Source organism: Paenibacillus sp. S28, from assembly GCF_016624415.1.
Classification (GTDB): Bacteria; Bacillota; Bacilli; order Paenibacillales; family Paenibacillaceae; genus Paenibacillus_AQ; species Paenibacillus_AQ favisporus.
The window spans coordinates 115,344-230,686 of record NZ_JACVTM010000006.1; the positions used below are offsets into that span (position 1 = coordinate 115,344).

The 115,343-nt window shown below is 54.1% G+C and carries 104 protein-coding genes and 1 other annotated feature (2 of these 105 cut by a window edge); of the genes, 92 read left to right on the forward strand and 12 right to left on the reverse strand.

Going from position 1 to position 115,343, the window contains the following annotated elements; all coding sequences use genetic code 11:
* The 49 genes from IAE55_RS16280 to IAE55_RS16520 all read left to right on the forward strand — a co-directional run.
* Positions 1-838, forward strand: partial view of a PolC-type DNA polymerase III gene (locus IAE55_RS16280; RefSeq protein ID WP_200633261.1) — the 3' end only. The gene continues 3,479 nt to the left of window position 1, outside the view; 838 of the gene's 4,317 nt are visible here — the last part of the coding sequence; the start codon falls outside the window, past its left edge; the stop codon is at positions 836-838.
* Between the two features lie 195 nt (positions 839-1,033).
* On the forward strand, positions 1,034-1,495 hold the full coding sequence (rimP, locus tag IAE55_RS16285) for a ribosome maturation factor RimP (protein WP_200633262.1): 462 nt from the start codon (positions 1,034-1,036) through the stop codon (positions 1,493-1,495).
* A gap of 38 nt (positions 1,496-1,533) precedes the next feature.
* Positions 1,534-2,631 (forward strand): transcription termination factor NusA, encoded by a 1,098-nt coding sequence (gene nusA, locus IAE55_RS16290; RefSeq protein WP_105443609.1) that lies wholly within the window; start codon positions 1,534-1,536, stop codon positions 2,629-2,631.
* A 25-nt stretch (positions 2,632-2,656) separates the two neighbouring features.
* Positions 2,657-2,965, forward strand: coding sequence for an RNase P modulator RnpM (gene rnpM / locus IAE55_RS16295; RefSeq protein WP_200633263.1), 309 nt, complete (start codon positions 2,657-2,659; stop codon positions 2,963-2,965).
* Positions 2,958-3,281: a YlxQ family RNA-binding protein gene (locus IAE55_RS16300; protein WP_076168054.1), complete on the forward strand. Its 324-nt coding sequence runs from the start codon at positions 2,958-2,960 to the stop codon at positions 3,279-3,281. Before rnpM ends, IAE55_RS16300 begins: the two co-directional genes overlap by 8 nt.
* Positions 3,274-5,898: a translation initiation factor IF-2 gene (gene infB / locus IAE55_RS16305; protein WP_200633264.1), complete on the forward strand. Its 2,625-nt coding sequence runs from the start codon at positions 3,274-3,276 to the stop codon at positions 5,896-5,898. Before IAE55_RS16300 ends, infB begins: the two co-directional genes overlap by 8 nt.
* A gap of 14 nt (positions 5,899-5,912) precedes the next feature.
* Complete coding sequence (gene rbfA, locus IAE55_RS16310) at positions 5,913-6,266, forward strand: 30S ribosome-binding factor RbfA (protein ID WP_200633265.1); 354 nt, start codon at positions 5,913-5,915, stop codon at positions 6,264-6,266.
* 25 nt (positions 6,267-6,291) lie between these two features.
* Positions 6,292-7,269 carry a DHH family phosphoesterase gene (locus IAE55_RS16315; RefSeq protein WP_200633266.1) on the forward strand — a complete coding sequence of 326 codons (978 nt, stop codon included), beginning with the start codon at positions 6,292-6,294 and terminating at the stop codon, positions 7,267-7,269.
* Positions 7,266-8,186 carry a tRNA pseudouridine(55) synthase TruB gene (truB, locus tag IAE55_RS16320; RefSeq protein ID WP_105443606.1) on the forward strand — a complete coding sequence of 307 codons (921 nt, stop codon included), beginning with the start codon at positions 7,266-7,268 and terminating at the stop codon, positions 8,184-8,186. Before IAE55_RS16315 ends, truB begins: the two co-directional genes overlap by 4 nt.
* A complete protein-coding gene (locus IAE55_RS16325) occupies positions 8,186-9,166 on the forward strand; it encodes a bifunctional riboflavin kinase/FAD synthetase (RefSeq protein ID WP_438822497.1) in 981 nt (326 codons plus the stop codon). The genes truB and IAE55_RS16325 overlap by 1 nt, the downstream gene beginning before the upstream one ends.
* A gap of 161 nt (positions 9,167-9,327) precedes the next feature.
* The gene (gene rpsO, locus IAE55_RS16330; protein WP_076168040.1) at positions 9,328-9,597 is read left to right on the forward strand and encodes a 30S ribosomal protein S15; all 270 of its coding nucleotides are present in this window, start codon (positions 9,328-9,330) and stop codon (positions 9,595-9,597) included.
* Positions 9,598-9,747: 150 nt separating this feature from the next.
* Positions 9,748-11,844, forward strand: coding sequence for a polyribonucleotide nucleotidyltransferase (gene pnp, locus IAE55_RS16335; protein WP_152402278.1), 2,097 nt, complete (start codon positions 9,748-9,750; stop codon positions 11,842-11,844).
* Between the two features lie 368 nt (positions 11,845-12,212).
* A complete protein-coding gene (locus tag IAE55_RS16340; protein ID WP_145134886.1) occupies positions 12,213-13,202 on the forward strand; it encodes a polysaccharide deacetylase family protein in 990 nt (329 codons plus the stop codon).
* A 190-nt stretch (positions 13,203-13,392) separates the two neighbouring features.
* Positions 13,393-14,622 carry a M16 family metallopeptidase gene (locus IAE55_RS16345; protein WP_234489635.1) on the forward strand — a complete coding sequence of 410 codons (1,230 nt, stop codon included), beginning with the start codon at positions 13,393-13,395 and terminating at the stop codon, positions 14,620-14,622.
* Positions 14,597-15,043 carry a dUTP diphosphatase gene (gene dut / locus IAE55_RS16350; RefSeq protein WP_076168030.1) on the forward strand — a complete coding sequence of 149 codons (447 nt, stop codon included), beginning with the start codon at positions 14,597-14,599 and terminating at the stop codon, positions 15,041-15,043. Before IAE55_RS16345 ends, dut begins: the two co-directional genes overlap by 26 nt.
* A gap of 249 nt (positions 15,044-15,292) precedes the next feature.
* Positions 15,293-16,192, forward strand: coding sequence for a dipicolinate synthase subunit DpsA (dpsA, locus tag IAE55_RS16355; protein WP_076168027.1), 900 nt, complete (start codon positions 15,293-15,295; stop codon positions 16,190-16,192).
* Complete coding sequence (locus tag IAE55_RS16360; RefSeq protein WP_116231223.1) at positions 16,189-16,785, forward strand: dipicolinate synthase subunit B; 597 nt, start codon at positions 16,189-16,191, stop codon at positions 16,783-16,785. Before dpsA ends, IAE55_RS16360 begins: the two co-directional genes overlap by 4 nt.
* Before the next feature lie 458 nt (positions 16,786-17,243).
* Entirely contained in the window at positions 17,244-18,461 is a 1,218-nt protein-coding gene (gene dapG, locus IAE55_RS16365; RefSeq protein WP_105443600.1) for an aspartate kinase, read from the forward strand.
* A gap of 50 nt (positions 18,462-18,511) precedes the next feature.
* Positions 18,512-19,399 carry a 4-hydroxy-tetrahydrodipicolinate synthase gene (gene dapA, locus IAE55_RS16370; RefSeq protein ID WP_200633267.1) on the forward strand — a complete coding sequence of 296 codons (888 nt, stop codon included), beginning with the start codon at positions 18,512-18,514 and terminating at the stop codon, positions 19,397-19,399.
* A 304-nt stretch (positions 19,400-19,703) separates the two neighbouring features.
* Positions 19,704-21,383 (forward strand): ribonuclease J, encoded by a 1,680-nt coding sequence (locus tag IAE55_RS16375; RefSeq protein ID WP_105443599.1) that lies wholly within the window; start codon positions 19,704-19,706, stop codon positions 21,381-21,383.
* Between the two features lie 257 nt (positions 21,384-21,640).
* On the forward strand, positions 21,641-22,399 hold the full coding sequence (locus tag IAE55_RS16380) for a ClpP family protease (protein ID WP_145021850.1): 759 nt from the start codon (positions 21,641-21,643) through the stop codon (positions 22,397-22,399).
* Complete coding sequence (locus IAE55_RS16385; RefSeq protein WP_105443598.1) at positions 22,396-22,614, forward strand: YlzJ-like family protein; 219 nt, start codon at positions 22,396-22,398, stop codon at positions 22,612-22,614. Before IAE55_RS16380 ends, IAE55_RS16385 begins: the two co-directional genes overlap by 4 nt.
* A 78-nt stretch (positions 22,615-22,692) precedes the next feature.
* Positions 22,693-25,371 (forward strand): FtsK/SpoIIIE family DNA translocase, encoded by a 2,679-nt coding sequence (locus IAE55_RS16390; RefSeq protein WP_234489610.1) that lies wholly within the window; start codon positions 22,693-22,695, stop codon positions 25,369-25,371.
* Positions 25,372-25,598: 227 nt separating this feature from the next.
* Positions 25,599-26,423 carry a spore cortex-lytic enzyme gene (gene sleB, locus IAE55_RS16395; protein WP_076168007.1) on the forward strand — a complete coding sequence of 275 codons (825 nt, stop codon included), beginning with the start codon at positions 25,599-25,601 and terminating at the stop codon, positions 26,421-26,423.
* A gap of 181 nt (positions 26,424-26,604) precedes the next feature.
* Positions 26,605-27,885 (forward strand): EF-P 5-aminopentanol modification-associated protein YfmF, encoded by a 1,281-nt coding sequence (yfmF, locus tag IAE55_RS16400; RefSeq protein WP_145021844.1) that lies wholly within the window; start codon positions 26,605-26,607, stop codon positions 27,883-27,885.
* A 3-nt stretch (positions 27,886-27,888) separates the two neighbouring features.
* On the forward strand, positions 27,889-29,169 hold the full coding sequence (gene yfmH, locus IAE55_RS16405; RefSeq protein WP_145021841.1) for an EF-P 5-aminopentanol modification-associated protein YfmH: 1,281 nt from the start codon (positions 27,889-27,891) through the stop codon (positions 29,167-29,169).
* Positions 29,169-29,942 carry an elongation factor P 5-aminopentanone reductase gene (ymfI, locus tag IAE55_RS16410; protein WP_145021838.1) on the forward strand — a complete coding sequence of 258 codons (774 nt, stop codon included), beginning with the start codon at positions 29,169-29,171 and terminating at the stop codon, positions 29,940-29,942. Before yfmH ends, ymfI begins: the two co-directional genes overlap by 1 nt.
* 103 nt (positions 29,943-30,045) lie before the next feature.
* The gene (locus IAE55_RS16415; RefSeq protein ID WP_076167995.1) at positions 30,046-30,300 is read left to right on the forward strand and encodes a DUF3243 domain-containing protein; all 255 of its coding nucleotides are present in this window, start codon (positions 30,046-30,048) and stop codon (positions 30,298-30,300) included.
* Between the two features lie 189 nt (positions 30,301-30,489).
* Positions 30,490-31,257, forward strand: coding sequence for a DUF3388 domain-containing protein (locus IAE55_RS16420; RefSeq protein WP_076169541.1), 768 nt, complete (start codon positions 30,490-30,492; stop codon positions 31,255-31,257).
* A 25-nt stretch (positions 31,258-31,282) separates the two neighbouring features.
* Positions 31,283-32,389, forward strand: a complete 1,107-nt coding sequence (locus IAE55_RS16425) for a helix-turn-helix domain-containing protein (protein WP_200633268.1) — start codon at positions 31,283-31,285, stop codon at positions 32,387-32,389.
* A gap of 100 nt (positions 32,390-32,489) precedes the next feature.
* Complete coding sequence (locus tag IAE55_RS16430; protein WP_163872676.1) at positions 32,490-32,660, forward strand: hypothetical protein; 171 nt, start codon at positions 32,490-32,492, stop codon at positions 32,658-32,660.
* Positions 32,661-32,900: 240 nt separating this feature from the next.
* Positions 32,901-33,392: a YajQ family cyclic di-GMP-binding protein gene (locus IAE55_RS16435; protein WP_076169539.1), complete on the forward strand. Its 492-nt coding sequence runs from the start codon at positions 32,901-32,903 to the stop codon at positions 33,390-33,392.
* Between the two features lie 255 nt (positions 33,393-33,647).
* Complete coding sequence (gene pgsA, locus IAE55_RS16440; RefSeq protein WP_076167990.1) at positions 33,648-34,235, forward strand: CDP-diacylglycerol--glycerol-3-phosphate 3-phosphatidyltransferase; 588 nt, start codon at positions 33,648-33,650, stop codon at positions 34,233-34,235.
* A gap of 128 nt (positions 34,236-34,363) precedes the next feature.
* Entirely contained in the window at positions 34,364-35,650 is a 1,287-nt protein-coding gene (locus tag IAE55_RS16445; RefSeq protein ID WP_145156773.1) for a competence/damage-inducible protein A, read from the forward strand.
* A 335-nt stretch (positions 35,651-35,985) separates the two neighbouring features.
* The gene (gene recA, locus IAE55_RS16450) at positions 35,986-37,047 is read left to right on the forward strand and encodes a recombinase RecA (RefSeq protein ID WP_105443594.1); all 1,062 of its coding nucleotides are present in this window, start codon (positions 35,986-35,988) and stop codon (positions 37,045-37,047) included.
* A 149-nt stretch (positions 37,048-37,196) separates the two neighbouring features.
* Complete coding sequence (locus IAE55_RS16455; protein ID WP_200633269.1) at positions 37,197-37,973, forward strand: regulatory protein RecX; 777 nt, start codon at positions 37,197-37,199, stop codon at positions 37,971-37,973.
* Positions 37,974-38,299: 326 nt separating this feature from the next.
* Positions 38,300-39,841: a ribonuclease Y gene (gene rny, locus IAE55_RS16460; protein WP_076167981.1), complete on the forward strand. Its 1,542-nt coding sequence runs from the start codon at positions 38,300-38,302 to the stop codon at positions 39,839-39,841.
* Between the two features lie 70 nt (positions 39,842-39,911).
* Positions 39,912-40,706 (forward strand): TIGR00282 family metallophosphoesterase, encoded by a 795-nt coding sequence (locus IAE55_RS16465; protein WP_089550131.1) that lies wholly within the window; start codon positions 39,912-39,914, stop codon positions 40,704-40,706.
* Positions 40,707-40,837: 131 nt separating this feature from the next.
* Entirely contained in the window at positions 40,838-41,098 is a 261-nt protein-coding gene (locus IAE55_RS16470) for a stage V sporulation protein S (RefSeq protein ID WP_006286829.1), read from the forward strand.
* 162 nt (positions 41,099-41,260) lie between these two features.
* A complete protein-coding gene (locus IAE55_RS16475) occupies positions 41,261-42,256 on the forward strand; it encodes a dipeptidase (RefSeq protein ID WP_200633270.1) in 996 nt (331 codons plus the stop codon).
* Between the two features lie 185 nt (positions 42,257-42,441).
* Positions 42,442-43,014, forward strand: a complete 573-nt coding sequence (gene pduL, locus IAE55_RS16480) for a phosphate propanoyltransferase (protein WP_105443590.1) — start codon at positions 42,442-42,444, stop codon at positions 43,012-43,014.
* A 231-nt stretch (positions 43,015-43,245) separates the two neighbouring features.
* The gene (gene miaB / locus IAE55_RS16485; protein ID WP_105443589.1) at positions 43,246-44,808 is read left to right on the forward strand and encodes a tRNA (N6-isopentenyl adenosine(37)-C2)-methylthiotransferase MiaB; all 1,563 of its coding nucleotides are present in this window, start codon (positions 43,246-43,248) and stop codon (positions 44,806-44,808) included.
* A gap of 32 nt (positions 44,809-44,840) precedes the next feature.
* A complete protein-coding gene (locus tag IAE55_RS16490) occupies positions 44,841-45,284 on the forward strand; it encodes a RicAFT regulatory complex protein RicA family protein (protein ID WP_076167971.1) in 444 nt (147 codons plus the stop codon).
* A 322-nt stretch (positions 45,285-45,606) separates the two neighbouring features.
* Positions 45,607-46,008, forward strand: a complete 402-nt coding sequence (locus IAE55_RS16495; RefSeq protein ID WP_076167968.1) for a PaaI family thioesterase — start codon at positions 45,607-45,609, stop codon at positions 46,006-46,008.
* A gap of 192 nt (positions 46,009-46,200) precedes the next feature.
* On the forward strand, positions 46,201-46,953 hold the full coding sequence (locus IAE55_RS16500; protein WP_076169533.1) for an NUDIX hydrolase: 753 nt from the start codon (positions 46,201-46,203) through the stop codon (positions 46,951-46,953).
* Between the two features lie 14 nt (positions 46,954-46,967).
* Positions 46,968-47,516 (forward strand): cysteine hydrolase family protein, encoded by a 549-nt coding sequence (locus tag IAE55_RS16505; RefSeq protein WP_200633271.1) that lies wholly within the window; start codon positions 46,968-46,970, stop codon positions 47,514-47,516.
* Between the two features lie 65 nt (positions 47,517-47,581).
* On the forward strand, positions 47,582-49,033 hold the full coding sequence (locus IAE55_RS16510; protein ID WP_200633272.1) for a nicotinate phosphoribosyltransferase: 1,452 nt from the start codon (positions 47,582-47,584) through the stop codon (positions 49,031-49,033).
* Positions 49,034-49,429: 396 nt separating this feature from the next.
* The gene (locus tag IAE55_RS16515) at positions 49,430-50,440 is read left to right on the forward strand and encodes an acrylyl-CoA reductase family protein (RefSeq protein WP_200633273.1); all 1,011 of its coding nucleotides are present in this window, start codon (positions 49,430-49,432) and stop codon (positions 50,438-50,440) included.
* 99 nt (positions 50,441-50,539) lie between these two features.
* Entirely contained in the window at positions 50,540-51,049 is a 510-nt protein-coding gene (locus IAE55_RS16520; RefSeq protein WP_200633274.1) for a hypothetical protein, read from the forward strand.
* A gap of 79 nt (positions 51,050-51,128) precedes the next feature.
* On the opposite strand, the gene IAE55_RS16525 is transcribed toward IAE55_RS16520, so the two are convergent.
* Positions 51,129-51,650, reverse strand: coding sequence for a MogA/MoaB family molybdenum cofactor biosynthesis protein (locus IAE55_RS16525; RefSeq protein WP_145156782.1), 522 nt, complete (start codon positions 51,648-51,650; stop codon positions 51,129-51,131).
* A gap of 211 nt (positions 51,651-51,861) precedes the next feature.
* Between IAE55_RS16525 and IAE55_RS16530 the strand changes: the two genes are divergently transcribed.
* The 14 genes from IAE55_RS16530 to IAE55_RS16595 all read left to right on the forward strand — a co-directional run bounded on the left by IAE55_RS16530 (position 51,862) and on the right by IAE55_RS16595 (position 68,812).
* Entirely contained in the window at positions 51,862-52,971 is a 1,110-nt protein-coding gene (locus IAE55_RS16530; RefSeq protein WP_200633275.1) for a CobW family GTP-binding protein, read from the forward strand.
* Positions 52,972-53,048: 77 nt separating this feature from the next.
* Entirely contained in the window at positions 53,049-53,387 is a 339-nt protein-coding gene (locus IAE55_RS16535) for a four-helix bundle copper-binding protein (RefSeq protein WP_200633382.1), read from the forward strand.
* A gap of 167 nt (positions 53,388-53,554) precedes the next feature.
* Positions 53,555-55,468, forward strand: coding sequence for an OPT family oligopeptide transporter (locus IAE55_RS16540; RefSeq protein WP_200633276.1), 1,914 nt, complete (start codon positions 53,555-53,557; stop codon positions 55,466-55,468).
* Between the two features lie 4 nt (positions 55,469-55,472).
* On the forward strand, positions 55,473-55,871 hold the full coding sequence (locus tag IAE55_RS16545) for a PqqD family protein (protein WP_200633277.1): 399 nt from the start codon (positions 55,473-55,475) through the stop codon (positions 55,869-55,871).
* Positions 55,872-55,954: 83 nt separating this feature from the next.
* Positions 55,955-56,204, forward strand: a binding site (T-box leader).
* Positions 56,205-56,264: 60 nt separating this feature from the next.
* Complete coding sequence (argS, locus tag IAE55_RS16550) at positions 56,265-57,965, forward strand: arginine--tRNA ligase (protein WP_200633278.1); 1,701 nt, start codon at positions 56,265-56,267, stop codon at positions 57,963-57,965.
* A gap of 30 nt (positions 57,966-57,995) precedes the next feature.
* A complete protein-coding gene (locus IAE55_RS16555) occupies positions 57,996-58,949 on the forward strand; it encodes an ABC transporter ATP-binding protein (RefSeq protein ID WP_200633279.1) in 954 nt (317 codons plus the stop codon).
* Positions 58,946-59,656 (forward strand): hypothetical protein, encoded by a 711-nt coding sequence (locus IAE55_RS16560; protein ID WP_200633280.1) that lies wholly within the window; start codon positions 58,946-58,948, stop codon positions 59,654-59,656. The genes IAE55_RS16555 and IAE55_RS16560 overlap by 4 nt, the downstream gene beginning before the upstream one ends.
* A 162-nt stretch (positions 59,657-59,818) precedes the next feature.
* Positions 59,819-60,301, forward strand: a complete 483-nt coding sequence (locus tag IAE55_RS16565; RefSeq protein ID WP_200633281.1) for a hypothetical protein — start codon at positions 59,819-59,821, stop codon at positions 60,299-60,301.
* Positions 60,302-60,389: 88 nt separating this feature from the next.
* Positions 60,390-61,346, forward strand: a complete 957-nt coding sequence (locus tag IAE55_RS16570; protein ID WP_200633282.1) for a protease complex subunit PrcB family protein — start codon at positions 60,390-60,392, stop codon at positions 61,344-61,346.
* 259 nt (positions 61,347-61,605) lie between these two features.
* Positions 61,606-62,496 (forward strand): ABC transporter permease, encoded by an 891-nt coding sequence (locus tag IAE55_RS16575; RefSeq protein ID WP_442793336.1) that lies wholly within the window; start codon positions 61,606-61,608, stop codon positions 62,494-62,496.
* A gap of 70 nt (positions 62,497-62,566) precedes the next feature.
* Positions 62,567-63,433 (forward strand): carbohydrate ABC transporter permease, encoded by an 867-nt coding sequence (locus IAE55_RS16580; RefSeq protein WP_089550132.1) that lies wholly within the window; start codon positions 62,567-62,569, stop codon positions 63,431-63,433.
* A gap of 61 nt (positions 63,434-63,494) precedes the next feature.
* Complete coding sequence (locus IAE55_RS16585; RefSeq protein WP_200633284.1) at positions 63,495-65,174, forward strand: extracellular solute-binding protein; 1,680 nt, start codon at positions 63,495-63,497, stop codon at positions 65,172-65,174.
* Between the two features lie 204 nt (positions 65,175-65,378).
* Entirely contained in the window at positions 65,379-66,944 is a 1,566-nt protein-coding gene (locus IAE55_RS16590) for a response regulator (protein WP_200633285.1), read from the forward strand.
* Positions 66,944-68,812, forward strand: coding sequence for a sensor histidine kinase (locus IAE55_RS16595; protein WP_234489611.1), 1,869 nt, complete (start codon positions 66,944-66,946; stop codon positions 68,810-68,812). Before IAE55_RS16590 ends, IAE55_RS16595 begins: the two co-directional genes overlap by 1 nt.
* A 367-nt stretch (positions 68,813-69,179) precedes the next feature.
* Here IAE55_RS16595 and IAE55_RS16600 read toward each other — a convergent pair whose 3' ends face one another.
* Together IAE55_RS16600 and IAE55_RS16605 are read right to left on the reverse strand one after the other, a co-directional pair.
* Positions 69,180-71,264 carry an ABC transporter ATP-binding protein gene (locus tag IAE55_RS16600; protein WP_200633286.1) on the reverse strand — a complete coding sequence of 695 codons (2,085 nt, stop codon included), beginning with the start codon at positions 71,262-71,264 and terminating at the stop codon, positions 69,180-69,182.
* Positions 71,265-71,281: 17 nt separating this feature from the next.
* Positions 71,282-73,027 carry an ABC transporter ATP-binding protein gene (locus IAE55_RS16605; RefSeq protein WP_145157524.1) on the reverse strand — a complete coding sequence of 582 codons (1,746 nt, stop codon included), beginning with the start codon at positions 73,025-73,027 and terminating at the stop codon, positions 71,282-71,284.
* A 526-nt stretch (positions 73,028-73,553) separates the two neighbouring features.
* On the opposite strand from IAE55_RS16605, the gene IAE55_RS16610 reads away from it, so the two are divergent.
* Positions 73,554-73,874, forward strand: a complete 321-nt coding sequence (locus tag IAE55_RS16610; protein WP_200633287.1) for a HesB/YadR/YfhF family protein — start codon at positions 73,554-73,556, stop codon at positions 73,872-73,874.
* An 81-nt stretch (positions 73,875-73,955) separates the two neighbouring features.
* Here IAE55_RS16610 and IAE55_RS16615 read toward each other — a convergent pair whose 3' ends face one another.
* Positions 73,956-74,378 (reverse strand): Beta-galactosidase C-terminal domain, encoded by a 423-nt coding sequence (locus tag IAE55_RS16615; RefSeq protein ID WP_200633288.1) that lies wholly within the window; start codon positions 74,376-74,378, stop codon positions 73,956-73,958.
* A gap of 156 nt (positions 74,379-74,534) precedes the next feature.
* On the opposite strand from IAE55_RS16615, the gene IAE55_RS16620 reads away from it, so the two are divergent.
* The 6 genes from IAE55_RS16620 to IAE55_RS16645 all read left to right on the forward strand — a co-directional run bounded on the left by IAE55_RS16620 (position 74,535) and on the right by IAE55_RS16645 (position 84,568).
* The gene (locus tag IAE55_RS16620) at positions 74,535-75,497 is read left to right on the forward strand and encodes an ABC transporter permease (protein WP_200633289.1); all 963 of its coding nucleotides are present in this window, start codon (positions 74,535-74,537) and stop codon (positions 75,495-75,497) included.
* A 26-nt stretch (positions 75,498-75,523) separates the two neighbouring features.
* Positions 75,524-76,408 carry a carbohydrate ABC transporter permease gene (locus tag IAE55_RS16625; RefSeq protein ID WP_076167901.1) on the forward strand — a complete coding sequence of 295 codons (885 nt, stop codon included), beginning with the start codon at positions 75,524-75,526 and terminating at the stop codon, positions 76,406-76,408.
* Between the two features lie 132 nt (positions 76,409-76,540).
* On the forward strand, positions 76,541-78,142 hold the full coding sequence (locus IAE55_RS16630; protein WP_200633290.1) for an extracellular solute-binding protein: 1,602 nt from the start codon (positions 76,541-76,543) through the stop codon (positions 78,140-78,142).
* 400 nt (positions 78,143-78,542) lie between these two features.
* The gene (locus IAE55_RS16635) at positions 78,543-80,888 is read left to right on the forward strand and encodes a helix-turn-helix domain-containing protein (RefSeq protein WP_234489639.1); all 2,346 of its coding nucleotides are present in this window, start codon (positions 78,543-78,545) and stop codon (positions 80,886-80,888) included.
* Positions 80,889-81,175: 287 nt separating this feature from the next.
* Positions 81,176-83,779 (forward strand): exo-rhamnogalacturonan lyase family protein, encoded by a 2,604-nt coding sequence (locus tag IAE55_RS16640; protein ID WP_200633291.1) that lies wholly within the window; start codon positions 81,176-81,178, stop codon positions 83,777-83,779.
* A gap of 54 nt (positions 83,780-83,833) precedes the next feature.
* On the forward strand, positions 83,834-84,568 hold the full coding sequence (locus IAE55_RS16645; RefSeq protein WP_200633292.1) for a DUF1961 family protein: 735 nt from the start codon (positions 83,834-83,836) through the stop codon (positions 84,566-84,568).
* A gap of 149 nt (positions 84,569-84,717) precedes the next feature.
* Here IAE55_RS16645 and IAE55_RS16650 read toward each other — a convergent pair whose 3' ends face one another.
* Positions 84,718-85,233: an ADP-heptose synthase gene (locus IAE55_RS16650; protein WP_076167894.1), complete on the reverse strand. Its 516-nt coding sequence runs from the start codon at positions 85,231-85,233 to the stop codon at positions 84,718-84,720.
* Between the two features lie 380 nt (positions 85,234-85,613).
* Here IAE55_RS16650 and IAE55_RS16655 point away from each other — a divergent pair, with 380 nt between their 5' ends.
* Positions 85,614-87,362 (forward strand): ABC transporter ATP-binding protein, encoded by a 1,749-nt coding sequence (locus IAE55_RS16655; RefSeq protein WP_200633293.1) that lies wholly within the window; start codon positions 85,614-85,616, stop codon positions 87,360-87,362.
* Positions 87,363-87,445: 83 nt separating this feature from the next.
* Here the strand turns inward: IAE55_RS16655 and IAE55_RS16660 are convergent, their stop codons facing one another.
* Both IAE55_RS16660 and IAE55_RS16665 read right to left on the reverse strand, forming a co-directional pair.
* Positions 87,446-87,898, reverse strand: coding sequence for a DUF441 domain-containing protein (locus tag IAE55_RS16660; RefSeq protein WP_076167888.1), 453 nt, complete (start codon positions 87,896-87,898; stop codon positions 87,446-87,448).
* 76 nt (positions 87,899-87,974) lie between these two features.
* Positions 87,975-88,964 carry a YpdA family putative bacillithiol disulfide reductase gene (locus IAE55_RS16665; protein ID WP_152402365.1) on the reverse strand — a complete coding sequence of 330 codons (990 nt, stop codon included), beginning with the start codon at positions 88,962-88,964 and terminating at the stop codon, positions 87,975-87,977.
* 390 nt (positions 88,965-89,354) lie between these two features.
* Here IAE55_RS16665 and IAE55_RS16670 point away from each other — a divergent pair, with 390 nt between their 5' ends.
* Both IAE55_RS16670 and rsgA read left to right on the forward strand, forming a co-directional pair.
* Positions 89,355-89,690, forward strand: coding sequence for a DUF2087 domain-containing protein (locus IAE55_RS16670; protein WP_234489612.1), 336 nt, complete (start codon positions 89,355-89,357; stop codon positions 89,688-89,690).
* A gap of 436 nt (positions 89,691-90,126) precedes the next feature.
* Positions 90,127-91,215, forward strand: coding sequence for a ribosome small subunit-dependent GTPase A (rsgA, locus tag IAE55_RS16675; protein WP_234489613.1), 1,089 nt, complete (start codon positions 90,127-90,129; stop codon positions 91,213-91,215).
* A 97-nt stretch (positions 91,216-91,312) separates the two neighbouring features.
* Here the strand turns inward: rsgA and IAE55_RS16680 are convergent, their stop codons facing one another.
* Positions 91,313-91,939 carry an FMN-dependent NADH-azoreductase gene (locus IAE55_RS16680; RefSeq protein ID WP_200633294.1) on the reverse strand — a complete coding sequence of 209 codons (627 nt, stop codon included), beginning with the start codon at positions 91,937-91,939 and terminating at the stop codon, positions 91,313-91,315.
* Positions 91,940-92,150: 211 nt separating this feature from the next.
* Between IAE55_RS16680 and IAE55_RS16685 the strand changes: the two genes are divergently transcribed.
* The 3 genes from IAE55_RS16685 (at position 92,151) to IAE55_RS16695 (ending at position 93,790) form a co-directional block, all read left to right on the forward strand.
* Positions 92,151-92,678 (forward strand): hypothetical protein, encoded by a 528-nt coding sequence (locus tag IAE55_RS16685; protein ID WP_200633295.1) that lies wholly within the window; start codon positions 92,151-92,153, stop codon positions 92,676-92,678.
* Between the two features lie 97 nt (positions 92,679-92,775).
* A complete protein-coding gene (locus tag IAE55_RS16690; protein ID WP_163872756.1) occupies positions 92,776-92,913 on the forward strand; it encodes a hypothetical protein in 138 nt (45 codons plus the stop codon).
* 229 nt (positions 92,914-93,142) lie between these two features.
* Positions 93,143-93,790 carry an S-layer homology domain-containing protein gene (locus IAE55_RS16695; protein WP_145156803.1) on the forward strand — a complete coding sequence of 216 codons (648 nt, stop codon included), beginning with the start codon at positions 93,143-93,145 and terminating at the stop codon, positions 93,788-93,790.
* 42 nt (positions 93,791-93,832) lie between these two features.
* Here IAE55_RS16695 and IAE55_RS16700 read toward each other — a convergent pair whose 3' ends face one another.
* Complete coding sequence (locus IAE55_RS16700; RefSeq protein ID WP_105443571.1) at positions 93,833-94,072, reverse strand: hypothetical protein; 240 nt, start codon at positions 94,070-94,072, stop codon at positions 93,833-93,835.
* Positions 94,073-94,583: 511 nt separating this feature from the next.
* On the opposite strand from IAE55_RS16700, the gene IAE55_RS16705 reads away from it, so the two are divergent.
* The 10 genes from IAE55_RS16705 to IAE55_RS16750 all read left to right on the forward strand — a co-directional run bounded on the left by IAE55_RS16705 (position 94,584) and on the right by IAE55_RS16750 (position 106,500).
* Positions 94,584-94,916: a hypothetical protein gene (locus IAE55_RS16705; RefSeq protein WP_076167874.1), complete on the forward strand. Its 333-nt coding sequence runs from the start codon at positions 94,584-94,586 to the stop codon at positions 94,914-94,916.
* A 90-nt stretch (positions 94,917-95,006) separates the two neighbouring features.
* Complete coding sequence (essC, locus tag IAE55_RS16710) at positions 95,007-98,996, forward strand: type VII secretion protein EssC (RefSeq protein WP_200633296.1); 3,990 nt, start codon at positions 95,007-95,009, stop codon at positions 98,994-98,996.
* 16 nt (positions 98,997-99,012) lie between these two features.
* A complete protein-coding gene (locus tag IAE55_RS16715) occupies positions 99,013-99,840 on the forward strand; it encodes a hypothetical protein (protein WP_089546600.1) in 828 nt (275 codons plus the stop codon).
* A gap of 6 nt (positions 99,841-99,846) precedes the next feature.
* Positions 99,847-100,902 (forward strand): WXG100 family type VII secretion target, encoded by a 1,056-nt coding sequence (locus IAE55_RS16720; RefSeq protein WP_200633297.1) that lies wholly within the window; start codon positions 99,847-99,849, stop codon positions 100,900-100,902.
* 127 nt (positions 100,903-101,029) lie between these two features.
* Positions 101,030-101,314 carry a DUF4176 domain-containing protein gene (locus tag IAE55_RS16725; protein WP_105443569.1) on the forward strand — a complete coding sequence of 95 codons (285 nt, stop codon included), beginning with the start codon at positions 101,030-101,032 and terminating at the stop codon, positions 101,312-101,314.
* Positions 101,315-101,397: 83 nt separating this feature from the next.
* Positions 101,398-101,673: a WXG100 family type VII secretion target gene (locus tag IAE55_RS16730; protein ID WP_076167864.1), complete on the forward strand. Its 276-nt coding sequence runs from the start codon at positions 101,398-101,400 to the stop codon at positions 101,671-101,673.
* A 120-nt stretch (positions 101,674-101,793) separates the two neighbouring features.
* Positions 101,794-103,935 (forward strand): hypothetical protein, encoded by a 2,142-nt coding sequence (locus IAE55_RS16735; protein WP_200633298.1) that lies wholly within the window; start codon positions 101,794-101,796, stop codon positions 103,933-103,935.
* Between the two features lie 45 nt (positions 103,936-103,980).
* Positions 103,981-104,736: a vWA domain-containing protein gene (locus tag IAE55_RS16740; RefSeq protein ID WP_076167860.1), complete on the forward strand. Its 756-nt coding sequence runs from the start codon at positions 103,981-103,983 to the stop codon at positions 104,734-104,736.
* A gap of 13 nt (positions 104,737-104,749) precedes the next feature.
* On the forward strand, positions 104,750-105,559 hold the full coding sequence (locus IAE55_RS16745; RefSeq protein WP_240913011.1) for a hypothetical protein: 810 nt from the start codon (positions 104,750-104,752) through the stop codon (positions 105,557-105,559).
* A gap of 134 nt (positions 105,560-105,693) precedes the next feature.
* Positions 105,694-106,500 (forward strand): SDR family oxidoreductase, encoded by an 807-nt coding sequence (locus tag IAE55_RS16750; protein WP_076167858.1) that lies wholly within the window; start codon positions 105,694-105,696, stop codon positions 106,498-106,500.
* A gap of 85 nt (positions 106,501-106,585) precedes the next feature.
* On the opposite strand, the gene gluQRS is transcribed toward IAE55_RS16750, so the two are convergent.
* Positions 106,586-107,566: a tRNA glutamyl-Q(34) synthetase GluQRS gene (gluQRS, locus tag IAE55_RS16755; RefSeq protein WP_145156809.1), complete on the reverse strand. Its 981-nt coding sequence runs from the start codon at positions 107,564-107,566 to the stop codon at positions 106,586-106,588.
* 179 nt (positions 107,567-107,745) lie between these two features.
* Between gluQRS and hrpB the strand changes: the two genes are divergently transcribed.
* Both hrpB and IAE55_RS16765 read left to right on the forward strand, forming a co-directional pair.
* Positions 107,746-110,253: an ATP-dependent helicase HrpB gene (gene hrpB, locus IAE55_RS16760; RefSeq protein WP_145156810.1), complete on the forward strand. Its 2,508-nt coding sequence runs from the start codon at positions 107,746-107,748 to the stop codon at positions 110,251-110,253.
* Positions 110,254-110,342: 89 nt separating this feature from the next.
* Positions 110,343-110,912, forward strand: coding sequence for a general stress protein (locus IAE55_RS16765; RefSeq protein ID WP_438822498.1), 570 nt, complete (start codon positions 110,343-110,345; stop codon positions 110,910-110,912).
* 43 nt (positions 110,913-110,955) lie between these two features.
* Here IAE55_RS16765 and IAE55_RS16770 read toward each other — a convergent pair whose 3' ends face one another.
* On the reverse strand, positions 110,956-111,243 hold the full coding sequence (locus IAE55_RS16770) for a hypothetical protein (RefSeq protein WP_145156812.1): 288 nt from the start codon (positions 111,241-111,243) through the stop codon (positions 110,956-110,958).
* Positions 111,197-111,490 carry a hypothetical protein gene (locus IAE55_RS16775; RefSeq protein WP_200633299.1) on the reverse strand — a complete coding sequence of 98 codons (294 nt, stop codon included), beginning with the start codon at positions 111,488-111,490 and terminating at the stop codon, positions 111,197-111,199. The genes IAE55_RS16770 and IAE55_RS16775 overlap by 47 nt, the downstream gene beginning before the upstream one ends.
* Before the next feature lie 336 nt (positions 111,491-111,826).
* Between IAE55_RS16775 and IAE55_RS16780 the strand changes: the two genes are divergently transcribed.
* The 4 genes from IAE55_RS16780 to IAE55_RS16795 form a co-directional block, all read left to right on the forward strand.
* The gene (locus IAE55_RS16780) at positions 111,827-112,216 is read left to right on the forward strand and encodes a DoxX family protein (protein WP_145156814.1); all 390 of its coding nucleotides are present in this window, start codon (positions 111,827-111,829) and stop codon (positions 112,214-112,216) included.
* Between the two features lie 152 nt (positions 112,217-112,368).
* Positions 112,369-113,145 carry a pirin family protein gene (locus IAE55_RS16785; RefSeq protein ID WP_145156815.1) on the forward strand — a complete coding sequence of 259 codons (777 nt, stop codon included), beginning with the start codon at positions 112,369-112,371 and terminating at the stop codon, positions 113,143-113,145.
* A gap of 166 nt (positions 113,146-113,311) precedes the next feature.
* Positions 113,312-114,475: an acyltransferase gene (locus IAE55_RS16790; protein WP_186381834.1), complete on the forward strand. Its 1,164-nt coding sequence runs from the start codon at positions 113,312-113,314 to the stop codon at positions 114,473-114,475.
* Positions 114,476-115,023: 548 nt separating this feature from the next.
* Positions 115,024-115,343, forward strand: the 5' portion of a protein-coding gene (locus IAE55_RS16795; protein WP_076169519.1) for a helix-turn-helix transcriptional regulator. 43 nt of this gene lie beyond the right edge of the window; only the first 320 of its 363 coding nucleotides appear in the window; the start codon lies at positions 115,024-115,026; its stop codon lies off the right edge, out of view.

Sequence of the window (115,343 nt, forward strand, 5' to 3'; positions counted from 1 at the left end):
GATTGAGTCGAAGCCATCCTCCTTTGCCGACTTGCTGCAGATTTCGGGCCTGTCCCACGGAACGGGCGTATGGCTCGGCAATGCACAGGAGCTCATCAAGAACGGCACCTGCAACATCAAAACGGTGATCGGCTGCCGTGACGACATCATGCTGTTCCTGATTTATAAAGCTGGCATGGATGCGAGCCTGGCGTTTAAAATTACGGAAAGCGTGCGTAAGGGCAAGGGCTTGACGCCGGAATGGATCGAGGAGATGAAGCGGTGCAAGGTGCCGCAGTGGTATATCGATTCCTGTCTCAAAATCCAGTACATGTTCCCGAAAGCACACGCCGCTGCATATGTTATCTCTGCGGTGCGCACGGCTTACTTCAAGCTGTACCATCCGATCGAATATTATGCCACTTACTTCTCGGTCCGGGCAGAAGACTTCGATATCGAGCTGTGCTGCCAAGGCTATGAGGCCATCTACCGGCAAATCGAAGAGATCGAGCAGAAGGGCTTCCAGGCGACAACCAAGGAAAAAAGCATGCTCTCGATCCTCGAGATGGCACTGGAAATGACCGCACGCGGCTTTACGTTCAAGCCGATCGATCTGTACCGTTCCGATGCGACCCGGTTTACGGTGGACGGAGAATCGTTGATTCCACCGTTCTCGGCGCTGGCCGGTATCGGGGATAACGCGGCCAAGAACATCGCTGCCGCCCGCGAATACGGGGAGTTTCTCTCCATTGAGGATTTCCAGCAGAAATCCAAAGCGAGCAAGACGATCATTGAGCTGCTCACTGGGATGGGCTGCTTCAGGGGGCTTCCGGAGAGCAACCAGCTTTCGTTATTTTAATTCCGTCTTTTGCGTGCAACGCCCTAACCCCTTGCTGCACAAGGTTTAGTCAAGGCATCATACTTGTCAGTACTCCCAGACTATGTTATAATTTTTTTGGTAATCATGTAGATAAAACCGTTGTTTAAAGAGTGGGGCGACCCACTCTTTACTCTTTGGTATATAGGATATTTGAAGCCTTGGAGGTTATAATCTTTGAGCACACCGAAGATCAAAGGAATTGTGGAACAAATGGTACAGCCCTATTTGGATGAGCATAACTTCGAGCTTGTCGACATCGAATACGTGAAGGAAGGCAGCAACTACTTTCTTCGCGTCTTTGTTGACAAGGAAGGCGGCATCGACATTGATGACTGCGGGATGATCAGCGAGTATCTGAGCGGGAAGCTGGACGAGAACGATCCGATTCCCGAAGCTTACTTTCTGGAAGTCTCCTCCCCTGGCGCCGAACGTCCGCTCAAGAAGAAGGAAGACGTAGCCAAAGCCGTCGGCAAAGATGTTTTTGTAACGGTTTACGAGCAAGTAGAAGGCCAGAAGGAACTTGAAGGCCGGCTTCTTTCGTTCGAGGATGACGTTCTTGTCATTTCTGCGGGCAAGAAGGAATACAGCATCCCGTATGCAAAAGTTGCCAGCGCCAGACTGGCGATTGTTTTTTAAATACAAGGCTGCACTTTGAAAGGGGGAATTGATTTCCAATGAGTATGGATTTTATTGAAGCGATGAATGAGTTGGAAAGAGAGAAAGGAATCAGCAAGGACATTTTGTTCGAAGCCATTGAGGCGGCGCTGATCTCCAGCTACAAACGGAATTTTAACACGGCGCAGAACGTTCGCGTCGACATGAACCGGAATACCGGGGTTATCAAAGTGTTTGCCCGCAAGCTGATTGTGGAAGAGGTGCTGGATCCCCGCACCGAAATTTCCCTGCCTGCCGCCCGCGAGATCAATCCGCATTTCCAAATTGACGATATTGCGGAAATCGAGGTCACTCCCCGGGATTTCGGCCGGATTGCCGCCCAGACGGCCAAACAGGTCGTTACGCAGCGGATCCGTGAGGCGGAGCGCGGCCTGATTTATAACGCCTTCGTCGACAAAGAAGAGGATATCGTGACCGGTACGGTCCAGCGCCAGGATCCTCGCAACTTCTACGTGGATCTGGGCAAGGTGGAAGCGGTGCTGCCGCTCAACGAGCTGATGCCGAACGAAAAGTTCAAGCACGCCGACCGGATCAAAGCCTACATCACGAAGGTGGAGAATACGACCAAGGGGCCGCAAATCATGCTGTCCCGGACGCATCCGGGGCTCTTGAAGCGATTGTTCGAGCTGGAGGTTCCGGAAATTTTTGACGGTGTCGTGGAAATTCGCTCCGTCGCCCGTGAAGCCGGATTCCGCTCGAAGATCGCGGTGTATTCCCGCAACCCGGAAGTGGATCCTGTCGGCTCCTGCGTCGGGCCGAAAGGCTTGCGTGTGCAGACCATTGTCAATGAGCTGCGCGGTGAAAAAATCGACATCGTCCGTTATTCCGAGCAGGTGGAAGAGTATGTGGCCAATGCCCTCAGCCCTTCCAAGGTTCTGGAAGTGATTGTATTTGAGGACGAGAAGATGGCACGTGTCATCGTGCCGGATTATCAATTGTCTCTCGCGATCGGGATCAAAGGGCAAAACGCCCGCCTTGCAGCCAAGCTGACAGGATGGAAGATCGATATTAAGAGTGAGAGCCAGGCGGAACAGGAATTCGGCAGACCGAAAACATCCTCGGGTGAAATGCATCAAGATTCCGTCTCCGTCGATTAATTCCAAACAGGACGGGGGTCGCGGCATGAAACAAAGAAAAGTCCCGCTGCGCAAATGCGTGGCATGCCAGGAAATGATGCCCAAGAAGGAACTGATCCGTATTGTCAAAACGCCGGAAGATGAAGTGCTGATCGACCTGACTGGCAAGAAGTCGGGCCGGGGGGCTTACCTCTGCGGCAAAGTATCTTGCTTTAAACTGGCACAGAAGAACAAATCACTGGATCGGGCTCTGAAGCATCATGTCAAACCGGAAATTTACGAACAGCTCGCAGATGACTTTGTGCTCGTGGAAGACGAATTTTTGGCCGTAAAGGAACGTACGGTTGATGAGTAAAACTTTATCCCGCCTGGGTCTTGCCATGCGGGCGGGGAAAGTGGTCACCGGCGACGAAATCGTCCTGAAAGCGATCCGGTCTTCCGAAGCGAAACTGGTCATGCTGGCGGCTGACGCCTCAGCCAATACACAAAAAAAGTTCCGCGACAAATGCGGAACATACAACATTCCTCTGGTGATCGGATTTGACCGGGAAAGCCTGGGCACAAGCATTGGAAAGCCCGAAAGGGTTGTGCTCGCCATTACGGATCAAGGATTCGCAGAAATGATCTCCAAGAGTCTTGGAGATAATTCGGAGGTGGAGTATATTGAGTAAACAGGACAGTAAAGATAAGCTGCGCGTGTACGAATATGCAAAATCACTTAATATGAGCAGTAAGGAAATCATAACCATTTTGAAAAGGCTTGATATTCCCGTTAACAATCATATGAGCGTTATGGAGAATGATGCGGTCTCGAAGGTGGAACAATTTTTCAAGGATATTAAGTCGAATGCGGCCGCCAAGCGGGAAGGCGGAGACCGCCAGACCGTGGCGAGCACTTCCGCGGTCAGAAACGAGGCAGGCACTCAGCGTAACCAGGGCGGCCGGGCAGCCGGATCGGACCCATCACAAAAACAACAGGAAAAGCAGGTAGGTATGAATAATAAATTGAATAACACCACACAAACAGGGTCGCAAAGACCGCAGGGCGGGCAAGATTCCCGCAGAAGTCACTCAGGATCTCAGCAAAGCAGACCGCAAGGTCAATCGAATGGATCGGGCAACCGTCCGCAAGGCGCGGGTGCCGGATCGAATAACCGGAATCAAGGTTCCCAAGGAGGCCGTCCGCAAGGATCCGGCCAGGGCGGCAATCGCCCCCAAGGATCTGGTCAAGGCGGCAATCGCCCTCAAGGATCGCAGCAGGGTGGCGGCCAGCGCTCGGGCGCAGGACGCCCGCAGCAGCAATCCACCGGAAACCGCGGTCCGCAAGGAAACGCCGGCGGCGACAACAACTTCTCCAGAAGCAACGATAACCGCGGCGGCGGCAATCGCGGTCAGAACCGCGGCAACAGCAACGGTTCGAAACGCTTTGACGACAACCGCCAGGGCGGAGGATTTAACCGGAACAATCGCGGTGGTAAGAACAACCGCGGCAGACAACAGTCTCAGCAGCCGCCGCGCGAGAAGATCGACAACACGCCGAAGAAGATTATCGTCCGCGGCAACATGACCGTTGGCGAAACGGCCAAACTGCTTCATAAGGATGCTTCCGAAGTCATTAAGAAGCTGATCCAGATGGGCGTCATGGCAACGATCAACCAGGAACTCGACATCGATACGATTTTGCTGCTTGCCGGCGAATTTGGCGTCGAAGTCGAAGTGAAGATCGTGGTCGAGGACGATCGCTTCGAGACCGTCGAAGAGAACGACGATCCGGCTGATCTGAAGTCGCGTCCGCCGGTTGTCACCATTATGGGTCACGTCGACCATGGTAAAACGACGCTGCTGGATGCCATCCGTTCCACGAACGTAACCGGCGGCGAAGCCGGAGGCATCACCCAGCACATCGGTGCTTATCAGGTGGAGATCAACAACAAGAAGATCACGTTCCTTGATACGCCGGGCCACGAAGCGTTTACGGCCATGCGTGCGCGCGGTGCGCAAATTACCGACATTACGATCATTGTGGTCGCTGCCGACGACGGCGTCATGCCGCAGACGGTGGAAGCTATCAACCACGCGAAGGCGGCCGAGCTGCCGATCATCGTGGCAGTGAACAAAATCGACAAACCGGATGCTAATCCGGATAAAGTGAAGCAGGAGCTGACCGAATACGGTCTCGTTCCGGAAGAGTGGGGCGGAGACACGATTTTCGTCAACGTATCCGCGAAGCAAAGAATGGGGCTTGAGGATCTGCTTGAGATGATCCTTCTGGTCGCCGAAGTGAACGAATACAAAGCGAATCCGGACAAACGCGCCCGCGGTGCGGTGATCGAGGCCGAGCTGGATAAAGGCCGCGGACCGGTGGCCCGCGTGCTGGTACAGCACGGTACGCTGAAAGTCGGGGATGCGTTTGTGGCAGGCAACTGCTTTGGCCGCGTCCGGGCGATGGTCAACGACAAGGGTCGCCGTTTGAAGGAAGCCGGACCGTCTACGCCGGTGGAAATCACCGGTCTGACCGAGGTTCCGCTTGCCGGCGATCCGTTCATGGTATTTGAAGACGAGCGCAAGGCCCGTTCGATTGCCGAGAAACGCGCCATCACCCAGCGTCAGTCCGATCTTGGCAGCAACGTCCGCGTCACGCTGGACGATCTGTTCAAGCACATCAAGGACGGCGAGATCAAGGACCTGAACGTCATCATCAAAGGCGACGTGCAGGGTTCGGTCGAAGCGCTGAAAGGCTCGCTCTCCAAGATCGAAGTGGAAGGCGTTCGCGTCAAAATCATCCACAGCGGCGCAGGGGCAATTACCGAGTCCGATATCATTCTGGCAGCGGCGTCCAATGCGATCGTCATCGGCTTTAACGTCCGTCCAGATCCGCAGGCTGGCGCAACCGCCGAGCAGGAAAAAGTGGATATCCGCCTGCATCGCGTCATTTACAACGTCATTGAAGAAATCGAGCAGGCCATGAAGGGCATGCTGGATCCGGAATATAAAGAAGTGGTTATCGGCCACGCGGAAGTGCGCAACCTCTTCAAAATCAGCAAAGTGGGTACGATTGCCGGATGTATGGTTACATCAGGCAAGATCGCGCGTAACGCCGAAGTCCGCCTGATCCGCGACGGCATCGTCATCCATGAAGGTAAGATCGATACGCTCAAACGTTTCAAGGACGACGCTAAAGAAGTGGCACAGGGTTATGAATGTGGCATTACTTTGGAAAGCTATAATGACGTCAAGGAAGGCGACGTTATTGAAGCGTTCATCATGGAAACGGTGGAGCGCAAGTAGAGAGGTGAACAGGCATGGCTAAAATTCGGACTGGACGGGTTGGAGAGCAGATCAAGAAAGAGCTGAGCCAGCTTATCCAAAGCGAACTGAAGGACCCGCGCATCGGTTTCGTTACCGTAACCGGTGTGGATGTGACGAACGATTTGTCGCAGGCGAAAGTTTATTTAAGCGTTCTGGGGGATAACGAGCAGAAGAACAACACGCTGAAGGCTCTGGAGAAGGCGAACGGCTTTCTCCGCTCGGAGCTCGGCAAGCGAGTCCGGCTGCGCCATACCCCGGAGCTGATTTTTAAGTTTGACGAATCCATCGCGTATGGCAGTCACATCGAGAAGCTCCTCGGTGAAATCGGAAAAAACGAAGATAACTAAATAAAAGATTTAAAGGAGACGGCCAATGCAGACCTATGAACAATCGCTTGAGCAGGCAAAGGAGTTTTTGCTGACGCATGATGATTATCTTGTAGTGTCTCATATTCAGCCGGACGGAGATGCAGTCAGTTCCACAGTTGCCGTGGGCTGGCTTCTCTCATGTCTGGGCAAAAAATTTACTCTGATCAATGAAGGGCCGATTCCTGAACGGATGAAATTTTTATGCCTGTCAGAGCAGATCGTGAATATGGAGCTTCATCCACCGGAACGTTCATTCAAGCATGTCATTTGTGTGGATTGCGCCGATTTTGGGAGAGTGGGATTGACGCAGCAATGTTTCGCTCCGGATGCCTTGATCTTAAACATCGATCACCACCCGACCAACAACGGTTACGGGAGCGCGACGCTGATCAAGCCGGACGCTGCGGCGACGGCCGAAATTTTATATGATCTGATCCATGCTTTCGGATTTCAATGGACGAAGGAGATTGCGACCGCGATCTACACCGGGCTGCTGACGGACACCGGCGGTTTCCGTTATTCCAATACGTCCCCTAAAGTGATGGCGGCGGCTTCCGAGCTGCTCGGCTATGGGGTCAACGGGCCGGAGCTGTCGGAGACCCTGCTCGAGGCAATGACCCTGCCCCAGATGAAGGTGCTGGTCAAAGCGTTGAACACACTCGAGATGACGCCGGACGGCAAAATCAGCTGGGTATACGTCACTCCCGAGCATATGGTGGAAGCCGGGGCGGCCAACGATGACCTGGAAGGAATCGTGAACTATCCGCGGAATATTCAGGGCGTCGAGGTCGGCATTTTATTCAAAGTGATCAATGACCAAGCGGTCAAAGTAAGCCTGCGTTCTGCAGGCAAAGTTGACGTAGCCGCCCTGGCGCAGACGTTTGGTGGCGGCGGGCATGTCCGCGCAGCGGGGTGCCGGATCGAAGGAACACTGGATACGATTATTCCTCAGGTTATAGAACGGGTGAGACGATTCTTATGAGCAGCTTAGAAGGTGTATTGGCCATCGATAAGCCGGCGGGGATGACTTCCCACGATGTCGTTGCCAAGGCGCGCCGTATATTGAAAATGAAGCGGATTGGGCACACCGGAACCTTGGATCCCGAAGTTACCGGTGTTCTGCCGCTCTGCCTCGGCCGGGCGACCCGGGTGGTGGAGTACATGCAGGAGCTTCCGAAGGAATATGCAGCTACCCTGCGGCTGGGCATTGCCACCGACACTGAGGATTTGACCGGTACGGTCACGGAATCTGTGGACGAGGTCCATGTCACGCCGGAAGATGTGGAGAAGGTGCTCCACTCTTTTGAAGGGACGATTTCCCAGGTGCCCCCCATGTACTCTGCGGTCAAGGTCGGAGGCAAACGGCTCTACGAGCTGGCCCGGGAGGGCAAGACGGTTGAGCGCAAAAGCCGCGAGGTGACGATTCACGAAATTGAAATGACCGGCTCGGCCTGGCAAGGGCCTTATCTGGACATTTCCTTTCGGGTTCTGTGCTCCAAGGGGACGTACATTCGGACGTTATGCGTAGATATCGGGCGGGCTCTGCATCTGCCGTCAACGATGGTGAAGCTGGAGCGCACGATGTCGGCAGGAATTCCGGCTTCGAAGTGCCTCACGCTCGAAGATATCGAGCGCCTGACGGCGACGGGTGAGCTGGACGAGCATTTGATTCCGGTCGACGAAGCGGTCCGGCATCTTCCGGCACATACTGTGGCCGAGGACAAGGCGGCTGCCGCCTTGCAGGGTCAGAGGCTCTCGGGCAGAGCGGTTACGCCGGAGGTCATACTGCCCGGATGCATACGACTGTATGATCCAAAGGGAACGTTTCTCGGCATTTTCGAAAAACAGGCAGAGACGGGGGCCATTGCTCCGGTCAAGGTATTTCTACCAGAGTCATAATGATTATCTATGGAATTGCAGGTGAAAGAACAGTGAAGACCGTATATTTATCGTACCCGCTGCCTGCGGAGGTCATCCGGGAGCATACCCAGCCGCAGGTCGCAGCCATCGGACAGTTCGACGGAGTGCACCTTGGTCATGCCAGTGTCATCTCTTCTGCGGTGAATCTGGCAAAGGGCAAGCACATCCCTTCGGCCGTCATGACATTCCATCCGCATCCGAAGGACGTGATGAAGAAAGGGGACTACGAGGGCAGCTTGACGCCCCTGCAGGAGAAGCAGGAGCTGCTGGCCGGCCTGGGGGTCGATATCGTATACGTTGTTGAGTTTAACGATTCCTTTTCCCATGTAAGTCCGCAGGAATTTGTGGAAGGCATGCTGTTTCCCTTGGGCATCGAGGCGGCCGTGGTCGGTTTTGATTTCCGCTTTGGCCACAAGGGGGAAGGCAATGCCGAGATGCTCCGCCTGCTGGGGAACGGCCGGCTGGACGTCGAAGTCATCCCGCCGTTCGAGCTGGAAGGCGGCAAGGTCAGCAGTACGGAAATTCGCAAAGCGCTGCAAAGGGGTGACCTGGAGCGGGCCGGCCGTCTGCTCGGCCGCAGCTACCGGCTGCGCGGAACCGTTGTCGGCGGAGAAAAACGCGGCCGTACCATCGGTTTTCCGACGGCCAACCTGAAACTGGACGATAAGTTCGTCATTCCGGTTAAGGGTGTCTACGCGGTACGAGCCTTTTTGAACGGAAGGATTTTTCCCGGCGTCATGAATGTGGGGGTCAAACCAACGTTTCATGAGAACGAAACGGTGCCAAGCTTTGAGGTTCACTTGTTTGACTTTGACCGGGAAATTTACGGCGAGCAGGTCTCGGTGGAACTGGTCCATTTTATCCGGAATGAGCGGAAGTTCCCTTCCGTACCGGAACTCATCGCCCAGATCCAGGCGGACGCGGATCGCGCCAGAGAACTTTTGAAGTCGGGCCGCTAAAGCTTACGCGCTGGCGAACATTTACTTTTGCCGGTGAAGTATGCTATACTGATAAACGTTGCTGGATGCCTATGGGCTGAAGGAAACCTTAGCTTGGATACACGATCTCACCGACGGTTTCTAGGCTAACGGCGATTATTTATGTTAAGGAGGTGAACAGGATGGCATTGACTCAAGAACGCAAACAACAACTGATCGAAGAGCACAAAACTCATGAGTCCGATACAGGATCTCCTGAAGTGCAAATTGCTATCCTTACGGAGAACATCGTTAATTTGACAGACCACCTGCGTACGCACAAGAAGGATCATCATTCCCGTCGCGGTCTTTTGAAAATGGTCGGTCAACGCCGTAAGCTGTTGGCATACTTGAAAAACAAGGATGTTAAACGCTATAGCGCTCTGATTGAAAAACTTGGATTGCGTCGTTAATAATCCATATTGTTCTACGGAAAGCAGCCTGGTTGTTCACCGTTTGTCCTTCTAGGAGTGACAGCGGGGCAACCGGGTTGCTTTTTATGCAGGACTATATGAATTATCCCCATCTGGGGAATACTGATTGAGTAATAAAGGAGGGATTTCATGGAAAGTCGTGTTGAAATGCAGTTGGGCGGCAGAACCCTGGTCATGGAGACCGGACGCCTCGCGAAGCAGGCTAACGCCGCCGTGATGGTCCGCTACGGGGAAACGGCCGTACTTTGTACAGTGACCGCCTCCAGCGAACCGAAGGATCTGGACTTTTTTCCGCTGACTGTAAACTATGAAGAAAGATTGTATGCCGTAGGTAAAATCCCGGGGGGCTTTATCAAACGGGAAGGCAGACCGAGTGAGAAGGCCATTCTGGCCAGCCGTCTGACCGACCGCCCGATTCGTCCGCTGTTCCCGGAAGGCTTCCGTAACGATGTGCAGGTGCTGAACCTTGTCATGAGCGTGGATCAGGACTGCTCGCCGGATATTGCGGCCATGATCGGTACTTCCGCAGCGCTGAGTATTTCGGACGTGCCGTTTGACGGACCGATCGGCGGTGTCATCGTAGGACGTGTAGACGGACAATTTATTATTAATCCGGACATCGCGCAGCAGGAGAAAAGTGATATTTACCTGGTCGTTGCAGGCACCAGAGACGCCATCATGATGGTTGAAGCCGAGGCGAACGAGGTTCCTGAGGAAACGATGCTGGAAGCGATTATGTTCGGTCACGAGGAGATCAAAAAGATCGTTTCCGTCATTGACGAACTGACGCAAAAAGCCGGCAAACCGAAAATGGAAGTGAAGCTCCATGCGGTTGACGCCCAGGTTAATGCCGAAGTACGCGAATTCGCTGCACAGCGCCTCGTAGAAGCGGTACGTATCGCCGAGAAGCATGCCCGCCAGGACGCAATTGATGCGATCAACGAAGAAACGGTAACTTTCTTTGAACAAAAATACATAGAGACGCCTGAGCTCTTGAAAGATGTCAAAGAAGTGCTGCATGATATTGTCAAAGAAGAAGTAAGACGCCTGATCACCCACGATAAAGTCCGTCCTGACGGCCGGGGTCTGGACGAGATCCGTCCGATCGAATGCGATACGAACATTCTGCCGCGCACGCACGGTACAGGTTTGTTCACTCGCGGTCAAACCCAGGCTCTCAGCGTATGTACGTTGGGTGCGCTCGGTGACGTGCAAATTCTGGACGGCATCGATTTGCAGGAAACCAAACGCTTTATGCACCATTATAACTTCCCTCCGTTCAGCGTAGGCGAAGCCCGTCCGCTTCGTGCACCGGGACGCCGCGAAATCGGCCACGGCGCGCTGGGTGAACGCGCTCTGTCGAAGGTCATTCCATCGGAGACCGAGTTCCCGTACACGATTCGTCTCGTTTCCGAAGTGCTGGAGTCGAACGGTTCCACATCCCAGGCAAGTATTTGCGCAAGCACACTGGCCATGATGGATGCCGGGGTACCGATCAAGGCGCCGGTTGCCGGTGTAGCCATGGGTCTGATTAAAGACGGAGAGCATGTATCCATTCTGACGGATATTCAGGGAATGGAAGACCATCTGGGCGATATGGACTTCAAAGTGGCCGGTACGGCTGAAGGGGTAACCGCCATTCAGATGGACATCAAAATTGCCGGCATTGACCGCCAGATTTTGAACGACGCTCTGAAGCAGGCCAAAGAAGGCCGGATGTTTATCCTGAGCAAAATGATGGAAGCGATCCAGAAGCCAAGAGAGACGCTGTCTCCTTATGCTCCGAAGATCATCGTCATGAACATCAATCCGGACAAGATCCGCGACGTGATCGGCGCAGGCGGCAAGATCATCAACAAGATCATCGAGGAAACCGGCGTGAAGATCGACATCGAGCAGGACGGACGCGTCTTCATCGCATCGTCCAATGAGGAAATGAACCAGAAAGCCCGCTCTATTATTGAAGGCATCGTCCGTGAAGTCGAAGTCGGCGAAATTTATGTCGGCACCGTCAAACGGGTCGAGAAATTCGGCGCTTTCGTCGAAGTGCTTCCGAATAAAGAGGGACTTGTGCACATTTCCCAGCTCTCGACCGAGCGTGTCGGCAAAGTTGAGGACGTCGTGAATGTCGGAGATACGATCACTGTCAAAGTGACCGAGATCGACCAGCAGGGACGTATCAACCTGTCGCGCAAAGCGGTGTTGGTTGCAGAATCCAAGGCTTAAATCAAGCGGAACGGCTTCGTCAAGAAGCCACGCTTGCTACCATATGCAGTCTAAGAGACAGAAAGTACTCACTTCTGGCTCTTTTTTTATAATATCAGAAGGATAAACTCCAGAGTCATTGCTTCCTGATATTGCAAGAAAAATTACCTTTGAACGCGGTCTGTCTTCTCTGAAGGTACATTCGATAGACGCTTTTCTTATAATATCAGAATGTATAAACTCCAGAGCCATGGCTTCCTGATATTGCAAGAAAAATCACCTTTGAACGCGGTCAAAACCTCCGGATGCTCTCTCGTGGCCTCCATTCATAATCCCGCTCGTCCCTTCATATGATGGGACAAAGTATGTTAAGGGAGATGAGCGGAAAAATGAACGGGAGACGGACAGCCATTGTGCTTGCCTGTTTTGCCACCATCGTCGGGCTCGCGCAGACCGGTGCGGTCGGGGACTATTTTCAGGACGTACGGCACCATCTGACTGCTCAAACTGCGTTTGAGCCCCAGACGGACGAGAAGCAGCTGGATCCGCTGTACAAGCAGATTCAGGAGAAGGCCGAGGCCACGCGGATTCCGCCGGTAGATGCGGTCGTGGACCGCGTCTGGAAGGCCATTCCGGGGTACAACGGCCTGGAGATCGACGTAGACGAGACCTATAAGCGGGCCAAGGCCCAGGGAGCCACGGCTCCGATTACATATGTGTACCGTCAAATCCCCCCCAAGGTGAACCTGGGCGATTTGGCGGTTGAACCGATTTATAAAGGGAACCCGAAAAAGCCGATGGTTTCCCTGATGATTAACGTCGCATGGGGGGACGAGTACATCGTTCCGATGCTCGATACGCTGGATGCGGAGAACGTAAAGGCAACCTTCTTCTTTGACGGGAGCTGGTTGAAGAAAAACCCGGAGATGGCCAAGGAGATTCAGAAGCGGGGGCATGAGCTGGAGAACCACGCGTATACGCATCCCAACATGAGCCAGCTGAGCCGCGAACGGGCAACGCTTGAAATCAGCAAAACCCAGCAGCTGTTGAAGGATACACTGGGTGTGACGAACAAGTGGTTTGCGCCGCCTTCCGGAGACTTTAATCAGCAGACCGTCCAAATCGCCGCCAGCCTCGGCCTGAAGACGGTGCTGTGGACGCTGGACACGGTGGATTGGCGGAAGCCTTCACCCGATTCCATCGTCAACAAGATCTCTGCCAAAGTGGAGCCGGGCACCTTGATTCTGATGCATCCGACCTCCTCCTCCTCCCAGGCGCTGAAGGGCATGATCCGGGTGATCAAGGCGAAAGGCCTTGTACTGGGTACGGTCAGCCAGACGCTGTCCCCCGAGAGAGTCACGGCGCCCAAGGTTGAGTGAGACCGCTTTTTTTGATAGGATAGGGATTGCGCTGGCTGTAGACAGGAAAGTTACGGCTCGGCCATCGTTTGCATGAAGAACGGATTACTAGTTAGAACTGGACAGGGGCAGCCTGGAGGTTCATTGGATTAATTTTAGGAGGGCCTCTCGCGTGAAAAAAATAAACTTAAGCAACGGCCTTAGAGTAGTCATGGAGAAAATACCGACGATGCGGTCGGTGTCCTTTGGCATTTGGGTAAAGACGGGCTCCCGCCACGAAACCTTGGCCAACAACGGCATTTCCCATTTTATCGAGCACATGCTGTTTAAAGGGACTGAACGGTTTGACGCCAAGGCGATTGCCGAGGAATTCGATGCCATTGGCGGCAATGTGAATGCCTTTACTTCTAAGGAATATACCTGTTTTTATGCCAAGGTGCTGGATGAGCATCTGCCGATCGCCGTAGACGTGCTCGCCGATATGTTCTTCCGTTCCAAGCTGGACGGTGAGGAGCTGGCTAAGGAGAAGAACGTCATTTTGGAAGAGATTTCGATGTACGAAGATACGCCGGACGACATGGTGCACGACCTGATGGCTAAGGCGGTCTACGGGGATCATCCGCTCGCCTATCCGATTCTGGGAACGAAGGAACAGCTGGAAAGCATGGGATCTTCCGACCTTCGGGCCTACATGGATGAGCACTATACGATCGAGAACACCGTCATCAGCGTGGCAGGTAACATTGACGATAACATTGTGGAGCTGCTGGAACGCCATTTCGGCGGTTTCCAAACCAGCGGGCGGGTGAGCGAATTGACCGTGCCTTCATTCCAGAGCGGGATCTTGTATCATAAAAAGAAGACGGAGCAGAATCATATCTGCCTGTCCTTCCCGGGGTGCTCGATCCACGACCCGCTTCAGTACGCCATGATTCTGCTCAATAACAGCATCGGCGGCGGGATGAGCTCGCGATTGTTCCAGGAAATCCGGGAAAAGCGGGGGCTCGCTTATTCGGTATATTCCTACCACAGCTCCAACGAAGACAGCGGTTTGTTTACGATCTATGCCGGAACCGCGCCGAAGCAAACCAATGAGGTCATGGGCTTAACCAAAGAGGTGCTGGCGGATGTGGCCGTTCATGGGATGAGCGAGGACGAACTCCGGAAAGGGAAGGAGCAGCTGAAGGGCAGCCTGATTCTGAGCCTTGAGGGCACTGGAAGTCGTATGAACCGGCTCGGCAAAAACGAGCTGATGCTGGGCAAGCATTTTTCGCTCGATGACATGATCGAAAAGATCGAAAACGTGACGATGAACGATGTGAACGCCGTGCTGGACCGGATGTTCAGTCAGCCGTTCGCGCTGGCGATGGTCGGATCGACGGACCGCGCCATTGCAGGGTTAAGGAGGGACGATTTTGTCACACTACGTACAAATTCATAAATTGCCGGGTCACGAGGATGTGCGACTTCCGGAGAAAATGTCCGGCTCCGCCTCCGGCTATGACCTGTACGCCGCCGTTGAAGAAGAAGTCGTCCTCCAGCCGGGGGAGCGCAGGCTCATCCCGACCGGGTTTGCCATCGCCATGCCCGACGGGCTGGAAGCACAAATCCGCCCGAGAAGCGGGCTGGCGCTGAAGCACGGTATCACCTGCCTTAATACGCCGGGGACGATCGACGCCGATTACCGCGGGGAAATCAAGGTGCTGCTGATCAATCTCGGCCAGGAGCCTTTTGCGATCACCCGAAACGAGCGCATCGCCCAAATGGTGTTCATGGAAGTGCCGCAGGTGACGTTTGAGCAGGTGGACGTGCTGTCCGAAACCGTTCGCGGTGAGGGCGGATTCGGACACACCGGCAAATAGTTTATAGTTCAATACAGCCTGGAGTTCGTTCCCGAAAGGGTTCGGTCTCCAGGCTTTTTTACATAAAGGAAATATAAACTTCAGAGACCCTGCTTCCTATATCGCAAGGGAAATTGCTGCTAAATGCGGTCCGGCTTTCTGAACAGTGCGCCTACAGACGTTTTTTATTTGACGGGCGTCTTTCACCCCTCCTTAGGCAGCGGCATATGATGGATTCATAACAGTGTTTTTGAAAGGAGTGACATCCTTGTGCTGACTGGAGTTCATATTGTGTTCCTAGGCGGGGATGCACGGCAGATCGAGGTGATCCGTAAATGTTCGGAGATGGATGCCACCGTCAGCGTAGTCGGATTCGACAAGCTGAATGAAAGGGTCTTGGGAGTCTCGTGGGAACGCCTCTCTTCTGAACTGCTTTCTGCGGCAGACGTTCTCGTGCTGCCTGTTGTCGGGTGTGATGATACAGGAGCGATCCAGACACCATATTCTGGAGAGTCCTTAAAGCTGCTGGATGAGCATTTGGCCGCTCTTCCGTCGCATTGTACCGTTTATACGGGAATGGCAAAACCCTATCTGCGCAGCCTTTGCGCAAGCCACGAGGTACGCCTGTTGGAACTGCTGGACCGGGATGACGTTGCCATTTTCAATTCGATCCCAACGGCGGAAGGCGCACTGGTGATGGCAATCCAGAATACGCCGTTTACGATCCACGGTTCGGATTGTATTGTGCTGGGATTGGGGAGAACCGGGTTTACGATGGCGAAAAGCCTGCAGGGGCTCGGGGCGAAGGTGAGGGCCGGCGTCAGGTCGGAAAAGGATTTTGCCAGAGCGGAGGTCATGGGCTGGGAGCCTTTCCTGACAAGGGATTTGGAGGATCACGTGCGAAGTGTCGACTTGATTTTTAACACGATTCCGACTATGATAGTCACAGCGCAAATCCTGTCAAGAATGCCCCAAAGCGCCGTCATTATTGACCTTGCTTCGGCTCCCGGAGGATGTGATTTCCGGTATGCGGAGAAGCGAGGAATTAAGGCCTTGCTGGCTCCCGGATTACCTGGAATCGTAGCTCCCAAAACAGCTGGAATGATTATTGCCAATGCTTTGGTACAGTTGATTTCGGACGAGATCAAGATTCGGGGGGATGGGGAATGAACTTGCAGGGTAAAACGGTAGGTTATGCGATTACGGGTTCACATTGTACGCTTGCTGAAATTATGCCGCAGATTCAACGATTTATGGACGCCGGTGCCAAAGTGGTGCCGATTGTCTCCAATTCGGTGCAGGTAACGGACACCCGCTTCGGCACATCCGCGAGCTGGCTGGAACAGCTGAAGAACATCACGGGGAGCGAGATCATCACCTCAATTGTGGATGCGGAGCCTCTGGGACCGTCCAAACTGCTCGACGTGCTGGTCATTGCGCCTTGCACGGGCAATACGACAAGCAAGCTGGCCAATGCCATTACGGACAGTCCTGTCTTGATGGCCGCCAAGGCACAAATGCGGAATTTGCGTCCGCTGGTGCTGGCGATTTCCACCAATGACGGATTGGGATTAAACGCAGCGAATATCGCCAAGCTGCTTGTGACCAAGAACATTTATTTTGTTCCGTTCGGTCAGGATAATCCGGTGCAGAAGCCCAATTCGCTGGTTGCGAATATGGAGCTGATCCCTGAAGCGTGCGATGCAGCTCTTGAAGGAAGACAACTGCAGCCTATGCTGATTCAGCGCATGTTTTCCGCGTAATCCAGATCGGCTGCATTCGTTTCGAGTTCCGGCACCCGAAACTGCATTGTCCAGCCCCTAGCAGATGCTGCGGGCGGTAATTTTGCGCCCCATGCCGTAAGACACGGGGCTGTTTGCATCGTTTATTCCGGGCCGCCGTAATCGGATAAATATCAGTGTACAGGACATAAGTTGAATGATCCAAATGGTCGTAGAGACCAAATAGTAAATGTAGGACGACTCGATCGAAGTGATCGCAGCCTGTTTTGCTTATCCCGGTTGGATGCGGCACCGGATCTTGTTAGGATGCCGATTCGGGCGGGAACAGGAAACTAGGCTGCGATTACGAACTGCTGGCCAAAGCGCATGTGTTCATGCTTTGGCTCTGAGGAAGGGTACAGCCGTCATGGCTGTACACGTCACAGGAAATCGACGCAGCTAAACGTTCTGCCGTTCTTATCTAGCATGGGGGAATTGAAATGAGCATCTTAGTACAGAAATTCGGCGGTACATCTTTGTCGACTCCGCAAGCAAGGGAACTCGTCATCAAGCACATTAGACGCGAGCTGGACAACGGTTATCAGCTTGTTGTCGTCGTTTCCGCTATGGGACGCAAGGGGGAGCCATATGCGACCGACACGCTCCTGGACTGGGTCTCCCAGAACGGGAACGCTCTTCCGTCGCGGGAGCGGGATTTACTGCTGTGCTGCGGTGAAATCATATCGGCTGCCACGCTGTGCAGCCTGCTGGAGGATGAAGGCATCACCTCCACAGTGCTGACCGGGGCTCAGGCCGGATTTGTCACCGATGATCAATACGGCAACGCGCGGATTAAGGACGTGCGTCCGGAGCGGATTGTGAAGGAGCTCGAAACGCATCAGGTGGTCGTTGTTACCGGTTTTCAGGGTCAGACCGAAACCGGGGACTTCACCACTTTGGGGCGGGGCGGAAGCGATACTTCGGCAACGGCGCTGGGTGCGGCGCTGCGTGCCGAAATGGTTGACATCTACACGGACGTCAACGGGATTCTGACAGCGGATCCCCGGATCGTCGAAGACGCCAAACCGCTCTCCGTCGTAAGCTACGCTGAAATTTGCAACATGGCCCAATACGGAGCCAAGGTTATCCACCCGAGAGCCGTTGAAATCGCGATGCAGGCGCATGTGCCGGTGCGGGTGCGGTCCACCTTTTCGGAAGATGAAGGAACGCTGGTTACCCAGCCGGAAGGCTTCAGGGACGTTCAGCTGGGCTTCATGGACCGGTATGTGACGGGAATCGCCTACGTGAGCAACGTCACTCAAATCACGGTGGAATGCGAGAACGAAGGAGATAATCTTCAGCTCAGAGTGTTTAAAGCTATGGCTGAAAATTCCATCAGCGTCGATTTTATTAATGTTACCCCGACAGGGGCGGTCTATACCGTTTTTGACCATGATTCGGAGAAAGCGATCCGGGTGCTTCAGGATTTGGGATTCCGGCCGAAGAGCCTTTCTGGCTGCGCCAAGGTTTCCGTCATCGGGGGCGGGATCAACGGCGTGCCGGGTATCATGGCCAAAATCGTCGAATCCCTAAGTGAACAAAATATCCAAATTCTGCAGTCGGCAGATTCGAATACGACCATATGGGTGCTGGTGAAAAAAGAGGACATGGTACAGTCTCTTCGGGCGCTGCACGCCAAATTCGAGCTGCATCGGTAGTCAAAAATCTGGAAAACGCACTTTTACGTCCTATTAGGAGGTTGTACAAGATGGATTTCGGTAGGTTGATTACGGCCATGGTGACTCCCTTTGATGAGCAGGGGAATGTGAACTGGACAGAAACCGCCAAGCTGATCGATTACTTAATTGAGGACCAGCGGTCCGAATCACTGGTTGTCTGCGGAACGACCGGTGAGTCCCCGACGCTGACGGAGGAAGAAAAGCTCAAGCTGTTCGAATTTGCAGTGGACCATGCCAAAGGGCGCTGCAAAATTATTGCCGGTACCGGCAGTAACAGCACCGCGCATTCAATCCATCTGACCCAGGAAGCCGAGAAGCTCGGGGTCGATGGTGTTTTGCTCGTTGTGCCTTATTACAACAAGCCGAACCAGGAGGGGTTGTACCGTCATTTCGAAGCCATTGCCCGCAGCACCAAGCTGCCGGTCATGCTGTATAACGTCCCTGGACGGACCGTCGTTGGCCTGAGCACCGAGACGACGCTTAGACTGGCTGAGATTCCGAACGTGGTCGCCACCAAGGAATGTGCTTCGCTCGAGCAGGTAACCCAGATCGCGGCCGGTGCGCCGGCGCATTTCCGGGTTTATTCCGGTGACGATGCATCGGGTCTGCCGGCCATGGCCGTAGGAGCATACGGTATCGTGAGCGTGGCCGGACATATCATCGGCGCTTCCATGAAGGACATGATTACGGCCTATTTGGAAGGTGAGCAGGTGCAGGCCGCACGGCTTCACCAGAAGCTGTTTCCTGTATTCAAGGGCCTGTTTGAGTCCCCGACTCCGCTGCCGAATCCGGCTGCTGTCAAATATGCGCTCAATTTGTTGGGTCATTCCGTTGGAGGCGTACGTCTTCCGCTCATCGGACCAAATGAGAAGGAAGTGGAATTTATCGAACGGTTGGTTCATTCGCTTGCGGAATAATTGAATCCTCATATAAGCTGACAGAAACAGCGTCCTTACCAGGGCGCTGTTTTTTTGTGTTTAGGATGCATGCCTTTGGGTTAAGGCCTAAGCAGGGACGCTGCTTTCGAACGGGCTTTTTGTCCATAAGGATATTTCAAATAAACAGCATGGATTTGGGGAACTCTAATGCCTACTTTCAGGGTGACTTGTGTTTTGACTTTTTTATCATGTATAATGAGGTCAAGTGACTGGGTGCGGTATATTTTTGAAATATAAATATTAAATGGTACGACGTCCAAAACCATAGGAGGGTTAGATTCATTTGTCTAAAAAAAATAATAACGATAAATTGGCGATTTTCGCGTTGGGCGGCGTCGGTGAAATCGGGAAAAACATGTATGTCATCCAATACGGCAATGACATCGTAGTCGTAGATGCCGGATTGAAGTTTCCAGAGGAGGACATGCTCGGGATCGATATCGTCATTCCCGATATTTCCTACCTGACGGAGAATCGTGATAAGGTGAGAGGCATTTTGCTGACGCACGGACACGAGGATCACATCGGTGGATTGCCTTACGTGCTGAAGCATCTGAACGTTCCTGTATACGGAACCAAGCTGACGCTTGGCCTGGTGGAGAACAAGCTGAAGGAAGCCAATCTCCTTGGCGAAACGAAGCGGATTCTGATTCACGAAGATTCCGAAGTAGCGCTCGGCTCCACGCTGAAAGCGACATTCTTCAGAACCAACCACAGTATTCCGGATTCGGTGGGGGTTTGCATCTCAACACCGGAAGGCAACGTGGTTCATACAGGCGACTTCAAGTTCGATCATACGCCGGTCAACGGACAATATGCGAACTTGCAGCGGATGGCCGCTATTGGAGAAGAAGGCGTATTGGCGCTTCTGTCGGATAGTACCAATGCTGAGAAACCGGGCTTCACGCCATCGGAGAAAAACGTGGGTGTCGTCCTTGAAGATATTTTCCGGAAATCATCCCAGCGCGTAGTTATTGCTACTTTTGCTTCGAATGTTCACCGGATTCAGCAGGTGGTCAATGCGGCGGAATCCACAGGACGGAAAATTACCGTCATCGGACGCAGCATGGTCAACGTCGTTTCCATCGCATCCGAGCTTGGATACCTTCACGTGCCGGACGGCATGCTGATCGAGCCTGAAGAAGTTAACAAAATGGCCGCTGACCGCGTCGTCGTATTGTGCACAGGCAGCCAGGGAGAGCCGATGTCCGCATTGACGCGGATGGCCCGTTCCACACACCGCAAGGTTGATATTCTGCCGGGTGATACCGTTATCATTGCCGCGACACCGGTACCGGGAAATGAGAAATATGTCGGCCGTACGATCGACGAGCTGTTCCGTCTCGGAGCGGATGTCATCTACAGCGGTTCGAATTCCGGAGTACACGTATCGGGTCACGGCAGTCAGGAAGAATTGAAGCTCATGCTGAATTTAATGAAGCCGAAATTCTTCATCCCGATCCACGGCGAGTACCGCATGCAGCGCCGTCACGCACTGCTGGCCGAGTCTGTCGGCGTAGATCCGGACAATATCTTTATTACGGATATCGGCGAGATCGTCGAAATCCAGAACGGATCTGCCCGTAAAGCCGGTAAAGTAACGGCTGGCAACGTGCTGATTGACGGATTGGGCGTTGGAGACGTTGGCAACATCGTCCTTCGCGACCGTAAACTGCTGTCACAGGACGGAATTCTGGTTGTAGTCGTTACGCTGAGCAAACAAGACGGCACGATCATGTCCGGTCCGGACATTATCTCCAGAGGATTCGTATATGTTCGTGAATCGGAAGGGCTGTTGGATGAAGCGAACCGCATTGTTTCCAGTACACTGCAGAAATTGATGAGTGAAAATGTTAATGAATGGGCTTCCTTGAAGACAGGCGTGAAGGATGCACTGGGCCGGTTCCTCTATGAGCAGACCCGCCGCAGACCGATGATTCTGCCGATCATCATGGAAGTGTAATCAATTGAATAAACCAGCGTCTTGAACAGCACACAGTCGCCCCCTTTCCGCAGGCAATATTGGACGGTTTCCTGCGGAAGGGGGCTTTTTGTCGTTTAATGACGATGTTATGAGTGATTTTGATAGGAACTGGAACCTGAAGAGACGGCCGGGCATAGGCTCTGTGAATAGGGTTATTTTTTCGGAATAATTCATGTCTTTCCTCCACCATACTACAATGACAGGAAATTATATGGTTAGGAAAGGACGAGGACATTATGACACAAAATACACGCCGTGCGCCGATGAGCGAAACGGAGGCGCCGGAACAAGCCCCTGCTGTAAACCCGGAACCGACGGCATTGGATACGCTGAAGCAGCTGGGACAAATGAACGTGCCGCAGGGGACCGAGTCGAACATTTTTTGCCTGACGATCATCGGGCAAATCGAAGGGCATCTGGTCCTTCCGCCGCAGAACAAAACGACGAAATACGAGCACATTATTCCCCAGCTGGTCGCTGCGGAGCAAAGCAAACAGGTGGACGGAATTATGATTATTCTCAATACAGTAGGCGGTGATGTGGAGGCTGGACTGGCCATCGCCGAAATGATCACGTCCCTTACCAAGCCTACCGTCACCGTCGTCGTCGGGGGCGGGCACAGCATCGGTGTGCCGATCGCCGTAGCTTCGACGTACTCGCTTATCGCCGAGAGCGCCACCATGACCATTCACCCGATCCGCCTGAACGGACTTGTGATCGGTGTGCCGCAGACGTTCGAATATATGGAGAAAATGCAGGAGCGCGTCGTCCGCTTCGTCACCTCCCATTCGCGGATTACGGAGGAGCGGTTTAAGGAATTAATGTTCCGCACCGGCGAGCTGAACCGGGATATCGGTACGGCGGTGGGCGGACTGGATGCCGTTAAATACGGCTTGATGGACGAAGTAGGAGGTATAGGCCAGGCTCTGGCCAAGCTGAACAAGCTGATCGATGAGCGTAAACAACCGGTTGAGGCGGAGGGGATTACTCAATGATGCTTCATACGATTATGCCGCTTGATGCTGTGTGGGAGGAGGGTTTTACCCCTGTCCAGACGGCGGAGGTAAGGCTGCAGGGCATCCTGATGGAAGTCAAACCGCTTGATGCGGGCCGGGCGGAAATCGTCCGGCTGCTCGACTGCCCGCTTGAATCGTACCTCAAACCGGCGTTTGCCCCAGGACAGGTGATACGCTACATTCCGACACTGTAAAATGGACCTTTAGCAGCAGAAACAGAACATAGGTGCCCCACGGTATTATATGGTATAATATTGGCCGGGGGTGACATTTTGGCTAAGCGAAGAAAGAAGAAGAAGGCAGTACTGACCAATGTGCTGAAATACGAAATATACGGAATTATACTGATCACCCTTTCCGTTATCGCCTTATCCGGTGAAGCGACGGTAGGGTGGTCATTATCCAAAATGTTCGGACTGCTGTTAGGGCGGTTTTATTTTGTGATCCCCCTGGTGGGAATCTACTTGGGCCTCAGCGTCATGATTCAGCGAAAATGGCCGAAACGGTGGAATACGCGGAGAAGCGGAATTCTGCTGTTGGTACTGGCCTTGGTACTTATGAGCAGCATTTCTTCATTGGAAAAGAAACTGGGTCCGGTTGGCGCATTGAGCACCGGGAACATATTATCCCAGGTACATACGGACTTGCAGGGAGCGCTGCTGTCGTCATCGGCCCGCGGCGACCACTCTATGCTGAATAAGGACATCAGCGGAGGTTACATCGGCGCCATCGAGTTTGCGGCGCTGTATTGGCTGTTTGGGACCTTGGGCTCGAAGCTGATGATGATCGTAATGTTTATTATCAGCTTTATGCTGATTACGAATCTATCGTATGTCGACCTGATGCGAATCTTCCGCAGCAGGCTGGTGAAGGCCGGGGAGAATGTCCAGAAGCGGATGGACAACCGCCGCCAGTCGGCCAAGGTCGCTTCCAAACGGACGGCTTCGTCCAGGCAGAAGAAACCGCAGCCGCTCCCGGCTGACGACGATGAGGATGAATTGGACGAGGATTTCGTGCCGCCGAAGCCGAAGCGGAGCGCCCCTGTGTTCTTCCAGCTGTTCGGAAGCAGGTTTGCCAAGAACGAAGCGCAGCCTCCGCTTGCTGATGATGAGATGGACGGCAGCGATATTCTTGAACCGGTCAGGGACACCCGTTCCGCGGCAGGCGGGCGGTTCAGTGAGGCGGTGGAGCCGGAGGAAAACGATGCATTCGACCTGCATGAGGAGCCGCTGTGGGCGGAACCGAAGCGGAACGAATCTTCGCCGATCATCCGCGACTTTTTCGAGCATGTGAAATCCGAAGGCAACGTCGATCCGGAGGAATCGGACGAAGCATACGCCGGAGCTGCCGGAGCCGCTTTTCCGCCTGAAGGCATCAGCGCGGAATTCCATGAGGATACCGCTGGGACGCCGGACGGCGGGGCGCCGGTAACCGCTGCGGATCTCCAGGGAGAATCCGCGGGAAGTCCGGCTGAGCCGGCGGAGGCGCTGGAGCTTGCGATGACCCCGCCTGCGCCTCCGCCGAAGCCGTACAAGCTCCCGCCCTTCAGGCTGCTCTCCAAGCCCCAGAATGGCGGCAAGGCAGGCGATCAGAACGATTATAAGCAAACCGCCCGCAAGCTGGAGGCGACGATGGAGAGCTTCGGCGTACGGGCGAAAGTGCTTGAGGTCGTTCGCGGGCCAGCGGTGACGCGGTACGAAATCCAGCCGGATATCGGCGTGAAGGTCAGCCGAATTGTCGGACTGACGGACGATATCGCGCTGGCTTTGGCCGCGAAGGATATCCGGATGGAGGCGCCGATCCCGGGCAAATCGGCCATCGGCATCGAGGTGCCGAACAATGAGGTTTCGCTCGTGACGATGCGCGAAGTTATGGAAACGCCGGTCTTTCAGGACGCCTCGTCGAAGTTGTCGATCGCTTTCGGCCGGGACATTTCGGGACAGACGATCGTCGGCAATCTGGCAAAAATGCCCCATTTGCTCGTCGCCGGCGCCACCGGTTCCGGTAAATCGGTCTGTATTAACGGCATCATTACGAGCATCCTGTATAAGGCTAAGCCGGATGAAGTGAAATTTCTGATGGTCGATCCGAAGATGGTCGAGCTGAACGTGTATAACGGCATCCCTCATCTCATGGCGCCCGTGGTTACCGATCCGAAGCGTGCTTCCCTGGCGCTGAAGAAGATCGTGGTCGAGATGGAAAAGCGCTATGAGCTGTTTTCCAAATCCGGCACGCGCAATATTGAAGGCTATAACAACCTGATGAAGGACAATCCGGCAGCGGTGCTGCCTTATATCGTGGTCATCGTCGACGAGCTGGCCGACCTGATGATGGTCGCCGCGCATGACGTCGAGGAAGCGATCACCCGCCTCGCCCAAATGGCTCGGGCCGCGGGCATTCACCTGATCATCGCCACCCAGCGTCCGTCTGTCGACGTCATTACGGGTGTCATCAAGGCGAATATCCCGTCGCGGATCGCTTTCGGGGTATCGTCCCAGGTCGACTCCCGGACGATTCTCGACATGGCGGGCGCCGAGAAGCTGCTGGGCCGCGGGGATATGCTCTTCATGCCGATGGGAGCGTCTAAGCCGATCCGCGTGCAGGGGGCATTTATGACCGATCAGGAAGTCGAGATCATCGTTAACTATGTCCGCGACCAAGGGGAAGCCAAGTACGATGAAAGTCTCGTTCCCGAAGTGGAGGAAACGTCGCAGGATGCCGACGACCAGCTGGACGAGCTATACGATCAGGCCGTTCAGATCGTGCTGGAATCCAAACAGGCATCCGTGTCGCTGCTGCAGCGCCGAATGCGGGTGGGGTATACCCGTGCGGCTCGCTTGATCGATTCGATGGAAGCGCGGGGGATTATCGGACCTTACGAGGGAAGCAAACCGCGTGAGGTGCTCGTCTCCCTGGAACAGTATCAGCAGCAGAACCGCATCAGCTCATAGTCCGGTAATTATTGCCGGATGTGCTATATCTTCCTTGGAGGCCTCTCATGATTATTCATGAGGGGCCTTTTGCCTTTTTGGCGGTGATTTGCATGGGAATACGCTTGAAAGCTTCTATCGGCGGTACACATTCTTTCTCTTGGACAGGGTGTATAGGAAATGGGGCCTGTTGTCATAATAACCGTAGCCATCCTGTCAAACCCACAAGAGAAAGGTAGAGCTAACCCATGAAAAACGCAAAATTATGGATCATCATCGGTTTGGTGTTTCTATTGTCTGCGGCGGTCTATGCAGGTGTAAGACCCCATACGGATTCCAAAGCTTCGTCCAAAGCGGCGGTGGAGCCTGCGGAACAAACCATACCTACATTCGGATCAACGGTTTTGAAGTATGGATCCTCAGGCCAGGATGTGTATGAACTGCAGGGGCGCCTGAAATTTTTGGGCTTTTATAACGGAAAGATTGACGGACAATACGGATGGAGCACGCTGAAGTCCGTCAAATGGTTCCAGTCCGAATTCGGGATGAAGGTGGACGGAACGGTCGGAGCCAAAACCAAGCTGAAGCTGTACAATGCCACCAAAAATTGGCAGCCATCCGCAGCCGAGTCCGGAAACGCCGCCGGCAAACAACCGAGCACAAGCGGCAATCAGAAAAACACAAGCGAACCGATGGCCTCGGCCAACACGATGGGCCTGTCCGAAAACGATCTGAAAATTATGGCTAATGCGGTGTACGGCGAATCCCGCGGTGAACCGTTTGAAGGACAGGTTGCCGTGGCGGCGGTCATTCTGAACCGTGTCAAATCGCCAAGCTTCCCGAATACGCCCCATGGCGTTATATTTCAGCCGGGCGCATTTACGGCGGTAGCCGACGGACAAATTTATCTCACGCCGAACGAAACGGCCCGCAAAGCGGTGCAGCAGGCGTTAAACGGCTGGGATCCGACCGGCGGATGCCTGTACTACTTTAACCCGAAAACAGCCACTTCGAAGTGGATCTGGTCCCGGCCTCAAGTCTTGACGATCGGGCAGCATATTTTCTGCATGTAAAAGGATTGAACGTAAGTTTGGCACCGTAACTTCGTTCGTTCCTTGAAGCAGATTGCTCATGAGGGAAAACAGCAACCGGAGGGTTTGTCTTCGGTTGCTTCTTCACTTTCCAATGGTATAGAATGGAACTTAATCAAAAGCGTGACGCTTTATAAATTCATGGCTAAAGGAGTTTTGGACCTTGAATACAACTGCTTTTCAACATGGAAACGCCAAGCGGATCCGGATTCACGTTCTGCCGACGAAACGCTTTAAGACGTTTGCAATATCGCTCTACGCAGGCATTCCGCTTGCAGAGGACACCGTAACGCCTACGGCCTTGACTCCTTTTGTACTCCGCCGGGGTACCGTTACATATCCGGAGACCCGCCAGTTCCGCGAGCAGCTGGAGCAAATGTACGGGGCCGGCTTCGGTTTTGATGTGTATAAAAGAGGCAACTACCAGATGGTGCACTTCCGGATGGACACAATTAACGATTCGTTCGTAAAGAGCCAGGAGAGCCTGCTCGCATCCTCATTCGCTTTTCTCGGCGAAGTGGTGACGCGTCCCGTTTTGGAGGGCGGCCGTTTCCGCAGTTCTTACGTTCAGGCGGAGAAGGAGAACGTCCGCAAAAAGCTGGAATCCATCGTCAACGATAAGATCCGCTACGCCTCCGAGCGCTGCATCGAGGAGATGTGCCGCAACGAGCCTTACCGTCTTCACGCGCTCGGACAGCGTCAGGACCTGGAGAAAATTTCGCCGGAGAGCCTTCACGACGGGTATCGCAAATGGCTGAGCGAAGCCAGCATGGACCTGTATGTGGTTGGGGACACGACGCTCGAGGAAGTGGAGAAGCTCGTCAACTCGCACTTTGATCTCGGTTCTGAACCGGGTATTACGTACAAGACCGAGACGCCGGTGCGCCAGTCGGGAGAGCCTCGTACCGTAGTGGAGAAAATGGAAGTGAGTCAGGGCAAGCTGAATCTTGGGCTGCGCACTTCCATCACTTATGGGGATGATCATTATGCGGCAGCATTAATGTACAACGGCATTTTGGGCGGATATCCGCATTCCAAGCTGTTCATGAACGTAAGGGAAAAAGCAAGTCTCGCCTACTACTGCTCTTCTCGCTATGACGGGCACAAGGGAATTGGAACGATCCAGTCCGGCATTGAAGTGCAGAACTACGAAAAAGCGCTCGATATTATCAAGAGCCAGCTCGAGGAAATGCGCTCCGGGCGCATTACCGATCTGGAAATGTCGCAGACGAAGGCGATGATCCGGAATCTGCTTCTTGAAATTGAGGATTCGGCTTTTGAAATGATCGCTTACGACTTCAACCGTCAATTCTCCGGCAAGGACCGGTCAAGAGAAGAACTGCTGCAGCAGGTGGAAGATATTCAAGTCGCGGATGTTCAGGCGGCCGCGTCGACTTTTGATTTGGATACGATTTATTTTCTGAAGGGTCAGAAGGAGGAATAGCCGGTGGAAAAACTTCAGTACGACAATTTGCAGGAGACTCTCTATTATGAAGTGATGGATAACGGCCTTCACGTCTACGTGCTTCCGAAGCCGGGTTTCCAGAAAACCTATGCGACGTTTGCCACTAAATACGGTTCTGTCGACAACCACTTCCGGGTGGAGGGACAGGATGAAATATCGGTTCCGGACGGGATCGCCCATTTCCTGGAGCATAAAATGTTCGAGGAGCCGGAAGGCGACATTTTCGCCACATTCGCCTCCCACGGCGCATCCGCCAACGCATTTACAAGCTTTGACCAAACCGTGTACCTGTTTTCAGCAACCGAGCACATTCCTGAGAATCTGGAAACGCTCGTGAACTTTGTGCAAAATCCTTATTTCACCGACCAGAACGTCGACAAGGAAAAGGGGATTATCGGGCAGGAAATCAACATGTACCAGGATAACGCCGACTGGCGCGTCTATTTTGGCCTGATCGAAGCAATGTATAAAATCCATCCGGTGCACATCGATATTGCCGGTACGGTGGAATCCATCAGCACGATTACGAAGGAGACGCTCTACACCTGCTATAACGCCTTTTATCATCCGAGCAACATGCTGCTGTTCGTCGTCGGCGGAGTAAAGCCGGAAGAAGTGTTCGACCTCGTCCGCGCCAACCAGGCGAAGAAAGATTATCCGCCTCAAGGCAAAATCGAGCGTATCTTTGAGCCGGAGACGGTTGGTGTTGCGGAAAAACGCCGGGTTAACAAGCTGCAGGTGTCCATGCCGAAATGCTTGTTCGGTTTTAAGGAAAAAGAAGTGGGGCTGACCGGCAAGGAACTGCTGAAGCGCGACCTGACAACAAAGCTCATGCTTGATTTGCTGTTCGGGTCAAGTACGGAGCTGTACCAAAAGCTGTACGACGAGGACCTGATCTCCGACAGCTTCTCGCATGAATACAGCAGTTCTCCGCAGTATGCTTTTTCGGCCGCGGGCGGAGACACCCGTGATCCCGATCAGCTTCTTGCCCGGATCCGCGAAGAGGTCGACGGCATTCTGTCATCCGGCTTCAAGGAAGAAGATTTCGAGCGCGCCCGCAAGAAAAAAATCGGCGGATACCTGCGCATGCTGAATTCTCCGGAAAATATCGCGCATGAATTCACCCGCTACCAGTTCCGCGGCGGCGACTTTTTCAGCGTGATTCAGCTGTATGAGTCCATTACGCTCAGCGATGTGAACAATCGCCTGAAAGAGCATGTGGACTGGGATCAGCTGGCGGTATCGGTCGTGGTGAATCCTTAATGCAGCATAGGGGAGAGGAGAGCCTGCACAAGCCGATCGGAGAGACGACGGTGCTCGTCACCGGGGCGAGCCGCGGCATCGGTGCCGCCATCGCCGAGCGTTTTGCAGCGGTAGGGATGAATGTAGTGATCCACTACGGTTCGTCGCACGAAGCCGCCAATGACGTGGCCCGGCGCTGCATGCAGTCCGGAGCCAGGGTCATGACGGTCTCCGCCGATTTGCGGGATAAAGAGCAGATTCTGCGCATGCGCGACAAGCTGGACACCCACGGTTTGCTGCCGGACATTTTAGTGAACAATGCGGGCGTCTCTCACTACGGCCTTCTTTCGGACGTGACCGAGGAAGAATGGGACGAAGTGATGTCCGTTAATTTAAAAGGCATGTTTCTGTGTACACAAGCTTTTATGCCCTATATGATTTCCCAGCGGAGCGGCCGCATTATCAACATATCCTCCGTCTGGGGGATTTCGGGCGCTTCCTGCGAAGTGCTGTATTCGACCACCAAAGGCGGTATTAACGCTTTTACCAAAGCGCTTGCCAAAGAACTTGGCCCTTCTGGCGTCACGGTGAACGCGGTAGCTCCGGGCGCGGTGGATACCGAGATGCTGAACCATTTGGACGTCGAGGAAAAACGAATGCTCGAGGATGAAATTCCGGCCGGACGGCTGGCGAGACCCGACGAAATTTCGTCCCTCGTTTATTTCCTCGCGCTGCCCGAATCCGGTTACATCAACGGTCAGGTAATAAGCCCCAACGGTGGATGGATTACCTGAGCGGCCAGGACGGTCTTCCCTGCATAGGCGCGCCCCAAACAGGTTATATTACAACTGTTGATTTCAAATCTCATGCGCCACAGCAAAGGGAGGACTTATCAATATGTCAACAGTAGTAAAGAACTTTGATGCCTGGAAAAAGTTTCTTGGGGAACGCGTCGCACAAGCCGAAAAAATGGGGATGAGCGAAGACACCATCGCCAAGCTGGCTTACGAGATCGGTGATTTTCTCGATGAGAAAGTCGATCCGGCCAACGCTTCCAACCGTGCGCTGAAGGAGCTGTGGGAAGTGGGCAACCGTGAAGAGCGCCAGACGATTGCCCGGCTGATGGTTAAATTAGCCAAGAAAAACGCTTAACTTTAGGAAAAAGCCCCCATTTGGGGGCTTTTCTCTAATGTTTACAGAGTTGACCTTGTTTTTCATATGTATTTTATATATCATTAACGTGACCCATGAAATAAAGGCGATTTTTTGGAAGCCTCACCCGAAAGGGTTGCAGGTTTATTTTATTGGAAAACATGGGAAAAGGTCAGATGGGGTGTCGAAGTGGAAGCGAAACAATGGTACATGGAGTATAAGATACATAAGAACCGTCCGGGTCTGCTCGGGGATATTGCATCCCTGCTCGGTATGCTGGAGGTTAACATATTGACAATTAACGGGGTTGAAGGCAAAACGCGGGGAATGCTGCTGGAAACCAATGATGACGAGAAGATCCAATTGATGGGTGCCATGCTGAAAAAGGTCGACAGCATAACGGTCTCTGCGCTGCGGACGCCGAAGCTTGTCGATATTTTGGCTGTGCGCCACGGCCGGTACATCGACCGCGATTCCGATGACCGGAAAACATTCCGTTTTACGCGTGACGAACTTGGGTTACTGGTTGACTTTTTGGGTGAAATATTTAAGAAGGAAGGAAATCAGGTCATCGGGCTTCGCGGGATGCCCCGCGTAGGTAAAACCGAGTCCATCATCGCGGGCAGTGTGTGCGCCATGAAGCGCTGGACGTTCGTATCCTCGACACTGCTGCGCCAGACGGTCCGAAGCCAGCTCTCTGAAGACGAAATGAACCGGAACAACGTGTTTATTATCGACGGAATCGTCAGCACGATCCGTTCCAACGAACGCCACTACAACCTGCTGCAGGATATTATGAACATGCCGAGCACGAAAGTGATCGAGCATCCCGATGTGTTCGTGCAGGAGTCCGAGTATACGTACGATCATTTCGATATTATTATCGAGCTGCGCAACAATCCGAATGAAGAAATTATTTATGACACTTTCACAAGCACATACAACGACGATCTGTAAGTAATTTGATGAGGAGGTGATGGTGTTGTCTGAACTGGGTCAACAGTTAAGAGAAGCCAGACTGCAGAAGGGCATGAGCCTGGACGACGTGCAGGAAATGACAAAAATCCGCAAAAGATACTTGGAAGCCATCGAAGCAGGGGATTACAAGGTGCTCCCCGGCAGTTTTTATGTGAGGGCTTTTATTAAAACATATGCCGAAACCGTGGGACTCGATCCGGACGTTTTGCTCGAAGGCCACAAGAAGGAAGCTCCTCCGGAGCCGGAAGCGACCATGGAGCCGGTCATTCAGAAGCGGTCCAGCAGCCGCTCCTCGTCGCCTGAACGAAACGTGAAGTGGCTGTCGACCGTGCTGATGTGGACGTTCCCGATTCTGATCATTGTCGTTATTTATTTGTACGCGAACAATGCAAGTTCGCCTAAGAAAGACAATAGCATCGATCCGTCCAAGGTTACGGAGCAGCAGGATCCGACAACGGCGAAGAATCAGGATCCGCCCGCAACAACAACTACGCCGCCGGACAATGCCACCAATCCGGGGGATAACGGCAGCAAGGACAATTCCGGAAATTCGGATACCACAACGACAGATAACACGAACACGGACAGCGGAAATACCGGGGGCAAAGACGCAACAACACCGCCGGATCAAAATGGCACAGACCCTTCAGGCACCGGAACAGATTCTTCGGGAACCGGTACGGACTCGACGGATACGACGAACCAAGGCAATCAAGGCGTAACCGTGGCTCAGGACGGCAAGAGGGGCAAAACGACGATCTTTAAGGTTGCAGCAGCCCAGGGAACACCGGTTCAGGTGGAAATCAAAGCGACGGGCAAGAGTTGGCTTGAAGTGTACAAAGGCGAAAATACGTCCGGCGAAAAGCTTTCCTTCGGTAATACGAAGGAGGGGGATACGCTGACCTTTACGCTGGATTCTTCCGGTATATACATTAAATCGGGATATTCTCCCGCAACGACGATTACGGTAGCCGGGCAGACGGTGGAGGACGGTAAATCGACTTCGCGCATTCTGCTGAAGCTGGACGACTCCGGTACGAGCGGTACTTCGACCGGTAATGATTCGTCGACAGGGGATTCCTCCGATCAATCGGATAGCAGCAACGGCTAAACGGCGGGACAGGCTCGGCTGAATAATGCCATACACTCCGGGGGACAATAGTTCTAGCTTTAAGTCCTTCTTATTCCGGATAGAAATGAGGTGTATGGTTATGACAGTCAGCTGGATCACCACGATTGTGGGGATTATCGTCAGCCTGCTCGGTTATTACCTCACTCCCAGCGCTTGGGGGTACGGCATTCTTGGATTTGGACTGGCATGGATCGTATTGGGCATCTTGGATATGTTCCGCCAACCAACCCGTGACCGCAGCCGATCGTAAAATAAGAACAAGGCATTCCCGGGGACCCATGAGCCGGCGAATGTCTTTTTTTTGAGGTCCATGTTCATTGCTTGTAGGCTTCCGCTAATCGCGTCCTGTCTTCTGCCTAAGCCGTGCCTAAGCAGTGCCGATCGCCGTGAGATAATATCCGTGAACGGAAGGAACGCTGTTTAGGATTAGACTTGTCCCGGGTAATTTCATATAATATGACATGAAAAGGAACTGAAAGGGCGTGTAATGATGAGTTCGGAAAATTCGTTTGACATTGTTTCCAAATTGGACTTCCAGGAAATGATCAACGCGATCAACCAAACGGAGCGTGAAATCGAAACCCGTTTTGATTTTAAAGGGAGCAAGAGCAGCCTGAAGCTGGAGAAGGAGACACTGGTCATCACCTCTGATGACGAGTATAAGCTCAATGCGGTGATTGACATTTTGCAGTCCAAAATGATCAAGCGCGGTTTGTCGCTCAAAAACGTGGATTACGGCAAGGTTGAGCCAGCTTCGATGGGAACCGTCCGCCAGCGGATCACCCTGAAGCAGGGAATCGATCAGGACAACGCCAAGAAAATCAACGTGCTGATCCGGGATTCCAAGCTGAAGGTCAAAAGCCAAATCCAAGGCGATCAGATCCGGGTGACCGGGAAGAGCAAAAACGATCTGCAGGCGGTCATGCAGCTGCTTCGCAAGGCGGATCTGCCGCTGGACCTGCAGTTTACCAATCTGAAGTAATGCGGGCGTATACCGCACGGCAAACGGGCGGGAAGAGGAGCTTACTCCTCTTTTGACAGTGTATAAATTGATATATTATACTGTATCTTGTCCCGCTGTCTTGGCGGGGTTGCCGGCCTGCCGCAAGCTGTGCCTGCTGCCCCCAAGTAGAGGATTCATACATAATGGATGGTCTGGGTGCATTATTATTCATTTTCGGCCTGCCGTGCATGTGAATGTCGTTTCTTAGTTTGATTTATCCGGGGAGGGTTTACAGTGAATCTGCCCAACCGTATTACCATTTCAAGAATCTGTTTGATTCCGGTCATGATGGTGTTTCTTCTGGTCGACTTCAAGTTCTATCCGGAACCGATTACCTGGAATTCATTCGAGCTGCCGTACAATCAGCTGATCGCTGTAATTATTTTTATTCTGGCAGCAAGCACAGACGGTATAGACGGTTATTTGGCGCGCAAAAACAACTTGGTTACAAATCTCGGAAAACTGCTGGACCCGCTGGCCGACAAGCTGCTTATTACGGCGGTGCTGGTTTCGCTCGTCGAAATGGGGAAATGCGACTCCTGGATCGCTGTGGTTATTATCAGCCGCGAGTTTGCCGTTACCGGCCTGCGCCAGATTGCGCTGCTTGACGGGGCTGTCGTGGCGGCCAGCAAATGGGGCAAGGTGAAGACAGTCATTCAGATTGTCGCTATCGTGGCGATTCTGATCAACAACTTCCCGTTCGAGATGATCGGCCTGCCGTTCGACGATATTGCCATCTGGGCAGCGGCTTTGATCACGATTTACTCGGGAATCGATTATTTTGTCAAAAACAAAAAACTGCTTCAGCTTTCCAATGTGTAAGGCAATAGGGATATCCTATTGCTTTTTCTTTCCACCAAACGCTGTGGTACGGATAGGCTAAAAACGTGTAAAGTGTTCAATATAGGTATATCCATTCTACTTTACGATAACAGGGAGGCCAATCAAGGATGAAAGCAGAAATCATTGCAGTCGGTACGGAGCTGCTGCTTGGACAAATCGTGAATACCAACGCGCAGTACTTGTCGCAGGAGCTCGCGGCAATGGGAATAGACGTCTATTACCAGACAGTCGTCGGGGACAACGCCTCGCGGCTTCAGGGTGCCATTGAGCTTGCTTCGCAGCGCGCGGATATCCTGATCCTGACCGGAGGCATCGGCCCGACCCAGGACGACCTGACCAAGGATGCCCTGGCGGCGCATGTCGGCCGCTCCCTGCACATTGACCGGCTGGCGATGGATCAAATCGAAAGGTTCTTCGCAGGGCGGGGGATCGACATGACGGAGAACAACCGCCGTCAGGCGCTCGTCATCGACGGCAGCACGCCGCTTCCGAATGAAACGGGATTGGCCGTCGGACTCGCGCTTGCCCAAGAGGATAACTTCTACATCGTTCTGCCTGGTCCTCCAAAAGAGATGAAGCCGATGTTCGACCAGCAGGCGAAGCCGTGGCTCCTTCAACACGCCCTGACTGACGAAATGCCGATTTACTCCAAAATGCTCAAGTTTGCCGGCATCGGTGAATCGCTGCTGGAGGATCGGCTTCTGGACCTGATCGACGGGCAGACCGATCCAACGATCGCTCCTTATGCGAAGGAGGGTGAAGTGACCGTACGCATCTCCACCAAAGCGCCTACAGAGCAGGAAGCCATGGAGAAACTGAATGCGATGCAGGGGCAAATTCAAAGCCGGCTCGCAGACCATATGTACGCCAGCATGGACGTGCCGATCGAACGGATCATCGTTGACATGATGGCGGACCGCGGGATTACGCTGAGCGCCGCTGAGAGCTGCACAGGAGGCATGCTGATGGAGAGCATCACTTCCATTCCGGGCAGCGCAACCATGTTCGTGGGAGGGATCGTCTGCTACTCCAACGAGATGAAGGAGAAGCTGCTGCATGTCCCGCATGCGCTGCTGGAAGGAGACGACGCACCGGGAGCGGTGAGCGCCGAAGTGGCCGAGGTGCTTGCCGAGAACGTTCGGATGATCACGGACAGCGACTTCGGCTTATCCGTCACGGGTGTAGCGGGTCCGGGGTATTCCGAACGCAAACCGGTCGGCCTCGTGTACGTCGGGATCGCCCAACGCGGACAGAAGACCGAAGTGTTTGAGCTGAAGCTGAACGGCAACCGCGAAACGATCCGGGTCCGCTCGGTCAAAACGCTGCTGTACCGGTTGTGGCAAAGACTGGTATCTACCGATCCGGCCACCGGGGTGTCCAAGGATCAGGTTTGAAGTTGTGCAGCCGCCCGCCAGGCGATATAATATAACCATACGGAAGAACCGTGCAAAAATAAGTTTGCCGCGGTTCTTTTTCTTATGGTTGGAGTAGGGGCGGAAGCCTGTTCCAGTGCGGACTCTTGCATCCGATCATCATAGAAGAACAAACGCCCGCAGGGGACCCCCATATTTGGCGGGCTTTCCTTGCGGCGGTTGGTTTAAGGTACGGCGGCATGATGATGAGAGGAGAATGCCTGGCAAAAAAACGAATGTATGTTCGAAAAAATGCTTGGCAAACGTTCCAAAACAAGGTATCATAATAGTATAAACGGGTGAAGGATGTGAGTTTATTGTCAGATCGTCGTGCTGCGCTTGAAATGGCGCTTCGTCAAATAGAGAAACAATTCGGTAAAGGTTCAATCATGAAACTCGGTGAGTCGACACATATGCAGGTGGAAGTTGTTCCCAGCGGCTCCCTGGCTCTAGATATAGCACTTGGTATTGGCGGACTTCCAAGAGGCCGCGTTGTTGAAGTATATGGACCGGAATCTTCCGGTAAGACGACGGTGGCCCTCCATGCCATCGCGGAAGTACAGAAAGTCGGTGGACAAGCTGCTTTCATCGATGCGGAGCATGCGCTTGATCCGTCGTATGCCAACAAGCTTGGCGTCAACATTGACGAGCTGCTGCTGTCTCAACCGGACACTGGTGAGCAAGCGTTGGAAATTGCGGAAGCCCTCGTACGCAGCGGCGCCGTTGATATTATCGTCGTGGACTCGGTTGCAGCGCTCGTACCGAAAGCGGAAATCGAAGGCGAAATGGGTGATTCCCACGTAGGTCTGCAGGCTCGTCTGATGTCCCAGGCACTGCGTAAGCTGTCCGGTGCGATTGCGAAGTCGAAGACGATTGCGATCTTTATCAACCAGCTTCGTGAGAAAGTCGGCGTCATGTTCGGTAACCCGGAGACGACCCCCGGCGGCCGTGCGCTGAAGTTCTATTCTTCTGTTCGTCTGGATGTTCGCCGTATTGAGAGCATCAAGATGGGCAATGATGTAGTGGGTAACCGGACGCGGATCAAGGTTGTCAAGAACAAGGTGGCTCCTCCGTTCAAGCAGGCGGAGATCGACATCATGTACGGCGAAGGCATTTCCAAGGAAGGCAGCATTATCGATATCGGTACGGAATTGGATATCGTCAATAAGAGCGGTGCCTGGTACTCCTATGAAGGCGAGCGCTTGGGTCAGGGCCGCGAGAATGCGAAGCAGTTCTTGAAAGAAAATCAGCCTATTTCGGAAGCGATCGAGAACAAGATCCGTGAGGCAAGCAATTTGACGACGACGGTGAACGCGCCGACTGCGGAAGAAGCAGCGGCTGAGGAACGCGAAGAACAGGAATTGTTAGAGCTGGAATAGGGTTATCGTTTGAAATCGTATTCTGTAAATATGAATAGAGATTATAATGAGGACGCTCGGTGATAACCTGTCACTGGGCGTCTTTTCTCATATAGAGGGTGCGGTGCTGTTACAGGATGACATTGAACACGTGATGGGATGTGAGAGAGATGCGAAAAGGAAATAGCCATGAACATCAGGAAGGGCAAGGGATTCATGAAGAGCAGGGAATCCATGAGAAGCAGGGAATTCATGAAGGACTGGCCGGGTTCCCGGACGATGAAACCCTGCTGATCACGGAGGTAGAGCGTCTGGCCAAGCCGAGAGGGCGTTATTTGATATCGTTCGGACCCTACACCCTTTCCGTCCACGAAGACGTCCTCGTGAAGTACCGGATGGTCAAGGGGAACGCCTTTACGAAGCAGGAGCTGGAGGAAATCGTTGTAGCGGACGAGCGGCAGCAGGCTTATGTCGAAGGATTAAAGGCGCTGGAGCGGAAGCCGCGGACACGCAAGGAAATTGAAATGAAACTGCGGCAGAAAGGCATCGAAACGGGATCGATTGAGTATGCGCTGAACCGGCTGGTGGAAGAAAGGCTGGTGGACGACGAAAGCTATGCCAGGCAGTGGGCGCAGCAGCGAATCAGGAACCACCGCAAAGGCAAGGCCTGGATCAGGCAGGAGCTTCAGCAGAAAGGCGTCGATAAGTCGATTATATCCGAGGCGCTGGCCGAAGTCAGTTCCGATCAGGAATTTGAGGCAGCCCTGGCAGCCGGCCGAAAGAAATGGAACCAGACGAAGGGCGAAGCTGCCGATCGCAAGCGCAAAACGGGGGCTTATTTGATGAGGCGGGGATACTCCGGAGAGCAGGTCCGAAAGGTCATCAATCAGCTGCTCAAGGAAGACGCTTATCCCGATGATGAAGAGGAATATTTTTCATTCGACTGAGGAAGAAGTTGACACAATATGAAATGCCCTCTCTTGACAATATCTTTTCACAAATACTAAAATGAAGATGAATCTATTCCTGTAAAAAGCTCTTTTTTCCTTCCAAAAAAAGGTTTTTTATTGAAAGATTCTAATTTCTCTCCAATTCATATGAACTACCCCCGCCTTATCCCGCCTCTAGGGTAGCACGGGTTTTGTACAACCTTCCCATGGGGAAGTTGTGCAGATGGAAAATGATTGAAGTACGTATGATGAATTGAAATGAATGGACAACTGTAGAAGATCCCAAGGAATACCTTGGAGGAACCAACGAGGAGGTGAACTGAATGCCTATATGGCTATGGGTCGTTCTCGTTGTTGCCGCATTGTTCTTGGGGTTCGTGATTGGATATTTTATTCGCAAATCTCTTGCAGAGGCTAAAATTTCTAGTGCTGAAGAAGCTGCTGTACAGATCGTGGAAAACGCGCGTAAGGAAGCAGAAGCACTGAAGAAGGAAACGGTACTGGAGGCTAAAGACGAAGTACACAGAATCCGGACCGAAGCTGAAAAAGACACTCGTGAGCGTCGAAATGAAATTCAACGGCAGGAAAGACGATTGTTGCAAAAAGAAGAGTCGCTGGATAAAAAAATTGAATCGCTTGAACGTAAAGAAGAGCAAGTGGCCAACAAGGAGAAACGCATCGAAGAGACTCAACAGCAGATCGATTTGATTTACAAGAGCCAGGTCACGGAACTGGAACGTATTTCCAGTTTGACCATGGAAGACGCACGAAGCATTATTTTGAGCAATGTAGAGCAGGAAGTTCGCCATGAAACCGCTCAAATGATTAAAGATATTGAGCAGCAGGCGAAAGAAGAAGCTGACAAGAAATCCCGTGAAATCGTAACGCTCGCCATCCAGCGCTGCGCTGCAGATCATGTGGCGGAGACCACCGTATCTGTGGTGACGCTGCCGAATGAGGAGATGAAGGGACGGATTATCGGGCGTGAAGGCCGGAACATCCGTGCACTGGAAACTCTGACCGGTATTGACCTCATTATTGATGATACGCCTGAAGCTGTAATTTTGTCGGGGTTTGATCCGATCCGCCGGGAAATTGCCCGGACCGCTTTGGAGAAATTGGTAGCAGACGGACGCATTCATCCCGCTCGGATTGAAGAGATGGTGGAGAAATCCCGTAAAGAGGTTGATGAGCGGATTCGCGAGTATGGCGAACAAGCGACATTTGAAGTGGGAGTACATGGTCTGCATCCGGATTTGATCAAAATATTGGGACGGCTTAAATTCCGCACCAGTTATGGTCAGAACGTGCTGAAGCATTCCATGGAAGTGGCTTATCTGTCCGGTCTGATGGCCGGAGAGCTCGGCGAGGATATCGTATTGGCCAAGCGTGCAGGCTTGCTGCACGACATCGGTAAAGCGCTGGATCATGAAGTGGAAGGCTCACATGTTGAAATCGGCGTGGAGCTGGCCAAGAAATACAAGGAACATCCGGTGGTTATCAACAGTATCGCATCCCACCATGGCGATGTAGAGGCAACTTCGGTCATCGCGATGCTGGTTGGCGCAGCCGACGCTTTGTCAGCTGCAAGACCAGGAGCGCGCCGTGAAACGCTCGAAACGTATATCAAGCGTTTGGAGAAGCTGGAGGAAATCTCCGAATCGTTCGAAGGCGTCGAGAAATCGTTCGCGATTCAGGCAGGACGCGAGGTCCGCGTTATGGTTCAGCCTGAGAAGATCGATGATGCCGAAGCATTCCGGCTGGCTCGGGATATTACGAAGACGATTGAGAATGAACTGGATTATCCGGGACATATCAAAGTGACGGTCATCCGCGAGACTCGCGCGGTTGAATACGCGAAATAATGTAAATGATGAAAAGTGGCCGCTTTAGGGGCCACTTTTCATATTTGTTCATCTTAAGGAGGAGACCAACATTAACGTATTATTTATTGGAGATATCGTAGGCAGTGTAGGCAGAAAGGCGCTTAAAGCGACGCTGCCGTCGTTAAAAACGAAGTATAACCCTCATATCATCATTGCGAACGGCGAAAATGCCGCTTCCGGCCGAGGGATCACGCAGTCGATTGCCAAAGACTTTTTCGATTGGGGTGTCCATGGGATTACGCTGGGCAACCATACGTGGGATAACAAGGAGATTTTTGACTTTATCGACGATGAGCCGCGCATGGTGAGACCGGCCAATTTTCCGCCGGGGACGCCGGGATTGGGACATACCATCATTAAAGCGAACGGCAAAGAACTGGCCATCGTCAATTTGCAGGGACGTACGTTTCTGCCGGCCATTGACTGTCCGTTTCGGGCCAGCGACGACATTGTCGACCAGCTCCGCAAGAAGCACAAGCATATTCTTGTTGATTTTCATGCCGAAGCCACATCCGAGAAAATCGCCATGGGCTGGCATCTGGACGGCCGTGCTTCGATCGTCGTAGGAACACATACCCACGTGCAGAGCAATGATGATACTATTTTACCGAATGGAACGGCCTATCTCACGGATGCCGGCATGGTCGGTCCTAGAGAAGGCATTTTAGGCATGGAACGCGATGCGGTACTCCGCAAATTCAAAACACAGCTGCCGGTCCGGTTCCAGGTCGACAACGGAAAATGGCACTTCCACGGCGTATTTGTCCAGTTGGACGATGCAACAGGCAAGGCGCTGAAAATGGAAAAAATTCGGATTCTCGAAGACGATTGGATCATGGATTGACCGAGTTTTCCTCTGAGACTATTGGCGGATTTATGGCTGAAAAATTGTCAGAAAGAAGGAATTATTTCCGGACTCCCGAATAACATCTAGTATGTGGAAGCTAATCATCATTCCCAGGGGAGGTACTTACCATGGAAGTATTAAAAGTTTCAGCAAAGTCCAATCCAAATTCTGTTGCCGGTGCTCTGGCAGGCGTGCTTCGTGAACGCGGGGCGGCTGAACTGCAAGCCATCGGAGCAGGCGCACTCAATCAAGCGATCAAAGCGGTAGCCATTGCCCGGGGATTTGTAGCACCCAGCGGAGTAGACTTGATTTGTATTCCAGCCTTTACGGATATCGTTATTGACGGGGAAGACCGAACGGCGATCAAGCTGATCGTAGAGCCCAGATAAGGGAAATGGCAGGATATGCCATCATTTGATGAAACCTGTTTATTGATATAAGCTGAATGAAGCCGGATTAGAGGTGCTCGGCGAGTACCCGGACTTTGATTCAGTTTATATGGGATAGACAGGTTTTTTTGCTTGTGTACGACGGAAAGGAGAGGCTTAAGCATGACAATTCCGGTGGTGGATTATCATTGTGATGTATTGAGTAAAATGGTGAAGGATAGTAGCATCTCCTTTGCAGACGATCCGAAGCTCGATGTGACCTACAAGCGTCTGCAGGAAGGAGAGGTGGCGCTGCAAACCTTCGCTATCTTTTTGTCTGAGGAACGGGGGATTCCCCGCTTTGAGCATATATTGGACCAGATCGACGTGTTTACCTCCCGTGTCGTTCCCGTGCAGGAAGGCGTCCGGTGGATGAAATGGAGAGAAGACGCAGCCTCGCTGGAACATGCGATGAAGGCGGCGGAGCAGCTCCCGCTTCAAAGCCACGCCCTTCAGCCGTGGGGGCTTCTGTCCGTGGAGGGTGCCGACGGATTCGAGGGAAATTTGTTTTATGTCAAAGTCTGCTACGATCTGGGCGTGCGGTTCCTTGGAATTACGTGGAACCATGCGAACTGGGCTGCCGACGGCGTTATGGAGAAGCGCAAGGGGGGCTTTACCGAAAAAGGGAAACAGCTGATTGAGCTGTGCAACGAAACCGGTTTGCTGCTGGACGTATCCCATTTATCGGAGGCCGGGTTTTGGGAGCTGGCCGAACGATCGAAACGGCCGTTTATCGCTTCCCACTCCAACGCAAAGGCGGTGTGCCCGCATCCCCGCAATTTGAACGATGAGCAGATTCGGGCGATCGCAGCGATGGACGGGCGCATCGGAATTACGTTTGTGCCGTATTTTGTAAAAGAAGGTACAGGGCCGGTCGTTCCTGCAGATGTTCTCCCCCATATTGAGCGGATGTGCGAGCAGGGAGCGGGTAACATGCTCATGTTCGGCTCCGATTTTGACGGCATTGAAACTTGGATTCAGGATTTGGAGCATCCCGGACGCTATCCGGCGTTTATCGATCTGCTGCTTGCCCGCTATCCGGAGGATCTGGTCAAAGGATGGATGTCGGGCAATGCGCTCTCTTTTCTGAGCAGGCATCTTCCGGCTAAACCGGTTTGATTTGAGTGGAATTAAACCATGTTTTGGCAATACGGAGCAGACATTTTGACAATCTTGTAGCAGAATGGCAGGAAATGCATGAAAGTTGGAATGAAAGCGGTGACGTCTTTTTCTTTTTTGGGTAAAAGGATGTATAATGAGTCTGGCCTGTACAGAACATAGAGAAAATTTAAGGAGTGATCCACGTGAGTAAAACTGTACCTGTAGGCGTGTCCGCACGACATATCCATCTTACCCAAGAACATATTGAAGCTTTGTTTGGTCAAGGCTATCAGCTGACCGAATTTAAACCGCTATCCCAACCCGGACAATTCGCCGCCAATGAAACGGTGGCCGTTATCGGTCCGAAGGGTCAATTTGATAAGGTTAGAATTTTAGGGCCTGCCCGTTCGGCAAGCCAGCTGGAAATTTCCCGTACGGATTCTTTCGCCATCGGCGTGAAAGCTCCGGTCCGCGAGTCCGGAAATATTGAAGGAACCCCAGGCATCAAGGTAAAGGGCCCGCAAGGCGAGATCGAACTGGAGAAGGGCGTGATCGTTGCTGCTCGTCATATCCATTTTCACACGAGCGACGCGCAAAGCTGGGGCATTGCCGACAAGCAGCAGCTGAAAGTGCGCATCGGCGGCGAGCGCGGTCTGGTGTTTGAAAACGTCATTGCACGCGTATCCGATTCGTTTGCGCTCGACATGCACATCGACACAGACGAGGCCAACGCAGCCGGTGCCAAAACCGGAGATACGGCTGAAATCATTGACTAACAACGACTGACCAGGCCGGCAGGCCTTTAGAACGGGGGAGCCATCCTCCGTTTTTTTGTTGTTTAACCAGTGGCGTGATGAACGAAAGATGTCTTTCGATTCAACGATTCGGCTATGCTTATACATAGATGGAAGTCCCGGCAATCAGTAGATATGCCATTAGGTTCATGCTATAATTTATTAGAATGTCGTTTAACAGGGGTTCCCTGGGTTAAAGGAGTGGTCAACAGCATGGCGAAGGAAACGAAGGATTACTCCAAATATTTTGATTTCTCCGATGCCAAAGTTCTGTCAGAGGACGAATTCGGAAAGAAGATCCGGATCAAGGGCCGTGAGATTCATATTATTTCGGAGCCTAACCATAGACAAAGCAAGAAACGGCGCAAGGAAGACGTTCAAGTGCTGTATGAGAACGCTGTGCCGGAAGAGCTTCAAGGGATTGGAGCAGGGAAGCATTATATCGTATACACGTTCGGCTGCCAGATGAACGAGCATGACTCCGAGACGATCAAGGGCATGCTGGAGATGATGGGCTACACCGCTACCGAAGATCGCAAGGAAGCGGACATCATTCTGCTGAACACATGCGCCATCCGTGAGAATGCAGAAGACAAAGTGTTCGGCGAGCTCGGCCATCTCAAGCACTTGAAGACGGAGAAGCCCGATATGCTGCTTGGCGTTTGCGGCTGTATGTCTCAGGAAGAAGGCGTCGTCAACCGGATTATGCAGAAGCACGGCTTCGTGGACATGATCTTCGGTACGCACAATATTCACCGGCTGCCGATGCTCATCAAGGAAGCGCTGTTCAGCAAAGAGATGGTCGTGGAAGTGTGGTCCAAGGAAGGCGACATCATTGAGAACCTGCCGAAGAAGCGTGAAGGACTGCGGGCGTGGGTCAACATTATGTACGGCTGCGACAAATTCTGTACATACTGCATCGTTCCGTTTACCCGGGGGAAGGAGCGATCCCGCCGGCCGGAAGACGTGATCGCCGAGGTTCGCGATTTGGCGCGCCAGGGCTTCAAGGAGGTTACCCTTCTCGGCCAGAACGTGAACGCTTACGGAAAGGATTTTGACGATATCCGGTACACGTTTGCCGACCTGATGGACGATATCCGCAAAATCGATATCCCGCGCGTCCGGTTTACAACGTCACATCCGCGCGACTTCGACGATCATCTGGTGGAGGTCCTCGGCAAAGGGGGCAACCTCGTTGAGCATATCCATTTGCCAGTGCAGTCGGGAAACAACGAAATTCTCAAAATCATGGGCCGGAAGTACACCCGCGAAATTTACCTGGAGCTGGTTCGCAAGCTGAAGGCAACCGTGCCAGGATTGGTGCTGACGACCGACATCATCGTCGGCTTCCCGGGCGAAACCGAAGAGCAGTTCGAGGATACGCTGAGCCTGGTGCGCGAAGTCGGTTTTGACTCGGCGTACACCTTTATTTATTCCCCTCGGGAAGGTACACCGGCGGCTGTCATGGAAGACAATGTGTCCATGGAAGTGAAGAGCGAGCGCCTGCAGCGCCTGAACCGGACGATTGAGGAGTACAGCCGCAAGAGCCACGAAAATCTTCGCGGGCAGATCGTCGAGGTGCTGGTGGAAGGCGAGAGCAAAAACAACGCCTCCATCCTGGCGGGAAGAACGCGCACCAGCAAGCTCGTCCATTTTGAAGGCGGCAAGGAATTGATCGGCAGCTTCGTAAACGTCAAAATTACGGATGCGATGACGTGGTACATCAAAGGCGAAGTCGTGGATGTGCCGCAGGCCGAGGCAGCAATAACTCAGTAAATTCCATAACAGAATAGGGGTATTGAACCAAGATGGAGAAGGGTCATATCAATAAATACGGCATGATGTCTTATGATACGAAGGATCTTGTGATCCGCGACGATATTATGTCCAAGGCCAAGGAACTGGCCGAACTGATTTCCGGAAGCGAAGAAGTGCAGCAATTCCAGAAGGCGGAGGAGAAAATCCGCAATCATGAGCGCGTGCAAAGCCTCATTGCCACTATCAAGAAGAAGCAGAAAGAGATCGTGGCCTTCGAATCCTTCCAAAATCAGGAAATGGTTGCCAAAATCGAGAAAGAAATCGAAGCGCTGCAGGATGAGATCGATGCGATTCCTCTCGTGAACGAATTTCAGCAAAGCCAAAGCGATATTAACTATTTGCTGCAGCTGGTCATTTCCGTCATCCATGATACGGTATCGGAAAAGGTCAACGTGGAAGCGGGAACGGAAGCACCTCCTTCCAGCTGCGGCTAACCTTTACAAGGCTGCGGACGAGACGTCCGCGCCTTTTTTTCAAATGCAGATCGCATGGCTTTCGTGGTTTCGCTGAGTACCAGAATAACATCGGAGCGAAGGCCCCACGCCGCTGTGGGGTTATTTTTTGTCATCGGGAAACGAGGGGGAATCAAGCCAGGCGGTAGGCTATCCAAACCGACTTATGGGATAGAGCAGACGAATTTGGTTAAACATGAACGTAAACAGTTATCGCTGACAACATAGAGAAAAACGAAGGCGGCTTCTCCGGCAAAGGATGCTGGGGGAATACGCGAAAAATGACAGCATGGGGGAGACGACAATGAACGCATTGGAACAAATGGTGGCCCGGGGACAGGATTCGTTCTGGGCGTATCTCGGCTGCGAGCTGGTATCCGCAAGCAAGGAAGAAGTGGTCATTGCGCTCGATGCCAAGCAGCACCACACCAATTCCATGGGCATCATCCATGGGGGCGTGCTGACATCCTTGATGGACCAGGCGATGGGAATGGTAGCGACTGCGGCTAAAAATATCGACAGCTGCGTTACTACCGACATTAACGTGCACTTTATGAATGCGATGGTTCCGGGGAGATTAACGGTGACGGCCAAGGTGCTGCACGAAGCGGGCCGGTCTCTCGTCACCGAAGCAAAAATTAACGACAGTGAAGGCACGTTGGCTTGTATGGCGACAGCTACGTTTCGGGTAGTAAACCGCAAGTAGCTATTTACGGGGGATTTTTGCTTTCGTGTGCAGGACAAAACAATCGAACGCGGCTTACACAACATAGACAGAATGACTTGACTTTTTTTATCTATAGTTCATAATGAAAGTATCAAAAAGATGTTATGTGGTGATAAGATGACTGAAAATGAGAAAGCAAGCGGCAGACCGAAAGAGAAGACCGCCGAGGAGATGGGGTACTCCCCGAAGAAGTACCGCACGCCTGACGGTGTACCCGCGGACATTGTGATGTTTACGCTGACCAAGCGCGAGCGCAAGACCGTGACCAAAACGCTGCCGATCCGGGAGCTAAAGGTCATGCTGATCCGCCGGAAGTCGTGGCCGTTCGCGGGGATGTGGGCGCTGCCCGGAGGATTCTGCCAGGAAAGCGAATCGATCTATGACGCGGCAAAGCGTGAGCTCAAGGAAGAAACCGGTGTCGACGGCGGACACCTCGAGTATTTAGGCGTATACAGCAAGCCGGGAAGAGACCCGCGCGGCTGGATTATCAGCAACGCCTTCTTCGCCTTGGTGGAAGAATGGATGCTGGAGAGCAGACAGGCGGCGGACGATGCCGGCGAGGTTGGTCTGTTCGGCATCGATGAGGTGCTGAACGAGCTGGAGCTGGCCTTTGACCACCGGGAAATCATCCAGGATGCGTACCACCGGATTCAGCAGCAGATGCTGCATTCCACGATTGCGCGCCAATTTTTGCCCGAGCAGTTTACGTTAAGCGAGCTGTACCAGGTCATCCAGACCGTCGTTCCGGAATTCAGCGAGCCGAATTTTATCCGTAAAATTACGTCTACGCGCAGCCGGCAGGGGATCCTCGAAGAAGTACGCGACGAGAACGGAAAGCCGCTGAGCTCCAACCAGTATTCCCAGCGACCGGCTCAGCTGTACCGGTTCACCGATTACGTGCCGCTGCTATCCATTTATACCTAAGGGAGTGAAGGTAGATGAAAGCACTGATCGTTATCGATTTTACGAATGATTTTGTCGACGGAAGCCTGCCTGTAGGCCAGCCTGCAGTGGATATCGCGCCGGCAGTAGCCGCCATCACTAAAGACTTCGTCGATCGCGGCGACTGGGTCGTCATGGCTGTGGATCTGCACGAGAAGGACGATCCTCATCATCCGGAGACAAAGCTGTTTCCTCCCCACAACCTACGCGGCACGCGGGGAAGAGAACTGTACGGCCCGCTGGAGAAGGTATACAACGACCATCGCGATGCGATTTACTGGATGGACAAAACGCGGTACAGCGCTTTTTGTGGAACGGATCTCGAACTCAAATTGAGGGAGCGCGGCATCACCGAAGTGTATCTGATCGGGGTATGCACCGATATTTGCGTGCTGCACACCGCTGTAGAGGCGTACAATAAGGGCTTCGGCATCACGGTGTACGAAGATGCTGTAGCCAGCTTCAACCCGGATGGGCATACGTGGGCATTGCAGCATTTTAAAAACAGTTTGGGTGCGCAGGTTGTCAAAGGAGCAGAGCAGTAAAGACGATGGCCCGGGACACCGGGCCTGCCTGATATGACAGGCGTACCAGCAAGGAGGAACTCGGGATGCAGACGATGGGTCTGGCCTTACACACGGATAAATACCAAATCAACATGATGTACGCGCATTGGGTGAACGGCTCGCACCGGCAAAAAGCGGTGTTCGAGGCGTACTTCCGCAAGCTTCCCTTCGGAAACGGGTATGCGGTTTTCGCCGGCCTGGAGCGTATCGTGCATTACATAGCCAATCTCCGGTTTACCGATGAGGATATAAAGTATTTATCCGAGCAGGAAGAGAATTACGATTCGGCGTTTTTGGAGGAATTAAAGCAGTTCCGGTTTTGCGGCACGTTGCACTCGATGAAGGAAGGCGCGCTCGTCTTTCCAAACGAACCGTTGGTCCGCGTGGAAGGCACCATTATGGAAGCCCAGCTGGTGGAAACGGCGCTGCTCAATTTCATGAATTTCCAGACACTGATTGCCACTAAGGCGTCTCGAATCAAGCAGGTCGCCGGCGACGATATTTTGCTCGAATTCGGCACGCGCCGGGCGCAGGAAGCCGATGCTGCGGTATGGGGGGCACGGGCCGCTTATGTGGCTGGTTTTCACGCAACCTCCAATATGCTCGCTGGAGAGAAATTCGGCATCCCGACAAAAGGAACGCATGCCCATTCATGGGTACAGACCTTCGAAAGCGAACAGGCGGCGTTCGACGTTTATGCCAAGGTCATGCCGGATCAAGTGACGCTCCTCGTGGACACGTACGACACGCTCAAGAGCGGTGTGCCGCATGCGATCGAAACGGCCAAGAAGCTGGAGGCGATGGGCAAGAAGATGAACGCCATTCGTCTGGACAGCGGTGACCTGGCGTACTTATCGATCAAAGCGCGCGAGATGCTCGATCAGGCCGGATTGAACTATGTGAAGATCGTGGCCTCGAATGACCTCGACGAAAACACCATTTTTAACCTGAAGGCGCAAGGGGCACGGATCGATACGTGGGGCGTAGGCACCCAGCTGATTACGGCGGCCGACCAGCCGGCGCTGGGCGGTGTTTATAAGCTGGTGGAACGCGAGATTAAGGGCAAGATGATACCGACGATCAAAATATCGGGCAATCCCGAAAAAGTATCGACACCGGGCAAAAAGAACGTCTACCGGATCGTGGACCGGGTCAGCGGGAAAGCAACGGCGGATTACATCGCCTTCCCTGGCGAGGAAAAGCCGCATGACGGCCTCCGTTTGAAGCTGTTTAATCCGCAGCACCCGTATTTGCAGAAATACGTAAAAAACTACGATGCCATTGAAATGCTTACACCGGTTTTCGAGAACGGCCTGCTGGTGTACAAACTGCCGTCGCTGGATGAAATCCGGGAATACCACCGGGAGCAGATGGATTTATTTTGGCCGGAATACTTACGCAAGCTGAATCCGGAAATTTATCGCATCAATATCAGCGAGAAAGTATGGGACATGAAGCAAAAGATGATGGCGGAATATATGCAGCAGGATGAGTAGCTGCAAAAGCGAGCCGATGAGGGGGGACCAAGGGTCGCCCCTTTTTTTTATATATTAGACTGTATTAGTATCTGGAGACCGTCAGCCTTACCGCTTAACCAATAATAATATCGAGACGGGTTCTTCTCGTGCAGATATTTAGGGTGGGAAGCAGGGCATTATTTCTCGGGAAAGCGCAGAATCAGGCATACTCCGATGCACTTCCCGATCATTCGACAGCTGTCGATCGCACGGTAGGCTGATGATTGGCTTGACCTTGCCAAGCTCCCAACATTTCATGCCATGAACTATTTGGCACTGGAAGGGCAGGGTATTGGGTTTCGTTCTTAGACCGTATTTTGAAAGGGACCACGGACAGCGGTATAATATGGACAATCTTAAGGAGGGACGACGCATATGGAAAAGTTTCAGGCTTTTATGGTCCGAAAAGACGAGAATGGCGGATTCCGGAGCGGGATCGAAACGCTGACCGAGGGTCAGCTGCCGCCGGGTGATGTAACGATCCGCGTTCATTATTCGGGAGTGAATTACAAGGACGGATTGGCAAGCTTGCCTGATGGGAAGGTCGTCTCCAGGTATCCGATGGTGCCGGGCATTGACCTTGCTGGCGTAGTCACGCATTCGGAGCACCCGGCGTTTAAGCCCGGTGACCAGGTGCTGTGCACGGGGTACGGTGTAGGGACCGACCATTTTGGAGGATTCAGCGAATACGCCCGCCTTAAAGGTGATTGGCTGGTACACCTTCCAGAGGGACTCAGCATGCGAGAGGTCATGGGAATCGGGACGGCCGGATTTACCGCCGCCTTATCGGTTGATGCGTTGATCCGGAGCGGCCTCACGCCGGAAAGCGGAGAGGTGCTGGTGACCGGAGCGACGGGCGGTGTCGGCAGCTTTGCTGTCAGCATATTGTCCCGGCTCGGATATCAAGTGACTGCCAGCACAGGCAAGCTGGAAGCCCAGAAGGATTGGCTCACCGGGCTCGGGGCGAGCGCCGTGGTCGGGAGGGAAGAGATTTCCGCCCCGGTTCAAGGCGTGCTGTCCAAGAGCCGCTGGGCCGGCGTGGTCGACCCTGTCGGGGGTCCACAGCTGGGGACGCTGCTGAAAAGCGTTAAATACGGCGGCGGCATCGCCCTTTCCGGATTGACCGGAGGAACGGCGTTCGAAAGTTCGGTTCATCCTTTTATCCTGCGCGGCATCAACCTGTTCGGGATCGATTCCGTGTTCTGTCCGATGGAAACCCGGAGCCGGGTCTGGAAGCTGCTCGGATCAGCGTGGAAGCCGGAGACAGCATTGTCCCAAGGATTAACCGAATGCGGATTGAGCGATCTTCCGGACGTCCTGGAGGCTATTCTGCGCGGAAAAGCTGTGGGGCGGACGCTGCTCCGCTTGGAATCTTTGTCCGAGTGAACCGCGCTGCATAAACCGTATGCTTTGATGGCATTCTAACCCTATATCATCTTAGTGCCGCTACAATCGGCAACAGGAATCTGGAAGGGATGAACCATCATGAAGAAACGGGTAGCGGGAGTTCTGGCCGGTATGCTGGTTACAGCCGCCATGGCCGGATGCGATTCGCATGAAGTCGTCAAAAAAGAAACGAAACTATATAATATGCAGTCTTATTCGGAGGGAAACCTTCGGGCGCAATCCCAAGGCAAAGGGCTGAACGGCAAGTTTCTGAAGGAGATGCAGATTCAGTTCGGGCATGAAGGGGTCCCTCTGACCCATGAGATGTACGCGGAGGACGGAAGAGGCAATATCAGTTATATGTACATGATCGCCGGCAATCCGCTGCAATATATTACGCTGCATGTCTTTTCAAACGAAGCGGAGCGGGTCGAGCGGATTCATAACTGGTACGGTGACCAAAAATTGATCGATACGCCGCGGTCCCGGACGGTCATCTATAACTATTCTACCGCTTCGCTGATTTACACGTCCTCCGGCAAAGAGAAGGGCAAATACGACCCGGAAGTGAAAAAGGTGTTTAATTCCCTGATCGAGCGGATGAAATAATTCAGGGAAAAAAACGAAAATGCCGGCTCATCTGCGATGAGTCCGGCATTTTTGTGTTTGCGTTTCGTTTACCCGCAGTCTATTCCTTCTTGTAAATTTCCCGCATGACATGCCGGAGCTCCGGCACGATGATCTTTTCCAACGCCAGCTTGACGGCCCCTCTGGACCCCGGCATAGAAAAGACGGCGGTCTTACCGACCGTACCGGCGATGGCCCGGCTCAGAATCGCTGCCGCCCCGATATCCTCCGTGTAGCTCAGGTACCGGAATATTTCTCCAAAGCCGGGCATTTCCTTGTCCAGCAGGGAAGAGACCGCCTCGTACGTCGTGTCTCTCGGCGAAATGCCGGTTCCCCCGGTGAGCAGCAAAGCCTCGACATCCGGACGCGCTGACGCTGCGTGCACCAGCTCGCGGATTCCCTCGTAATCGTCCGCCACGATGGTATAATCGGCAATCCGGTAGCCCGCTTTCTCAAGCAGGGAGATCATCAGCTGTCCGCCGGTATCGGTTTCTTTGGTACGGGTATCCGAGACGGTCACGACCATGCAGGACACCGTCGCGGGTGCCTGGCTTCGATGCTCGTCCACAGACTTCATGTTCATACGTTATCAACTCCTACGATCTTTTCTGGCTATTTCACTAGGATAGTCTTTTCCAGAATGCCTTGCAAGTTGAAGGCGACAACGGCAATGACTTAGCAGTGGTAAGCTACAGGGGGCGGTAAGGGAGGGGAAAAGGGTGCCTTGCGGCAGTGATGGGTGCTGTAGTACACTGTGCTAGTCATGCAAGGAAGGATAACGGAGGAGATATCATATGAGCCAAACGACGCCAATTTACATACTGTCCGGATTTCTAGGTAGCGGAAAAACGACATTACTGCAGCAGCTGATAGACCATTGGCAAGGCGAGGGATTGCTGCCTGCCGTCATCATGAACGAGGTCGGTGACGTGAACCTCGACGGGCTGCAGGTGCAGGAGCAGGTCCCGATGACGGAAATGCTGAGCGGCTGCATCTGCTGCTCGATCCGCGGGGACTTGAGCGGGGAAATCGCCGGTCTGATCCAGCGCGAGGCACCGGATGTCATCGTGGTCGAAGCGACGGGCATCGCCAATCCGATGGAAATTTTGGAGGGGGTGTCCGAGGCAGCTCTCTATTTGCCGATCGACCTGAGGGGCATCATAACGGTCGTGGACTCCGCTCATTTGCTGGAGCTTTACAACGTTCAGAAGGGCAAAACCTACCGGCTCATGCAGGAACAGATCCGCTGTGCATCGGCATTGATTCTGAACAAAATGGACAGGGTCAAAGAAGAGGAGGAAGGCCTGCTGCAAAGCATTGTTGAACGGTGGAACGGATACGCTGGGGTGTGGAAGGCGGTCCGGTGCCGGGTGGACATCCCGGCGCTGCTTGATGCTCTGGGAGGAGTCAAGGCAGATTGGACTCGCGCGGCAGACAATGAGAGCAAGCAGGCTTCGGGAGAGCTTGCACCGCAAAATGGCCGGGAGCAGAACGCCGAATCGCACGGTGAATCGGCTTCGGATCATGGCGGGGAATCGCAAACTTTGCACCACCCGCATCATGCCCATAAATCGCACAACCATGAATCACATGCCCATGAATCGCATGATCATGTTATGGTTTACACCCATTATTTTAAAGGTCCCGTCGAGAGCCTGGCCTTTGAACGGTTGATCGCCAATCTTCCGCGGGACGTGTACCGGGCCAAAGGTGTTCTGACCTTCAGTGATACGGCCAGCCGCTTCCTATTCCAATATGCCTTCCGGGAGTCCGATTTTATGAAAATCACCCCGCAGGGAAATGTTCCGGATGTTGCGGTTTTCATCGGCGAGCACTTTTCGCGGAGTGAGCTCGAACAAGCTTTGCTCAGCCTGGAACAAGGCGGGGCGCGGAAGACAGACTGAATTTTCCTGGTTATAACGCCTCCCAAACGGTTAATAGATGTGCAGAGCAATAAATCACGGGAGGTAGATCGATCATGATGAATCAGGAACAACAGTACAAGGATTGTATCGAAGCCTGTTTGCAGTGCATGAATGCCTGTAATGTGTGTTATGTGTCCAGTCTGAAGGAGTATGAGCTCGCCATGCTGCGTGAATGCATCCGTCTGGACCGGGAATGCGCGGATATTTGCGATTTGGCGGCGCAGTCGATGCTTCGCCACAGCCCGTTTGTGACGCAGATCTGCGAGCTGTGCATCACGGCCTGTGAAGCGTGCGCCGATGAATGCAGCAAGCACGAGCACGATCACTGCCAAGCATGCGCCGAGGCCTGCCGCCGCTGCGCCGAAGCCTGCCGGCAAATGCTCGTCGCGGCCTGACCGATCATTATACAGCATTGAACGATTGCCTGATTGCCGAGGGATGACCCGGCGGTCAGGCTTTTTTCGTTTCAGGGTTACACATCCGTCTATGCGATTGTTTTTCCAATGATCCGGGTAACATATGGATGGTTACTACAACCTGAATCGGCAGAAGGGAGAACAACATGGACAAGCAAAAGACCAAGGAATCTTCAAGTTTCATCCCCTACATACCTGCATCCAGAACACTGCCGGAACTTACGGTGCTGGCCGTCATTCTGGGCATCATCCTGGCGGTTGTTTTCGCAGCTGCCAATGCCTACCTGGGACTTAAAATCGGGCTGACGGTCAGCGCATCCATTCCAGCCGCCGTCATATCGCTTGGTGTCCTGCGAGGATTGTTTAAACGAAAATCGATCCTGGAAAACAATATCGTGCAAACGATGACGACAGCGGGCGAGGCGGTGGCAGCCGGGGCGATCTTTACCTTGCCCGCCCTGTATATGTGGAATCAAGTCCCGGGCATCGGAACCGTCAGCTTCATCGTGCTCGTCGGGGGATTTTTGGGCGTCGCGATGATGATCCCGCTGCGCCGGCTGCTGATCGTCAATGAGCATCAGACGCTGCCTTACCCGGAAGGCACCGCCTGCGCCGAAGTTCTCATATCGGGAGAAACCGGCGGCAAGAGCGCAAAAATGGTGCTGTACGGATTTATCGCCGGCGGGCTGGTGAAAGCGCTGGGTGATGGCTTCAAGTGGTTCAAGACCGAGATCGAAACCGGCATTTACCGGTTTAAAAACGCGGTCATCGGCATGGATACATACCCTGCGCTGCTTGGCGTAGGCTACATTATCGGTCCGGCGATTTCGGGGCAGATGCTTGCCGGCGGGATCATGGCCTGGCTCGTGATGATTCCGATGATAGGATTTTTCGGCGGAGGCGCACAGGCTGTGCTGTCACCGGCCGAAGCACCGATCCCGCAGCTGGACGCCTGGGGCATCTGGGAGGGCTACATCCGCTACATTGGCGCGGGCGCAGTGGCGGCAGGTGGATTGATCACGCTGGTCAAAACCCTGCCCATGCTGTTCAGTTCGCTGGCGGCGACTTTGTCCGGCTTGAGCAAACGAAACGAGCAGAAGGTTGCGCTGGACCGCACCCACTTTGATATTCCAGGCTTTTGGGTGACGATCATGATTGCGCTTCTCGTTATTATCATCGCGTTTGCCCCGCTGACCGACGTGGGGATCATTGGCGCGATCGCCATCGCCATTTTCGGCTTTTTGTTCGTAACGGTCGCTTCCCGGATTGTTGGCCTGGTAGGCAGCTCCTCCTCACCGGTGTCCGGCATGACGATTGCGACGCTGCTCATCGTAACGTTTATTTTTAAGATGACCGGGTTATCAGGTATGGGGGGAATGATCGCCGCACTGACGGTTGGAGCGATCGTCTGCGTCGCGTTGGCTGTGGCCGGGGACATTTCTCAGGATTTGAAAACAGGTTACCTGGTGGGCGGGACGCCTTGGAAGCAGCAGGTAGCCATGATGATCGGGGTACTCGTATCCGGTCTGGTGATCGGCTTCATTCTGTCCGTACTGAACGAAAGCTACGGACTCGGATCCGAGCAGCTCCCAGCGCCGAAGGCCGTATTGATGCGGCTGATCGTGGAGGGGATCATGTCGAACAATTTGCCGTGGGAGCTGATTTATATCGGTGCGGCTTCGGCGGTTGTGTTCGAGTTCTTGGGTCTCAACTCGCTGACCGTAGCGGTCGGCATCTACCTGCCGATTCATGTCAGCACCCCGATCATGGTCGGCGGTATCGTTCGCTGGTTTGTGGAATGGCGATCACGGAAGGACGCCGGATTGCTCAAAGCCAGGGTGGAAACGGGGACGCTGCTGGCTTCGGGCCTGATCGCCGGCGAATCGCTGATCGGGGTGATCATTGCGATCCTGATCTGGCTCGGCGTTCCGATTCCGGGAGACGTTCTGGTCTCCAGCAATGTGCTTCCGCTGGTTGTTTTCCTGCTAGTCGTCGTAATGCTGGCCTGGATCTCTCTCCGGCAAAAGAAAGAGTCCGTCGTGACGAAGCGGGAGGTGTAGCAACATGCTGGGCTACCGGAAAAAGCGGAAGGACGCCGCGGGAATACCGATCAACTTGCTGGACTTGGTTCCGGTGCTGCATTCGAAGGTGAAGTGGGAAAAGACCGAAGGGATTGTGACGTTGTCTGTGCCGCGGGAGGGATGGCTGGCCCGCCAGTCGGTCAAATGGATGAAACAGCCGGCGGTCGTCCGAATCCGGCTGGATGCGCTGGGCAGTGAAGTGGCCGCCTGCTGCGACGGTTCCCACTCGGTGGCGGATATCGCAGGCAAGCTCCATGCCCGGTTCGGTGAGCAGGCGGAGCCGCTGCTGCCAAGGCTGGCCAAGTTTATCGAGCTGCTGGAAATGAACGATTTGGCCGTATGCCGTCCCGGTGATTCCTGCCAACGGGCACAGGATGCATAAGAGGTAACATGAACAGGCAATCCTGCGGCAGGAAATTGGGGTGTTGCATTCTTTGCTGTCCCCCGTGTATACTATTGGAAAATTGAACGTCATGGAACGGGAGAGTAGTGAAGCGTCAGGGCATCAAGCGAGCCGGGGATGGTGGAAGCCGGTATGCCGCGATTCATGAAGCGCACCCGGGAGACGGCCTTTTGAACTAAAACCGCTAGATGGGTGCGGAGTAGAGAGGTCCGGTTAGCCGCCGTTACAGGCTTCAAGGGAAACGGATGCCGTGCTGGCGCATGGGCCGTTTACTTAGAGTGGTACCGCGGGAATTCAGCTCTCGTCTCTATATTAGAGACGGGGGCTTTTTTGATTTTTGATAGTCGTTACGATATGGAAAGGATGATTGTTATGTTACAGGAATGGATCGCGTCGGCGCTCGAGCCGCACGTGCCGTGGACGAAGCAGCAAATCGAGGATCTGCTGGAAATCCCGCCGCAGCCGCAGATGGGGGATGTCGCTTTCCCATGCTTTACGCTGGCCAAAACGTTTAAAAAATCGCCTGCGGACATCGCCAAAGAGCTGGCTGCCCACTTTGACGGGCGAAACGGAATACAGGCGGAGGCCGCCGGCCCTTATGTCAACTTCAGGCTGGACCGGAAGCGTTATGAACAGCAAATCATGGACGAGTTGACGGCGACGGATCATAGACCGAACCTGGGAAAAGGAGAAAAAGTGCTCATCGACATGTCCTCGCCGAACATCGCGAAGCCGATGGGCATCGGGCATCTGCGCTCCACGATGATCGGCGCCGCCCTGTACAACATGTACAAATTGGCGGGGTACGACGTGGCCAGCATCAACCATCTGGGAGACTGGGGCACGCAGTTCGGCAAGCAAATCGCCGCATACAAACGCTGGGGGAACGATGAAGCCATTGCGGCCAATCCGATCAAGGAATCGCTGAAGCTCTACGTTCAGTTTCATGAGGAAGCACCCCATGATGAGACGCTGGAGCCGGAGGCCAGGGACTGGTTCCGGAAGCTGGAATCCGGGGATGAGGAAGCTTACCGGCTCTGGAAATATTTCGTGGACGTCAGCTTGGAGGAGTTTCAGCGGATGTACGATCGCCTGGGCGTCAGCTTCGACTATACGCTCGGGGAAAGCTTTTACAACGACAAGATGGGTGCCGTCGTGGATCAGCTGCGCGACCAGCATCTGCTCGAAGAGAGCGATGGCGCGCTGGTCGTGCGCCTGGATGAGGAGGGGATGCCGCCTTGCCTGATCATCAAAACGGACGGAACGACCATCTACCCGACGCGTGACCTGGCAACCGCCCTTTACCGGCACGATGTCTTGAAAGGCGACAAGCTGCTGTATGTCGTGGGCGGCGAGCAGAGGCTGCACTTTCAGCAGGTATTTGCCGTGCTGCGCCGTATGGGAGCAGACTGGGTGGATCAATGCGAGCATGTACCGTTTGGCCTGATGCGCTTTGAAGGAAAGAAAATGTCCACCCGCCGCGGCAAGATCGTCTATCTTGAGGAAGTGCTGGATGAGGCGGTTGCCCGGGCATTGCAAATCATCGAAGAGAAAAACAGCAGCCTCGAACATAAGGAGGAGGTCGCGGAGGCGGTCGGCATTGGGGCGATAATTTTCGGGGACTTGAAAAACAACCGCCAGAACGAAGTGGATTTTTCCCTGGAGGAAGCGCTGAACTTCGATGGGGAGACAGGGCCGTATCTTCAGTACACGTATGCGCGTACCCAAAGCGTGCTGTCCAAAGGACGCGCGGCAGGGGAACCGGAGAGTGGAACGGCCGGGCCTGCCCAAGCGGTTAACGGCCAGCTTGGAGATTCCGGATGGGAGCTGCTGAAGCTGCTGACCCGCTTCCCGGATCAGCTGAAGCGCGGAATCCAGAACAACGAGCCGTCGGTGATGGCGCGGTATGCGCTGGATGTAGCTCAAGCGTTCAACCATTTTTACAACAAGGAACGGATTGTCACCGAGGACAGCAGCCTGAGGGAAGCGAGACTGAAGCTGACAGAGCTGACGGGCGATTCGTTAGCGAGAACGATGCATCTGCTCGGATTAAAAACGCCGCAGCGGATGTGACGCCATTTGTTGAAACGGGAGGAGAGTTGGTTGGCTGTACAGGAGCAAGGAAGCGGCCGGCGGAACACGCCGGCGGAGATCATCCTCCGGCTGGAGGATGTCAGCAAACGCTACGACCGCCGGGTAGTGATTGAGCATATGACGCTCGAGATCGCCAAAGGGGAGTGCACGGCGCTGGTCGGGAAGAACGGCTCGGGCAAAAGCACGCTGCTGCGCTTGTTGGCCGGATTATCCCGTCCTACCGAGGGAAGACGGCGGGTGGAGGATGTCCGAAGCCCCACGATTGGACTTGTCGCCGAGAAGTTTCCGGCGCTGCCGTTTACGCCGGGCGAGTTTTTAATGAGCATGGGCATTACGCGAGGGATGGACAAGCGGACCGTCCAGACGGAAATATCCGAATGGCTCAAGAGACTGGGTATGGATTCGTACAGGGATGTTCGAATGAGCCATTTTTCGAAAGGCATGCTGCAGAAGATCAATCTGGTTCAGGCGGTGATGGGGAAACCAAGGCTTCTCCTGCTGGATGAGCCCTTATCCGGCATAGACGTCCCCTCGCAGAAGGAGGTGGTCCGCCTGCTGATGGACATGAAGGGGATGGGGACTGCGATGGTGATGTCCGTCCATGAGCCGGAGCTGATCAACCAGACAGCGGATCGCATCGTACTGCTTGAGAACGGAAAGATCGTTAAGGAGGAACGCGGGTTCCGCATAGAAACGGTCCGGTATGCGACTATTGTTTTTCATGGAGATCCGCTGCGCGTCCGCCAGTCTTTAGAGGGGATCGGCGATAGGGAAGTGGCTTGGGTAAAAGAGGGGGCGGAATCCGAGATTCATGTAAGAACGGACTTGAGCGATCATGTGCTGCAGTTGATCCTTAACGGCGGGGGTCATATCGTATCCGTTTCGCAGCACGAACCCTCCGAAGTGGATCTAGGCGAGCTGCTCAAGACTGCGGTGGCTGCCTTAGAAGGAGGAGCGCTATGATCCGTCTCGCTTCTTTTTTACTTGCCAGCTACATCCGGTCTTACCGATACTTTGCTCCTGTGGGGAGCATGCTAATTGCGATGATGCTTTTGTACTCCTACAAGCCGAACCCGGTGATGGACAGCTATGCGGTCACTTCCGCATTTCTGTTTGTCGGCGGGGCTTGGTTGTCGTTCAGCTTCCTGAATCATGCGGGCGCCGTATTGGAACAGCTCAGCGTGATTCACGCAGGGAGCATGCGGAAATATGCCGCAAGTCAAATGCTGGCTCTGCTCGCCGTCATCGTCTTTTTAAGCGCCTTTTTCCTGCTGTATCCTGTGGTGATGAACATGTTCGCCGAAACGGTCAGCGCACGGCAGTGGCTTATCGCTTCTTCCGGGCATCTGGCATTGGGCATGCTGGGCGCAGGCATCAGCTATTTCCTTCAAGCCGCTTACATCCGCAATATCAGCCGCGCGACGGCGATTCTGCTGATCATCGTCATTTTATCGATTGGGGCGAGGCAGATTGCGGCCAAGCTGCCCGAAGGGTTATCCTGGATCCGCTGGGCCTTCCCTCCGGTGGCTGAAATGATCGACACCCTGATGCGGAGTGATACCGCTCTCCTTACAGGAGTATGGGGAGTAATCGGGTATACGTACCTGTATGCTTTTGCTCTGGCCGCAGCCTATTGGATATTCTCTGCATACCGTGATGCCAGAACATAGGCTGATACATTGGGCTTTTCTCAGAACATTGGAACCGTTGATTTCCTTCTACCCCCGGGTTGTGATTGGACCGTAAGCACGGTAACATGGAGATAGGTCTATCCGATCAGGAATTTTTACATAAGAGGTTGAACCTCGGCAGCAGGAGTCAGGAGGAAAAGCATGAAATCAGTCGGTCTACAAGGTATCGAGCAGCAATCGAAGGAACTGTTCGCGTATTTCGGCTTGGCCGTATACTATTCGCAGGCATTGGAGCAGCAGCTGACCAATCTGCTGATGCTGATGAAGCTGTCGAAGGGGGAGGTTCCCTCCGAAGAGGAACTGACCGAGCTGTACCGCCGCAAGCTCAGCAGTTCCCTGGGCCAGCTCGTCAACGAAATCCGGCATCACTTTCCTTTTACGGAAGAAGAGACGCTTCTATTAAAAGAGGTATGGAAGCAGCGGAATTATATCGTTCACGATTATTTCAAGGAACGGATCAAGGAGACGTTCACGCCGGACGGGCGCGCACGGATGATCCGCGAGCTGACCGCTTTTCGGGATCAAGCCCAGGAGCTCGAGCAGAAGCTGCAGCGGTATACGAATGAATTATACGTCAAGCTGGGGCTGGAGAATGATCAGCCGGGAGTTTCCAATCCGCTCTGACTCGTCATAAAATAGGCATTCCGGCCTACGGGCATATTGAAACATTTGCGGGAGGTTCCCCGTCTGAGAGGCTGAGGAGGTGATTTGGATGAAAATCACAAAGAAATGGGCTGCGTTCATGGTGGCGGTAGGCTGTCTGGTGTCGGCGTCTTCCGCCTATGCATTCTCGGATCTGCCGAATAAGCAGCAGGAAGGTATCGCCGAAGCGCTGCAAACGCAAGGGGTCATTCACGGGATTTCAGCGGACCGGTTCGGTCCGGCCGAGCCGTTGACGGCAGCCCAAAGCGTGCAGATGCTGGTGAAAGCGATGAAGCTTCAGCCGGATGCAGGTGCAGCGAACGCCGGGACGCTGGCGGTTCCATCCACAGCTTGGTATGCTCAAGCAGCCGAAACGGCGCTGGATCACGGGCTTGTGGCATCGACCATCGGCAGCTGGAACGACAAAGTCACGAAGGAAGAGTTCGCGCAGATGCTCTACAAAGCCGTCACCGCTACCGGTGACTACCCGCTGATCAAAATGTACGTCACGGTCCAGGATGAGAACGATATGGCTTCCGGATCTCGGGAAGCCGTCCAGTTTCTGCTCCTTACCCACATAGCCGAACTAGATGCGCAGCAGAAATTCCATCCAAGGGACAACATCACCCGGATGGAGGCGGCAGAGATGGTCTATCACGCCATGAATTTCGTTGCTTCGCATCAGCCGGTAAATCAGCCGGAGAACGATGACCAGGTCGCTGTCAGTATAGAGAAGGTAAACGACCAGGTGAACCGGATCGTCCTTACCAAAGAGGACATGCCGAATCCGGGATACGGCCTCAAGATCGACCGGATCGAATTCGTCTCGGAAGGAAAGGCGGTCGCCTATTACACCGTCACGAAACCCGCCCCCGGCATGATGTATCCGCAGGTCATTTCCACGGCCAAGGCTTCCTTTTACATGGACAGCAAAATTCAGGTCAGCGTCAAGCAAACCGGCGGCGGCCTCGGTACGGGCATTTCCCTGAAGGGATCGCTCGAAGAGATGCCTTCCGTTACCCAATAAACCATGAATCGTATCGTCCGCACATCGCGGTGATACTGGATCCCCCTGCTTTCCGGATACCGGAGACAGGGGGATTTTTTTGCGGCTGGATCAAGAATAGAAATATTCCGGTTAAAAGTATCATTTTTCGTTGACGAGGCAAATAGTATCGCGGCACCCATCCCGTTTACAATGTTGGCAAGGGGGGAAGAGGATGTCGCAGCTAGCGAACAGCGTGCCCATCGCCGAGAGGAGGAAAAAGCGGGGATTGGCTTACCGGATGCTCAGGCAGTGGGATATTCAGCTGATGGTCATACCGGCGCTCATTTTGATTTTTATTTTTTCATACATACCGATGTACGGCGTACTGATGGCTTTTCAGGACTATAACATTTTTAACGGATTTTGGAACAGTCCATGGGTGGGATTCAAGCATTTCAGCATGTTTTTTCATGCACCGGAGTTTTGGACGATTCTGCGCAATACGATCATCATCAGCCTGCTGAAGTTTGGTATCGGGTTTCCCGCGCCGATCATTCTGGCCCTGATGCTGAACGAAGTCAGGCAAATGTTCTTCAAAAGGGTTGTTCAGACGATCAGCTACCTGCCGCACTTTCTGTCCTGGGTGATCGTAGCCGGGTTTGCCATGTCGATCCTGTCCACGGATAACGGCAGCCTGAACATCCTGCTGCAGAAGCTGCATTTGATTAAGGAGCCGATCGGCTTTTTGGGACGGGCGGAGTATTTCTGGGGCATTATCGTCTCGACCAGCGTTTGGAAGGAGATCGGATTCAATTCGATCGTGTATCTGGCGGCGATCGCAGGGATCAACCTCAGCCTGTATGAGGCGGCGTCGATCGACGGAGCGGGAAGGGTCAAGCAGGTATTCATGATCACGATCCCTTCCATTATGCCGGTGGTCGTTATCTTTATGATCCTGGCGATTGGCAATCTGCTGAGCGCCGGCTTTGAAGACATTCTCCTGCTCGGGGCAAATCCGGTGCTGCGGGATGTGGCCAGCGTCATCGATACCTATGTGTACCGGGTGGGCATCACGAACCAGCGCTACTCGTACGCCACGGCGGTGGGCTTGTTCAAGGCTGTGATCAGCGTCGGCCTGCTGACCTTTGCCAACTACTTTGCCCGCAGGTCGGGAAACAGCTTGTGGTAAGCGCGGGAGACACCGCAGGAAACAGGGAGGCTGCAGTATTGTGAAATATACAAGTACCGGTGACCGGATCATGATGGTCTTCATTTATTTGCTGCTAATTTTACTGGGATTCAGCACATTCTACCCGTTCTGGAACGGACTGGTCATTTCGCTGAACAACGGCATGGATACGGCACTCGGCGGGATCACGTTCTGGCCGCGGGTATGGTCGCTGGAAAATTACCGGGTCGTCTTTCAGGATGACCGGATTGCCAACGCGTTTTTGATCAGCGTGCTCCGGACGGTCGTCGGCACCATTCTGTCGGTGCTGTGCACCGCCATCTTCGCCTACGGCATGACGAAGAAAGAACTGATCGGCCGCAAGTTTTACATGCTGATGTGCGTCGTGACGATGTATTTCGGCGGCGGGCTCATTCCGACGTTTCTCGTCGTCCGCGGTCTGGGCTTGATGAATTCGTTCTGGGTGTTTATCATCCCGGGTCTGATCAGTGTATGGAACATGATCATCTTCCGGACGTTTTTCATGGGGCTTCCCGGAGGTCTGGAGGAATCGGCCAAAATCGACGGCTGCGGCAACTGGGCCACTTTTTTTCGGATCATCCTGCCGCTGTCGGGACCGGTCATCGCCACGCTCGGGCTGTTTACCGCGGTCGCTCATTGGAATGAGTGGTTTCTGCCCAGCATTTACATCACCAACGAGAAGCTGCTGCCGATCCAATCCATGCTTCAGCAGATACTGAGCACGAATATTATGACCGAGCAGATGTCCAAGCTGGACTCGGCTGCCCAGAGCAGGCTCGAAACGATGAAGAGTGTGACGACCAAGTCGCTTTCAATGGCGACGATGATGGTGGCGACGCTGCCGATTATCGCCGTGTACCCGTTTGTGCAGAAGTATTTCGTGAAGGGCGTTATGGTGGGATCGTTGAAGGAGTAGGGTTTGGAGCGATTGCTGCTTTGAACATAAATTTGACAATAGGGAAAAGGGGTTATCACGCATGAAAAGTTGGAGAAGATCGCTGCTCGTGGCCTTGGTGTTCCTGTGCACGACAGCCACGGCGCTGGCGGGCTGTTCTGGCGGCGGCGGGGAGAAGACGACCGACGGAGCCGCACTGAAGGCAGAGAGTAAAACCGAAACGAAAGAAGGAAGGGGCAGCGCCTCGGAGCCCTTCCAGCTCGGCAGCGCGCCAGTCGACTTTACGTTCTACGGCCACTATGACTGGTATACGATGCCGACCTGGGGCGGGGACGTTGCGAGCAAATGGATTCAGGATAACAAAAAGGTCAATGTCACGGCCATCAACTCCGGCGGCAATGCGGCCCAAAAGCTCAACACGATGATCGCTTCAAAAGAGCTGCCTGACGTGATCTGGATGGAGCGCGGCGCCGATGTGGAGCGGCTGCGTGCGGCAGGCATGCTGGTGCCTTATGACGACTATCTGGACAAATATCCGAATTTGAAAAAATGGGCCGGTGACTCGACGCTCAACATGCTCCGCTCAAGTGACGGTAAACTGTACCAATTCCCGAACTGGTATACCTCGCAGCCTGCGGGCAATGCCGGATACCTGATGAACAGCAAGGTGTACAAAGAGCTTGGCTCGCCAAAGCTGGAGACAACTGACGATCTGTATAACTACCTGAAGAGCGTGAAGGCCAAGTATCCGAACATGGTGCCGTTCGAGCCGGATTTGGCCAAGGACGGGCAGGGGCTTGATATTTTGTACGGGGCGTTCGGGGAAGACCATCCGCCGGTGTATTTGAAAGAGAGAGCCGTGCCGGTCGACAATAAGCTGACGTCTATTTTCCAGGATCCAGTCTACCGCGAGTCCATGCAGTTTGCTTCCAAGCTGTTCCGCGAAAAGCTGATGGCCCAGGACGCATTAACCCAAACGAAAGACCAGATTCTTGAAAAAGCGTACAACGGCCGTATTGCCATCGCAGCCGGAGCGAGCCCGACGGAATACGGCAGCAAGGGCGACGTGGAGCTCAAGAAAAAGGACCCGACCTCCGGTTACGAAATGATCTGGCCAGTGCATAAGGAAGGGCTGGACAAAAACAAGATTTGGACGGGAACCTACAATCAGCTGGGCTGGAACGTGGCCGTCATTACGAAGTCCGCCAAGGATCCTGAGAAGATCTTTGCGTTCCTTGACTGGCTGACCGGAGAGGAAGGAAGCCGGGTCATCATGTGGGGACCTGAAGGAACGCTGTGGCAGGGCACGGATGAAGAAGGATATCCGGTCTTTACCGACACATACACTAACGACATCCAAAAGCGCAGCGATATTATGGATGCGACGGTGAATCTCCAGTGGAACGGCAATACCGTCTATATCGACAAGTCGAAGATGAAGTTTGAGAAGACGCTCCCGCCGGAAAAACAGAATTGGGAAAGCCGCTACCAATCCGAAATTACGTGGAAAACGCAGTATAACGCCACCGCCTTCGTCAACCTGAGCCCGATGCCGGATACCGAAGAAGGTATCATTCAGCAGAGCGTGGACGAAATCTTCTCCGAATCCCGCGCCAAAGCGCTGTATGCGAAGAGCGACGACGAGGTGCTGGCGATTCTGGACCAGGCGCAGAAGGACGCATTGGCGGTCGGATACGACAAACTGCTCGAATACAAGACGCAGAAATGGCAGGAGAACCTGAAAAAAATCGGCGGTCAGTAATCTAAATCTAGCATGTTCTAGTATAATGATACTAATTCTTCTAATCGCGAGGATGCCGTCCCGACCCGGGGCGGCTGCTCGCTTCTCCAGCGTCCGGGGCGTATTCAGGGTAGATGGCATGATCGCGTGGGACGGATGAACGGCTGTTTGTCTGAAGCCGGGATCTGACCATAGTATTCATTTTAATGATCAGGAGATGAGCTCATGTACAAGGTGTTGATCGTGGATGACGAGATTCTTGATCTGGAGGGTATGCGCTCTTTTATTCCTTGGGCAGAACTGGGGCTGGAAGTGACAGGCGCGGTGAACAATGGGTTTGACGCCTTGGCACTGCTGGAACGCCAGCCGGTCGATATTTTAGTAACAGACGTACATATGCCTAGCATGACAGGCCTGGAGCTGGCCAGAAAGGCACGGGAGTTCGCGGGCCGGCTTCGGGTTATTTTCGTGAGCGGTTACCAGGATTTTCACTATGTCAAAGAGGCGATTGCCCTGAATGCGTTCAGCTACGTGCTGAAGCCGATGGACGATAAGGAGCTGACCGATGCGCTGCGCACCGTCGTGCAGCAGCTTGATCAGGAGAAACGGCGGCAGCAGAACGAACAGGCTTACCGGGAAATCGCCAAAAACGACTATCTGTTGAAGCTTCTCGAAGGCGCGGAAGCCGAAGAGGCTGCCGGGGTGCTGCAGGAAAGCTACGGGTTTGACCGTTTGGGATGGCCTGTGCGTGCGGCCGCCGTCGAACTGGACGACCTCAGCTGGAAGCTCGACCCGATGCCGGAACACCGCCAGCAGGAATGGTTCAACCGATTTTACGATTCGCTGGTTCCGCTGCTCACCGAGGCCCGGATCCGGCATGTGTGCAAAACTTCGCGACGGCGGATTTTCGTGCTGATCGAGGACGGGGTGAACTTACAAGCGCTGTCGGCTCTGGCGGATCGGATTCAAGAGCTGCATCCCTTCTCCGTCACGGTCGGTGTAGGAGAAGAAGCGGTAAATCTGACCGGGCTGCGCCGTTCTTACGGTGAGGCTCTGGAGGCGCTGTCGTGCAAGCTGATTGCCGGCAAGGGCCGGGTCATCCGCCATGGGGAACTGAAATGGGACGATGAACTCGAGCAGCCTTCCCAAACCGCTCTACCGCCGGAGCCGCTGTATACCGCTGTAGTGAACTTCGATCTCGTCACTGTCAGCGACGAAATCGACCGGCTGTTCGCCGCTGCGGCCGGGATGAGGTCGAAGCTGAAAATCCAATATTTCGTCATGCACATCCTGCTTGGGCTCGAGCATCACCTCCGGGCGATCAACGAGAGCCTTGCGAACGCCCTCCAAGAGGAAACGGGAGGCAGTCCGGATGTGATGCTGCAGCTCGAGACGATCGACGATATCCGTTCCTGGCTGCGAAAACGGCTCTTTGCCGCCGCAGAGGTTATTCAACGCCGTAAGCAGAAGAAAAGCTCGAAGCTCGTTGACGAAATGATCCGGTACGTGAAAGAGCAGCTGCACGAAAATGTGACGCTGAAGGAGGTCGCAGACCACCTATGCTTTTCCCCAAACTATTTGGGAACGCTCTTCAAGGAAGTGATGGGCACGAATTTCAGCGAATACGTCATTCACCTGCGGATGGAGAAAGCGGGCGAGCTCCTCAGGGATCCCAGAGTGAAGGTCTACGAAGTGGCCGACCGGGTCGGGTACCGGTATATGCCCTATTTCAGCCGGCAATTTAAAGAGGTGTTCGGCATGACGCCGGGCCAGTTCCGGAGAAACGTATAATGAGGCGCGCGGCAATGAGGCCGCCAGGCGGGAAGCTGTTCCTGCCCTTTGGCGTCAAACTGTTTATCTCCTATTTGGTGCTGATCATCGTGCCGATTTTTATGTTCGGTTATATCGCCAATACAATCCTCGTCAACTCCTACCGCGAGCAAATGAACACGAATTTGACCGGGACGCTGAAGCAGATCCGCGACAACATCGCCTATAAAATGGAGGACACGCAGCGGCTGTCGGACTTGCTGTACTTTGACGAAAGCATGCCCTTGGAGCTGATGCGATACGAGGAGGGCTGGGTCAGCTACCAGACGACAAAAAAGCTTCTGATTCCAAAGTTCCGCCAAGTCACGGATTCGAGCAACCTGCGGATCTGGATGAGCATTTATTTAAAAAACGAAACGCTGCCCGAAATCTATAACGCCGACCCGCAGGGAACGGACCCTTTGACCAGGGGCAATCATTGGGATTTGTACCATTTGAACCGGATTCAGAACAAACCGTGGTACGCTGACTTTCCTCCGGAGGAATACGGAAAAACCGTCGTGTGGAGGCAGGTGGAAGACGACGGCATGTTCGGGAGAATCTCGCTGCTGCGGCGGCTGGTCGATACCCGCGATCCAATGAAGCTGGAGACGATCGGGTTTATCCGGATCAGCGTTTATTTGTCCGAAATTTTCCGGAGCGTCGATGCGGGCAAAATCGGCAGCGGCAGCATGCTGTCGATCAGCGGGGAGGGTGGCCGGCGAATGTACGCTTCCGGCGAAAGCGGTCTGCTGCTGGCTTCCGAACCCGGGAGCAAGATGGAGATCGATCCGGGCCGCTATACGATGCTGGAGGAAACGCTGCCGGAGCTCGGCTGGAACTTGGCGGCCTATGTGCCGAACAGCGTGGTAGAGCAGGACACACGCAAGGTGAACCTGCTTACGCTGATCATTTGTCTGCTCAGCGTAGGCCTGATCTCGATCGTCGCCTACGGGGTGTCCCGCTTCTTTTCCAGAAGGGTGTCCAAGGTCGTGTCGGTGCTGCAGCGTTTTCAGCAGGGGGATTTCCACAAGCGGATCCATTACCGGGGGAACGACGAATTTACGATCATCGCCGGCTCGCTGAACAAGCTGGGCGAGCAGACGGAACATTTGATCCAGGAAGTGTACGTCACGAATTTAAAGAAAAAGGAAGCAGAGCTCGAGACGCTGCAGGCCCAGATCAACCCGCACTTCCTGTACAATACGCTCTCATCGATCAGCCGGCTGGCCAAGTTCGGGCAAGTGGATAAGCAGCACCAGATGGTGATGAACCTGGCGAAGTTTTACCGGCTGTCACTGAATGAAGGGCAGACCGTCATTTCGATTTATCATGAAATCGAGCAGGCGCAGGCATACATCGATATCCAGCAGGTCAAGTACGGTGAGCGGATGGAGGTTCATTTTGACATCGACCCGCAGATCGTCAAGTTTATGACGGTGAAGCTGATTCTTCAGCCGTTTATCGAGAACGCGCTGCAGCATGCCTGGCGCGGGGACCGGATTTATATCCGGGTTGTCGGGCGGATGGACGCCGGGACCGGCTCGATCGTCTTCCAGATCATCGATGACGGCAGCGGGATGACGCGGGAGCGGGTGGAGGAGCTGTCCGGCTCAGGCTCAGGCTCGGGTGCGGGCACGGCCGGGTCAGGCACCTCGCAGCAGCGTAAAGGTTACGGCATCCGGAACGTAAACGACCGGATCAAGCTGTATTTCGGCAGCGATTACGGCGTCTCCCTGTACAGCCGGCCGGGGATCGGAACCTGCGTGTCGATCCGGATTCCGGTGCAGCCGCGCAGCCGGGGCGAACAACAGCAGAACGGTCATGACCATATCGGGAGGACAGGATGAGCAGAAGAGAAACGGGAGATGCAGCTGAGGAAACCGCTGTAACAGTATTGCATAGCAGCCGTAAGCCGTACGGGGATGATGACAGAGCCGGATAAGCGCAGCGCCGAAAAGGCTGAGCAGGCGCATGGTGGTGTAACAGCATGCCCGTCCATTATCAGCCGAACAGAAGTAGTAATAGACTGGTTACTTAGTGTATGCTCATGGCATTAAAAAGGGAGCGATCCGATTACGGATTCTCTCCCTTTTGCTGTTTTTTCGTTTATGTTGTTTTCACGGCATTGGAACGATGGACACGCAACCGCGGAGTGACCTAAGGCCGAGATGCACAGCATGTAGGCCGTATGACGATGCCCAGCGAACCGGCGAATTACACCGGTGAAGGCGCCTGAACCGGCGGCTGTGCCTTGATCCCGTTGTCCGTGGCAGGTGCCGCTGCACTAGAGCCCTGCTGAAGCTGATACATTTGATAGTATCTGCCGCCGAGCTTCATCAGCTCGTCATGGCTGCCCTTCTCGACAATCTCGCCCCGGTGCAGCACCAGAATCTGATCGGCACTGCGGATGGTCGAGAGACGGTGCGCGATGATGAACGTCGTACGGCCCTTCTTCAGTACCTCCAGCGCGGATTGGATCAGGCTCTCCGTCTCGGTATCGATGTTGGCCGTGGCCTCGTCGAGGATGAGGATCGCCGGATCGAAGGCGAGCGCGCGTGCAAACGAGATCAGCTGGCGCTGCCCCGCCGAGAGTGTGCTGCCCTTCTCGACGACGGGCTCATCGAAGCCCTGCGGCAGATGCGCAAGGATCCGCTCGGCGCCGACGTCGCGCAGCGCCTTTTCAATTTGCTCGCGCGAAATTTTTGCGTCGCCCAGGCTGACGTTCGAGGCGATCGTACCTGTGAAGAGGTACGGATCCTGGAGGACGATGCCCATATGATGGCGCAGCCACTGCTTCGGCAGTGCGGTCACTTCCTGGCCGTCGATGGTGATCGTCCCTTTTTGCGGGTCATAGAACCGGAACAGCAGGTTGATGATCGAGCTTTTGCCGGAACCGGTATGGCCGACCAAAGCTACCGTCTGTCCCTGCTTCGCTTCAAAATTGATGTTTTTCAGGACATAATGGTCTTCCTTGTAGGCAAAGGAGACGTTTTTGAACTCGACGTTGCCTTTGTACCGCGGCATACTCCCGTCCGTCACGTCTTCGCCCGGCTCATCCATCAGCGTAAATACGCGGCCGGCCGAGACCATGGAAGAGTCCAGGGCGGCGAGCTGATTGACCATACCGGTGATCGGCTGGAACAGGCGCCCCAGCACGTCGACGAAGGCATACAGCACGCCGAGCGACACGGCGCTGCCGCCGGTCAGCGTGCCAAAGCCGAAGTACCAGAGGATCACGGCAAAGGAAAAGCTGCGCAGCACGTTGACCAGGTTGTGCGTCGTTAACGCGTTCAAATTGAGCATTTTGTTCTGATGCTTCATATAGTCGTCGTTCAAGGCTTCAAACTCTTCGGACGTCTGCTTTTGCCGGCGGAATATGCGGATAATGGACATCCCTTGAATGGACTCATTGATGATGGCGTTAATTTCGCTTAAGCGCGACCGGATGATCGTGTTGTACTTGGTCGCGAATTTCCGGTAGAGCACGATCCATACGATCAGCAGCGGGACGACGAACAAGCAGATGAGGCCGAGCCGGACGTCCAGCAGGAACAAGGCGATATACACCCCGGTAATGTAGATGATCCCCGAGCTGAAGTTCGACAGCACCGCCACAAACAGGTCCTTGACCGCTTCGGTGTCATTGGTGATGCGGGAGACTACCTTGCCGGCAGGCAGTGTATCGAAGAAATACACCGGAAGCCGCTGCATATGCGCATAGATGTCAGTCCGGAGCTTCTGGATGACTTTGTTGGCGGAAGACTGCAGCCAGTACGTTTTGCCGAATTCCGTAAAGATGCTGATCACCAGGAAAATGCAGTACAGTCCGACGAGCTTCAAAATACCCGGAATTTCCAGCTTGTAGAAGGAATACAGCTCACTCGCGGACAGCTTGGCGGCTGGATAGGTTTCCACAGCGCCGCCGCGGCTGATCGTCAGCTGTCCGTTCTCGAATTTGCGCTCCCCGTCTGGATTGGCTACGGGCTGGTTGACAAAATAAAAGTCCCGTCCGGTTTGCAGCAGCCGGACTTCCTGGCCTTTGGCTTCTCCTTCACCGAAGCGGTCACCGCGCTTGTAATAATGGCCGTTGTAGGATACGGCGTTTTCAGATGATGTCGTTTCAAAATACGGCTTTTCAATACCCAGCATATGATCGTCGATCATCGTCTTGGCGATGAACGGGCCCGCAAGCTCGGCGCCGACGCCGATCGCAAGGGCGATGATGGCCGCGATAAAGATGCCTTTGGCGCATAGGGCGTACTGGAACAGCCGCTTGCCTACGCTAGCTTTGGAATTCATAGGTTTACACCTCATTTTTAAGTGGACAAATTGTTTTCGACCTGCTGCCGTTCAAACTGCTCGCGGTACCAGCCGCCTTTGGAGAGCAGCTGCGCGTGGGTTCCTTGTTCGACGATGGCTCCTTCATCCAGCACCACGATCCAGTCCGCATGTTCGATGGCGGACAGGCGGTGCGTGGAGATCAGCGTCGTTTTGCCGGAGCGCTGCTTGCGGATATTTTCGATGATCCGCGCCTCGGTCCGGGCGTCGACCGCGGAGAGGGCGTCATCGAGAATCAGGATCTCCGGATCGGAGATGAACGCTCTGGCCAGCGATACGCGCTGCTTCTGGCCGCCGGAAAGGGATACGCCTTTCTCGCCGACGAGGGTGTCAAGGCCGGCTGCGAGCGTGTGCAGGTCGTTGTCAAACGCAGCTGTCGCGATTGCTTCCATAATGATGTCGTCTTCGGCCTGGAATTTGCCGAACTGGATATTTTGCCGGACCGATTTAGAGAACAGGATTTGTTCCTGCGGAACATAGCCGATCCAGCTGTGAAGCTGGTTTTGGGTAATGCGCTCGATCGGAACCTCCGAGATCAGAATATCGCCTGTTCCCGTCGGATACTCGTGCAGCAGCTGCTTCAAGAGCGTCGACTTACCGCTGCCGGTGCGTCCCACGACGCCGAGCGTTTGGCCTTTATGCAAGGTCAGGTTAATGTGCTTCAGATTGTCGACCGATGAGGTCGGATACCGGAACGTGACATCCCGCAGCTCAATCGTGTCGGGACGCTCCACCCGAACCGGATCGGGCGCATCCTGAACGTCCGGCACGACCGATAAGGTCTCATTGACCCGGTCGAGGGAGGCACTGCCCCGCTGCATGACATTGATCAGCTCACCGATCGCAAACATCGGCCAGATCATCATCCCAAGGTACATATTGAACGATACGAGATCCCCCAGGGTAATTTGATTTTTAAAAACGAGATAAATGCCGAAAGCCAGGCCGATCACGTAACTTGCGCCTACGCATAAGCGGATGGTCGGCTCGAACAGGGCGTCCAGCTTGGCGACCCGCATGTTTTTGTGGTACACATCGTCCGTAATTTCCTTGAACCGGCGCTGGTCCTCACGCTCCTGAACGTACGCCCGGATGACGCGCACCCCGGCGACCGACTCCAGCACCTGGTCGTTCATGTCGCCGAACGCGTCCTGAGCAGCCGTATACCGCTCGTGGATGACCTTGCCGTAAATTTTCATGGCCAGGGCGATAAACGGCAGCGGCAGGATAGCGGCGAGCGTCAGCTTCCAGCTGATGAGAAAGCCCATCGCCAGCAGCACAACGCTGAGGTACACCGTAGAGTCTGTCATCACAAGCATGCCGAAGCCCGCCGTGTTGGCGACAGAACGCAGGTCGTTGGTGGCTCTGGCCATCAAATCACCCGTCCGGTTCCGTTCGAAGAACGGAGGGACCATGCGCAGCAGCTGGTTCATGTAGCGGGAACGCAGGATGCGCTCCACGAGGTTAGCGCCGCCGAACAGCTTGTGCATCCATATGTAGGTGATGATGTAAATCACGGTGAGCGTACCGAGAATCAGCACAATATACCGTGTCAGCGAAGTCCAGGTAATCGAACCGCGGACGATTTCGTCGATGGCGTTTCCGAGAAAACGCGGGGGAAACAGCTCGCCGATTCCGCAGAGGATCAGCATGATCAAACCGATCAGGTAACGCTTCTTTTCCTGGCGGAAAAACCAGCCCAGGTTTTTAAGTACGGAAAACAAAACTTTCACTTCCTCTCATGTCTAAAATGCCGGCAGTTCTTGCTTGCGGAGTTCATGGAAAATTAAAAAAGGCATACCATCCGTATACGGACGATATGCCTTGCAATCCTACATTTATCATGCGTACGGTTGAGTGTGAGCAGCCGTACCGCGGAAGGTTAATATTCAATGGCTCCAAGAGGCACGACTTCATCGCGCTCCTTAAGAAGGCCTCACCAGCAGGGCTACTCCAGTATTCAATTGATAAAGATCTTGATGATGGTTGCGTGGATGAAAATTTATCATATTGAACACAGAACTCACCCTTTCTTGTTGATGTTGGTCTTGAGCCCGAGCAGGGAGCACTTGCGTATCAAGGACACGACCTTGCCGGGTTCATTTGGGAATAAATTGAAAACGGATCTCGTATGCAGAAAATTTTATCATCGCGTCAAGAGAGCTGTCAATTTATATTTTCAGGAATCCGCAAAAAAATGTTATGATGTACTTATGAACATACAGAATTAGAGAGAGGGAGTGAAACCAGATGGAACTGCGGATCAGCCCAGACGCTGCACGCTGGTATAAACGAGAATTGAATTTGGAAGAGGGCGCTTCGCTTCGCTTTTTTCCCCGCTACAGCTCGGGCGGCGGACTGCATCCCGGATTTTCGCTCGGCATTTCCGTGGAGAACCCGGAGCATCCGGTGCTGAAGGAAGAGCTTGAGGGCGTGGCCTTTTTCATAGAAGAACAGGACACCTGGTATCTGCAAGGATACGATCTGGTCGTCAATTATTTGGCAGCTTACGATGACATTGAATATGTATATGAAGCAGAGCGGGAACATAACACTTCCGCCACTTCTTAAATTAGGCTGAACCGGCCGCATCCGCTAAACCAAGCGAATGCGGCTTTTCTTTTGCTGACTGCAAGGCATGGACTATTCATGTCACTTCCGGGAGGAGACGGAGGAGAAACCGATCATGCGGTATTCGTAGCGGCCAACCTCCAACCGGCCGGCGGCGGCGCGTTCACCGCTCAGCTTATCGATTCCTTCGCGAGGCAGCGTCACGCTTCCCCCTTCTCCGTTCATGTTGACAATGACCCATATTTCCTCCGTCTCCGATTCGCGCGGCGCTACGATCGTGCCGGCCGTCACTTCCGCCATCCGCGTTACGTTCGCTTCTTTCCCGTAATGAATCAGCATCCGCTCCAGCATCTCACTGCCTTCGTCTCCTGCAGGAAGCGAGCCGAGCAGCACGATTCTGCCTTGCCCCCGCTTCATTTCCGTCAGGAAGGACAAGCCCGGCGATGGACCGCCGATGAGCGGTGAAGGCAATCGGATATTTTTGCAGCGCGAATATGGCGGCATAACACTCTTTTGCCGGCTTTGCACTTTTTTAAAAAGTGCCGTAAACCCACATTACAGGAGTCTTCAAAAATGTCTCATTGCCGGAAAAGAAAGCGTTGACCCATAATTAGGCCACAACGCTCGCGAGGCGATGAACACATATGGAGGTGGAAAGCGATGGAGCAGGCGACGGCCCAAGGGAATCTTCCGCAAGCGTCCAAGCCGGCGGTTTACCGCACGAGCATCGCGGCCAGGCTGCGCAGGGACAAATGGCTATACCTGTTAATGCTCCCCGGATTGCTTTATTTTTTGATATTCAAATATGTGCCCATGTGGGGCGTGCTGCTGGCCTTCCAAAACTATCAGCCGTTCACCGGGTTCTGGAAAAGCGAATGGGTGGGCTTCGAGCATTTCCGCCTGTTTTTTGAAAATCCCGAGTTTTTTATGCTGTTGCGCAATACGCTGCTGCTGTCGTTCTACAATCTGGTTTTCTTCTTCCCGGCTCCGATTATATTGGCGCTCCTGCTGAACGAAGTCAGGCTCGCGTTCTTCAAGCGGACTATCCAAACGATGATCTACGTTCCGCATTTTATTTCGATGGTCATCGTGGCGAGCTTGACTTACGTGTTTTTGACGACGGAGGGCGGCACCGTCAATGAGCTGCTCTTCCAATATACGGGCAACAAAATCCAGTTTCTGTCCGATCCGTCATGGTTCAGGCCGATGATCATCCTGCAGACGATCTGGAAGGAATGCGGCTGGGGAACGATTATTTTCCTGGCGGCGCTGGCGGCCGTCGACGTGGAGCAGTATGAGGCCGCGACGATCGACGGAGCGAACCGCTGGCGGCAAATTTGGCATGTGACGCTGCCGGCGATCCGCAGCACGATCGTGATCCTGCTGATCCTGCGGATGGGTAGCGTACTGGATAACGGCTTTGAGCAAATCTATTTGATGCTGAATCCGCTCAACCGCACGGTGGGAGAAGTGTTCGACACTTACGTGTACGCGATGGGCATTACGCAGGGCGCGTTCAGTTACAGTACGGCCGTCGGGCTGTTCAAATCGATCGTCGGCGTCACGCTCGTGCTCGGCACGAACTGGCTGGCGAAAAAAATCGGCGAATCCGGACTGTACTAACCCATTCAGAAAGGGGAAATCCATCCATGGCCAAGCAATACAGGACCGCGGCCGGCGTCACCTTCGACGTGGCTAACTATATCGTCCTAACGCTGTTCGGGCTGGCCGCCGTGCTTCCTTTCGTCTACGTCATTGCGGGTTCCTTCGCTTCGGACGCGGAGCTGACGCAGAGGGCGGTGTTTTTTATCCCGAAAACCTTTACCTTAGCGGCTTATGAGTTTATCTTTTCGACCGGGACGATCGTCAAAAGCATCGGCGTTTCCATTTACGTTACCGTCATCGGTACGCTCGTCAATCTGTTTTTTACGGTCACGATGGCCTATTCCTTGGCCAAGAGGGGACTTTACGGCCGCAATCTGGTGCTCAATCTCGTCATCTTCTCCATGCTGTTCGGCGGAGGAATGATTCCGACGTATCTGGTCGTCAAGGAGCTGCACCTGCTCGATTCGCTGTGGGCGCTCATGCTGCCTGGTGCAATTAGCGCGTTTAACCTGATCATCGTCAAAAACTTTTTTCAGGAGATACCGAAGGAAATTGAGGAGGCGGGCCGCATCGACGGCTGCTCCGAGCTGGGGCTGTTATGGCGGATCGTGCTGCCGCTCTCGATGCCCGTTCTCGCCACCTTCACCCTGTTTTACGCCGTGGGGCATTGGAACGATTTCTTTGCAGCGCTGCTGTATATTAACGATCCGGAAAAATGGCCGCTGCAGGTCATGCTGCGCCAGATCGTCCTGCTGTCACAGGCGGCAGCGGGCGATTTGAACTCGATGGATCCGAATTTTGTGAAACCGCCGGACCAATCGATCAAAATGGCCGTCATCGTCGTCGGCACGATTCCGATTCTGTGCGTGTATCCGTTCCTGCAAAAGCACTTCGCCAAAGGGGTTCTGCTGGGCTCGGTCAAAGGTTAAAGGTATAAGTCAGTCTGTTCACCGCGTGATCCCGCCAAAATGCTCCGGAATTTATACAAATCAACACTGATTTTTCACTTGGAGCCCGGGCGGTTTTGCAATATGATCTAACGTTAAAGGGAGGCTATTTTCGTGAAGAAAAAGAAAAAGCAAGCGAAACGCGTGTCCACATTTCTCATACTAAGCACGGTTTGCGCCGCAGCGCTCGCAGGCTGCTCATCCGGCAGCGGCAGCAGCAGCAGCGGGGGCGCCTCGGGCGGCTCGTCCGCAGCTCCTTCTGCAAACGCTTCCGCGGAGGCGGAGAAGCCGCTTAAGCTGAACATTATGCTCCCGATTTTTAAAACGAACTATCCGAAGGATGACAGCCCCGTTGCAGCAGAACTCGAGAAGCTGACGAACACGGACATCCATTTCGAATGGGTGCCGAACGCTTCATACGGCGATAAATTCAACATTACGCTTGCTTCCGGAAATCTGCCGAAAATTATTTACGTACCGGATTCGAAAGGTCCGAGCTTCGTGAGCGCCGTAAAATCAGGGGCTTTTTGGGACCTGACCGACAAGCTGAAAAATTATCCGAACCTAAGTCAGGCCAATGAAGTCATTCTGAACAACTCCTCAATTAACGGCAAAACGTACGGTATTTACCGCGGGCGCGAGCTTGGCCGCAACGGCGTATATTACCGCCAGGATTGGCTGGAGAAGGTGGGCCTGCAGCAGCCGAAAACGATTGACGATTTCTATAACATGCTGAAGGCGTTTAAGGAGAAGGATCCGGACGGCAACGGCAAGGACGACACGTACGGTCTGGTGATGGTCAAATGGACGGCAGGCTGGGGAGCAGGTTTCGACCAGATCAAGCTGTGGTTCGGCGCGCCAAACGTGTGGGGCGAAAAGGACGGCAAGCTGGTACCGGAATTCGAATACGACGAATATTTCGAAGCGCTCAAGTTTATGAAGAAGCTGTACGACGAGAAGCTCGTCAATCAGGATTTCGCCGTGATGGATTCAGCCAAGTGGACGGATCCGCTGGTGAATGGCCAAGCCGGAGCCATTATCGACGTCGTGGACGGAGCGGCCCGCGCCGACGACAAAATTCATGCCGCGCTTAAGGACGCAGGCAAAGAAGATTCCAGGGAGCAGTACGTGGACGTGTTCGGCGCCGTCACCGGTCCGGACGGACAAATTCATACGCTGCCGACTTCGGGTTTCGCCGGGCTGCTGGCCATCCCGAAATCGAGCGTAAAGAGCGAAGAAGAGGTCGACCGCATCCTGAAGTTTCTCGACCAGCTGAACGAACCGGACCTGCAGACGCTGACCAGCTTCGGGCTTGAAGGCAAACATTACAAGAAGATCGACGACAAGACGCTGGAGAGAAGCTCGGACTCGGTGCTGCTCGAGTCGGAAGTCGAAGGGCTGAATCAGATGGTGCCGTACATTCCGGAAGGCAAAGGGCTCCAGGTGGCCCAAACGCCGCTTCGCTTGAAGCAGACGGAGGTTCAATTGAAAAACCGGGACACGATCGTCGCCAATCCGGCGGAGCCGTTCATTTCCGAAGTGTACGCGCAAAAAGGGCAGCAGCTTGGCAACATCATTAACGATGCCCGGATCAAATTTATCGTCGGCCAGATCGACGAGAAGGGCTGGCGGGATGCGATCGAGCTGTGGAAAAAATCGGGCGGCGACGATTATGTGAAGGAGATCAACGAGCTGTACGCTGCCTCGAAGTCCTGACCGGCCCCAGCGTAAGTGACCAGTGCGGCTGTTCCAAGAAATCGTCCGCCTAGGGGACGGAGGCTGAAGCGGTGACCGGCTGGGGGACTGGAGCTGTACCCTTTAGCCGGTGGCCGTGAACGGATTGGAGAGGCTCCGGCCTCTTTTTTCCGAACAGTCATTATTATATTCGGGGTACCGTAAAACACCTGATTTCACAGCAAGCAGAAAGCCCCACGTCGTGGGGTTATTTCCGTATCCCCGGTTATTTGAACGATTTTCTCGGATTTCATGCTGGACATACCCGTGGAGCAGAGGGTACTGTTTTCTAAAGAGTTTTTTATGTATGGTTAATTGTATACGCTTACATATTTAAAGGACATAAGGCTCGCCATAAAGGCGGGGACGACAAATTTTGGATATGGTTGGTGAGCTGACGATGAATGGATGGAAGTCGCTAATGGCCCGCTTATCTGGCGGCGGATCGGGCAGCTTTTACAGAAAAAGCCTGATTATGTTCTTGTTCGTGGCCGGCATACCCGGGATCATCACCGGGATTTTTGTGTACTCCATGGCTGGCGGGAGGCTGGAGAAGGAACTGCTGAAGCTCCATAATGACCAGATCGAACAGCGGTCGCTGAACATTGATAAGCAGCTGTCCAACCTGGAAATGATGCTGGCGCACTGGGCGTTTGACTCGCGCTTTGATGAATCGCTGAGGGGCCACGACTTCGTGCGCGACTTTGAAAAAACGCGCGATATCACGAACACGCTGCTGGTGATGCAGGGCTCCAATACGATGATCCATAACGTCAGCCTTTATTTGCGCGGAGACCAGCCGATATTGTTTTATCCGGAATACTCCGCCTTGAATGACCGGCAGCTCATCTCCCGGTACGAACGTCTGATGGATGCGGGGAAGACCACGTATTGGACACAGCAGGCGCTTGACCCTGATCAGCAGGGTAAGACGGAATTGACGTTTGTGCATCTCATCCCGGGTGGCAGCTCGAATCCGCTCGGGGCTTTGGTCATCAGGCTGGACAACGATCAAGTCGCAGAGGTGCTGAGGACGTTGACTCCTTATGCTGATGGGGAGAACTTTCTGATGGAAGCGGGCGGCGGCCTCTACGTTTCCGCTAACGGCAACCGGATGGATTCGTCTTTTGTCAAGGCGGTCCGCGGTGATGTGGAATCCGATGGGAAGGCCCGAGGGTCCTTTCTCTTTGAATGGAACGGTAAAACCTATGCGGTCACGTACGGTTATTTCGCACGCATCATGGACAACTGGCTGTACGTGTCGGCCTCGCCGATTACAAACATTACGGCCCCGGTTGTGCTGATATCCAAAGTCATTCTGGCGGTCAGCGCGAGTGCTCTCCTGCTGGCGGTGCTGCTGGCGTGGCTTGCCTCGAAGCGGATGTATTCGCCGGTCAAACGGCTGATGGCGAATTTGCAGCCGCACGCTTCCTTAGCGGGAATGGGCAGCGTCGACGAATTTGCCATCATCGAGCGGCAGTGGCAGCACTTAAGCCGGGAGAGCCGGGAGCTGAGCGGCAAGCTGCTCGAGCAGCTGCCCCACGTGAAGGAAAGCTTTCTCCATCAGCTGCTGCAGGGGTATTTGTACGCCTATTCGGAGGAGGATCTGCGCTCGCGTATGGAACGGTACAGATGGCAGGTGCACGGCAAGCAGTTCGTCGTGCTGTACGTTCAATTGACGGGCATCGCCGCCATGGAGGGGAAATTCAAGTTCGGGGACGAGGGACTGGTCACTTTTGCGTCGGTCAACATGATTGAAGAACTGGCAGCCGCCCATTTCGAGCAGAGCAGTACGATCAATTTCCACGATCTCGGATCGGGCGTGCTGCTGATCCTGCCGGAAGGTGAGCCGTGTACAGAGCCGATCAAGGTGTTCAGCGAGGAGCTGACGCAAGCGGTCAACCGGCTGCTCAACATGCGCGTCACCATCGCCGTCAGCCGGACCATGAACCGCATCAGCGACATTCCGCTCGCCTTTGAAGGGGTGAAGCATGCCGCAAGCTTCCGCAACTTCGAGCATGACAATCAGATCATCGAGATGGAACAGCTGAACTACGAAGACGGGGCTGAGCCTCCGTATCCGTTTACGCTGGAGCGGGAGTTCCTGCAGGCGCTTCGCACCGGACAGGAAGCGGATGCCCGGGCTCTGCTCGCCGACTTTCAGAATGCGCTGTCCGTACAAGGAGCGAAGGCGATCGATGTCCAGCAGGGAATGCTCCATCTGCTCGGATCTGTCCAGCACGCGATCCTTGTATCCGGCATCCAGCCGAACCGGCTGTTCAAAGGCGCCAATTTGTATGAGCAGCTCTCGCAGATGAAAGAGCCGGCTGCCTTCCGGGACTGGTTCGAGGCGAAGGTCATCGCTCCGTTCATGCAGGAGCTGACGAACCGGTCGGACTGCCAGGTCAAACAGCTGATGGAGCAGGCGATGATCTACATGCAGCAGAACTACATGCTCGATATTTCGCTCGATAACTGTGCCGACCATATCGGCACAAATCCTTTTTTTCTGAGCAAGTCGTTTAAGCGGGTTACCGGCAAAAACTTTATCGATTATCTGACCGAGCTGCGCCTGGAAAAAGCGAAGGAGCTGCTGCGGGAATCGGAGCTGAAGATCAACACCGTCGCCGAGCAGGTCGGCTACCAGCACAGCTATTTTAACCGGATCTTTAAAAAGCTTGAGGGGATGACGCCAACCCGCTACCGTGAGCTGAGCCGGGCGGAATAGGCGTCAGTGATACAGTTACGGACGAAGCCGGCAGCGGCTCAACAAGAGACCGCTGCCGGCTTTTTATGCTGCTTGCCACTTCGCCGAGCCCTGCCAAGCATGCTTTTCAGGATGCATTCCCAAGGTGCCCGCCCCGCTGCAAGAATGTGCAAGCCGGGTGAAAACGTGCAATGCTGCCGCACCGGGCCCGCCAAGAAAGTGTCATTGCCGGGAAAACGGCCGTTCTCTACACTGAAGGCGTGATGACAAAAGCGGAAGCAAACGAATTGCCAAAAGGAGATGAGTCCATGAACGAAACCCGAGTAGACGTACGTTGGCTGAAGGACGCCCCGACGGTTCCGGCCGGGGTGACCTGGGGGATGCCGTGGAAGGAAGGACAGTTGCAGAGAAACGAGCCGCTGGCGCTGCAGGCTCAAGAGGGTGGTGAAGCTCCCCACCTGCAGAGCTGGCCGGCCGCGTATTGGCCGGACGGCAGTGTCAAATGGACGGCGCATGCGGCGGTTTTTCCCGCGGGAGTACCCTCTAGGTATGTCGTCGAGAAAGGGGAAGCTGGACAAGCGGCATCAGCGCCTTCGTTGTCCGTTAGCGAGACGGATGAAGGCATCCATGTGGACACGGGGGTTTTTTCTTTTCATATTCCGAAGAGCGGCAGCCGGATTATAGGCAGCATACACCGGGGCGGAATTCTCGTCTGCTCCGGCGGCGAACTGGTCGCCATGAAGGAAAGTGTAAGCGAGCTGACCGGTGCGCGCACGATCCGGGAAGAGCGCTATCAGTCCCGGATTTATTCAGCGAAGGTGGAGCAGGCCGGTCCGGTGAGAGCGGTCGTCAAGCTGACGGGCCGGCACCGCGCTGTGAACGGGACCGGGGAGTGGCTGCCGTTTTCGCTGCGGCTATACGCTTACGCGGGGCTGGAGTCCATCCGGATCGTGCACACGTTTTTTTACGACGGCAATCCGAACGAAGACTTTGTGAAGGGGCTCGGGATCCGGTTCGCGCTGCCGATGCGGGAGAAGCTCTATAACCGCCACGTCCGGTTCGCCGGCGATACCGGCTTTTTGAGCGAATCGCCGAAGACGCTGCATACGCGCCGGACGAAAGGCCGATATATGGACCTGTTCAAGCGTCAGCTGGATGGCGAGAAGCTGACCGACGAACAAATGGACGACGATTATTTTATGAACCTGCTGGACGAATCGGCTTGCTGGGACGGTTTTAAGCTGGCACAGCTCTCAGCCGATCATTACCGGATATTCAAGCGGACGCAGCCCGGCTGCAGCTGGGTCAAAGCCGCCGAAGGCCGCAGAGCGCGCGGCGTCGCCTACGTCGGCGGTCCAGGCGGGGGGCTGGCGCTGGCCATGCGCCATTTTTGGCAAAAGCACCCCGCCGGCATGGAAGCGCACGGGCTGACGGGAGACGAGGCGCAGCTGACCGCCTGGTTCTGGTCGCCGGAAGCTCCCGCCATGGACATGCGCCATTACGATACGAAGACGCATGTCGAATCGTCGTATGAAGGCGCGGAGGAGATGAGGGCGACCCCTTACGGCGTCGCGAACACGAGCGAGCTGACGATCTGGTGCCGCGAATCGACTCCTTCGCCGGCGGAACTGGAGGCTTACGCGGTGTATAACGAATCACCTCCGCAGCTTGCGTGCGACCCCGACTACCTGCACAGCCAGGGCGCATTCGGCATCTGGAGCCTGCCGGACCGGGAGACACCGGTCAAAGCACGTCTGGAAGAGAGGCTGGACGGCATCATCGCTTTCTACCAAAGGGAGGTGGAACAGCGGCGCTGGTACGGGTTCTGGGATTACGGCGATTTCATGCACAGCTACGATCCGGCCCGCCACGTCTGGAATTACGACCTGGGCGGCTGCGCGTGGCAGAATACGGAGCTGGTTCCGAACATGTGGCTGTGGCTGATGTTTTTACGCTCGGGACGCGAAGATATTTTCCGGATGGCGGAAGCGATGACGCGGCATACGAGCGAGGTCGACGTATACCATTTCGGCGAATACGCCGGGCTCGGCTCCCGGCACAACGTCGTCCATTGGGGATGCGGCTGCAAGGAAGCCCGGATCGGCATGGCCGGCCTGCACCGGTACTACTACTATTTAACGGGGGACGAACGGATCGGAGATATGATGGACGAGGCGAGGGACGCCGATTATACGACTGTTCACATCGATCCGATGCGGGCCTATTTTCCGAAAGACGAGCACAAGACGCATATCCGGGTCGGCCCCGACTGGGCCGCCTTCAGTTCAAACTGGATGACCCGCTGGGAGCGGCAGGAGGATACATTCTACCGCGATAAGCTGCTGACCGGCATTGCATGCATCAAGCAGGCCAATTACGGCCTGATTTCCGGCCCTACCTACGGCTACGATCCGCAAACCGGCGTGCTGACGCCGATGGGCGACGACAACTGGGGCCGCCATTTGGCCCTCTGCATGGGAGCGCCGCAGGTGTGGTTCGAACTGTCCGCCATGCTGAAGGATGAAGAATGGAACGAAATGATGGCCGATTTCGGCATTTTTTATAACCTTTCACAGGAAGAAAAGGACCAGATCACAGGCGGGGTCATCAGCACGCAGCGGTTTGAGCATCCGGTGCTAACATTGGCGCTCGTTGCGTATGGGGCTTGGTACCGGAAGGATCAACGGACGGCTGATTTTGCCTGGTCGACACTGCTTGGGCACCGGTTTGCCTGTACGGACCTTGAGAAAGACGCCGCGGCCGTCACTTACGTTAACGACCTGCGCGAGTTTGACTGGATGAACACGAACGAGGCGTCGCAGTGGTCGCTGAATACGATCATCAGCCTGGCGCTGATCCCGGACGCCCTGCCGGAGGAAGCGGTATCGGCCGGGCAGAAAGCGCAGGTATGACGGCTCAATGAGGAGGCCATTCCGGCCACCCTCGGAAGGAGGTACGCACAATCGATGCAAACGGATCCATCGACCGGGGGCGGGAACACGCAGGACACCCGCAGCCCGCTTATTCCTAAAGGGTGGGACAGGATTTACGCGAATCCGCTCGCGAAGCCGGAGCATGTTACCGGTTTTCGAATGGAAGGAGAGGCTGCCGTCACGTTTCCTTTGGGCCGGATGCGTCTCGAAAGCGTGCTGGACGAGGCCGAGGGGCAGCGAGCCAATTTTGTGCTGTGGTGCCCGCAGGATTTTCCGGTGGAGGCCGCCATGTCCTGGGATTTTTGGCCGGTGCGCGAGCCGGGTCTCGCGATCATGTTTTTCAGCGCAAGCGGCAGGGAGGGCATGGATTTGTTCGACCCTTCGTTCAAGCCGCGAACGGGAGAATACGATCAGTATCATCATGGCGATATGAACGCCTTTCACGTGTCTTACTTCCGGAGGAAATGGACGGAGGAGCGAAGGTTTCAGACATGCAATTTGCGCAAAAGCTACGGCTTTCATCTGGTGGCGCAAGGGGCCGACCCCATTCCAGGCGTGATGGATGCGGACGGCCCTTACCGGATGCTAATCGTCAAGGAGGGGAGGCTAATTACCTTTGCCGTCAACGATCTCCCCTTGTTTGTGTGGGAAGACGACGGAGTATCCTACGGACCGCCGCTTGGAGGCGGCAAGCTTGGCTTCCGCCAGATGGCGCCGCTGATTGCCGAGTATGCCAATTTAACCGTATATGCCAAAAGCGATCCTTAACCGGCGCATCCTGATAGATCAGGCCGCTGGATGCTTATGGATTCGGCTTTGCGGAGGGCTGTCAGCAAAAATTGGGGCGGCGCAAATCCAGACAAAATAAAAACTCCTTTCCGCCTGGAAAGGAGTTTTTGCTGCTGATCGAGATTTTATTAAATGTGCTGCGTATAGTTATCGGTTTCCACCGCAAACTGAAAATCCTCGATATCAAAAACATGCACAGGCACAGCAGCCTCGACGATCCGCTGGATCAGCTCGATCTGATCGGTGAGCACCGGGGCTTCCTCCCGCTGCGAGGACAGCAGCAGCTCCGTCTCAACCGGGTCGAACAGCTCGCCATAGGGAGCGGTGTCCATCGCGTTGATGACCGTAATCCGCGCCGATTCGCCAAGGAGGATCGAAGGACTCTTGGCCCAAGGCATATGGAGCGCTTTCTGAATTTTTTTCTTGTTCAGCGGTTCCTCGAAATAGGCGGTCAGCTCCTTGATTCTGGCCTTCACGTACCTGTCATCCTCCGCAGAGCTCATCAGCGGTTCGTCGCTGTCCTGAAGCTCATACAGCTCCAGCAGGCTGGTGTAAGGCACGATATATTCAACCGGGACGCTCGTCTGGAGCAATTCTCCATAGATCGCCACCATGACCGCTTCTGTAACGAATTGTCTAGACATCAAGAACCTCCTGAATCCTAAGTATCTAACCCAAGCTGACCTTGCCGGGATAATGTATAATGATCGATACAGGAACAAAGTCCGATCTTACATTTAAGGATATCTAATCATTGAAGGGGGGAAATGTCAACTCATGAGCGTTAGGAAAAGGCAATTCAGCCCGGATCGGACCGATTATGGCCGCTGCTTTCCTGCAGGAAGGGGAGGAGCGCTTCGGTTTGCCGCATGCCGCGGCCGGGCGGATGGGATCCTGCGCCAAGCAGCGGATGCGGCTGACCTGAACAAGGTATGATATAGGAGGCGTCCGGATTGCCGGCGCATATTCGCCTCTACCCACGCCATTAGCCTGATTGACAGCCAGAAAGGAGAGGGAATGTTTTTTGGAATATTGGAAAGCTTATTACCGGTTTGTTAAACCTTATACGAAATGGATTATTTGTACGCTGATCATCGGCATGATCAAATTCGGCATCCCTTTGACGCTGCCGATGATTCTTAAATATGTAGTGGATGACCTGCTGCTTAACCCGAAAATGACGGTATCGGAGCAGGTTACCCGGCTGTTTCTCATTTTAGGGGGCGCGCTCGTCCTGTTTATTATCGTGCGGGGGCCGGTCGAATATTTACGGCAGTATTTTGCCCAACTGATCACGAGCCGGATTTTGTTCGACATGCGGAACCGCCTGTATGCGCACCTGCAGCGCCTGTCGCTCCGCTACTACCAGAATACGAAGGTAGGCGAGGCCATCTCTCGTTTTATCAACGACGTGGAGCAGACGAAAAATATCGTTGAGGTCGGCATGATGAACATTTGGCTGGACATGTTCACGCTGCTGATTGTGCTGGGGGTGATGCTGTACCTGAACCCGGTGCTGACCCTGGTGTCCATCGCCATTCTTCCGCTTTACGGGATCGCGGTCAATGTGCTGTATAAGCGTCTCAAGAAGCTCACCAAGGACCGTTCTCAGGCGCTCGCCGGCATTCAGGCGTATTTGCATGAACGGATCCAGGGAATTTCCGTGATCCGGAGCTTTACCCTCGAGCGCTTCGATCATAAGCAGTTTACGGGCATCAACCAGAATTTCCTGAACAAAGCGCTGGCGCAGACGAGATGGAACGCGCTGACGTTCTCGATCATCAACACACTGACGGATATCGCCCCGCTGCTTGTGATCGGGTACGGCGGCTACCGGGTGATCCATCATGATTTGACCCTGGGCACGTTTGTCGCCTTTTTCGGCTATCTGGACAGGCTGTATGCGCCCCTCAAGCGTTTGATCAACTCCTCCTCAGTGCTGACGCAGGCCTCCGCTTCGCTGGAAAGAGTCATGGAATTGCTGAAGGAGCCGTACGATATTGTCGATGCGCCGGACGCGAAAACCCTTCAGGGGCCGGTTCAGCATATTTCGTTTGACGAGGTGTGGTTTAAATACAATGAGGGCAGCGACTGGGTGCTCAAGGATATCAGCCTCGATATCAAGCACGGGCAGACCGTCGCTTTCGTTGGCATGAGCGGAGGCGGCAAATCGAGCCTCATTTCGCTGATCCCGAGATTTTATGACATTCAGCAGGGCAGCGTGTCCATTAACGGGCAGAATATCCGGAAGCTGACCCTTGAAAGCCTGCGGGGTTCAATCGGTATGGTGCTGCAGGATAACTTCCTGTTCAGCGGGTCGGTGAAGGACAACATTCTGATCGGCAACCCCGAGGCGAGCATGGACGAGATTCAAGCGGCTGCGGTTTCGGCCAACGCCCATGACTTTATCATGAATCTGCCGGACGGGTATGAGACGGAAGTCGGGGAACGGGGCGTCAAGCTGTCCGGTGGGCAGAAGCAGCGCCTGGCCATCGCCCGCGTTTTTTTGAAAAATCCGGAAATTCTAGTGCTGGACGAGGCAACCTCCGCACTGGACCTGGAGTCCGAGCATCTCATTCAGCAGGCACTGCAATCGCTGGCTTCAAACCGGACGACGCTGATCGTCGCCCATCGGCTTTCCACGATCACCCACGCGGACCAAATTGTCGTGATGGAGCACGGGATGATTACGGAACAGGGAACGCATGCCGAACTGATGGCTTTGGACGGAAGTTATGCACGGCTGTATAATGTGCAGCACCTGGAGGTTTAAACAAAAAAGAAGAAACCCGCGTCTTCAAAAGACCGGGTCTCTTAACATTCAGAAGAGGTGCCCCATAGCGGGCGCCTCTTTTTTTAACTTTTGCCGATCAGCAGGGACAACAGCCCGGCCGCAATCAAAGGCCCTACCGGAACGCCCTTGAACAAGGCGACGCCAAGTACCGTTCCGACGAGCAGTCCGGCGACGATGGTCGGATTGGCCGACATCAGTGAGGCACCGCGGCCGCCAAGATAAGCGACCAGCATCCCGATGGCGATCGCCAGCAGGGACTTCCAGTTCAGAAAGGAGCTTCCGAGCATTTGCAGGCTCATTTTTCCGCTGGCCACCGGTGTCATGACGCCGATGGTCAGGATAATGATGCCCAGTGTCAGCCCGTACTTCTCCAGCCAGGGAAACGCCTGCTGTAGATGCAGCACCCGCAGCAGCAGCAGGATGGTCATCGCCACGGTAATGGTCGTGTTGCTGCTGATTATGCCGAGGGCGGCGAGAATCAGCAGGATCAGTGATGTAAAATCCGTACGGAACATCTCCTCTCTTTTGGCAGCCGAAAGTACCGCCGCATTTTGATGTGTATGTCGACGCGGACTGACTTCCATGAAATGGTTATTGCTGCGAAGCCCGAACGGCGGCGATATGCTCGGCTATCAACCCGCCGTGCTTGCGGCCGGTTTCGATAAAGACCTCGTTCGCATTGCGGCCGGACGCGATGACGCCTGCCACGTAGAGTCCGGGCACATTGCTCTCCATCGTTTCCGGGTTAAACAGCGGTTTCTCCATATCCCCATCCAGTTCGACGCCGCAGGAGGCCAGCAGCTTCCGGTCCGGCCGGAATCCGGTTAAGGCAAGCACAAAATCGTTATCGATTTCGGTCGTATGCCCGTCTTTATCTTCAATGGTGATGGACGACTCCCGAATTTCGGTGACCTTGGATTGCACGTGGACCTCTATTTTCCCCTTTTTTACCATCGCTTCAAACACCGGGCGCACCCACGGCTTGATGTTCTCGGAAACCTCCTCTCCCCGGTAGACCATATGGATGTTTGCCCCAACACGAATCAGTTCCATGGCTGCGTCAACTGCCGAGTTGCTGCCGCCGATGATCGCCACGTTCATCCCGGTATAGGGGTGGGCCTCGCGGAAGTAATGCGTAACTTTATCCAGATCTTCGCCGGGGATGCCTATGTAATTCGGGTGGTCGAAATAACCGGTGGAAATCACGACGTTTCTGGCTTCATATTGATGTTTTTGTCCGCTGCGGTCAACGGTATGTACCACAAAGGAATGATCCGGCTGCCGCTCCACGGACAGCGCTTCTTCGTACTGGGAGATGGACAAGTCGTAATGATCCGCTACCTTGCGGTAGTAGGACAGGGCCTCGTACCGAAAAGGCTTCTCGTTCGGGGAAGGGAACGGCACATCACCGATCTCCAGCAGCTCAGCCGTACTGAAAAACTGCATGTGGGTCGGATACAGGTAAATGGAGTGGACCAAGCAGTGCTTCTCAATAATATGTGTCGATAGTCCGCGGCGTCCGCATTCGATGGCGGCCGATAGCCCGCATGGACCGGCTCCGATAATAATGACGTCTTGCATGAATTTCTCCTCCTCTGTCTATAAACCACTCACGTTTTATCGTATCGCAAATTTCCGGTAAAAACCACCATGGACAGCCAATAGAGATCCGCACAAGGTGTGCATGCGGCTGATCATTTTTACGTGAACATGCTGCATATACGGTGATTTTTACATGTGCCGTTGACAAATTCGTTTGAGAGACATAATATTAGATACATATAAAATTAGATGTTTATTAAAATTATTATTTCGGTATTTCGGCGGGCTATCCGGTTTGATGGCAGGAGATCAGTTGCAGCCTGGTTCCTTCCGGACAGCGCTCGGTATATTTTACCCAACCTTTCACGGGATTTATCAAAGGAGGTCCGGCCGAACATCGAATGAGCAATGAAGGGAGCTGACATGTATATGAGTAAAGCAGACGAAATGCAGAAGGGAACCTCCGATCCAATGAACGAGGCCATGAAGGCGGCGGTGCTGAGGAACTTTTTTGCGGCGGACGGGAGGCTGGCGCAAATACCAGCCCAGTACAAGAAGAAATTGATCGCCATGCAGCATCTGGTGGAGAAGCTTGAGCCGGGGCGCCGTTACACTGAGAAAGAAATCAACGCGTTTATACAGCAGTTTCATGATGATTACGCAACGATCCGGCGCGAGTTTATCATTCACCGGTATATGTCTCGGGATAACGACATTTATGAAATGAACCCCAAGGATCAGTGGACGAAGTGGGAGCAGGTTTGATCCCGTCCGGAAATTAAAGCTTGACATGAAACAAGCATTCCGTATATGATGGCAGCAAATGACAGGAAAGGAGACGATATAAAATGATGAAGAGCATTGTATGGAACTTGACCCCTTTAACATTTTATATATGGTCTCCTTTGACGGCTGGATAATCGATCGGATTTGAGGATTCACGTCTGATCATACGGCATTTCATCAGCAGGCATGGTTTCATGTTTGCCGAATAAGCCGCGGAGACCTACATGGGTTGCCGCGGCTTTTTTGCGTTCGGTAACGTTTCGGTATGGCATCACAGAGTTGGTGTGCCTTTTTCCGGACGTTTCGGTTTGCGCATAAAAGGGAAATGCTTTCTGATTGATTCAGAAGTCATGCCCCCGGAGCCTAAGCTTCGGGGGCTTTTTGTCATTCATTCACTAATTGGAGGGATTTTTACTTGAATTTAGAGCATTATGGATGGAATACGGATTGGCAGCAGAAATGGCTGCAGGGAGATCGCAAACAGCACGTTCCCGGCCGCATCGTCAGCGACTTCGGTCAAATGTACCGGGTCTGGACCTCAGCCGGGGAAGTATGGGGAGAAATATCGGGCAGGCTGAAGCATGAGCATCAGGACCGAAGCGAGCTGCCGGCTGTGGGCGACTGGGTGGAAGTTCAGGTGCTGGAGCAGGAAGAGCGGGTGATCATTCACGGCGTCTTGGAACGTAAAACCTGCATCTCCCGGCAGGCCGCAGGAGTCGCCACCGTTAATGAGCAGATCATCGCCTCCAACGTCGATACGCTGTTCCTGGTCAGCTCGCTCAATGACGATTTTAACGTCAGGCGCATGGAGAGGTATTTGATCATGGCCTGGAACAGCGGCGTGACCCCGGTTATACTGCTCAGCAAGGCCGATCTATGCCCGGACGCGGAGCTGAAGGTCGCTGAGATGGAAGGGGCGGCTCCGGGGGTGCCGGTTCACGCCATCAGCGCGCTGGAAGATATGGGACGCGACATCGTCTCCGCTTACCTGGGAGAAGGGATCACCGTGGCGCTGACCGGCTCATCCGGCTGCGGCAAATCGACCATCGTCAACTGGTTGTCCGAGGCCGGCGTGCAGAAGACTCAAGGGATCCGCGATGATGACAGCCGCGGGCGCCATACGACGACGCACCGCCAGCTGTTCCTGCTGCCCCAAGGGGGCATCATGGCCGATACGCCCGGCATGCGGGAACTGCGGCTGTTCGAAGACGAAGGAGGTCTGGCCCAAGCGTTTTCCGACATCGAGGAGATCGGCGGCCGGTGCCGCTTTGCGGACTGCAAGCATGAAGGCGAGGCGGGATGCGCCGTCCGGGAAGCGGTGGAAGCAGGCGTACTGGAGGAGCGGCGGCTGTCTAATTACCATAAGACGCAGCGGGAGCTGAAGTTTCAAGCGGTAAAAGAAGCACGAAGCAGGCGCAAGGCTGATCCGAAGGGGCGGGGATCCAAAAGTGGGGCCCCGCGCAAATCCTCATCCTATTGGACGAAGCAGCTGATGGATGAATAAGTCAGCAAAAAACCACGATGGATACCATCGTGGTTTTTTGGGCTGGAGATCGTTGTCCAGCTTCCGTGCAAATCATTTTATAAGCAGATAAGCAGGATTAAAAGTTCTTGGCGGCTTCGGCAGCTTTGGCTACACCGGCTTCAACCAATGCGGCAGCCTGATCCGGAAGCTGATTATGGCCTTCAACGATAATGGTCGTTACATTCTGGATCCCGAACAGACCCATGCTGCGCGAAACGAAGTTGACGGCCATTTCGCTGGCAGCGGCAGGGCCTTCGGAATAGATGCCGCCTCTCGCATTGAGGATAGCGACCTTCTTATCGCCAGCCAGACCTACAGGGCCCTCCGGCGTATATTTAAAGGTTTTGCCTGCACGGTTCAGGTAGTCCAGGTACGAATGAAGCACGGCCGGAACAGTCATGTTCCACAGCGGGAAGCCGAAGACGATTTTGTCGGCGGCCAGGAACTGATCGAGGTAGCGGTCGGCGATCGCTGCCGCTTCACGTTCCTCAGGTGTCGTTTCGATGCCGTTGGCGGTTTTATACAGGCCGGTAATCGTCGTATGGTCGTAATAACGCGGCTGTTCGGCGAACAGGTCCAGCTCCACGATTTCGTCCTCCGGATGAGCTGCCGTGTAGGAATCCTTGAAAGCATGATACAGCTTCACGCTGATCGCCTGGTCAATGGGACGGTTGTTTGCTTTGATAAAAAGTACAGTAGACATGGTGTAAACTCCTTTAAGTATAAAATAGTCACTAACTATGATAAATATAGTAAATTAAAATGTTTAAAAAGTCAAAAAAATATTTTTTTTGAGCAGAAACAGATGTCGAATGATGACGAAAATATTTTATGTAAAAGCGCTTTCTTTCCTGGTCATAATGGGACTAGTCATTCCAATATATAATAGTAAGGAATAGGGAGGTGGGGGAAGGATGGGCTTTTATCATCTGTTTTGGGGATTTTTGTTTATGTTTGATTTCCAAATCAACGGTTTTGACATTTTACCCGACGTGATCGGCTATCTGCTGTTCTATGTGGGGCTGGCCAAGCTGAACCGGCGCTCCGAGCATTTTCGCAAAGCCGGGAACACGGCGGCTGTCCTGCTTGGTGTGTCCGCTCTTGCCCTTGTTTTGTCGGTCTTGCCCCGGGCTTCTTCAGCGATCGGAATTCCGCTGGGCCTGATCATCCTCCTTCTGAATTTGTACATGGTGTTTCATATTTGTCAGGGAATCGGCGCTCTGGCTGGAAGGAGAGGTCTGTATCAGTTTCAAAGCATGGCTCTCCAGCGCTGGCGGTGGTATTTGCTGCTCGTGCCCGCGATGTTCGTCGTCCTGCTCATCGCTGCCCTGCTTCCAGCTGCGGCGCTCATTCTCGGGCTCGTGCTGATTGTGGCGTCTTTTGTCATAAATGTTCTAATGATGCTGCTGATGAGGGAAGCCGAGCATCACCTGCGCCGCTAGGCGCTGATTAAAGGCGGAAACGGCTGGGTATATATTCAAAACAGGAAGAAACTTCCTGGGTTTATAAGGAAAATTCAATGACAAGGAGAGGATGGGCATGTCCATTGACCGCTTTATTTTAAAAAAATTGGACTCCTGCCAAGAAGAACATACGCGCGCCAATCTAGTGCAGCTGTTCAAAATCCGCATCCAGAAAGCAGAAAGAGCAACCGGTTTCCATATGGGCAGACACTAGTTCATGACGATCAGGGGAGCCTTCACGGAATACTGGTTTACGATATCGAACTTTATCCTTTTGCAAGGTCCCCCGAAAATGCCAAAATAGCTTTAATGAAGGAGCCCCACTTTGTGGGGTTATTTTGTGCCCTTTTACCCGTCAATGCAACCTTTCTTTGCAACCTTTCTATCCACCAAGCCGTCAAACAGATCAGATTGGAAAATATTACGCATGGAGTGGATGCATCGTGAACAAATTGCTGCAGGGAGCCGTTGTGATCGCGGCGCTGATCGGCCTGGCCGCTTCACCGTCGCAAATCTACGCGGACGATTCCTTTAAGGATTTAACCGGAGTCCAGGAGAAAGAAAAAATTGAGAGCCTTCATGCCCGTGGATTGGTACAGGGGATGACTGGCGACGAATTCCGGCCGCAAGCCGGTCTGATCGCGTCGCAAGGCGTGACGATGATCGTCAAGTCGCTGAAGCTGAATCTGGATGGCATCGCATTTATTAAGAAGCCGGAGGCAAAAGACGTGTTCACCCGCGTCGCCAATGACGCCTGGTACGCACAGCCTTTTATCGTTGCCCATTATAATGAACTGGATATCCCGGCTAGCATCGAACCCGGCCGGACGCTGACCCGTGAAGAGTTTATTCACTATCTGGTTCAGGGCATCGAGCGCACCGGGGCATATCCTTTACCGAAAATATATATTCAAATCAGCGACGAGGCGAACATTACCCCATCGTACCAGGGAACGATTGAGCGTGCTTTGGTATATAAGGTTACGGCGTTAGACCCGGAAGGGAACATCCATCCAAAGGATCCGATATCCCGTGCCGAGGCTGCCGCCATGGTCTACGATGCAGTGGCTTTTGTGGAATCCCATCAGTAGTTGGGAACGCTGCCTTCATTAAACAAAAAAACACCATCCCTCTTAATAGAGGGACAGTGCTAGGGTGTCGTTTTCGCTCTTGCTGTGAAGGATGGCTTCGGAACCTTCGATTTCAATGCTGATCAGCGAATTCAAGCATTTCTGAAGTGCTCTTTTTCCGTTTTGAATTTTATTTTCCAAGGTGCCGCTCAGCAGCTTCAATATTTTCGAAGCAGGTTGTTTGCAGTCGGTTGTAAAATATACGGGTACTACTTTGTTTTGGAAGTTAATTAGTATTCTCATAGAAATCACCTCATTCGTGTTATTCCATACCTGTATTCTACCTGCCAAATATTAAAAAAACCTTAAAGAAAACTTATAAATAGTTAAATTGCACACAATTTTTCGGAAGTGAATATAATTAGAGGCTTCCGATTTTTTGTGTGTTTTCAAAAGCTGCGGCTCAAGGCTATAAATCTTTTAAGAGGGAACTTGCTTTCCTTGAATCTGCCTGTGAAACTGGGTATCAGGTATTATTTTCGGAGTGATAAAATAGGACCAGTATCTCCTTAAAAATGGATATAAAATCATTTACATACAGATAAATTCATCTAAAAATAGTACATAAGAACTATAAAACTCTAGAAGGTCGAGAATTAAACTAGTTAAAATGTCACAAATTGACAGGATTATGCACTGATGTTACATTATCATAAGGTTACAAAGTTTTCATATTTTCGCTTGGGTCTGCTGAAAGCTACTTCAATTACAATAAATAAGCTATTTCTACTATGGCAAGAAGGAGTGGACACCTTTGATTCTAACCGTGATGATCAGCGGCCAGGAAAGAGACTGGTTTGATGTCGAAGTGCCGGATGACTGCCCGGCGGCCCACCTAAAGGACATGCTGGGTGTTCGAATCTATGGGGAGGCTCCGCCTGAAGGCTCGCAATATATATTAGAAGGCAAATTTCCCGAGGGGCTCTGGTTCCCGGTAAAGGATGCCCAGGACGTAGCTGAAGCAGGACTTAGGGAAGGCTGTATGGTCCGAATCCAGCGGGCCTTTTCGACCACGACGGAAGAGGCGCCGAGCTTCGGCAGAAGAAATTTGTTTCAATATGAATGGAATCGGGTAATGGAAAGTTAAAAATGTTTTTTTTTTGGATTCCTGAACACTAGTACTTATTGCATGGGTAACCTGAAGGATTTTGGATGCCAAAAGAGGGGTTGACGCATTATGAATGTGTTATATCAACGTTCGCCCAGAATCAAACCGACGATCAAGGAACAGCGGCTGGACATCCTGAGGCCGCCGGGCGAGCCGAGTAAACCATCATTTTCTTTGGTTTCGATCATCCTCCCGGCAGTGATGACCATCTTCAGCATCGGTTTGTTTATCTACATGAACCTTACAGGGAATATAGCGAACAACACGTACGTCATGTTTCAAATGGTTTCTGTTGTTATGATGCTTACATCATATACGATCCCTTTCATCGCTTATCTGGGAAACAAAAGGAAATATAAAGAACAGCTGAACGAACGCATCAGCATGTATTATGCGGAGCTGGACAAGCTCAGGAAGGAGCTTGCCGCAGGGCAGAAGGAACAAGTGGACGTGCTGTACGATATCCATGGAGACCCCGAAGTCTGCTTTCATATCGTAAAAAACCGGAACAGCTCCTTGTGGGAACGTTCACCGGAAGACGACGACTTTCTGCATACGCGGATTGGTACCGGCAGCCTGCCGTTTCATACAAAGGTAAAGGCGCCGAAGCCCGAAGGCTACGTCAAGGATCCGCTCCTCGAAGCGGCGCAGTCGCTCGAAGAAGAGTTTCAGACTGTGCCAGGATCCTCTATCGTATTGCCGCTGTTTCAGGCTAAAGTCGTCGGGATCGTCGGCGATCGCGAGTCCGTCATGAACGCGCTTCGGGTGGTCGCCGTCCAGCTGGCCGTGCGGCATTCGCCGGATGAGGTGAAGCTGGCGGCGTTTTATGAGGAGAAGGATGCCTTCGATTGGGATTGGATGAGATGGCTGCCCCATGTCTGGGATGAGGACAGATCATCGCGTTATATGGCGGACCGCCGCAGCAGCGCCCACCAGCTGGCGGATGAATTGTTTCAGCGGCTGGTAAGGCGCAAGACGTCCCGTGCTTTTTCCGGCCGGAAGACCGTAGCCCAGCTGCCGGCCTATGTCGTCGTTCTGGCGGGGAGCGGGCTGATCGAAGAAGAACCGCTCCTGCCGCTGCTGCTGGAGGACGCTGCCGACGTCGATGCCTGCACGATCATTATATCGGACCGCAAGGAGAAGCTGCCGATGCAGTGCCAGCTGATCGTTGATATGTCCCAGGGGAGCGGCCAGTATTCGCTGAAACGGGAAGACGGTTCTTTTGAATTGCAAAGCTTTGAATCTGATACGATTACGCTGGAAAAGGCGGACGCGCTCGCCCGTTATATGGCCCCGATCCGGCTTAAGCGTTCGTCGGCTTCGGAAATTCCATCCCTGCTGTCCTTGTTCGACATGCTTGGCCTGGAAGACATCCGGGCGTGGGATGTACGCAGCAGGTGGAGGCACAACCGTTATCCGGAGAGCTTTCCCGTTCCGATTGGCGTCCGGGCCGGGGGCAAAAAAGTCATGCTCAACATTCACGATAAGATCGAACGGAACGGTCACGGCCCTCACGGCCTGATCGCAGGCACGACGGGATCCGGCAAAAGCGAAGTGATTCAATCGATCGTCGCTTCCCTGGCTGCGGAATACCACCCGCATGACCTGGCTTTCATGCTGATCGATTATAAGGGCGGCGGCATGTCCAACACGTTTAATCATCTTCCGCATGTTGTCGGAACGATCACGAATTTGAACAGCAGCCTGATCGAAAGAGCCAAGGTCTCGCTGAAGGCTGAGCTGGTCAGACGCCAGAAAATACTTAACGAATCGGGCAATCTGCAGCATATCGATGAATATTATAAGCTGCTTAGACAGCGGCAGGGACAACCCCTTCCGCATCTGGTCATTATTATAGATGAATTTGCCGAGCTGAAGCGGGACCAGCCCGAGTTTATGGATGAATTGATCAGCATAGCGGCAATCGGCCGCACGCTGGGCGTTCACCTGATTCTGGCCACCCAGAAGCCGGCAGGAGTTGTTGACGAGAAAATATGGAGCAATGCGAGGTTCCGCATCTGCCTCCGCGTTCAGGATGAAAGTGACAGCCGGGATATGCTGAAAATTCCCAATGCCGCCTGGATCACCAAACCGGGCAGGGGCTACCTTCAGGTTGGCAGTGACGAAGTGTTCGAGGAAATGCAGTTTGCATGGAGCGGGGCGCCTTATTTGGACCCTGAGGCCTCCCTTGAGAAACGGGCGGTAAGCGAAGTCGGGCTTAATGGCAAGCGGGAATGCCTGTTGTCCGGGGGCATGACCGCGGCCGAAATGCTGACGCAACAGCCGAAGCGACAGCTGCAGGTATTTATAGATCAGCTCGCCCGGACTGCGGAAGAAGAGGGAATTATCCGCCTGCAAGGCCCGTGGCTTCCGCCGCTTCCGGAACATTTGGAGCTGGATGCCGTCATGCAAGGGACGGATGCGGACAAAGTTGATGACATCGCCGGCATAGCCGGCCTGATGGACGATCTGCCGAACCAAAGCCAGAGGCTTCTGACCATCCCGATGCAGCAAGGACATTGGGCTGTGTACGGGATGCCGGGCCTCGGCAAATCGACCTTTGTCCAGTCCCTTCTGATGTCGCTGGCAAGATTGTACTCGCCGGCGGATTGGAACGGTTACGTTGTAGACATGGGCCGGGTCATGCGCGATTTTGCGGGGCTTCCCCACATCGGGGCGGTGATGACGGCCGAAGAGGAGGACCGGATCAAGAGGCTCTTCCGGTTTCTGATGAAGACGGCAGCCCACAGGAAAGAATTGTTCGCCGAGGCAGGCGTAAAGACGGCAGCCGCTTACAGACCGTTCCATCCTGGTTTGCTGCCTCAACTGGTCATCGTCATTGACGGCTATTTGAACTTCCGCAACATCTACCCTGAGGAAAACGAAACGCTGGAGTTTCTCCTTCGTGAAGGAGCGGCTCTAGGCATGACATTTGTCGTTACGGCCAACCGGATTTCTGATATATTCGAGAAAGTGCGGAGCAGTCTGACGAACGCTTTGGCCTTCGAGCTGGCCGACTCCGCCGATTATTATTATGCTGTCGGCAGACCGGGACGGATACCGGGCAGTCTGCCGCCGGGAAGAGGTTTGGTGAAGGGGTACCAGCCGCCGCTGGAATTTCAGGCGGCTTTACCGGCCGTTGGAAAAGATGAGGTGCAGCGTACGGAAGCGCTCCGAAACCGGATCCAGCTGATCCGCTCCCTGTATCCCGAGCAGCAGGCTCCGGAGATCGGGAAGCTGCCTGACCGTGTCACGCTCAGGGAGCTGCTCCCGCCGGCAGCCGGTTACGACCGGAATATATTGAACGGCGGCAGCCTCAAGGTGCCGCTCGGGCTGGCAACCGATGACCTAGACCCTTTCGGGGTCGACCTGCAGGAAGGTCCGCATTTTATCGTAGCAAGCCCAATGGAAGGGGGGAAAACCTCCTTCCTGCTGAGCTGGATGCTGTCCCTCGCACACCGCTATCCGCCGGAAATGCTACAGATGTATACCATCGATACCCGTTATGGGAACCGCGGGCTTAGCCAATTGGCGGAACTTCCGCATATTCAGGCTAGCGCCAGCCGCGAGGAAGAGCTTGGACCGCTGATTCAGCGGCTGTATGAACAGGTCCAAGCCCGGAGTCCAGGCCAGGAAGCGCCGGCTGCCGTGCTTGTGATCGATGATGCGGACCTGTTGGCGAAACAGCTCCAGGATTTTACAGTGAAAGAGCAGCTGACGGCGATCGTCCGCCAGGGCCGCGACCGAAATGTGCATGTGATCGTTTCAGGCGTGCCCGCTGATTTACCGACGTTCGGCGCAGACTGGTTTAACGATATTAAATCCTGCCAAAGCGGATTTTTGTTCGGGACTTTAGACCCTAACGATTTATCGTTCTTTCGTATTCCGTTTTCGGAAGCGAGTCATACCCAAGGGAGCTTGAAAATCCTTCCGCCGGGACAAGGGTACTATATTAAACGGAAATATTTCAGGGTTAAGGCCGCAATTCCGTTTGATGACTATTGGAACAGCCATCGCTGGGTTGCCGAAATTCGCGACCGATGGCATGTTGTCGTTTGAGGGGAGGTGGCTCATAATGTTGACGATTCATGCTTCCAGACAGGACACCATTACACTTGATAATAAAGAATTCTTTTTTCTTGCCGGGATTCTCGGTTCGGACCGGCTTCTCGGCGTGGAAGACCCATTTCAAGGATATCTGGCCGAAGAGATCTCGGAAGAATGGGATATTGTGAAAGCCTCTTTGCTGGAAAAGGGTTACCTCATTGAGGAAGAGAACGGCATAGAATTGTCTATGCCGCCCAAAATCTTTTCCAGAGTGGCGATTGCCGGCTTGGCGCAGCGGTCCTGCTGGCTTAAATATGTTCAAAACGACGAAACGTTCGAAGGCTATCTTCATGTGACCAACGAACGTGTCGTTCAAGTATGCAAATCCGCAGAGGACTGCCAGTACAAACTGGATGAGCTCGGGACCGTCGAGGAGGCCTGCCGCACGCTGGTGGAGGAAATGGACTTGAAAAACTTCGCGCCGATGGAGGCGCCGGCTTTGCTTCTCTCTAAAAAGAAGTTTGCCCATCTCTTCAGCCATACCTCGGAAATTCCGTTCGAAGAGCTCGGCGACCAGCTGGTAAAGGCAACAAACGATGTGGAAGGTTCTATCGCGCTTGCCAAATGTATGAAATACCGCACGGGTGAAGGTGAGCTGCAATTGTCGACTTGGACCGGCAGCGGCTGGGAGTCGCAAAATGCGGCGTTTATGGTCAATGACACGATGAACTGGCTCGTACGTATGAGCATCAAAGGGGATCAGGACTGGCTGACGGCCATACCGGCGAGCAGGGAGCAATTTGAGGAAATGCTGCTTCAATGGCTGAAGCAGCCTGCAGAATTAAATGGAAGGTGAGAGTCCGTGCGTATTTCTGTTGAACCGGAGTCACTCCGGTCTTTAAGCCGTCAGTTAGATAGAGGCAGTGAACAAATTCGGGAAATGACGCTCGCCTTGAATCAGGCGCTTGGGAACTTTAGGGGAGAAGCGGCTTTCCCGCAATCCGTAATGGACGAATGGCAGTCCGCACACCGGCAGGGGGAACAGATCTATGCCATGCTGAAGGATATCGGCAAATGGATCGAATCCAAGGCATCCGAATTCCAAACCGCAGACGAGCAGCATCATTCCATTCTGAACGATACCTTGATGTACTCAAGCCCAGCACTCATGTTCCAGTCGGCGGCCGTCTCCGGGAGAGAACCGATTCTGCCTGGATATGGGCTGACAGACGGGACGGTCTCCAATCCGTTATCCGCTGTTCAGGCCGTCCATGCCGAAGCGGGGGGCAGTTACTCGGGTTGGAACAGCCACGGGACGGCTGCCGCTAGAGCGGCGGCTGGGTTAGTGACTTTGATGGCTGGAGCTGTACTTCCTGCTGCTAAAGAAGCACGCTTGGGTACAAACAAAAACGAGCATGCCGGAAGTGCCAAGTTTTTGCTGGAGCGTGCCGCTAACAATCCTACAGCCTGGAGGTTCATCGACCCCAAGGCAGCGGGCAAAATCCGAACCCTGGGACAAGGACCGGGTGGCCATTCGGGAAATGAAGGCCCTCCGGGAACCGGAACAAAGCGTGAGCTGCAGCAGGAGAGCGGGGAAGAGGACAGGGCTCCCGGCCATCTCATGATCAATAACGGTATAGGTCTGGGTGCGATAGCTGGAAGTACGGCCATCGGGGCTGCGGTCGGATCCGTCGTTCCGGCAGCCGGAACCGCTGTAGGGGCATTTGTCGGTCTGGCCTCGAGTCTCGTCATTTCGGCTGTAACCGACATCGAAGTTGCCGGTAAAACGCTGAGAACGCATGCCTCAGGCGGGATGGACTTGGTGTCCGACTCCGTCAAGGCGGTTACCCATGGGGCGAGCATACTGGCGGACCAGGTGAAGGACAAGCTGAAATCGCTGGGCATGCGTTTTGCCTGAAACCGGATCCAGCAGTAGACGTGAAGTACCCTGTTATTTTTATCTGCATCTGATTCTATCACCGGATCGTGATTACCGGCTGCTTACCCATGAAGAATACATACTTAAATGAGAGGACGGACAAGCGATGGATAATGGGACTCCTTCACAAGCTTTGCTTCCGCTCGGATCTGTGGTTCTTCTCAGAGGAGCACAGAAGAAGCTGATGATTTATGGACGTAAGCAGATTCATCAGGAAAACAATCAGATGTATGATTATTTGGGGGTCGTATACCCGGAAGGATATATTGATCCGAATTATACATTTTTGTTTAATCATGAAGATATCGACAGTATTGAATTCAAAGGCTTTTTTAACAGCGAAGAGGAACAGTTTCAAAAAATACTGTCGGAGGTATCCGCGACAAGCTAAGCCAAATGGCATTTGTGATGTGCGGCCAGAGTTTAAGATACCCAAGGAAAGCATAGGAAACCGATAAAAGGGGAGGGACCATCATGTCAGGACGTATTTTGATTTCACCGGAACAGGTGGAGGCGGTCGCCAATCAATTTAAGCAGAGCGGAGAGCAGAGCCAGCAGCTCGTAGCGAGCTTGTCCCAAGCGATCCAGGGGATGGAGGGGCAATGGGAAGGCCTGACGAAGCAGCGGTTTTTCCAGGAGTTTCAAGAAGCCGGCAGACAGATGCAGTCATTTGTCCAGATTCTGAACAGCATCAGCCATGAGCTTGGGGCCATTGCCCAGAAATTCCGCTCTATCGATGAAACGAGATAATTTTAGCCATTCAAGTTACGGTTCGTTTACAGTAGAATAAGATCGTAGGAATCATCAACCGGGTGTATTTACTCCCGGTTTTCTTGCAGTCCATAAAGTTTAAGTGAAAGGGGGGTGTCCATGTCTTTTCAACCGAATGCGGGAGATGAGATGGTTATTAACGGGGTGCTGTACCGCGTTGGCCAGCATCCTGCCGCTCCCGGGTTAGCTTATGCGCAGGCAGGAAGGCAGGGAATCGTCTACCAGCTGATTCCTGCCAGCGGGCAGCTTCATGAAGCCAAAGCATTAAAAGTGTTCTTTCCGAAGTATCGTATTCCTGCGATGGTGTACCAGTCCGAAATGATGGAAATGTACAGTGAAAGTCCGGGTTTGCAGGTCTGCAGACGAGACGTGCTCACTCCCGAAAGAAACGAAAGCCTGATTGCCGAGCATCCGGACCTGCTGTATGCGGTGCTCATGCCCTGGATATACGGGCATACCTGGTTCGATATTATGACCGACCAGCGCCGGCTGCTTCGCGGGGAGAGCCTCGCGCTGGCCAAAGGGCTGGCGGCCATCGGATCAGGGATGGAGCAGCGCGGCTTGGCGCACTGCGATTTGTCGGCACCCAATGTCATGCTTCCGTTTTTTTCTGAAGTGGAATTGCCGGAACCGCGAAGCGTGGTCGAACTGGTGGACATTGAGCAGATGTACAGCCCGAAGCTGGACAGGCCTGATGTGCTGCTGGCGGGTTCACCGGGGTATGCCGCGCACCGGACGGTGCAAAGCGGGTTGTGGAGCGGTTATGCCGACCGGTTCGCCGGTGCGGTCATCATTGCGGAAATGCTGGGTTGGTGCGATCCCCAAGTCGTGGAGAAGGCCTGGGGGGAAAGTTATTTTGATCAGCCTGAATTGCAAAATCCGTGCGAGCGGTACTTTATTCTGAAAAATTCCCTGGAACGGAACTGGGGAGCGAAGACGGCGGAGCTGTTTGCGCGGGCCTGGGAAAGCCAGGATTTGAGCAGCTGCCCGACGTTCGGCGAGTGGCTGGTGCTGCTGTCGACGATGACGGAGAACAGCGAAAACGCGGATCAAAGCGTTACGGAGAAACAGGATGCGGTTCAGCCGGCGGAGTCTCCGGAGCCGTTGGTTTCCGCTTCCTCCCCAGCTTTGCGGCCGCCGGCGGTGCCCACTGCCAGAAGTTTCGTGGCAGCGGCCGCTGAGCGGGCGGCTGCCCTGACGAAGGGGGAAGAAGCTGCGTCCGGTGATCAGGATGTCGTCAACAGGCTGTTTCACCAGGCCAGAGAGCTCGAATCGAGTGGAAATCTGAGCGGTGCTCTGGAGGTGTACAAGTCCGCCCACCATTTTGTCAGCGAAGGCTCGCCGATGGAGATCGAGCTGGAAGCTGCGATTCGCGGACTGGAATCCGAGCTGAATCCGCCAGGTCCCGATCGGAAACAGGCCAAGGTCCCTTTTTACCAGTCGCGTAAATGGCTGACTTCGGCGGTGGTTGTCATCCTGCTTCTCGCCGGGACGGCGTTTGCCGTCAACCAAATCGTTGCCGACCATTCGCCAGGGAAGCACATGGAGGCGGGAGCCAGCACGAAGCCAGGCGGCGAGAAAGCTCCTGCGGTCCCGGATACAGCGCAAACGGATCAAAAGCAGGAGGAAGCGGACCGGCAGGCCGAGCTGCAGAAGCAGGAAGCCGCGCGGAAAGAGGAAGAAGCCCGGAAACAGGAAGAAGCTCGTAAACAGGCGGAAGCACAGCGCCTGCAGGCCGAGGCCGAGCAGAAAAAGCTTGAGGAGGCGCGCAAAGCCGAAGAGCGCAAGAAACTGCAGGATCAATACGCAGTCCAAGCAAAATATGACGCCTATTTGCAGCAGCAGAAGGAAAAAGCAAAGAAAAAGGCTGCCGAGCGGAAAAAACTGCAGGAAATGTACCAGAAGCAGGCGCAGTACGAAGCTTATCTTGCTTATCAACAGCAGAAGGAAGCGAAGGCGAGGGCAGAAGCGGAAGCGGCCCGTAAAGCAGCCGAGGCGAAGGCGCAGCAGCTGAAGCAGAAGCGCTCCGGCCAGGTCGTCCAGCTGATCGCTTACTACAATCAGGCCTTTAACGCCCAGCGGGGCGGCAACATTGAACGGGCGCGCTCCTATGCCAAGGATTTCGCCCGCCTGTATGAGCAGGATGCGGCGTATTTCAAGTCCGTCGGCAAGGTGGGAACGCGGGCGTCGGCCATCTACAAATTCCTGTCCAACGGCGCTTACTCGCTGCCTGACGTTTAGACATAGAAAAGACTAAGGAATTAATCAAAGGGGAGTTGTTTACTGATGAACTATACGATCCAGGCTTCCCAGCGGACTCCGGCGCTGATCATCTATCTGATCGATATCAGCGCATCCATGAATATGCTCATGGACGGCAAACGGCGCATCGACGTGGTCTACGAAGCACTGTCGCTTGCGATCCGCCAAATGGTGTACCGATCCACGAAAGGGAACCGGCTGACGCCCCGATACCGGATTGCCATCCTGGCTTACAGTGACGACGTGTACGATCTGCTGAACGGGATCAAAGGGATCGACGAAATTGCAGCGGTCGGTTCCCTGCCGGACTTGACCCCGAAGCGGTTTTCGGATTCGGCCAAAGCTTTTCAGCAGGCAGAGAAAATATTGCAGGCCGAGCTGCCGCGCATGCAGGACTGTCCGGCTCCCCTCGTCTGCCACATGACGGACGGAGTAACGACCGGAGAGGATCCCGAGCCGATCGCAAGGCGCATCATGAGCATGAGCGTGCCTGACGGGAACGTGCTTGTGGAGAACATCTTCATTTCCGATCACATGCTCGATCAGCCGATTGCCCAGCCGCGCCGCTGGAGAGGCATCCTGCCGGATACTCTCCTTCACGATGAGCATGCGGTGAAGCTGAGAAATATGTCATCTCCGCTTCCGGAGAGCTATCGGGACATGCTGGTCGAAGCCGATTATCTGCTTGCCCCGGGGGCGCTGATGATGCTTCCGGGAAGTTGTGCGGAGCTGGTATCCATCGGTTTTCAAATGTCGGCGGCCACGCCGGTAAGAGCTTAGGAGGGATCCGCCTGTGAAAATAAATTCGGCAGCAACCGGTGACATGTTTACGTTTATCAGCTCCCAGGCCCAGGAGCAGCCGCTCGCTTCCCATTCGGGACGGGTACTGTGCAGGTACGCTTACGGACGGGCGATGGAGACGCTGCTTCAGGGAGAGAACGGACAGGATTTCGTCGGTGTGCAGACGTACGGTGACGTGTGCAACTTTGTGCTGTGTGACGGCGTCAGTATGAGCTATCAAGGTGATTTTGCCGCCCGTTTTCTCGGCAACACGCTGCTGGATTGGCTGGACCATACGCGGGACTGGTCTTCGGCCGGATTTACGGATTTCATGACGTCCATCACCGAATCGGCTTCGGCGCAGCTCCGGCGGCTAGCTCCGCCGGGCGGGGTCCCCTCCTTACTTCGGGAGGTGCTGGAGGACAAGCAGCGTATGGGCAGCCAATCCATGTATATTTGCGGGCGGATTGAGCTGCCTATTAGCAGAAAGAAGCAGGGAAGACTGTGGATGGCGTGGCAGGGAGACTCGCGGCTGCGCTTTTGGAAGGACGGTCTGGAAGTCAGCGAGCACTTTGATGACACCTTTCGGACCAATGAGCGGTGGTCCACATTGACCGGACCCGTCGGCGGCAAACCGCATGTGTACCAAACCCGGCTGGATTACGGCATGCCGATGCGCCTGCAGCTGTATACCGACGGGCTCGCCGATCTGGACCCGATCCATCAGGTGCTGCCGGACGAGCTGATCCAGATTTTGCTCGATGCGCCCCACACCGAAGGGCTTCAGGATGATGCCGCTTTTCTTGAATTGCAGTGGTCGTAATGAACGGCTTGCTGCTGGCTGACCCTTTGCGGGTATAAAATTTGTTTGCTGCGCGATGATTAAGCTGACCTCCTTTATGGGTAATCTTGAGACAGATAACTATATTTGATGAGGATGAAAAAGGAGAGATAGCGATGAGTCAGCAGCAATACAACAGACAGCGATTCGAAGGGAAAACGGCGATTGTTACCGGCGCAGGCTCCGGCATCGGAAAAGCGGCGGCGATCAAACTGGCGCAGGAAGGCGCTAACGTGGCCTTATTTGATCTGATTAATGAACGGACTTCCAAGACGGAAGCGGAAATCAACGCGATTCGCGAAGGAGCGGCCCGCGCTTTTGACGTGGATACCTCCGATGCGGCACGTGTGGAGAAGGCGGTGTTGGAAACCGCCGAGCTGTTCGGCTCCGTGGATGTGGTGTTCGCTAACGCAGGCATCAACGGCGTGCTGGCCCCGATTGAGGAAATGCAGCTGGAAGACTGGCAGCAGACGCTGAGCGTCAATCTGAACGGTACGTTTTTGACGGTGAAATACGCGATTCCGCATCTGAAAAAAAATGGCGGAAGCGTCATTATCACCAGCTCGATTAACGGCAACCGCACCTTCTCCAACTTCGGCATGTCGGCTTACAGCACGTCCAAAGCCGGGCAAGTCGCTTTCGCCAAAATGGCGGCGCTGGAGCTGGCCAAGTTCAAAATCCGCGTGAACGTCATTTGCCCCGGCGCGATCTCGACCAACATTGATCAAAGCACGGAGAAAACGGAAGAGCTGAAAGAAATCGTCATCCCGGTCAAGTTTCCGGAAGGAAGCCAGCCGCTCGCCGACGGGCCGGGTCAGCCGGAAGACGTGGCGGATCTGGTGGCCTTCCTGGCTTCAGACGAGTCCAAGCATATTACGGGAGCGCAGATCATTATCGACGGTGCGGAATCGCTGTTGGTTTAACAGTTTTTCGGTTATATAAAACGGCAGCTCAAGCGGTGGATGCCCTTGAGCTGCCGTTTTTTTGCGGCCGTATCGTGAGAACCCTTTAACTTTCGTACAACCGAGCAAGGAGCTCTTCTGTCATAACGACCTGCTCGGCTGGAATGAGGCTCAAATCAAACCGGCCGATCAGCTCCCGGGGAGCGGCCGGATCCGGCGTGGGCACGAGTCCGCCGATCCAGGCCAGCCAGCCGGTGAGCTTGTCCGGGGATACCCCTTGCTCCCGAAGCGCCGCCAGGCTCGTGTTCCCGTGCCGTTTCGCCAGGCGTTTGCCGTCCGTTCCCATAAACAAGGGAACGTGGGCAAAGGCAGGAATCTCCCAGCCCAGCGCCTGGTAGAGCTGGATCTGCCGCGGCGTTGAATCCAGCAGGTCGGCGCCCCGCAGAACGTGCGTGACCTGCATCATGGCGTCGTCCACGACGACGGCCAGCTGGTAGGAAAACATGCCGTCCGCCCGCTTAACGATAAAGTCGCCGGTGGCTGCCGGGTCAGAGCTGTGCCGTCCGCTGACGCCGTCGATGAACGCCACCGGCTCCTCCCCGACCCGGTACCGGATGGACGGCTGCTTCAGCTTGGCCTTGGCCGCCCTCTCTTCCGGGCTGAGATTCCGGCAGGTGCCGGGATAGGCCGGCCCTTCCGCGGCGAGTCCGTGCGGTGCGCTGGCCGCGGACAGGAGATCGGCACGGCTGCAGAAGCAGGTGTACAAGGCGCCCTGCTTCTGCAGCTTGCCTAGGGCGTCTTCGTAATGCTGAAGCCGTTCGCTTTGCGTATAGGGAGCATAGGGACCGCCGACGTCGGGCCCCTCGTCCCAGTCGATGCCCAGCCAGCGCAGATCGTCCAGGATCTGCCGGGCCAAATGCGGCTTGGACCGGGGTTTGTCGATGTCTTCCATACGGAGGATGAAGCTTCCGTGCCCGGAGCGGATTTGCAGCCAGGCCAGCAGGGCTGTCCAGGCATTGCCGATATGCATTTCCCCGGAGGGGGTCGGGGCAAACCGTCCGCGCAGCTTCGGGTTGGTTGGGTTCATGATGAGCAGTCTCCTTTCCCCAATCATCAGTCAGGTCGGTCAATCCGAATGGATACATTTTATAGCAAACCTGAATAGATATCCAGCGCATGCAAGCTTTATAATAGAGGGATACAGCGTAGTCGGGCGATCGTCTGGGCCCGATCCTTACCTTACATAAAGAGAAAACGGGTGGAATTATGACAGAATTGGAGCTGCCGGTACTTCAGGTCATGCCGGAGCTGAAAGAAATATTGAACCGCCGCACGTCGGCGCTGCTTATTGCTGAGCCGGGAGCAGGCAAAACGACCCAAACCCCGCTCGCCTTCCTCCATGAAAGCTGGCTGGACGGTAAAAAAATCGTCATGCTGGAGCCGCGCAGGCTTGCGGCCCGGTCGGCTGCTGCTTATATGGCCTCGCAGCTGGGCGAGAAGGTCGGCCAAACCGTCGGCTACCGGGTCCGGATGGACAGCAAGACCAGCGCGTCCACACGGATCGAAGTCGTGACGGAAGGAATATTGACGCGCATGCTGCAGAGCGATCCGGAGCTTGGCGGCGTCGGCATGATCATCTTTGACGAGTTCCATGAGCGCAACATTCATGGCGACCTGGGGCTGGCGCTTGCGCTGGAATCCCAGGCAGTCCTGCGGGAGGACTTGCGCCTGCTGATCATGTCGGCCACGCTGGAAGCGGAGCCGGTAGCCGCGCTGCTGGGCGGAGCGCCGGTCGTTCACTGCGCGGGCAGGCAGTATCCCGTCGAGACGGTCTATGCCCCGCCGGCGGCGGGAACCCTGCTTCATCAGGCCGTGGCCGCGGTCGTTACGAGGGCCTTGTCCGCCCATGACGGGGACATGCTCGTGTTCCTTCCCGGAGCGAGGGAGATCGGCCAGGTTCGCCGGGAACTCGAGCAGAGGGGGCTGCCCGCGGGCTGTGTGATCCGTCCGCTGCACGGCCAGCTCCCGCAGCAGGAGCAGGATGAAGCCGTAGCTCCGGACAGGCAGGAACGCCGGAAGATCATCCTCAGCACCTCGATCGCGGAAACGAGTTTGACGATCCAAGGGGTCACGATCGTGGTCGACGCCGGGCTGATGCGGACGCAGATGTTTTCTCCGCGGACCGGCATGTCCGGACTCACGACGGTCAAGGTGTCCAAGGCGTCGGCGGATCAGCGCAGAGGCCGTGCCGGGCGGACGATGCGGGGGACCGCCTACCGGCTATGGAGCCGGGAAGAGCAGGACTTTCTGCCGGAGCGGAGCACGCCGGAGATTATGCAGACCGATCTTGCCCCGCTGGCGCTTGAGCTTGCAGCCTGGGGGGTGAAAGACCCGCTCAACCTGCAGTGGCTTGATCCGCCGCCAGCAGCGGCGTTTGGGCAGGCGGTAGAGCTGTTGAAGCGCCTGGGAGCCCTTGATAGTGGAGGCGGGATCACCGGACTGGGGAAAAAGATGTCCGCAGCCGGGATGCACCCCCGTCTGTCGCGGATGGTGCTGCTGGGTGCCGCGCAGGGACATGGGATGCTGGCGGCCGTATTGGCAGCCCTTTTGCAGGAACGGGACCTGTTCCAGGGACAAAGTATGGACCGGGACGTCGATATCCGGAAGCGGGCCGAAGCCGTAGCTGCATGGATGCGCGGCGGCCGGGGTGCGCTGTCCGGCCTTGCGGACGAAGGGCGAATCCGCCGTATTGAGCAGGAAATCCGCGGTATTCGCGCTTCAATGGATTTGGATGCCGGTGCGGCGATCAATGAAGAATACGCAGGTCCGTTGCTCTCCTTGGCCTATCCCGACCGGATCGGACAGAACCGGGGTAACGGCAGGTTTCTGCTGACTTCGGGCAGGGGTGTAGAAATCGGGCAGGTTCAGCTGTTGAGCCGTGCGCCGTATATCGTGGCAGCCAGCGTGGATGACGCCAAAGGGGCGGAGGGACGGGTGCTTCTTGCCGCACCTCTTCCGGAGGAGGAGCTGTTCGCACTTCATCAGGACGGCATCATCCGGGAAGGAGCGATCGCCTGGGACCGGCAAATCCAGGGGGTTAAAGCAAGGCAGGTGACGAGACTGGGAGCAGTCATCCTCCGTGAATCACCGGTCCCCGCGCCGCCGTCAGAGGCCGTAGCCGAAGCACTGCTGGACGGCATTGCCGTCGAGGGTCTGGATATCCTGCCGTGGAACAAGTCGTCAACACAGCTTCGGCAGCGTCTGCAATTCATGCATCTGATGCATGCCGACTGGCCGGATTTTTCCGGAGAGACCCTCTCTGGGACTCTGCGGGAGTGGCTTCAGCCATACCTGCACGGGATGAAGAAAAAGAGCGATCTGCAGCGGCTGCATATGTCCACCGTCCTGGAACAGAGCCTGACGTGGGAGCAGCGGAAGCAGCTGGATGAGGAGGCGCCGACGCACATCACCGTACCGAGCGGTTCGCGAATCCCGGTGGACTACAGCGACCCGGCCAAGCCGGTGCTTGCCGTGAAGCTTCAGGAAATGTTCGGATGGCATGAAACGCCGCGCATCGGCAGGGGGAAGGTGCCGCTAACCCTGCACCTGCTGTCCCCGGCTCAGCGGCCGGTACAGGTGACTTCGGACCTGGCCAGCTTTTGGAAGCAGGGGTATTTTGACGTCAAAAAGGATCTCAAGGGCCGCTATCCCAAGCATTACTGGCCGGACGACCCGCTCGAAGCTGTACCGACAAGGAGAACCAGGCCCCAATAATGTTATGGCCTCACATTCGGTTTATTGTTGTTTGCAAACCTCTGGGCTGGGGTAATAGAAGTCATAACAACAATGAATGGAGGGTGAACATGATGGATCATGGCAAAAAAATTGTTGGCGTTTTTGAGAGTGAGCAGGAAGCGTCCCGGGCGATCACCGAGCTGCAGGATTTCGGTTTCCCGCCTGAGGATATTTCCGTCGTAACGAGGGACCGGGAAGATTTGCAGACGATTACGGAAGATACCGGTACGAAGGCGCCGGAAGGCGTGGCCGCTGGTGCAGCCACAGGCGGTATGCTCGGCGGTGTGGCCGGACTACTGGCGGGGATCGGCGCACTGGCCATCCCTGGAATCGGGCCGATTCTTGCGGCAGGCCCGATTGCCGCAACGCTAGCCGGTGCTGCGGTAGGTGCGGGTGCCGGCGGACTCGTCGGCGGCTTGATCGGCCTGGGCATTCCAGAGGACGAGGCCAAAGAGTACGAAACTTATGTGGATAAGGGTAAAATTTTGGTCATCGTCGATGCCAAAGGACGCGACCGTGACATCTACGACGTGTTCAACCGAAACCGTTCGCTGAATGCCGAGCGCTATAACAGGGATCTCGGGCTGGTGACCGACGATACCGCTTCCTTGACCGATAACGATCACATTCGCCCGTAATGGCATAAAAAGACGGCTCCTTCAGGGGGGCCGTTTTTTACGTTTAGACCATTTTAACGGCCTTATAAGCCCATTTCAGGTCCTGCTCCCACTGCGCCGAATCGTCCGGCAGAATCCAGGCTTTACGGACGCAGTACTCCGTAAGCCGCTGCAAAAATTCAATAGCCATTCGCAGCTCGTTGGCTATACTGTCCTGAATAAGCGGCGAATTTTCAAGCAGGCACTGGGCGAGGATCGAGATCCGGACTTGCGTATCCTGCATCAGATCGGCTGCAATATATTGATCATTGAGCGCCTTTAGGCCGGTCAGGCTCTCCAGGAGGGGATTCATGGTCGTCACCTGCTTGGAATGAGGATGAAATCGCTTGGGTTTGCCGGTAAAAAACGTCGTGGAGCTGTTCGAGCAGCGATTTGCGCATTTGGGCGCTGATTTTCAGCAGATCGATGAGAGCGGGGTCGGAAACGAGCTGCGCCAAAGTCTCAGACTTTATGATACCCAGCGTCTCATGCCTGATCAGTTTTTGCAAGGAGGCGTTCGGAGCGGGACTTCCGGCCATCTTACGGCTGCTGTCCATCATTGCACCCCCTGTCTTTTTTGGAATATTGTTGTCTGGATCTTAAGAAGCTATGCATCGGATAGATTCACTTTGTTTAGACTCCTAAGGACGCGAAGAAAATTGTAAATCAGGTGTTGACAAAAAACGAATTATGAATTATCTTAAAGTTAAGATATTTACAAAACAGAAATGAGGCTGATCTAATGCAGCGGTTATGCCGATATTAGCGGGTTGAATGAAGGAAGTTTGTTAGAAGTTACTGCGGAGAGTTGGCAGTTTGGATAAGGATGCTGCTTTTTTTTAAACTATTATCTCAATATTAAGAAAATTAAATTTAAAAAATGGAGGATGTTAAAAATGGTTGCATGGGGATTGTTGATTATTCGTTTGGTGATTGGACTTACGTTTGCCGGGCATGGCGCGCAGAAGCTGTTCGGCTGGTTTGGCGGAGGCGGCTTAAAAGGGACAGCCGGGTGGCTCGCATCGATGAACTTGAAGCCGGCTTTCTTGCTGGCGCTGATTACGGGGATCTTTGAATTTGCAGGTGGATTGCTGTTTGCTGCTGGGGTCTGGACTCCGCTTGCGGCCATCATGATTGCTGTAACGATGATCGGCGCCATCGTCACCGTCCATGGCAAAAACGGATTTTGGGCGACCTCGAACGGGTTTGAGTATAATCTGATCCTGATCGCAGCGGTCGTCGGCGTGGCATTGACCGGTCCGGGTGCATACAGCCTGTTCCAGTAAGGACAGCTATCGTAAAATATATAAGTGTGGTGGTCGGGTGTGTATACTCCATTGAATTGGGTGTTTCGTGAGTAACGGATACGCAAGTCAATCATTTAGATGAATCGTGATTGATGTAAATTTAACACAAGGTGTGAAAGGATGGGATGATCATGCATGTACGGCGCTATTTGCCCTCGATGCAGGGACGCGGAGAATTTGACGGAGGAAAGATCACAGAGCAGAAGCCAATCGGTTTCCCTGGGGAGGGATCGGTCATTAACCGGATCGGCCCTCTGTTTTATTGGGCATGGGCCCACACTCCGGAGGAAGGACATATTCCTCTTCATCCCCATTTTGGATTTGAAATTATGACGTACGTCATCCAAGGAAAGGCTGAACACGGGGATTCCCTCGGTACCCGCAGCATGGTTGGTTCCGGCGGAGCCCAGCTCATCCGGGCGGGGTCCGGAGTCAGCCATGAAGAGCGTCTGATCGGTCCGGACATGGAGAGCTTTCAAATTTGGTTTGAGCCGGATCTGAAAGTATCGAACAAGCGGGAACCGTCTTACGAGCAATGGGAGCACGAACAGTTTCCGGTAACGGAAACCGCCGGCGGCACCGTGAAGCAGATCGTAGGGGGAGACGCTCCGCTTAAGCTCAGCGTGGATGCCGGAATGTGGGACGTTCAGCTGGAAGCTGGCAGCACCTACAGCCACTCCCTTCGCAAGGGCCGATCGCTGACCGCGCTCGCGCTTCAGGGCGGCGGCCACTGGAGCGGTGAGCTTCCGGGCGTACATGACGAAACGTTTGATCCGCGCGACTTTATGCTGCTGAGCACAGATCATGACGAAGAAATCACGGTTCAGGCCCTGGAAGGCCCGCTTCGGATGCTGCTGATTGAAGTTCCGGAACGCGTGGATTACGCGCTGCTCCCTAAACGCTATTAACGATGCGGCCTCGGTACGTATTATCAGCCAGGCTGTAAGTTCCAAAGAACGCTTTGCCAATTCTTTCTGGCAGGCGTTCTTTTTTTCGTTTAGGATGGAAAAGGGTAAAGTAAAGAAAATGAGCTGTGGTCAGGAAAGTGACCTTTTTAAGCACCAGGAGGAAGGTATGTCAAAGAAAGCGAGAATACAGGAAATAGAACTGCTGCGGGGGCTGGCCTTCTTGGCTGTGGCCATGCAGCATGCGATCGCCCACTACTCTATCGTCGGCGGGGTGGCAATGGAGGATGGGGTAATCATGACGCTGCTGCTGATGGCGGCTAAGTTTGCGGTGCCCGTTTTCATTTTCATCACCGGGATGGTGCTGTTCTACAATTATGACGGACCGCTGCGGTACGGCATTTTTATGCGAAAAAGGTTCAGCGATGTACTGGTTCCCTACATCTTGTGGTCGGCTGTTTATTTTGGCATCAGTCAGCAATGGAACTTCGGGTCTCCCGAACAATGGGGGAAATGGGCGATGATGCTGTTCACCGGTAAGAACAGTTATCATTTATGGTACGTGGTCATGATCTTGCAGTTTTATTTGCTGTTCCCTGTCTTTCGGATGCTGATCCGCCGGATTATGCAGGCTGCTCCGCATCGATTGTGGACGGCCCTGCTGGTGCTCAGCGGTTTGGCTTATCTGGTGCTGCTGTACTTCCGGCCGGATATCAGCGCCCTGCTGACAAAAGCGGATATCCCGTTTCTGACGCCGTTTTTTACCGCTTACGCCGATCGCAACTTCGTCTACTTCATGTTTTATTTTATTCTTGGGGCGGCAGCGGGGATGTACCCCGAGCGGTGGAGATGGGCGGTAGAGAAAGGCGGAGTAATTTATACGGCTGTTTTTTTGATCTTGTTCGGATATTTTACGTATAAGCTGGTGGCCAGCTTCCAAACGGTGGACGGGCTGAACATAAATTTTAATGCAGTTTCGCTGCTGCGTCCGTTGATTGCCGTGTTTCTGGTAAGCTCGGTTTTCGTCATTTACAAACACGCGCTCCAATGGACTCGTCAGGCAGGTCCGCGGGCGCAGCGGGCGATGTCCCTGCTCGGTAAATATTCGTACGGCACTTATCTGGCTCATGCCCTCATGCTGCGCTATACGTATTCCTTTGATGCCTGGTGGTTTGCCGGATGGAACGTGGCTGTGCGGATGCTGATGTCTTTCATCATTTGCGTGCTGCTGTCTTATCTCCTCATCGTGGCATTATCTTACCTGCCATTCGGCAAGTGGACGGCTGGGGTCTCTTCCTTGAGAAAAAAAACAAGCCCGCCAAAAGCAGCCTGATTCCAGTAAGCTGATCCAGCGATCCACCAACGCGAGTGGACAAGCATCCCAACAGCCCGGCATCACCAGCAATAAATCGCACCTTGCGACCCAATCGCTTAAACCCCTTGTATCATCAAAAAACCTTGAATTCTCAAAAAGCCTTGAGTTCTGCCCCGGCGGATCCAAGGCTTATTTATTTGCCAACCTCATCATTATACAATTTCAACATATGAAAAATTCACAATAGAATAAACCCAATACGTACCGAATCTTGCACCTTTGGAGCCATTCTGCCATGCCCCGCGTACTTAACTCATCCAGGTCCATGGTAAAAAGGAAGGCCCCGAACCGACTTAGACCGTTCCAGACCGATCTACTCTGATCCAGAACGGACCGGGAAAACGGTTCAATCCCGTTCCACGGTATTCTCAGTAAGCCCGTTGTATTAAATTTTCGCAGATTCTCCCAAAGTGAAACCTTCATGCTATGCGATTTGGAAAATAGTCGTTTATAATGGAGGTAAATTGGTTAATGAAGGAAATAGGGAAGAAAGCGAGGAAGCTGGCATGGCCTTTATGATTGCCCAGCGGGCATTTATTAAAGCTTACCTGATTACGATGGTGGAGCAGCACCGCGGATATGGTTATCAGATGCTGGAGGAGCTGAGACAGGAGTTTAAGAGCTACGGCTATTCTCCACCGCAGAGCGAAATTTACCGTGCCCTGCACGAACTGGTGCAGGAGGGCATTTTCTACCGGACCAAGCAGCTGAAGGGCAGCGATCCGCGGGTGGATTTTCAGGAAATCGTATTGTACCACTTTACGGACGATGGAGCCGAGAAGGCCAAGCTGTATAAAAAACAGGTCAAAACCGATCTGGACCGCTG

Coding starts and splice junctions, on each gene's coding strand:
- nusA (WP_105443609.1), top strand. CDS start 1,534: ATGAGTATGGATTTTATTGAAGCGATGAATGAGTTGGAAAGAGAGAAA.
- rnpM (WP_200633263.1), top strand. CDS start 2,657: ATGAAACAAAGAAAAGTCCCGCTGCGCAAATGCGTGGCATGCCAGGAA.
- IAE55_RS16300 (WP_076168054.1), top strand. CDS start 2,958: ATGAGTAAAACTTTATCCCGCCTGGGTCTTGCCATGCGGGCGGGGAAA.
- rbfA (WP_200633265.1), top strand. CDS start 5,913: ATGGCTAAAATTCGGACTGGACGGGTTGGAGAGCAGATCAAGAAAGAG.
- IAE55_RS16315 (WP_200633266.1), top strand. CDS start 6,292: ATGCAGACCTATGAACAATCGCTTGAGCAGGCAAAGGAGTTTTTGCTG.
- truB (WP_105443606.1), top strand. CDS start 7,266: ATGAGCAGCTTAGAAGGTGTATTGGCCATCGATAAGCCGGCGGGGATG.
- IAE55_RS16325 (WP_438822497.1), top strand. CDS start 8,186: ATGATTATCTATGGAATTGCAGGTGAAAGAACAGTGAAGACCGTATAT.
- rpsO (WP_076168040.1), top strand. CDS start 9,328: ATGGCATTGACTCAAGAACGCAAACAACAACTGATCGAAGAGCACAAA.
- pnp (WP_152402278.1), top strand. CDS start 9,748: ATGGAAAGTCGTGTTGAAATGCAGTTGGGCGGCAGAACCCTGGTCATG.
- IAE55_RS16340 (WP_145134886.1), top strand. CDS start 12,213: ATGAACGGGAGACGGACAGCCATTGTGCTTGCCTGTTTTGCCACCATC.
- IAE55_RS16345 (WP_234489635.1), top strand. CDS start 13,393: ATGGAGAAAATACCGACGATGCGGTCGGTGTCCTTTGGCATTTGGGTA.
- IAE55_RS16360 (WP_116231223.1), top strand. CDS start 16,189: ATGAACTTGCAGGGTAAAACGGTAGGTTATGCGATTACGGGTTCACAT.
- dapG (WP_105443600.1), top strand. CDS start 17,244: ATGAGCATCTTAGTACAGAAATTCGGCGGTACATCTTTGTCGACTCCG.
- dapA (WP_200633267.1), top strand. CDS start 18,512: ATGGATTTCGGTAGGTTGATTACGGCCATGGTGACTCCCTTTGATGAG.
- IAE55_RS16380 (WP_145021850.1), top strand. CDS start 21,641: ATGACACAAAATACACGCCGTGCGCCGATGAGCGAAACGGAGGCGCCG.
- IAE55_RS16385 (WP_105443598.1), top strand. CDS start 22,396: ATGATGCTTCATACGATTATGCCGCTTGATGCTGTGTGGGAGGAGGGT.
- sleB (WP_076168007.1), top strand. CDS start 25,599: ATGAAAAACGCAAAATTATGGATCATCATCGGTTTGGTGTTTCTATTG.
- ymfI (WP_145021838.1), top strand. CDS start 29,169: ATGCAGCATAGGGGAGAGGAGAGCCTGCACAAGCCGATCGGAGAGACG.
- IAE55_RS16415 (WP_076167995.1), top strand. CDS start 30,046: ATGTCAACAGTAGTAAAGAACTTTGATGCCTGGAAAAAGTTTCTTGGG.
- IAE55_RS16430 (WP_163872676.1), top strand. CDS start 32,490: ATGACAGTCAGCTGGATCACCACGATTGTGGGGATTATCGTCAGCCTG.
- IAE55_RS16435 (WP_076169539.1), top strand. CDS start 32,901: ATGAGTTCGGAAAATTCGTTTGACATTGTTTCCAAATTGGACTTCCAG.
- IAE55_RS16445 (WP_145156773.1), top strand. CDS start 34,364: ATGAAAGCAGAAATCATTGCAGTCGGTACGGAGCTGCTGCTTGGACAA.
- IAE55_RS16455 (WP_200633269.1), top strand. CDS start 37,197: ATGCGAAAAGGAAATAGCCATGAACATCAGGAAGGGCAAGGGATTCAT.
- rny (WP_076167981.1), top strand. CDS start 38,300: ATGCCTATATGGCTATGGGTCGTTCTCGTTGTTGCCGCATTGTTCTTG.
- IAE55_RS16470 (WP_006286829.1), top strand. CDS start 40,838: ATGGAAGTATTAAAAGTTTCAGCAAAGTCCAATCCAAATTCTGTTGCC.
- IAE55_RS16475 (WP_200633270.1), top strand. CDS start 41,261: ATGACAATTCCGGTGGTGGATTATCATTGTGATGTATTGAGTAAAATG.
- miaB (WP_105443589.1), top strand. CDS start 43,246: ATGGCGAAGGAAACGAAGGATTACTCCAAATATTTTGATTTCTCCGAT.
- IAE55_RS16490 (WP_076167971.1), top strand. CDS start 44,841: ATGGAGAAGGGTCATATCAATAAATACGGCATGATGTCTTATGATACG.
- IAE55_RS16495 (WP_076167968.1), top strand. CDS start 45,607: ATGAACGCATTGGAACAAATGGTGGCCCGGGGACAGGATTCGTTCTGG.
- IAE55_RS16500 (WP_076169533.1), top strand. CDS start 46,201: ATGGGGTACTCCCCGAAGAAGTACCGCACGCCTGACGGTGTACCCGCG.
- IAE55_RS16505 (WP_200633271.1), top strand. CDS start 46,968: ATGAAAGCACTGATCGTTATCGATTTTACGAATGATTTTGTCGACGGA.
- IAE55_RS16510 (WP_200633272.1), top strand. CDS start 47,582: ATGCAGACGATGGGTCTGGCCTTACACACGGATAAATACCAAATCAAC.
- IAE55_RS16515 (WP_200633273.1), top strand. CDS start 49,430: ATGGAAAAGTTTCAGGCTTTTATGGTCCGAAAAGACGAGAATGGCGGA.
- IAE55_RS16520 (WP_200633274.1), top strand. CDS start 50,540: ATGAAGAAACGGGTAGCGGGAGTTCTGGCCGGTATGCTGGTTACAGCC.
- IAE55_RS16525 (WP_145156782.1), bottom strand. CDS start 51,650: ATGAACATGAAGTCTGTGGACGAGCATCGAAGCCAGGCACCCGCGACG.
- IAE55_RS16530 (WP_200633275.1), top strand. CDS start 51,862: ATGAGCCAAACGACGCCAATTTACATACTGTCCGGATTTCTAGGTAGC.
- IAE55_RS16535 (WP_200633382.1), top strand. CDS start 53,049: ATGAATCAGGAACAACAGTACAAGGATTGTATCGAAGCCTGTTTGCAG.
- IAE55_RS16540 (WP_200633276.1), top strand. CDS start 53,555: ATGGACAAGCAAAAGACCAAGGAATCTTCAAGTTTCATCCCCTACATA.
- IAE55_RS16545 (WP_200633277.1), top strand. CDS start 55,473: ATGCTGGGCTACCGGAAAAAGCGGAAGGACGCCGCGGGAATACCGATC.
- argS (WP_200633278.1), top strand. CDS start 56,265: ATGTTACAGGAATGGATCGCGTCGGCGCTCGAGCCGCACGTGCCGTGG.
- IAE55_RS16560 (WP_200633280.1), top strand. CDS start 58,946: ATGATCCGTCTCGCTTCTTTTTTACTTGCCAGCTACATCCGGTCTTAC.
- IAE55_RS16565 (WP_200633281.1), top strand. CDS start 59,819: ATGAAATCAGTCGGTCTACAAGGTATCGAGCAGCAATCGAAGGAACTG.
- IAE55_RS16570 (WP_200633282.1), top strand. CDS start 60,390: ATGAAAATCACAAAGAAATGGGCTGCGTTCATGGTGGCGGTAGGCTGT.
- IAE55_RS16575 (WP_442793336.1), top strand. CDS start 61,606: ATGCTCAGGCAGTGGGATATTCAGCTGATGGTCATACCGGCGCTCATT.
- IAE55_RS16580 (WP_089550132.1), top strand. CDS start 62,567: ATGATGGTCTTCATTTATTTGCTGCTAATTTTACTGGGATTCAGCACA.
- IAE55_RS16585 (WP_200633284.1), top strand. CDS start 63,495: ATGAAAAGTTGGAGAAGATCGCTGCTCGTGGCCTTGGTGTTCCTGTGC.
- IAE55_RS16590 (WP_200633285.1), top strand. CDS start 65,379: ATGTACAAGGTGTTGATCGTGGATGACGAGATTCTTGATCTGGAGGGT.
- IAE55_RS16595 (WP_234489611.1), top strand. CDS start 66,944: ATGAGGCGCGCGGCAATGAGGCCGCCAGGCGGGAAGCTGTTCCTGCCC.
- IAE55_RS16600 (WP_200633286.1), bottom strand. CDS start 71,264: ATGAATTCCAAAGCTAGCGTAGGCAAGCGGCTGTTCCAGTACGCCCTA.
- IAE55_RS16610 (WP_200633287.1), top strand. CDS start 73,554: ATGGAACTGCGGATCAGCCCAGACGCTGCACGCTGGTATAAACGAGAA.
- IAE55_RS16615 (WP_200633288.1), bottom strand. CDS start 74,378: ATGCCGCCATATTCGCGCTGCAAAAATATCCGATTGCCTTCACCGCTC.
- IAE55_RS16620 (WP_200633289.1), top strand. CDS start 74,535: ATGGAGCAGGCGACGGCCCAAGGGAATCTTCCGCAAGCGTCCAAGCCG.
- IAE55_RS16625 (WP_076167901.1), top strand. CDS start 75,524: ATGGCCAAGCAATACAGGACCGCGGCCGGCGTCACCTTCGACGTGGCT.
- IAE55_RS16635 (WP_234489639.1), top strand. CDS start 78,543: ATGGTTGGTGAGCTGACGATGAATGGATGGAAGTCGCTAATGGCCCGC.
- IAE55_RS16640 (WP_200633291.1), top strand. CDS start 81,176: ATGAACGAAACCCGAGTAGACGTACGTTGGCTGAAGGACGCCCCGACG.
- IAE55_RS16645 (WP_200633292.1), top strand. CDS start 83,834: ATGCAAACGGATCCATCGACCGGGGGCGGGAACACGCAGGACACCCGC.
- IAE55_RS16650 (WP_076167894.1), bottom strand. CDS start 85,233: ATGTCTAGACAATTCGTTACAGAAGCGGTCATGGTGGCGATCTATGGA.
- IAE55_RS16660 (WP_076167888.1), bottom strand. CDS start 87,898: ATGTTCCGTACGGATTTTACATCACTGATCCTGCTGATTCTCGCCGCC.
- IAE55_RS16665 (WP_152402365.1), bottom strand. CDS start 88,964: ATGCAAGACGTCATTATTATCGGAGCCGGTCCATGCGGGCTATCGGCC.
- IAE55_RS16670 (WP_234489612.1), top strand. CDS start 89,355: ATGAGTAAAGCAGACGAAATGCAGAAGGGAACCTCCGATCCAATGAAC.
- IAE55_RS16680 (WP_200633294.1), bottom strand. CDS start 91,939: ATGTCTACTGTACTTTTTATCAAAGCAAACAACCGTCCCATTGACCAG.
- IAE55_RS16685 (WP_200633295.1), top strand. CDS start 92,151: ATGGGCTTTTATCATCTGTTTTGGGGATTTTTGTTTATGTTTGATTTC.
- IAE55_RS16690 (WP_163872756.1), top strand. CDS start 92,776: ATGTCCATTGACCGCTTTATTTTAAAAAAATTGGACTCCTGCCAAGAA.
- IAE55_RS16700 (WP_105443571.1), bottom strand. CDS start 94,072: ATGAGAATACTAATTAACTTCCAAAACAAAGTAGTACCCGTATATTTT.
- essC (WP_200633296.1), top strand. CDS start 95,007: ATGAATGTGTTATATCAACGTTCGCCCAGAATCAAACCGACGATCAAG.
- IAE55_RS16715 (WP_089546600.1), top strand. CDS start 99,013: ATGTTGACGATTCATGCTTCCAGACAGGACACCATTACACTTGATAAT.
- IAE55_RS16725 (WP_105443569.1), top strand. CDS start 101,030: ATGGATAATGGGACTCCTTCACAAGCTTTGCTTCCGCTCGGATCTGTG.
- IAE55_RS16730 (WP_076167864.1), top strand. CDS start 101,398: ATGTCAGGACGTATTTTGATTTCACCGGAACAGGTGGAGGCGGTCGCC.
- IAE55_RS16735 (WP_200633298.1), top strand. CDS start 101,794: ATGTCTTTTCAACCGAATGCGGGAGATGAGATGGTTATTAACGGGGTG.
- IAE55_RS16740 (WP_076167860.1), top strand. CDS start 103,981: ATGAACTATACGATCCAGGCTTCCCAGCGGACTCCGGCGCTGATCATC.
- IAE55_RS16750 (WP_076167858.1), top strand. CDS start 105,694: ATGAGTCAGCAGCAATACAACAGACAGCGATTCGAAGGGAAAACGGCG.
- gluQRS (WP_145156809.1), bottom strand. CDS start 107,566: ATGAACCCAACCAACCCGAAGCTGCGCGGACGGTTTGCCCCGACCCCC.
- hrpB (WP_145156810.1), top strand. CDS start 107,746: ATGACAGAATTGGAGCTGCCGGTACTTCAGGTCATGCCGGAGCTGAAA.
- IAE55_RS16765 (WP_438822498.1), top strand. CDS start 110,343: ATGATGGATCATGGCAAAAAAATTGTTGGCGTTTTTGAGAGTGAGCAG.
- IAE55_RS16770 (WP_145156812.1), bottom strand. CDS start 111,243: ATGAATCCCCTCCTGGAGAGCCTGACCGGCCTAAAGGCGCTCAATGAT.
- IAE55_RS16775 (WP_200633299.1), bottom strand. CDS start 111,490: ATGATGGACAGCAGCCGTAAGATGGCCGGAAGTCCCGCTCCGAACGCC.
- IAE55_RS16780 (WP_145156814.1), top strand. CDS start 111,827: ATGGTTGCATGGGGATTGTTGATTATTCGTTTGGTGATTGGACTTACG.
- IAE55_RS16785 (WP_145156815.1), top strand. CDS start 112,369: ATGCATGTACGGCGCTATTTGCCCTCGATGCAGGGACGCGGAGAATTT.
- IAE55_RS16790 (WP_186381834.1), top strand. CDS start 113,312: ATGTCAAAGAAAGCGAGAATACAGGAAATAGAACTGCTGCGGGGGCTG.